Source organism: Embleya sp. NPDC001921, assembly GCF_053594475.1.
Genome location: NZ_JBSFEO010000015.1, coordinates 58,988 through 174,330 on the forward strand (window position 1 = coordinate 58,988; position 115,343 = coordinate 174,330).

Below are 115,343 nucleotides of genomic sequence, written 5' to 3' on the forward strand. Positions count from 1 at the left end.
CGATGTTGGACGTGTTCGGCGGCGGCGCGGACTGGAAGCCCTTGGGTTCGTCGGTGGGCGCACCGGCGGAGCCCTGCGGCGCGGGCAGCGCGCCGCCGTTGCTCGCCGGGCTCGGCGACGAGTTCGCGGCCGGCTTCTTGTCGTCGCCGTCGTCCTTGGACAGGAAGAAGAAGGCCCCGCCGCCGATCACGCCGAGCGCGAGCACCGCGGCCACCGGCATCAGCCACTTCCGCCGGCTCGGCGGCGCGGGCGGCTGACCGTACCCCTGGCCGTACTGCTGCTGCGGATACGGCTGACCGTACGGCTGTTGTGCGTAGCCGGGTTGCCCATACGGTTGGCCGCCGTAGGGCTGTTGACCGTTGTTCGGTTGGCCGTACGGCTGTTGCCCGTGGCCGTAGCCGGGCCCGTTCGGGGGCTGCGGGGGCGGGAAGGCACTCATGGTGCGGAGATTAGTTCATCGGGACGACGGGTCGGGGTCGGATCCCGAAGCGCGCCCGGTCGAGCCGGCCAGCCGGGCCCGGGCCTCCATCAACGCGAATCCCAACAGGTTCAGCCCGCGCCAGCGCTCGGGGTCGGCGGCCCGCTCGTCGTCGGCGGCCAGCCCGATGCCCCAGATCCGGTCCAGCGGACTGGCCTCCACCAGCACCCGCCGCCCGGTGCCGAGCAGGAACGCGCCCATCGCGGGATGCTGCCCGAACTTGGCCACGTTGCCCGCCACGATCAGCTCGAACCGCTCGTCCACCCAGCGCCGCTCGTCGAAGCCGCGCACCTGCCGACCGATCGTCTTGGCGGTCTTGGGGTGGCCCGCCGCCAGCACCCGCCGCTCCGCGTCCGCGTCGCCGAACATCCGCGCCTTGCCCGCCATCATCCAGTGTTCGGCGGTGCGATAACTCACCCCGTCCACCGTGAACGGGGACGGATACCACTGGCTCAGACAACCCGAGTCCACACCCTCGCGCGGCTCCCGATGACCCCAGAAGAAGACGTACTTCGGCCGAGGTTCGCGCCGCGCCCGCAGGACGAGGGACGCGACATCGCGAGGTTCGACGGCGAGCCGGCCACCGGACTCGTCACCGGGCTCGTCGGTCGCCGCGCGGGAATCCCCGGGATCCATGCTCATGGCGACGATCGTGTCAGCACCGACCGACACCCGGAAACAGCTTTTCCCGGTGGGGGACAATGGATCGGATCCATCCCCGCACCCTTTTTGGAGCACCGTCCATGGCACCCGCCGACGCACCCACCCCCGACGCGACCGGCAGCCCCTGGGCGCCGCTGCGCCTGGGCGCCGAGGGCGGCGCGCGGATCTGGCCGCCGGTCGTGCTGGCCCCGATGGCCGGCATCACCAACGCGCCGTTCCGCACGCTGTGCCAGGAACAGGCCGAGGCGGCGACCACCGCACGGCCCGCCGGGCTGTACGTCAGCGAGATGATCACCACCCGCGCGCTGGTCGAGCGGGACGCCAAGACGCTGCGCCTGATCCGCTTCGCCGAGACCGAGCGCCCGCGCAGCATCCAGCTCTACGGCGTCGACCCGCACATCGTCGGCCGCGCGGTGGCGATGATCGTGGACGAGGGCCTGGCCGACCACATCGACCTCAACTTCGGCTGCCCGGTGCCCAAGGTCACCCGCAAGGGCGGCGGCTCGGCGCTGCCCTACAAGCGCAACCTGCTGCGCGACATCCTGCGCTCGGCGGTCAAGAACGCGCGCGGCGTGCCGGTCACCATCAAGATGCGCAAGGGCATCGACGACGACCACCTGACCTACCTCGACGCGGGCCGGATCGCCGTGGACGAGGGCATCACCTGGGTCGCCCTGCACGGCCGCACCGCCGAGCAGCACTACGGCGGCACCGCCGACTGGTCCGCCATCGCCCGGCTGAAGGAGGTCGTCACCGACATCCCGGTGCTCGGCAACGGCGACATCTGGGACGCCGAGGACGCGTTGCGGATGATGCGGGAGACCGGCTGCGACGGTGTCGTGGTCGGCCGCGGCTGCCTGGGCCGCCCGTGGTTGTTCCGCGACCTGGTGTCCGCGTTCGAGGGCAGCGCCGAACGGGCCCGCCCGACCCTGGGCGAGGCCACCGCGATCATGCGCCGGCACGCGGTACTGCTCGCCGAGTGGATCGGTGACGAGACGCACGGCGTGACCGATCTGCGCAAGCACGTCGCGTGGTACATGAAGGGCTTCTCCGTCGGCGGCACCATCCGGCGCGGCCTGGCCACCGCGAGCAGCCTGGCCGAACTCGACGACTGGTTCGGGCGACTGGACCTGGACCAGCCCTGGCCGATCGGCGCGGACGGCCCGCGCGGCCGGACCGCCGGCGGCAAGCGGGTGATCCTGCCCGAGGGCTGGCTCGACGACCCCGAGTGCGCGCTGCCCCCGATCGACGCCGAGTTGGACCACTCCGGCGGTTGACCCCCGGCCGACCGCCGGCGGCCGGCATGCGGTCGCGGGCGGCGGCATGGGCGGGATCGGGCAATTGTGCAAGCTCCCCGATGGCACGCACAGTGACGTCGTAGAGTGAGTGGATGCCCAAGATTCGAGCGTCCTCCGTCGCCGAACACCGCGCGATGCAGCACGCCGCGCTGCTCGACGCCGCGCGGAGCCTGCTCGACGAGGGCGGTTTCGCCGCACTGACCTTCCCCGCGCTCGCCGAGCGCACCGGCCTGGCCCGCTCCTCGCTCTACGAGTACTTCGCCTCGCGCGCGGCCGTGGTCGAGGAGCTCTGCGCGGTGGACCTGCCCGCGTGGGTGGCCGAGGTCGAGGACGCGATGGGCGCGACCGAGGACCCGGCGCACAAGATCGCGGCCTACGTGGCCCGCCAGTTGGAACTGGTCGGTGATCGCCGTCATCGGGTGGTCGTCGCCATCTCCACCGGCGAGCTGGACGCGAACGCGCGCGAACGCATCCGGGCCGCCCACGGGCGGATCGTCGAACTGGTGGTGGACGCGCTCGCCGCGCTGGGCCACCGGGACCCGATGCTGGTCGCGACGCTGGTCCAGGGCATGGTCGACGCCGCGGTCCGCCGGATCGAATGCGGCGCCGACCCCGGCGCGGTCGAGGCGGCCACGCTCGCACTCGTACTCGGCGGCGTCGCCCGGGTCGCGGAACCCGATCGGGCGGAGCCCGAATAAGCGGAGCCCGCGTGGGGAGAGCCCGACCAGGCGGGACCCGGACCCGGACGGTTCGGATACAGCCGCACCCGCACCCGCCGCAGCAAGGTCAGCGGATCGCGGTACCCGGGCACCAGCAGTCCCCAGTGCAGACAGGGCTCGGCCAGATGGAACGGCCCCGGCGCGAGCACCCCCAGCGGTTCGCCCGCAACGACCGCCCGCCCGGCCGACACCGACGCGAGCACCGGCTCGTAGGTCGTGCGCACGTCCCCGTGCCGCACGCTGACCACCCCGCGCCCGGCCACCGACCCCGCGAACACCACCACCCCCGCGCCCGCCGCGAGCACCGGTTGTCCGACCCCTGCGGCGAGATCCACCCCACGATGCCCCGCCGACCACGCCGTCTCGGGCGCCTCGAACCCGCGCAGCACCGCGGGCCGGGGATCCAGCGGCCACACCCAGCGCCGAGCCGCCGGCGCGGGTCGCACCGTGCCGGTCGCGGCCGGCGGGCCGGCCGTGGACACCACGGCCGTGAGCAAGACGAGACACAGCACGATCGGCCCTCGGCCGGGTTTCGACGCGTTCATGCGGACCAGACTCGTCCGCGTCGAACCGCACCCCGACCGGCGCGACGCGCACTGTGGACAAACAGCGGCTCACTGCGTGTAGACAACTTTTTCTGTGCATAACCGGACGGTGGTCGTCGAAGACCGATACGGCTCGAAAAGATCGCATACAGGCTGACGAGGCATCGGAAAAGGGTGGCCGGAAGGCGAGTCGCTCGGCCGCGCGCGGTTCCCGTACACTTCCCGGAGCGGCCCGGCCTTCCGGGTCGACTTCGCGCGCCCACCTTCGAGCCGCCGACGTCCCGCATGGCGAGACGCCACCGAGCGGGACTCGATGGGGACACCTCTCGGTCCGGGAATCCGCAAGGACCTCGGCGTGGTGTCGCGGGCGTCAGGCGTGGCGGCGACCCGTCGCCACGGCACAACCGAGAGTCCCGGGCACGATCGCCGGGACGAGAGCCCAAGGAGCGTACGGCCATGGCCGTCGTCACGATGCGGGAGCTGCTGGAAAGCGGCGTCCACTTCGGTCACCAGACCCGCCGCTGGAACCCGAAGATGAAGCGCTTCATCTTCACGGAGCGCAACGGCATCTACATCATCGACCTGCTCCAGTCGCTGTCGTACATCGACCGCGCCTACGAGTTCGTCAAGGAGACCGTCGCCCACGGTGGCACGATCCTCTTCGTCGGCACCAAGAAGCAGGCGCAGGAAGCGATCGCCGAGCAGGCGACGCGCGTGGGCATGCCCTACGTCAACCAGCGCTGGCTCGGCGGCATGCTGACCAACTTCTCGACCGTCTACAAGCGCCTCCAGCGCCTGAAGGAGCTCGAGCAGCTCGACTTCGACGACGTGGCCGGCTCGGGCATGACGAAGAAGGAACTGCTCGTCCTCAAGCGCGAGAAGGACAAGCTGGCGAAGACCCTCGGCGGTATCCGCGACATGCAGCGCGTGCCCTCGGCCGTGTGGATCGTGGACACCAAGAAGGAGCACATCGGCGTCGGCGAGGCCCGGAAGCTGCACATCCCGGTCGTCGCGATCCTCGACACCAACTGTGACCCCGACGAGGTCGACTACAAGATCCCGGGCAACGACGACGCGATCCGTTCGGTCACGCTGCTCACCCGCGTGATCGCCGACGCCGTCGCCGACGGTCTCATGTCGCGTGCCGGTGGCGCCGCCGCCGACACCAAGGCCACCGCCGGCGAGCCCCTCGCCGACTGGGAGCGCGAGCTGCTCGAGGCCGGCAAGAAGGAAGAGGCCGCTCCGGCCGAAGCCGCCCCCGCCGCCGAGGAGATCGTCGAGTCCGGCTCGGTCACCGAGGCCGATGTCGAGGCCGAGGCCACCGAGACCACCGAGGCCGCTCCGGCCGCCGAGGCCGCCACCGAGGCGCCGGCCACCGAGGCCGACCCGCAGGTCTGACCCTGGAACGAGGGGTACGACGGCCCAGCCGGCGTACCCCTCGCCCTGTGCCGGGCCCCGATCACGGTGCGTGCGTACCTCGTACGTCCCCGTATGTGTCGGAATACCCGCACAGCCCCTTGACCTTCATCGGGTGGGGCGACAACCTCACCCGCAGTCGCTCGGCGCAACCGGGCCGCTGACCCGAGAGACGAGAGAATCAGGACATGGCGAACTTCTCCGCCGCGGACGTGAAGAAGCTCCGTGAGCTCACCGCCGCAGGCATGATGGACTGCAAGAAGGCCCTCGAAGAGGCCGAAGGTGACGTCGACAAGGCTGTCGAGATCCTTCGCGTCAAGGGCCAGAAGGGCGTCACCAAGCGCGAGGGCCGCTCGGCCTCCAACGGTGCCGTCGTCGCGCTGCTCGACGGCAACGCGTCCGGCGTGCTGGTCGAGCTCAAGTGCGAGACCGACTTCGTGGCCAAGAGCCCGAAGTTCATCGAGGCCGCCGAGGCGATCGCCGCGCACGTCGCCAAGAGCTCGCCCGCCGACATCGCCGCGCTGCTCGCGAGCGAGATCGAGGCCGGCAAGAGCGTCCAGCAGTACGTCGACGACGCCAACGTCACGCTCGGCGAGAAGATCGTGCTCGACCGCTTCGCGCAGTACGCCGACGGCTTCGTCGCGGCCTACCTGCACAAGACCAGCCCCGACCTGCCCGCGCAGATCGGCGTGCTGATCGAGCTGGACGGCGCCAACGCCGAGGTCGCCAAGGACGTCGCGCAGCACATCGCCGCGTTCTCGCCGACGGTGCTCAGCCGCGAGGACGTGCCGGCCGAGACGGTCGAGAACGAGCGCCGCGTGGCCGAGGCCACCGCGCGCGAGGAGGGCAAGCCCGAGGCCGCCCTCGCCAAGATCGTCGAGGGCCGGGTGACCGGCTTCTTCAAGGAGAACGTGCTGCTCGACCAGGCGTTCGCCAAGGACAGCAAGAAGTCCGTGGGCAAGGTCCTGGACGAGGCCGGCGTCAAGGTCAAGCGGTTCACCCGCTTCCGCGTCGGCGTCTGATCCGCCCCTCGCACCACCGCCCCGATTCGGGGCATGCAGTAGGCATGAACGCAAGTGGAAGCAGTATGGCGAGGAGGCCGCAAGGCGTGGAGGGAACCGTGCAGGAAACCGAAACGAAGGCGGCCTCCTCGTCGTCCACCGAGGGCGACGAGCCGAACCCCTACGCCCGCCGGGTGCTGCTCAAGCTCTCCGGCGAGGCGTTCGCGGGCGGCGGCGCCCTGGGCGTCGATCCCGACACCGTGCAGACCATCGCGCTCCAGATCGCCGACGTGGTCCGCCGGGGCACCGAGGTCGCCATCGTCATCGGCGGTGGCAACTTCTTCCGCGGCGCCGAATTGCAGATCCGCGGCATGGACCGCGCGCGCTCGGACTACATGGGCATGCTCGGCACCGTGATGAACTGCCTGGCGCTGCAGGACTTCCTGGAGAAGCAGGGCATCGACACCCGCGTGCAGACCGCCATCACGATGGGCCAGGTCGCCGAGCCGTACATCCCGCGCCGGGCGGTGCGACACCTGGAGAAGGGTCGCGTGGTCATCTTCGGTGCGGGTATGGGCATGCCCTACTTCTCCACCGACACCACGGCCGCCCAACGCGCGTTGGAGATCGACGCGGTGGCGCTGCTCATGGCCAAGGGTGTCGACGGCGTGTACGACTGCGACCCGAAGGCCAACCCGGACGCGGTCATGTTCGATCACCTGGACCACGCCGAGGTGCTCGCCCGCGGGCTCAAGGTCGCGGACGCCACCGCGATCAGCCTGTGCATGGACAACGAACTGCCGATCGTCGTCTTCAACCTGCTCGTCGAGGGCAACATCGCCCGCGCCGTGCGGGGTGAGAAGATCGGCACCCTGGTCAGCCGTACCGACGGCTGATCGACGGCGACAGGACCGGGACAGGAGCCGACATGATCGACGAGATTCTCCTCGAAGCCGAGGAAAAGATGGAGAAGGCCGTCGTGGTCGCCAAGGACGACTTCGCGGCGATCCGCACGGGCCGGGCCACCCCGGCGATGTTCAACAAGATCCTCGTGGACTACTACGGCTCGCCCACGCCGGTGAACCAGCTCGCGTCGTTCACCACGCCCGAGCCGCGCATGGTCATCGTGACCCCGTTCGACCGCGGTTCGACCAACGCGATCGTCAAGGCGATCCGGGACTCCGACCTCGGGGTCAACCCGACCGACGACGGCAAGCTCATCCGCGTCGTCTTCCCGCAGCTCACCGAGGAACGCCGCAAGGAGTTCATCAAGCTGGCGCGGAGCAAGGGCGAGGACGCGAAGATCTCGTTGCGGGCGATCCGCCGCAAGGCGAAGGAAACGCTCGACAAGCTGGTCAAGGACGGCGAGAGCGGCGAGGACGAGGTGCGTCGCGCCGAGAAGGAACTCGACGACACGACCCACAAGTACGTCGCGCAGATCGACGAGTTGCTCAAGCACAAGGAAGCCGAGCTGCTCGAAGTCTGATGAACGACTCGACCTGGGGCGGTACGCCGCCGGCCGATCCGCCCGCGGGAGCGCACCCCGATCTGCCGCCCGGCCACGACCCGTACGGGTCGTACGGCGCGTGGCCGGAGCAGGTCCCGGACGCCCCGACGGTTCAGGACGCGGCCCACTACGACGCGGCCCGGTCCGGCGGCTATGGGGATGGCGCCACTCGTGCGCAGCAGCACTTTCCCGCCGGCGTCGGGGTACAGACACAGGATGACCACACGCAGGTGCTGTCACCGATCGCGGGTCACGACCCGGGCGACGAACCGGAGCCGCGCTCGGGTTCCGCGTTTCGCGACGAGGGCGCCCGGACGGACGCGGCTGGGATCGAGCCCGGGCGTGAGGGGCTCTCGGTGACCGAGGAGCCACCCGCGAAACCCGTCGGCAAGGCCGGCCGGAACCTGCCGCAGGCGATCGGAGTCGGTGCCGGGCTGGGCGGGATCATCATCGCCTCGCTGCTCACCCTGCCGGTGCTGTTCGTCGGCGTCGTGCTGCTTGCCGTGCTGGTGGGACTGTGGGAGCTGGCGGGCGCGTTCGGTCGCGCCGAGGCGGTCGCCGACGCGTCCGGTCGGACCGCGCAGGGCGCCACCGTCGGGCGCGGCATCCGGATCCCGGTGGTACCGCTCGCGGTCGGCTCGGCGGCGATGCTCGTCGCCGGCTACGCGCGCGGTGCGGAAGGGCTCGCGATCGCCACCGCGCTGACCGCCGTCGCGGTGATGATCTGGCGGATGACCGAGGGGCCCGAGGACTTCCTCCGGGACATGACCGCCGGCGTGTTCACCGTCTTCTACCTGCCGTTCCTGGCCGGGTTCGCGGTCCTGATGCTCGCCGACGACGACGGCGCGCAGCGGGTGTTGACCTTCATCATCCTGGTCGTCTGCGCGGACACGGGTGCCTACGCGGCCGGGGTGACCTCCGGCGGCCCGCACAAGATGGCGCCCAGGATCAGTCCCGGCAAGAGCTGGGAAGGCTTCGCCGGCGGGGTGTTCCTGGCCGCCGTCGCGGGCGCGGTCTGCGTGACGACCATGCTCGACGGCGCGTGGTGGCAGGGCGCCGTGGTGGGCGTCGCCGCGGCCGCCGTGTCCGCGCTCGGGGACCTGGCCGAATCGATGATCAAGCGGGACCTGAAGGTCAAGGACATGGGCAGTGTGCTGCCCGGTCACGGTGGCGTGATGGACCGACTCGACTCGCTGCTCGCCGCGGCTCCCGTGGTGTGGCTGCTGCTCGCCGTATTCGTATGACCCGGACCTGATCCGGCAAGAAACCGGACAGGCCGCGTGTGCACGAGAGCGGGGCCGAACCGGCCCCGCCCGTACACCTGCGACACTGGACGAGCCATGCCCAAACCAGGAGAACTCACCTTCACCGCGCCGCCGCGTCGTTCGAAGCCGCCGCGCCACCTTGCCGACCTCACCCCCACCGAGCGCCGCGAGGCCGTCGCCGAGCTGGGGGAGAAGCCGTTTCGCGCGGCTCAACTGTCCAAGCACTACTTCGGTCACCTCTCAAACGACCCCGAGCAGTGGACCGACATGCCCGCGGCGTCGCGGGCCAAGCTCGCCGCGGCGTTGCTGCCCGAGCTGATGACCTCCGTGCGGGACATCTCGTGCGACGACGGGGCGACCCGCAAGTCGCTGTGGAAGCTCTTCGACGGCACGCTCGTCGAGGCCGTCCTGATGCGCTACCCCGACCGGGTCACCATGTGCGTGTCCTCGCAGGCGGGTTGCGGGATGAACTGCCCGTTCTGCGCCACCGGCCAGGCCGGTCTGACCCGCAACCTGTCCACCGGCGAGATCGTCGAGCAGGTGCTCGCCGGCGCGCGGGCGCTCGCCCGCGGCGAGGTGCCCGGCGGCCCGGGCCGGGTCAGCAACATCGTCTTCATGGGCATGGGCGAGCCGCTCGCCAACTACAAGGCCGTGGTCGGCGCGGTCCGCCGACTGACCGACCCGAGCCCCGACGGGCTGGGCGTCTCCGCCCGCTCGGTGACCATGTCGACGGTCGGCCTGGTCCCGGCGATGTACAAGCTCGCCGACGAGCGCGTCCCGGTGACCCTCGCGCTGTCCCTGCACGCGCCGGACGACGACCTGCGCAACACCCTCGTGCCGGTCAACACGCGCTGGGACGTGCGCGAGGTGCTGGACGCCGCGTGGCACTACGAGGGCGTCACCGGTCGACGGGTGTCCATCGAGTACGCGCTGATCAAGGACATCAACGACCACGGCTGGCGGGCCGACCTGCTCGGGCGCCGGCTCAAGAACCACAACGCGCACGTCAACCTGATCCCGCTCAACCCCACGCCGGGGTCGAAGTGGACCGCGTCGACGGCCGAACGCCAGGAGGAGTTCGTTCGCCTGCTGACCAAGCACGGCGTGCCGGTCACCGTCCGGGACACCCGCGGTCGCGACATCGACGGCGCGTGCGGTCAGCTCGCGGCCGCCGAGGTCTAGGCCCAAAGGCACGCCCCGTCCCGGGGGCGCGGGGGCGGCTTCGGTCGATATTCGGACATCCGGGGCAGGTCACGGGCGCGCGGCGCGGCGATATAGAACGGGTAACGAATCCTTATCGGATCCTTAGGCGCCCCAGGGCAGACTGATCCCAGTGCCAAGCCGTCGGATCCTTTGATCCCCCCGTTCGAATGATCCGACGGCGGCACGCCCAAGCCGCCGGTCGAAGGGACACGATCCGGCGCACGGCTCGGGGTCGCGTGGCCCCCGAGACGATAAGCACTTCGAGCCCGTCGCGGAAGGGGACGCCGCGCCGGGCTCGAAGTGTTTTCCCTTGTCCGGGGCGGTTTCCCGGTGATGCGGCCCGGGCCCGGATTCGGGCACTTCCCGAGTCCGCCTCAGGCCCGACGACTGGGCCGATCGCCCCGCACGATCACCACCGCCGCCGCGATCAGCGCGGTCGCCAGCAGGCCGACCGCCCACGCGGTGCCCAGTGTCGCGGCGCGCGTGGACACCGTCGGAAACGGGTTCGCGTCTCCCCGCGCGGGCCATGCGGTCAGCGCGCCGATCGCGACCGAGGTCAGTACACACACCAGCACCGGCACCGTGAGGGCGACCAGCGCCGCACGGCGATCGATCCGGGTGCCGGCGCCGATCGAACGCAGCGTGCGCGAGGTCTCCCGGCGCGCGGAGCCGTATTCCACGACCACGGTGAACAACATCGCGGCGGCGCACAGCGACACGGCCGCGACGGTCAGGAACAGCGGGGCGTCGGCCATCCGCACCGGGGTGTGGTCGCCCGCGAGTCGGCTGGTGGTGACCACCGCCAGGGCGATCGTGGTCAGCCCCAGGGGCAGTGCCAGGCCGCGCGCGCTCGCCTCGATCCGGCGGGCCGCGCACAACGTCCACACCCGCTTGGCCCGGGCGGCCCAGCCCGCTCCGAGCCAGGTGACCAGCCACGGCAGGGTGAGCGCCGCGCCCACCAGCACCGCGCCGTAGCCGAGCGCGGCGGCCTGCAGCGTGCCGTGCGCCAACCGCTCCGGCCGACCCGGGTCGGCGATCAGGTACTGCCCGAGCAGCCCGGCCAGCACCAGCAGCGGCCCGACGTAGGGCGGAACGAGCGGCAACGACCGGGTCGTGGGTCGGCGCGTCGCGAACACGGCGGCGAGACCCGCGATCGCGGGTACCGCGACGAGCAGCGTGGCCGAGGCCCTCCAGGGCACGGTGGCGCCGATCGCGAGCAGATGGCGGATCCCGGGCGGCGCCGAACCCAGCAACGAGCGCGACACCAGGTGCGCCTGCACACCGGCGATCGTGCCGGCCAGGGCGGTGGTGGCCGCTTCGGACGCGACCAGGCCCCGGCCGCGATCGGCCGGCATCCGCACCGGCAGCGCGCGGCCGGCCCGGTCGATCCGGTACAGGTCGGCCAGCCGGTTGGCGACCGCGGTCAGCACGGCCACCGCGGCCAGCACCGGCACCGCGGCGAGCACCGGACCGATCAGGGCCGGCCCGGGACGCCCGGCCGGTCGCGCCCACGCCAGCAGGCTCAACAGGACGGTGGTGGCCGTACCCGCCACCGCGGCGCCGGCCAGCACGCGTGCGGCGTCGACCCGGGACGCGTCGCGCAACGCCTCGCGCAGTGGGCTCGGGTCGGCCCCGGACATCGCTCTACCACCCGTCCGCGTGCGGGTCCGGGCGGCCTTCGCGCAGGGCCAGACAGTGGTCCGCGTGCGCCGAGACCCGGGGGTCGGCGGTGGCCAGCACCAGGGTGATCCCGTGCGAGCGCACGGCGGAGACCAGGATGCGCATCAGATGGTCGAGCTCGGCGCCGAGCAGGCCGTGCGCCGGCTCGTCGGCGAACACCACGGCCGGCCGGGTGACCAGCGCGCGGGCCACCGCCGCGCGGCGCGCCAGTGCGCCGCCCAGGCCGGCCGGCCGGGATTCGGCGTGCTCGGTCACGTCCAGCCGCTCCATCCAGTGCCGGGCGACGGCGAACGCCTCGGCCCGGCGGACCCGGTCCAGCAGCAGCGGCAGCGCGACGTTCTCCGCGACGGTCAGCTCCGGGAGCAGCCGGGTGCGCCCGTCCACCAGCCCGAAGTGCCGACGGCGCAGCGCCGTCCGGCCCTTCTCGTCGAGCACGTGCATCGGGCCGCTGTTGAACCAGACCTCGCCGGAATCGGGGGCGACCACGCCGGACAGGCAGGCGAGCAGTGCCGACTTGCCGGCGCCGGCGGGCCCGGTGATCGCGAACGTCTCGTCGGCGCGCACCGCCGCGGAGACGTCCCGCAACAGGGTGACCGGACCCTGGGTGAGGGTCAGTCCGCGACAGCGCAGCACGTCGTTGTCGGGTGGGGAGCTCGCGGTCTCGGGGACGACGCGCCGTTCATGCGGTCTCGCCGCGCGGGACGACAGGGACATGGCACACCTCCCGCAGAGAAACGTTCGTTGCCACCCGTCTCCTCCAACGAGTGTCGTGGCGCCGGGTTGCGGCAGGGGCGAGAAACCCCTCACTCGGGGATCCCTGCCGGCGGCGGGAGTTCGCGCGCACCATGATGAGGCGAACAGGTGTATCGAACGCGTTCCGAACGGGGTGCACATGAACCGCCGACTCGATCTTCCAGATCTGCTCAATGCCCGCGACGTCGGCGACCTACCGCTGATCGACGGGGGAGTCACTCGAACGGGCGTACTGATGCGGTGTGAGACCCCGGATCTGCTGACGCCCGAGGGAGTCGACCGGCTCATCCACACCTACGGCGTTCGGCACGTCCTGGACCTGCGTTCGGACGGCGAGGGACTGCCGCCGGCGCAGTGGCCGGGGGTGATCCGGCACCGGCTGCCGCTGCTGGGCCGCCGCTCGGCGCTGGCCGCGGACCGGGCCGCGGTCGGCGACGTCTCGGCCGGACAGACCCAGGGCCTGGGGCTGGACGACGACATCGACCTGGGGAACGTGGACGAGTACGGCGCGGGCCTGCTCTATATGCGGATGGCCGAGCGAGGCGGCGAGTCCTACGTGCGCTCGCTGGAGATCCTGGCCGGGGACGGCGGGGTGCCGGCGCTGGTGCACTGTACGGCGGGCAAGGACCGGACCGGGATCCTGGTCGCGCTGCTGCTGTCGGTCGCGGGGGTGGAGCGGGAGGCGATCATCGCCGACTACACCGAGACCGAGACGCACCTGGTGGAGATGTTCGAGCGAATCGACCGGCTGCCCCGGCAGCCCCGGATCGATCCGGCGCACCCGGTCGCGCCGGCGATGCGCGGCGCGGCCCGGGCGTCCATCGACACGTTCCTGCGGGTGCTCGCCGAGCGGCACGGTTCGGCGGCGGACTTCCTGCTCAAGGCGGGTGCGGCGGCGGAGCACCTGGAGGCCTGGCGCCGCGTCATCCGGGGGCGGTGACCCGGTCGATCCCCGCCCCCGGGCGACTCAGTGGCCCAGGAACCGGCCGAACGCGTGCGCGAGCCGGGACTCCTTCCCGGTGCGCCGCTCCTCGGCGTCCGCGCCGGCCATCACCCGCAGGCCGACGTTGGTGCCGATCCAGCGGAACGGTTCGGGCTCCCACTTGGGCGAGCGGTGGCGGACCCAGGGCAGTCGGGTCAGTTCGGTGTACTCGTCGCGGATCAGGTCGGCGAGGGTGCGGCCCGCGAGGTTCGCGGTGCCCACGCCGTCGCCGACGTAGCCGCCGGCCCAGGCGAGCCCGCGGGCGCGGTCCAGGCCGCAGCTCGCGTACCAGTCGCGGGCCACGCCGAGCGGTCCGCCCCACGAGTGGGTGATCCGCGCGTCGGCCGCCGCCGGGAAGAGCTCGGTGATCACCCGACGCAGTTCGGCGAAGACCTTGTCGTCGCGGTCGAACTCGGGCCGCACCCTGGAGCCGAAGTGGTAGGGGGCGCCGCGCCCGCCGAAGGCGAGCCGGTCGTCGGCGGTGCGCTGCCCGTAGATGATCAGGTGCCGCATGTCGCTGAAGCTCTCCCGGCGGGCCAGGCCCACCTCGGCCCAGAACGACTCGGGCAGCGGCTCGGTGGCGACCATCAGCGAGTACACGGGAGCCAGGTCGCGGTGGAAGCCGGCCAACTCGGGCGTGTAGCCCTCGGTGGCCCGGACCACGACGTCGGCGCGGACCCGGCCGTGCGGGGTGACCGCCGCGCCGTCCTCGATCGCGGTGACCGGGGTGTGCTCGTGGATGCTCACGCCCAGCCGGTCCACCGCGGCGGCCAGGCCGCGGGCCAGCTTGGCGGGGTGGATCACCGCGCAGTGCGGGGTGTAGGTGCCGCCGAGCACGTCGGTGGCGCCGACCATCGCGCGCGCCTGATCGGCGTCCAGCAGCCGGGCGTCGGTGTCGTCGAAGCCCCACGCGTGTTCGTCCGCGACCAGGTCGCGGGCCCGGGCCAGTTGCACCGGGGTGCGGGCCAGCACGACGGTGCCGCCCTTGGCGAAGTCGCAGTCGATGCCCTCCTCGGCGAGCACCCGGCCGACCTCGTCCACGGTCGCGTTCATCGCCCGCTGCTGGGCGATGGCCCGCTCGCGGGTGCTGCTCCGGGCCACCTTCGCGATCGACGCGGGGAACAGCGCCGAGCACCAGCCGCCGTTGCGGCCGGAGGCGCCGAAGCCGGCGATCTCCCGCTCCAGGACCACGACGCGCAGCGTCGGGTCGGCCTTGGCCAGGTAGTAGGCGGTCCACAGGCCGGTGTAGCCGGCGCCGACGATCGCCACGTCCACGTCCAGGTCGCCGGTGAGCGCGGGACGCGGGGTGATCTCCTCGTCGAGGGTGTCGAACCACAGCGACAGTTCGCGGTAGTCGGCGGTCATCGCTGCCACTTCCTCAGGTAGTCCGGCGCGGGCAGGTCGAAGCGCAGATCGGGGGCGGGCACCGGCTCGCCGAAGTGCTCGGCGATCGGCACCACGCCCGCCCAGATCGGGGCGTCCAGATCCTCGTCGTCGTCGTCCGGCGGCCCGGCCGAGATCTTCACCGAGGCCTCGTCCAGGGACAGCGCGAGCACCAGGGTCGCGGCCAACTCCTTGGCCCGGTGCGGGCGCAGTTCGTCGCGGCGTCCGGGCAGCAGCCGGTCGGTGAGCAGGTCCAGCGCGGCGGCCTTCTCGTCCTCGGGCAGCACGGCGCACGAGCCGAGCACCATCGCGCTGCGGTAGTGCATGGACGACTCGAACGCCGAGCGGGCCAGCACCAGTCCGTCGAGCAGGGTCACGGTCAGGCAGGTCGGGGCGCCCGCGGCCAGGCCGCGGAAGAGCCGGCTGCCGGTGGAGCCGTGGATCAGTACCCGCTCGCCGTCCCGGGCGTAGGCGACCGGGAGCACGAACGGCTGGCCGTCCTCGCCGGTGATCGCCAGGTGGCCGACCAGGCCGGCGTCGAGCACGGCGTGCAGCGCGGCCCGTTCCCGGACGGCGTGGTCGGGCAGTCGGCGTATGCGAGTGCGGGCGGTGGAGCCGAGGGTGGAGTCGGGAGTGGGGTGGCTCATCGGGCCTCTTCGGTGATCCGAGCGCGGCGCGGGTCGGGGCGCGGGCGGGTCGATGTCGTGGTTGTCGGTATTTCTCGGCTCTTCGGCGGATTTCATTCCGGATATGAGTCTGCCGCCGGCGCGCACTGGCGTGTGCGCGACGGCGGCAGACTCACTGAGGGTTCGTCGAATAGCCGGGGTCTACTGCTCGATCTACAGCTTGGTCCAGGCCTCGGTGAGCACTCCGCGCAGGATCTGCTCGATCTCGTCGAACACACCCTGGTCCGCGGTCAGCGGCGGGGAGAGCTGGATGACCGGGTCGCCGCGGTCGTCGGCGCGGCAGTACAGGCCGTTGTCGTAGAGCGCGGTGGACAGGAAGCCGCGGAGCAGGCGCTCGGCCTCGTCCTCGTTGAACGTCTCCTTGGTGGCCTTGTCCTTGACCATCTCGATGCCGTAGAAGTACCCGTTGCCGCGCACGTCGCCGACGATTGGCAGGTCCTGGAGCTTCTGCAGCGTGGCCAGGAACTTGGACTCGTTGTCCAGCACGTGCTGGTTCAGGCCCTCGCGCTCGAAGATGTCGAGGTTGGCCAGCGCCACGGCGGAGGACACCGGGTGCCCGCCGAACGTGTAGCCGTGCATGAAGACGTTGTCGCTGCCGTTGTAGAACGGCTCGGCGAGGCGGTCCGAGACGATCATCGCGCCGATCGGCGAGTAGCCCGAGGTCATGCCCTTGGCGCAGGTGATGATGTCGGGGATGTAGTCGAACTTGTCGCACGCGAACATCGTGCCGAGCCGGCCGAACGCGCAGATGACCTCGTCCGAGACGAGCAGCACGTCGTACTGGTCGCAGATCTCGCGCACGCGCTGGAAGTACCCGGGCGGCGGCGGGAAGCAGCCGCCGGCGTTCTGCACCGGCTCCAGGAAGACCGCGGCGACGGTGTCGGGGCCCTCGTTGAGGATCGCCACCTCGATCTGGTCGGCGGCCCAGCGGCCGAAGCCCTCGGGCGAGGAGTCGGCCAGGAACTCCGGCTTGCGGTACTGGTTGGTGTTCGGCACCCGGAAGGTGCTCGGCACCAGCGGCTCGTACGGCGCCTTGTAGTCCGGCAGACCGGTGATCGACAGCGCGCCCTGCGGGGTGCCGTGGTAGGCGATGGCCCGCGAGATGACCTTGTGCTTGGTCGGCTTGCCGGTCAGCTTGAAGTAGTGCTTCGCCAGCTTCCACGCGGACTCGACGGCCTCGCCGCCACCGGTGGTGAAGAAGACCTTGTTCAGGTCGCCCGGGGCGTGGTTCGCCAGGCGCTCGGCGAGTTCGATCGCCTTGGGGTGGGCGTAGCTCCACACCGGGAAGAAGGCGAGCTGCTCGGCCTGCTTGCGGGCCACCTCGGCCAGCTCGGTGCGGCCGTGACCGGCCTGTACGACGAACAGGCCGGCGAGGCCGTCGATGTACTTGCGCCCGTTGGTGTCCCAGATGTAGCTGCCTTCACCGCGCACGATGGTCGGCACGGGAGCGTTCTCGTACGACGACATGCGGGTGAAGTGCATCCACAGGTGGTCGTAGGCGCTCTTGGAGAGTGCCGCGTTGTCGTACTGCTGTGTCATCGAGTACCCCACTGGTAGGTCTGCTTCCGAAGCTTCAGGTAGACGAAGCTCTCGGTGCTCCGTACGCCCGGAATCGCTCGAATCCTCTTGTTGATGATGTCGAGCAGGTGGTCGTCGTTCTCGCATACGAGTTCCACGATGAGGTCGAACGAACCAGCCGTGATGACGACGTAGTCCACTTCTTTCATCGTGGCCAGTATGTCCGCTACGGGTTCGATGTCCCCTTCGACGCGAACCCCGACCATGGCCTGGCGATGGAAGCCGACGGTCAGCGGATCCGTCACCGCGACGATCTGCATCACGCCTTGGTCGAGCAGGCGCTGTACGCGTTGACGCACGGCGGCCTCCGAGAGACCGACCGCCTTGCCGATCGCGGCATACGAGCGGCGTCCGTCCTCCTGGAGCTGCTCGATGATCGCCTTCGACACGGCGTCGGCCGGAGCGTTCGGGTTTTTGTCTCGACCGGCCACGTAGTCACTCTGCCTCATCAGATGGGCCTTTCGCAAGGGAATCCGTTGACTTTGATCAACGAGACAACTGATTCAGTTGTTGGTGCGGGATGGGGATGCGGATACCGACAGCAATCCGGTTAGGCTGGGATCGCGGCCCAGGTCGGGATCGACCCCCTCGCCGTCCTGCCGGCGCCGCCCCGTTTTCGAAGGAGACTTGGGACATGAGCGACCTGCGTACTCTGCGCAACTACATCGACGGCACGTTCACCGACGCCGCGGACGGCGGCACGCTCGACATCGTCGACCCCGCCACGGGCGAGGTCTACGCGACGTCCCCGCTCTCCCGGGAGCGGGACGTGGACGCCGCGATGCGCGCGGCGGCCACGGCGTTCGAGACCTGGAGCGAGACCACGCCCGCCGAGCGGCAGCTCGCGCTGCTCAGGATCGCCGACGCGGTCGAGAAGCGCGCGGACGAGTTGATCGACGCCGAGTGTCGCAACACCGGCAAGCCCCGCGCGCTCACCGCGTCCGAGGAAATCCCGCCGATGGTGGACCAGATCCGCTTCTTCGCGGGCGCCGCGCGCATGCTCGAGGGCAAGTCGGCCGGCGAGTACATGGCAGGGCACACCTCCATGGTGCGGCGTGAGCCGGTCGGTGTCTGCGCCCAGGTGGCGCCGTGGAACTACCCGATGATGATGGCCGTGTGGAAGTTCGCGCCGGCCCTGGCCGCGGGCAACACCGTGGTGCTCAAGCCGTCCGACACCACGCCCGCCTCCACCGTGCTGCTCGCCGAGATCATCGGCGAGATCCTGCCCGCCGGCGTGTTCAACGTGATCTGCGGCGACCGCGATACCGGTCGGCTGATGGTCGAGCACAAGACCCCGGCGATGGCCTCGATCACCGGCTCGGTACGGGCCGGCATGGCGGTCGCCGAGAGCGCGTCCAAGGACCTCAAGCGGGTGCACCTCGAACTCGGCGGCAAGGCGCCCGTCGTGGTCTTCGAGGACGCCGACATCGCCGCCGCGGCCGAGGGCATCGCCGGCGCCGGCTTCTTCAACGCCGGCCAGGACTGCACCGCCGCGACCCGGGTGCTCGTGCACGCCTCGATCCGCGAGGAGTTCACCGCCGCGCTGGCCGCCGCCGCGAACGCCACCTCCACCGGTCCGCAGGACGACGCGGACTTCGGCCCGGTCAACAACGTCAACCAGCTCGGGCAGGTCAGCGGCTTCATCGAGCGCCTTCCCGGGCACGCGAAGGTCGAGGCCGGCGGGCACCGGGTCGGCGACAAGGGCTTCTTCTACGCCCCGACCGTGGTCTCCGGGCTGAAGCAGGACGACGAGATCATCCAGAACGAGGTGTTCGGCCCGGTCATCACGGTCCAGTCGTTCGAGGACGAGGCCGAGGCGCTGAGCAACGCCAACGGCGTGCAGTACGCGCTCGCGTCCTCGGTGTGGACCAAGGACCACAGCCGGGCGATGCGGATGGCCAAGCGGCTCGACTTCGGCTGCGTGTGGATCAACACGCACATCCCGCTGGTCGCCGAGATGCCGCACGGCGGCTTCAAGCACTCCGGCTACGGCAAGGACCTCTCCGGCTACGGCTTCGAGGACTACACCCGGGTCAAGCACGTGATGACCAACTACGACGCCTGATCCGACCCCGCCGCGCGAGCGGCACGGCGACATCCGACGCGCACCCTGTCAACTCCGCTCCGCGAGGGTTGACAGGGTGCGTGTTGCCGTCGGGGGCGGGTCACCGCCACGATGCGGTGGGCCATCTGTACGCACAGCGCGGTCCCCCGCCCACGGAGCAGGTCCCACCCCCGCATTCGCCAAGGAGTCGCCGATGACCCGCGCCCGCACTCGCGCCCAGTCCCCGCTGCGGATCGCCGGTCACCGGGTGGACCGGCGGATGTTCCTGCGCGGCGCCGGCGCGGCCGCGGCCGTCGGCACCCTGGCCGCGTGCGGCGTGCCGTCCGCGTACGTCCAGGAGAGCAAGCGCGCCGGCCGGGACCGGTCGGAGCAGGAGAAGGTGGTGCGCTTCTCCAACTGGGCCCTGTACATCGACATCGACGAGAACGACGAGCAGAGGCACCCCACGCTCGACGCCTTCACCGAGAAGACCGGGATCAAGGTCCGCTACTCGGAGGAGATCAACGACAACGACGAGTTCTTCGGCAAGATCCACCCGGCCATCCAGGCGGGCAAGGAGCCGGGGCGCGACGCGATCGTCATCTCGGACTGGATGTGCACCCGCTTCGTCCGGCTCGGCTGGGTGCAGAAGCTGAACAAGGCCAACCTGCCGCAGGTGGACGCCAACCTCGCCGAATCGCTGCGCAGCCCGGGCTACGACCCCAGGCGCGAGTACACCGTGCCGTGGCAGAGCGGGATGACCGGCATCGCGTACAACAAGAAGCTGGTGGACCGCGAGATTCGCTCGGTGAACGACCTGTGGCGGCCCGAACTCAAGGGCCGGGTCACCGTGTTCGCGGGCTTCATGGAGGCCGTCGCGCTGCTGATGCTGGGTGAGGGCGCGGACATCGAGACCTTCACCGACGCGGACGTGGACAAGGTGATGGAGCGGATGCAGAAGCTGGTGGACAAGGACCACATCCGCAGCTTCACCGGCAACGACTACACCTCGGGTCTGGCCAGCGGCGACATCCTGGCCTGCCAGGCGTACTCCGGCGACGTCGGCCAGCTCCAATTGGACAACCCCGACATCGAGTTCGTGGTGCCCGAGGAGGGCGCCGAGCTGTGGTCGGAGAACCTGATGGTGCCGAACAAGGCCGCGCACAAGACCAACGCCGAGAAGCTGATGGACTTCTACTACGACCCGGAGGTCGCCGCCGAGCTGGCGAACTACGTGGCGTACGTGTGTCCCGTGCCGGCCGCGCAGCAGGTGCTGGCCGAGTCCTCGGACCAGGAGATGCGCGAGTCGGCGAGCAACCCGCTGATCTTCCCGGACGCCGAGATGACCGCGAAGCTGCACGGCATGCGGGAGACCACCGAGGACGAGGAACGGCGCTGGGAGAAGGCGTGGGGGAACATCATCGGCCTGTGACCCGGCGGCGTGTGACCCGGCGGCGTGTGACCCGGCGGCCTGTGACCCGGCTGCCGGTGGGCCGCGGGGTCAGTGCTCGGCGAGGGCCGGGTCGGCGGCGACGGCGCCGCGCCAGGCGCGCATCCCGAGCAGCGGGAACACCAGCACGGAGATCATCCCGGCGCCGACCATCGCGGCGGCGGTGCCCGCGCCCAGTCGGCCCTCCTCCACGCCGATGCCGGTGATGACCACGATCAGCGGCAGGCCGGCCGAGGCGAACAGGGCCAGGCCCACGCGTACGGCCGCGGGTGAGCCGCGCTCCATGAGGTACGTCGGCACGCCGCGCACCACCAGCAACAGCGCCAGGAACATCGGCAGCATGGCGATCGTGGCGAGGTCCGCGAACAGCGCGCGGCCGTCGAAGCGCACGCCGCTGATCACGAAGAACACCGGGACGAACAGCCCGAAGCCGATCGCGTCCAGCTTGCCCGCGACCGTCTCGCGCGATGCCGCGGGAATGTCCGACAGCAGCAGCCGGATGACCAGACCGGCGGCGAACGCGCCGAGCAGGGCGTCCAGGCCGAGTTCGTCCGCGGCCCAGACCAGCAGCGCGAGCACGAGCACCGACAGCCGGATGGCGAGTTGGCCGCTGGAGTGCAGCGTCGCCCGGACCACCCGGTCCAGCGGGCCGGGCAGCGGACGGCGCGCGAACGCGAACGCGACCACGGTCAACGCCGCGAAGCACGACAGCGCGACCGCCGAGGCGCCCGCGTTGCGCCCGCTCAGGAGCAGCGAGACGGCCACGATCGGGCCGAACTCGCCCAGCGTGCCGATCGCCATCACCTGCGTGCCGAACCGGGTCGGCAGCGCGCCCGCGTCGCGCAGGATCGGCAGCAGCGTGCCCAGCGCGGTGGTGGTCAGCGCGAGTCCGACCACCAGGCGCGTGGTGGCCGAGCCCGACCGCACCAGCAACAGGCCGAGCAGCAGGCCGACCACCAGGGACAGTGCCCAGGCCCACGTGGCCCGCCGCAGCGGTCGGCCGCTGAGCCGGGCCGGATCGACCTCGAAGCCGGCCAGGAACATCAGGAACGCGAGCCCGAAGTCGGCCGTGAAGGCCAACACGGTCGTCTCGTGCACCCAGTCCAGCACCGACGGCCCCACCAGGACCCCGAACAGCAACTCCAGCACGACCGTGGGTACCGGGACCCGCCGGCGGAGCAGGTCCGCCGTCAGCGGCGCGACGAAGGCCAGGGCCAGAACGATCAGGAAGGACGCGCTGTCGGCGGACACCGGCGGAGCATAGTTCGCGTCCATGGATGATTCGGGCAGACGCGCCGGCCCCCGCCGACATCCCGTCGAGAGCCGCCCGGACGGACGCACTAGGGTCGATATCCATGACTAGCAGCTCCCCCGAGGCCGCCTCCGTGCCCGCCGTCGAACTGCCCGCCGACCCCAGCACCGACCCCGGTGCCGAGCCTGTGAGCTGGGATGTCGTGGTGATCGGAGCGGGTCCCGCCGGGGCGTCGGCGGCGCTGGCCGCGGCCCGCGCGGGCCGACGGACGCTGATCGTGGACCGGGCCGAACTGCCGCGCTACAAGACCTGCGGCGGCGGCATCATCGGCCCCTCGAAGAACTCCCTCCCGCCGGGGTTCGAGCCGCCGGTCGAGGACCTGGTGCACGAGGTCGAGTTCACCCTGCGCGGGCGCCGCCGGCGGGTGCGCTCGGCCCGGACCACGCTGATCGGCCTGGTCGACCGGGCCCGCTTCGACGAGGCGCTGACCCGGGCGGCGGTGGCCGAGGGCGCGGTCCTGCGCGAGGGCGTCGCGGTCTCCCGGATCGCCGAGCGGGACGGCCGGGTGACGCTGACCCTGGCCGGCGGCGAGGTGCTGCGGGCGCACGCGGTGGTCGGTGCGGACGGCAGCGCCGGGCGCAGCTCGGCCTACGTCGGGGTCACCTTCGAGCAGGTCGATCTGGGCCTGGAGGCGGAGATCCCGGTGCCGCCGGAGGTCGCCGCGCACTGGCGCGGCCGGATCCTGCTCGACTGGGGCCCGCTGCCGGGCTCGTACGGGTGGGTCTTCCCCAAGGGGGACACCTTGACCGTGGGCGTGATCTGCGCCCGGGGCGAGGGTGAGGCCACCCGCGCCTACCTGCGCGACTTCGTCGGCCGGCTCGGGTTGGCCGGGTTCCGGCCGGCCGTCGAGTCGGGCCACCTGACCCGGTGTCGCAAGGAGAGCGCGCCGCTTTCGCGCGGGCGGGTGCTGGTCGCCGGGGACGCCGCCGGGCTGCTGGAGCCGTGGACGCGCGAGGGCATCTCGTACGCGCTGCGCTCGGGCCGGCTGGCGGGGGAGCGGGCCGCGCTGATGGCCGCGGTGGCCGGCGACGCCGAGGTGGAGAAGATCGGTGCCGAGTACCACGCGGACATCGACGCCGTGCTGGGCCGCGAGATGCGTGCCGGGCGGCTCCTGCTCGGCGTGTTCGAGCGGCATCCCGGGATGTTGCACCACGCGGTGACCACGCTGCCGCAGGGCTGGCGGGTGTTCCGCAAGGTGGTGCAGGGGCGGGCCACGTTCGCCGATCTGCTGGAGCGGCCCGCCGCGCGACGGGTGCTGGCGCTGACCGGCCACTGACGTCGGGCGGCCCCGGCCCGTCGGGTACGGGGCCGGGGCCGCCCGGTTCGCCGCGCGCCCGCTCGGCCGGGTTCACGCTCGGCCGAGCGCACGGTCCGGGGCGGGCGCGCGCCGGAGGTGCTCGGGTGCGATCAGTCCCGGTCCGCCTCGTCCTCGCCCTCGGCGGAACGGACCCGGCGCAGGCGCGCGCCCTGGAACAGCGCGTTGCCCACCAGCATCAGGCCGAGCGCGCCGCCGGCCAGTGACACGGTGTCGTCGCCGGGACCGGTCTTGGGCAGGGTGCTCGGCGGCGGGGGCTGTTCGGTGCCGCCGGTGGTTCCACCCGTGCTCGCACCACCGGTGGTTCCGCCACCGGTGGTTCCGCCACCGGTGGTTCCGCCACCGGTCGTGCCGCCACCGGTCGTGCCGCCGCCCGTCGTACCGCCTCCGGTGCTTCCGCCTCCGGTACTCCCACCGCCCGTCGTGCCGCCTCCGGTGTTGCCGCCGGGGACGCTGGGGATGGCCGATTCGACGGTGTAGCCGATGAACGACGGGTCGTTGTTGTCGGCCCGGTCGACCAGGGTCAACGGTCCGGCCCGGCCCAGGACCACCGATGTGTCCGTGGCGCCCGCGGGGACCACCAGTACGCAGAACGTGGAGATGTCGGCCTCCGCGGCGAGCGGGAGGCGGACCTCCGCGCGCGCGGCGCGCGGCGACCGGGCCACGGCCGGCGGGTATTCCACCGACGCGGACCAGCGCCTGGTCTCGTGCGGCTGCATGGGTCCCAGCGCGCACTTGATCGAACTCACCCATTGCGGGCCCGGATCGCTCAGCGCGGGCGCGGGCGAACACCCGGCCACCGAGCGGATCTTCAACTGCCCCGTGCTGTACACGTACACGTCCCGGGCCGGTTGCGCCTTGTCGGTGTCGTTGCCGACGGTGAACCAGATCGTCGCCCGCCCGTTCGCGTCGAAGGTGATCTGTCGGGCGGTGTCGACTTTGAACGCCGCGGTGGGCGCCGTGGTCGGCGGCTTCGTGGTCGGTGGTGTCGTGGTGGGCGGTGTCGTGGTGGGCGGCTTCGTCGTGGGCGGCGTCGTGGTGGGTGGTGTCGTGGTGGGCGGCCGGCTGCTGCCCGGCGGCTTCGTCGTGGGCGGCCCGGTGGTCGGCCGGTGTGTGCTCGCCGGCGGTGTCGTGGCCGGGGGCTTCGTGCCGGTCGGCGGTTTGCTGGTGACCTCGCCGGTCGGGCTGTGGGTCCGGGTGTGTCCGGAGTCGGACTGCCGGACGGGAGCGTTCCCCTCGGTATCCGCGACGGCCAGGCCGGCGTTCAGAATCATTCCTATTCCGACCGGAACGGAAATTATCAAGGCCGCGCGCTTGACGTTTTCTGATCGAAGTTTTTTCGGAGTGAACATGCGGTATCCCCCTCCCGCTATGTGTGACGATTCGTTCTACCATGTCCGTCCTAAGCTTTCGCAGGGCCTTTCCGAGGTAATCCCACGAAAGCGGCAATGGTCTGATCTTGAGAAGCGGCGGGACCTGGGGGAAAGCCGATGCCGGGCGGGCCTGGAGACGGTTGGGCGGGCTTCGTGGTCGGAGCCCGGTACGAGCTGGTGAGCGTGCTCGGCAGCGGCGGCATGGGCACCGTGTGGCGGGCCCGGGACCGCCTGCTCGACCGGCCGGTGGCGGCGAAGGTGATCACCACCGGGTGGGGGCGCAGCGCGTCCCGGTCCTTTCGGGAACGCAGCCTGCGCGAGGCGCAGGCGACCGCGCGGATCAATCACCCCAACGTGGTGCGGGTCTACGACTACGTCGAGGACGACGACCGGTTGTGGATCGTGATGGAACTGCTCGACGCCCGCTCGCTGGACGCGATCCTGGAGGAGGACGGGCCGCTCACCCCGCACGCCGCCGCGGCGATGGCCGTGCAGATCGCCCGCGCGCTCGGCGTCGTGCACGCGCACGGCGTCATCCACCGCGACGTCAAGCCGGGCAACGTGCTCCTCGAGCGGGACGGCCACGCCGTGCTCACCGACTTCGGCATCGCCGCGCTGGAGGGGGTCAGCGGGCTGACCGGGACCGGCGCGATCCTGGGCTCGCCCGAGTTCATGGCGCCCGAGCGGATCGAGAGCGAACACCCCGGACCCGCGTCCGACCTGTGGTCGCTGGGCGTCACGCTGTGCGCGGCGGTCACCGGCGCGTCGCCGTTCCGGCGCTCCACGCCGGTGGCCACGATGCACGCGATCGTGATCGCCGAGCCCGAGGTGCCCGAGGAGATAGGTCCGCTGGGACCGCTCGTCCGCGACCTGTTCCGGCGCGACCCGGCCCAGCGCCCGGACTCGGCGGAGGTGGAGGCCAGGCTGAGCGCGCTGCTCGCCGCCGAGGGGCGCCGGCACGCGGGCGAGTCGACCCGGCCGATCCCGCCCACCGCACTCGGCCTGGCGCTCGATCGCGGGCCGCTGGATCGCGGACCGGTCGAGCGGGGTCCGATCGAGCGCGGGCCGGTCGAGTACGGCGCGACCGAGCGCGCCCCGGTCGAGGCGGACGACGACGCGACGCTGGTGCCGACCACGCATCCGCAAGCACCGCTGCGCGACCTGGTCCCGCCCGCCCGGATCGCCCCCGACGACGGCACCCCGCTCGACCCGTTCCCGCGCGTGCCCGCCGCGCCGCCGCCGGGGCAGCGGCCGAGCACGCCGCCCGGCGGAGCCCACTCGCCGACCTTCCCGCTGACCGGCCGCACCCGCCGACCACCCCGCTCGCGCCGCCGCTTCCTGGCCGTGCTGATGCCCGTCGTCACGCTCCTCGTGGCCGGTGCCATCGTCGCGGCGTTGCTGCTCGCCGACGGCGGTGGCGGGGCGGACAAGGGCGACACGGGCGGCAGCGCGGGCCCGTCGACCGCCTCCGGGACCAACGGTCGGCCCCCGACGAACCCGGTCGCGGGCCTGGCGCCGTACCCGGGCGCGCCTCCGGGAGCCGCGCCGATCCCGGTGCGCGAGGCGGACGAGAACACCTTCGCGTGGCAGGTCCCGCAGGGCTGGAACCGAAAGGAGCAGAACCAGAGCGTGATCTACTCCGACCCGGCCGGCGCGAGCGTGTTGACCGGGCGTACCGCGTTCCAACAGACCGCGGATTTGTTGGAGCAGTGGCGCGACGACGAACAGAACGCGCCCAAGGTTTTTCGCGACTATCGGAAAGTGGTCTTCGAGGAACGCGCCATTCACGGTGCCAAGGGCGTGGTCTGGGAATACACCTGGACCGAGTCCGGTATTTCCCGGCACGCGATGTTGGCCGCGGTGATCGTCAATGGCATCTACATCGAGGTCGACGTTTTCGGCACCGAGCAGTCGTGGACGCGCGACGCGGCACTGCACGCGCTCGCGGTGACCGACTTCACCCTCGCGGGTGCCCGCCCCGGAGCCTGAGCGCCGATCCCGACCGGCGCCGCGCTCACCGGCGCAGCGCCTCCAGGCCCAGCAGCGCCACGTGCAGCGACAGGCAGCTCTCCACCTGGTCCAGGTCGACGCCCAGGACCCGTTCGATCCGGTGCAGCCGCTCGTAGAAGGAGGGCCGGGACAGGTGCGCGGCGTCGGCCGCCGCGGACTTGTTCCGGCCGTGCTCCAGATAGACCTGGAGCATCGCGATCAACTGGGTGCCCTGCTGGGCGTCGTAGGCGAGCAGCGGTCCGAGTTCGCGCTCGACGTAGGTCTGCAACCGCGCGTCGTCGCGCAGCAGGTGCAGCAGTCCGCGCAGCCGTACGTCGGGCAGCCGGTAGAAGGCGGCCTTGCCGCCCTGGTGCAGTGCGGCGTCCGCGACCTGGGTGGCCTCCAGGAGCGAGCGTCGCGCGTCGCGCACCGCGCCCACCGAGGAGCCGACCGCGACCACGATGTCGTCCGCGAGGTCCGGGGCGAGCCGGCGGATCGCCGCGGAGAAGCCCTCCAGCGCGCCGTCCTCGGTGTCCTGCGACGCGAGCGCGACCAGCAGCCCGACGTTGTCGTCGTCCAGGCCGCCGACCAGCGCCGCCAGCCGGCGCTCGCGGACCGCCGCGGCGGCGATCTCGGTGAAGTCGCGCAGCCGGGCCTGCGATTCCAGCGCGGCCGGGGTCACACTGCGCCGCAGCCGCAGCACCACGCCGACCAGCCGCCGCCCCTCCAGCGGCACACCGAGCGCGCGGGCCCGCAGGGTCACCTCGGCCACCGTGTAGGAGTGGGTCAGGATGCCGGACAGCAGCGTGCGGTGGGTCTGTCGCTCCAGGCTCTCCCGGTCGCGCACCACCAGGCGGTTCAGCGCGAGGGTGGAGGCGGCCCGCTCCAGCAGCATGGTCTGCTGCGCGGGCGGCGGCGTGCCGTCGCCGACCAGCACCAGTCGGCCCCAGTCGTGGCCGCGCGCGCCGACCGTGGTCACCAGCCACCCGGTGCGTTCGTCGAAGGTGGTCCGGGTGGACATGCGCAGTTGCCGCGAGCGGTCCTCCCAGTTCTCCAGGAGGGTTTCGGCGACCACCCCGGGCGCGTCGTAGGCGAGCACCTGGTGGGCGAGGTTCTCCAGGATCACCGGGCGCCCGGCCATCCGGGACGCCTGCCGGACGATCTCGGCGGGTTCGGCGCCCTCGACGGCGAGCTCGTTGAACGCCTGGTGCACCGCCTCGGACGCCTGGAGCTCGGCGAGCTGGGCGTCGATGATCAGCCCGTGCACGGCCTCGGTGATGCCGATGAACCGGGTCTCGTTGCGCAGCGTGATCACCGGGAGGCCGACCTGCTCGGCCGCGGCGACCAGCGCGCGCGGCAACTGGTCGGTGTAGCGCCGGCCCAGCTCGACCACGAGACCGGCCGCGTCCACGTCGGCGAGATCGCGGATGTAGCGTTGCAGGCCCTCGCGCTCCTCGGGGAGCGCGATGCCGGTGGCCATCACCAGCTCGCCACCCTTGAGCAGCCGGGTCACATCCGGCAGTTCGCTGATGTGCACCCAGCGCACCGGCCGGGCCAGGCCGCGTTCACCCGCGACCACCTGCGGGCGGCCGCGCCGGACGATGTCGAGGGCCAGTACGTCGGCGACCGTGGGGAACATTCGAAAACCTCCGCGAGCTGACTTCGGCCCGACCGCGACGGCGGTTGGTTCCCGAGGGAAGCGGGAATCGGCGAGCAATCTGTAAACGGCTCGGCGGGCGACACTTCCATGGTGACAGGTCGTCGAGCGGTTCGACCGTCGGCCCCGTGGTCGATCGCGACGATTCACGACCTGTAAAGCCCACGTCTTCGTACCTGTCGATGTGCCTGTTGCGGCACCCCGTGTCGAAACGGCATCGTCCTACGCTGACGCGGCTCACGCGCACAACCGCCACCCGCGGCGCCCGTCGGCTCATCGAAAACCCCCTTGGAGGGCTCCCATGCCTGTGCAGGACTTCGGCAAAGGTCATCAGTACGTCGGGGGACAACTGCGGCAGGGCTCGTCCGGAGAGACCTTCGACGTCACGAACCCGGCGACCGGCGAGACGGTCGAGACCCTCACGCTGGCGGACCCCTCGGACGTGGACGCGGCGGTAGCCGCCGCCAAGGGCGCCTTCCCGCAGTGGTCGCGGGCCACCCCGGGCGAGCGGGCGACCGCGCTGAACCGGCTGTCGGTGCTGCTGGAGGAGCGTGCCGAGGACTTCGCCCGCGTCGAGAGCGCGCAGGCGGGCAAGCCGATCCGGCTCAGCACCGAGTTCGACGTGCCGGGCACGATCGACAACACCGCGTTCTTCGCGGGCGCGGCGCGCAACCTGGAGGGCAAGGCGGCCGGGGAGTACTCGGCCGGCTCCACGTCGATGGTGCGCCGCGAGGCGATCGGCGTGGTCGGCTCGATCGCGCCGTGGAACTACCCGCTCCAGATGGCCGCCTGGAAGATCCTCCCGGCGATCGCCGCGGGCAACACCATCGTGCTCAAGCCCGCCGAGATCACCCCGCTGACCTCGCTGATGTTCGCGCGGGCGTGTTCCGACGCGGGCATCCCCGACGGCGTGGTCAACGTGATCACCGGCAAGGGCCGCACCGTCGGCGAATACCTGATGGGCCACGCCGACGTGTCGATGATCTCCTTCACCGGCTCCACCGGCGTCGGCAAGCGGGTCGGCGAGGTCGCGCTGCAGACCGTCAAGCGGCTGCACCTGGAACTCGGCGGCAAGGCCCCGTTCGTGGTCTTCGACGACGCCGACCTCGACGCCGCGATCAACGGCGCGGTCGCCGCGTCGCTGATCAACTCCGGCCAGGACTGCACCGCCGCGACCCGCGCCTACGTGCAGCGCCCGCTCTACGACGCGTTCGTCGCGGGCGTCGCGGAGCTGTACGAGGGTGTGCGGCTCGGCGACACGATGGACCCCTCGACCGACCTCGGCCCGCTCGTCTCGCGCCGCCAGCAGGAGTCGGTGGCCGGCTTCGTCGAGCGCGCCCGCGGCTACGGCGCGACCATCGTGACCGGCGGCGAGATCCCCGGCGGCGAGCTGGCCAAGGGCGCCTTCTATCGTCCGACGCTGGTCACCGACGTGGCCCAGGACAGCGAGATCGTGCAGGACGAGATCTTCGGCCCGGTCCTGGTCGTGCTGCCGTTCGACAGCGACGAGGAGGGCATCCGACTCGCCAACGACACCCCGTACGGCCTCGCCGCCTCCGCGTGGACGCGGGACATCTTCCGCTCGCTGCGCGCGACCCGGGAGATCCAGGCCGGCTGCGTGTGGGTCAACGACCACATCCCGATCATCAGCGACATGCCGCACGGCGGCTACAAGGCGTCCGGCTTCGGCAAGGACATGTCGCAGTACTCCTTCGACGAGTACACCCAGGTCAAGCACGTCATGTACGACGGCACGGGGATCGCCCGCAAGGACTGGCACCGGACGATCTTCGGAGATCGTTGACCACCCCCATCGAGCGGGCGGTCGAGAGCGCGAGCCCTCGACCGCCCTTGCGGCCGGCGGACGGGCCCCGGCCCGCGATGCGGCGAGAGGAATCATGACTGAGCAGCAGCGGGCCGGCGACTCCGGCGACGTCTCCCTGGCGGGTCTGAGCAAGCACTACGGCGACTTCACGGCCGTCCGACCCATGGACCTGACGATCCCGGCGGGATCGTTCTTCGCCCTCCTCGGCGCCTCGGGTTGCGGCAAGACCACGACGCTGCGGATGATCGCCGGACTGGAGCAGCCCTCGACGGGCAGCGTCAGCATCGGCGACCGCGACGTCACGGCGCTGCCGCCGTACAAGCGCCCCGTCAACACGGTGTTCCAGAACTACGCGCTGTTTCCGCACCTGAACGTGGCCGACAACGTCGGCTTCGGTCTCAAGCGGCGCGGCATCAAGGACACCGCGGGCCCGGTCAAGGACATGCTCGACCTGGTCGAGCTCGGGCACCTGGCCAAGCGCAAGCCCACCCAGCTCTCCGGCGGTCAGCAGCAGCGGGTCGCGGTGGCCCGGGCGCTGATCAACACGCCGCAGGTGCTGCTCCTGGACGAGCCGCTGGGCGCGCTCGACCTCAAGCTGCGCCGGCAGATGCAGCTCGAACTCAAGCGCATCCAGACCGACGTGGGCATCACCTTCGTGCACGTGACGCACGACCAGGAAGAGGCCATGACGATGGCCGACACGATCGCCGTGATGAACGGCGGCCGAATAGAGCAACTCGGCTCGCCGGTCGAGCTGTACGAGGCGCCGCGCACCACCTTCGTGGCCAACTTCCTGGGCCAGTCCAACCTGATCGAGGCCAAGGTGACCGGGCGCGCCGACGGCGATCTGCTGCTGGACGCGCAGGGCAACCGGCTGGTGCTGCCGCAGGCCCGTTCGTCCGCCGACGGCGACCGGCTCGTGATGGGCATCCGTCCGGAGAAGATCACCATCACCTACGCGGCGGACGCCACCGTCGCGGACGGCCGCAACCGCCTCGACGGCGGCGTGATCGTGGACGCCGCGTTCATCGGCGTCTCCACGCAGTACGTCGTGCGCATGCCTTGGGGCCAGGAGTTCACCGTGTTCGAGCAGAACATGGAGCGCGACCCGCGCGTGGTGCCCGGGGCGACGGTGATCCTGCACTGGAACCCGGGGCACGGCTTCGGCCTGGAGTCGGGCGACCTGACTGCGGGCGTCGCCGAGGCGAGCGAGGACGCCGCGTGAGCGCGCTCGGCACCCTGGGCACGGGCACGACAGGGGGTGCGGAGACCCCCAAGGCGACAACGGAGCCGAGACGGCGCGGCAGATGGGTGCCGTACGCGCTGCTCGCGCCCGGTCTGCTGTGGCTGGTGGTGTTCTTCGCCGTTCCGATGGTGGTGCAGGGCTCGACCTCGCTGCAGACCGGCAACCTGAGCAAGGGCTACGACCTCACCTGGCACTGGGCCACCTACTGGGACGCGATCGAGCAGTACTACCCGCAGTTCCTGCGCTCGTTCGGGTACGCGGCCGCGGCGACCGTGATGTGCCTGGTGATCGGCTACCCGCTCGCCTACGCGATCGCGTTCAAGGCCGGCAGGTGGCGCGGCATGTGGCTGGTGCTGGTGATCGCGCCGTTCTTCACCAGCTTCCTGGTCCGCACGCTGGCCTGGAAGACGATCCTCGCGGACAACGGGATCGTCGTGGACGTGCTCAACAAGCTGCACTTCACCAACGTCACGGCGTTTCTCGGGCTCACCCAGGACGACCGGGTGTTGGCCACGCCGCTCGCGGTGATCTGCGGTCTGACCTACAACTTCCTGCCGTTCATGGTGCTGCCGCTGTACGCGTGCCTGGAGCGGATCGATCCGCGCCTGCACGAGGCCGCCGGCGACCTGTACGCGTCGCCGCGGACCACCTTCGTCAAGGTGACCTTCCCGCTGTCGCTGCCGGGCGTGGTCTCCGGCACGCTGCTCACCTTCATCCCGGCGTCCGGCGACTACGTCAACGCGCAGTGGCTCGGCTCGCCCGACACCGGCATGGCGGGCAACGTGATCCAGACCCAGTTCCTGCGGGTGCTGGACTACCCGACCGCGGCCGCCCTGTCGTTCATCCTGATGTTGTTGATCGTGCTCATGGTGACGGCGTACATCCGCAAGGCGGGGACGGAGGACCTGGTCTGATGGCCGTCGTCAACTGGTTGCGTCGCAACGTCATCGTGCTGTTCGGCCTGCTCGCGCTGGGCTACATGACGCTGCCCAACATCGTCGTGCTGATGTTCTCGTTCAACGACCCGAACGGGCGCTTCAACTACACCTGGAACGGCTTCACGCTCGACGCGTGGCAGGAGCCGTGCGGGGTCGCGGGCATCTGCGACTCGGTCGCGGTCAGCATGAAGATCGCGGTGTTGTCCACGATCGCGGCCACCGTGCTCGGCACCGCGATCGCGTTCGCGCTCGGCCGCTATCGGTTCCGCGCCCGCGGCGCGATCAACACGCTGCTGTTCCTGCCGATGTCGATGCCCGAGGTGGTGATGGGCGCCTCGCTCGGCACGCTGTTCCTGAACATGCGGATCAACACCGGCTTCGTCACCATCCTGATCGCGCACATCATGTTCTGCCTGAGCTTCGTGGTGGTCGCGGTCAAGGCCCGCGTGCTGGGCATGGACCCCAAGCTCGAAGAGGCCGCGCAGGACCTGTACGCGTCACCCACCCAGGTGTTCCTGCGGGTGACCCTGCCGCTCGCGGCGCCCGGCATCGGGGCGGGCGCGATGCTCGCCTTCGCGCTGAGCTTCGACGACTTCGTGATCACGAACTTCACCTCGGGCAACACGGTCACCTTCCCGATGTTCGTCTACGGCGCCGCCCAGCGCGGCACCCCGCCGCAGATCAACGTGATCGGCTCGGCGATGTTCGTGATCGCCGTGCTGATCGTGATGGTCGGCCAGATCCGCGCGTCGCGGCGGGCCAAACAGCGGGCGTAGTTCGTCCGTTGCATGATGATCAATCCCAGATCTGTAGCTATGCGGTGAAACCGCCGGGGTCCGACAAGGGGACTCCGGCGGGCCCCGCGAAAGTGGTGAAACCCCATGGGTCCCCGGAACACGTCGGATCCTGCCCCCTCGGTCGAGGCCGTCCGCTCGCTCGCGGACGCCGCGCCGACTCCCTTCTGGCTCGACCGCCCCGACCGCCCCGAGCCGCGCGCGGCCCTGGTCGGCGACCAGCACTGCGATCTCGTGGTCGTCGGTGGTGGCTATTCGGGCCTGTGGACCGCGCTGATCGCGAAGGAACGCAACCCCTCACGCGACGTGATGCTGGTCGAGGCACACGAAATCGGCTGGGCGGCCTCGGGCCGCAACGGCGGATTCTGCGCCGCGAGCCTGACCCACGGCTTCTACAACGGCCTGGACCGCTGGCCGAACGAACAGGCCCGGCTCGAGCGGCTGGGCGAGCACAACCTGGACGAGATCCAGGCGGCGGTCGAGCGCTACGGCATCGACTGCGCCTTCGAGCGCACCGGCGAGCTCAACGTCGCGACCCAGCCGCACCAGGTCGAGGAACTGCGCGAGGAGATCGAACTCGCGAAGCGGTACGGCACCGAGCTGGCCTTCCTGGACCGCGACCAGGTCCGGGCCGAGGTCGCCTCGCCGACCTACCTCGCGGGCGTGTGGGACAAGACCGGCTGCGCGATGGTGGACCCGGCCCGGTTGGCCTGGGGCCTCAAGGCCGCGTGCGAGTCGCTGGGCGTGCGCGTCCACGAGCGCACCAAGGTGACCGGACTGGCCGAGCACGGCTCCGGGATGGTGCTCGAGACCGCGTACGGCCGGATCTTCGCGGGCAACGTGGCGCTGGGCACCAACGTGTTCCCGTCGCTGGTCAAGCGGCTGCGGCCGTTCGTGGTCCCGGTCTACGACTACGCGATGATGACCGAGCCGCTCACCGAGGAGCAGCTCGCGGCGGTCGGCTGGCGCAACCGGCAGGGCATCGGCGACACGAACAACCAGTTCCACTACTACCGGCTCAGCGCGGACAACCGGATCCTGTGGGGCGGCTACGACGCCATCTACCACTACGGCTCCAAGCTGTCCTCGGACCTGGACCAGCGTCCGGAGACGTTCGCGAAGCTCGCCCAGCACTTCTTCGAGACGTTCCCGCAGCTCGAGGGCCTGCGCTTCACCCACACGTGGGGCGGCGCGATCGACACGTGCAGCCGCTTCTCGGCGTTCTTCGGCACCGCCTACAAGGGCAAGGTCGCGTACGCGCTGGGCTACACCGGCCTGGGCGTGGGCGCGACCCGCTTCGGCGCCGAGGTGATGCTGGATCGGCTCGACGGCCGCCCGACCGAGCGCACCGAACTCGAGATGGTCCGCACCAAGCCGCTCCCGTTCCCGCCGGAGCCGATCAAGTGGGCCGGCGTCTCGATGACCAAGTGGTCGATGGATCGCGCCGACAAGAACGGCGGCAAGCGCAACCTGTGGCTCAAGGCCCTCGACAAGGTGGGCATGGGCTTCGACAGTTAGAACCGCGCTGCGCGCGGGGCGGCGGTGCCGCCGGCGGCCTCCGGCCGCTCTCCTCGCGCGCTCGTCGATCACTTCACGCGATCAAGTCGTGGGCGCTGACGCGCCGTGGGGCAGCCGGGTGAGCATGCGCCTCACCCGGCTTCCGGCGCGTCGTTCCCGAGCCCCGGCGGAGGCCGCGGGGCCATGATCCGCCCGCCCCGCGTGGTGAATCCGCAGCCTCGTCCCGAAACGTGACGGGTGGGCGGGTGGGCACCCTCAAGGCCGACCAAGACGGTCTGTAAGCCGAACGCCCCAACCGCCGACACTGTGAACCTTGAGTCCACAACCCCCCGGCCAGCAGACTGGCAAACCGTACGGGGCTTGTGCGGCCCCTCGCCAGAACCGCATCCCCCGGAAGGTCGGACCGTGACGAACCACGTAACCCACTGGATTGCCAACGCGGAGTGGACCGGTACCTCCGAGCGTCGGGGCGACATCCACAACCCCGCCACCGGCAAGGTCACCGGCACGGTCGACTACGCCTCCGTGGCCGAGGTCGACGAGGCCGTCTCGGTCGCCGTCCGCGCCTTCGCCACGTGGAAGAACGCCTCGCTCGCGAAGCGCTCCTCGGTGCTCTTCAACTTCCGCGAGCTGCTCAACGCCAAGAAGGACGAGCTGGCCGCGATCATCGTGGCCGAGCACGGCAAGGTGCACTCGGACGCGCTCGGCGAGATCGCCCGCGGCCAGGAGGTCGTGGAACTCGCCTGCGGCATCCCGCACCTGCAGAAGGGCGGGCACTCCGAGCAGGCGTCGACCGGCATCGACGTCTACTCGATCCGCCAGCCGCTCGGTCCGGTCGCGATCATCTCGCCGTTCAACTTCCCGGCGATGGTTCCGATGTGGTTCTTCCCGATCGCGATCGCCACCGGCAACACGGTGATCCTCAAGCCGAGCGAGAAGGACCCGTCCACCGCGAACTTCCTCGCCGACCTGTGGAAGCAGGCCGGGCTGCCCGAGGGCGTGTTCAACGTCGTGCACGGTGACAAGGTCGCGGTCGACCGCATCCTGGAGCACCCGGACATCAAGTCCGTCTCGTTCGTCGGCTCGACCCCGATCGCCAAGTACGTGTACGAGAACGGCACCCGCTACGGCAAGCGGGTGCAGGCGCTCGGCGGCGCCAAGAACCACATGCTGGTGCTCCCGGACGCCGACCTGGACCTGGTCGCCGACGCCGCGGTCAACGCCGGTTTCGGTGCGGCCGGCGAGCGCTGCATGGCGATCTCCGCCCTGGTCGCGGTCGAGCCGATCGCCGACGAGCTGATCGCCCGGATCAAGGAGCGGATGACCAAGCTCCGGGTCGGCGCCGGCAACGACGCGCAGTCCGAGATGGGCCCGCTGGTCACCCGGCAGCACGCGGACAAGGTGCTGTCGTACGTTCAGGCCGGCGAGGACCAGGGCGCGACGCTGGTGGTGGACGGCCGCGAGCACCCGATCAACGGCGCCGACACCGCCGAGGGCTACTGGGTCGGCCCGACCCTGTTCGACAACGTCACGCCCGGGATGTCGATCTACACCGACGAGATCTTCGGCCCGGTGTTGTCGGTGGTCCGGGTCGAGTCCTACGACGAGGGCCTGGCGCTGATCAACGCCAACCCGTACGGCAACGGCACCGCGATCTTCACCAACGACGGTGGCGCGGCCCGCCGGTTCCAGAACGAGGTCGAGGTCGGCATGATCGGCATCAACGTGCCGATCCCGGTCCCGGTCGCCTACTACTCGTTCGGCGGCTGGAAGAACTCGCTGTTCGGCGACCTGCACGCGTACGGCGCCGACGGCGTGCAGTTCTTCACCCGCGGCAAGGTCGTTACCCAGCGCTGGCTCGACCCCAGCCACGGCGGCATCAACCTGGGCTTCCCGACCAACGACTGACATACCGCGCGCCGTACCCCGCACGCAGCCCGCCCGACCCCAATGACGTGGTCGGGCGGGCTTCGTCGTTCCCGCGCGCCGGGCCGGCTTGCCCATTTCTTCCGTACGCCTTCCCTGGCAGCATGCGTGACGGGTCGTCAGATGATCAATCGGCGGCCGCGACGAACGCGACAGGGGAACGGCGCATGCCCATCGACGACAGACCGGACGGCGACACGGCCATCCGATTGATCCAGATCTCCGACGTGCACTACCGAGACGCTCCGGGCACGCACGGGTTCGTCCGGCACGACCCGGACGCCGGACTGGCGGCGGCCCTCGCGCACGCCGCCGACGCGCTCTCCGCCGCCGATGTGCTGGTCGCGTCCGGCGACCTGGCGGACACCGGTGAACCGGGCGCCTACCGGAGGCTCGGGGACGTGCTGCAGGAGCTCCCGGTGCCGGTGTACTGCCTGCCGGGCAACCACGACAGCCACGACGCCTACACCGCGGGCCTGCCGCGTACCGGCGTGCACCTGGAACCCGCGGTGCGGATCGGCAAGTGGCTGCTGCTCATGGTGGACACCAACGCGCTCGGCCGCGAACACGTGGGCGACGGCGTGTACCGCGATCTCGACGACCGGATGACCCGGGCCGACGGGCCCGAGCTCAGCGCGCCCGAGGCGGCCCGGATCCGGGAGATCCTGGCCGGGTCCGACGCCGAACACGTCCTGCTGTTCGTGCACCAGCCGCCGCTCGCGGAGATCTCCCCGCACCTGGACCCCTCCGGCCGACTCGGTGCGCTGCTCGGCGACTTCGGGCACATCCGGGCCATCTCCGGCGGCCACCTGCACGGCAGCCTGGAGGGCGAGTTCGCCGGTGTCCCGGTGTTCGTGGCGCCCTCGACGACGTACAGCATCGACTACGCCGGCAAGCGCTTCGACGGCCCCGGCTACCGGACGTTCACGCTGCACCCCGACGGGCGGGTCGAGTCCCGGGCACACACCGTGCCCGGTCCGATCACGGACGCGATGCGGGCCAAGCCCGCACCGCGCTTCCTCACCGATCTCATGCTGGGAGTGGTGACCATCGAGGAGATGCGCGAGATGACCGACGAGGGGTTCCTGGAGCGGTTCGGCGAGCCGCGCCCGGTCCGCGGCGCCTGAGTCCGCCGCATTCCTTCGGCCGGGTCCCCGCGACCCGAGCCGAGGCAGTACGAGCCCGAGCCCGACCAGTACGAGGAGACACGTGACACAACATCAGGCGGACGCCGGACTCGCCCTCGAAGGGGTCCGCAACTTCCGCGACATCGGCGGACTGCCCACCGCCGACGGCCGGCGGGTGCGCGCCGGCCGCTACTTCCGCAGCGGCCACCTGGCCACGCCCACCGACGCGGACCGCGCGGTGATCGCGGAGCTGGGCATCCGGCTCGTGGTGGACCTGCGCAGCCCGGCCGACATCGAGCTGGACGGCGCCGACGTGCTGCCGGACGGCGCGCGATGGCTCAACCTGCCGATGTCCGACCCGGCCCGGCACTCGGACTTCTGGAGCGATCTGCGCAACGCCGACCTGAGCGTGCTGCGCGAGCGGCTCGGCAACGGGCGCGCGGAGAAGTCGATCGCGGCGGACTACCGCGACCAGGTGCTGAACCGGGTCGACAAGCACGCGCGGATGTTGCGCGCGATGATCGACGCCGACGGCCTGCCGGTGGTGGTGCACTGTTCGGCCGGCAAGGACCGGGCCGGCATAGCGGCGGCGCTGGTGCAGCGGATCGTCGGGGTCTCCGCCGACGACGCGGTGGCGAACTACCTGGTCAGCAACGACCCCGGAAACCGCTACGCGCCGAACAGCGACAAGCTCGCGATGCGGCCCGGCCTGCTCGAACTCTTCCAGCCGTTCCTGGAGGTACGCGAGGAGTACCTGCGCGGCGCGCTGGAGGTGATGGACACCCACTGGGGCGGCTTCGACGCCTACCTGGAGCGGGGCCTGGGTCTGGACGCGGACCGGCTGGACCGGCTGCGGTCGGCGCTGTTGGAGGACTGAGCCGGGCGGCGGACCGAAAGCGGTCCGGACGCGCCCGAGGGCGGTGCCCACAGGAGGAGGCACCGCCCTCGGGCGGGTACGGCGGTTGCCGCGGACCGGCTCAGGAATCGTCGGCCATCAGCTTGATGTTCCAGCGGGTCTCCTGGCGGGGGCGCAGGTAGAGCACCCAGTACAGCGCGGCCAGCACCAGCACCCCGCCGGTGATCAGCAGCGCACGGGTGGGCTGTTCGGTCAGCACGTAGATCATCGACGCGATCAGCAGCACCGGGATCGCGGGCCACAGCGGCATCCGCCAGGCCTGCGTGCCCTTGTGCGCGCCGCGACGCGCGACCAGTACGGCGAGCGCCACCACCAGGTAGAGCGCGGCGACCGCGACACCGGTGACCTCGCCGAGGATGTCCAGGTTCACGAAGCACAGGAGCGCGCCGGGCACGCCGACCACGAGCGTGGACACCCACGGCGAACCGAACCGGTTCACCTTGCCGAAGGCCCGGTTGATCGGCTCGGGCCAGGCCCGGTCGCGGGCCGAGGCGTAGACCACGCGCGAGTTCTGGATCACCATGACCACGCCCGCGTTGATGATCGCCAGCGCGATGCACAGGCCGATGAAGGTGGCCATGCCGTGGTTGGACCAGCCCTCGACCATGCCGAGGATGTCGCCGCCCGCCAGGGTCGCCTGGTCGGGCGCGCCCAGCGAGATCGCGATGGTCGGCACGATCAGGATCACGCCGCCCAGACCCAGGGTCCACAACACCGTGCGGGAGACCGTGCGGCGCGGGTTCTCCATCTCCTCGGCCAGGTAGACCGCGGTGGAGAAGCCCTGGAGGGCGAACAGCGCGCCGGCCATGCCCGCGATCAGCAGGCCCATCTTCAGCGGGTCCGTGGTGTTGTTCGCGGCGTCCACGACGACCTCGGGCTTGATCAGCGTCGAGGTGGACTGGTGCACGTTGGCGAAGCCGAGGAAGGCCACGATCGCCGCGGCGACCACTTCCAGGGCCAGGAACACGCCGGTCACCCACGCGTTGGCGCGCAGGTCGAGCAGACCCATGATGGTGGCCAGGATCATCACCGCGGCGCCGGCCCACATCGTGTCGATCGTCGCGATCGAGGTCAGATACTCGGCGGTGCCCAGCGCGATGATCGGCGGCACGATCATCACCACCACGGTGGCGATGACGAAGACCAGCCAGCCCATGAAGCGGCCCATCAGGGTGCCGACCATGGCGTACTCGCCGCCGGAGCTGGGGATCAGGGTGCCCAACTCGGAGTAGCAGAACGCGACGCCGATACACAGGACGGCGGCCACGACCAGGGCCAGCGCGGTGCCGGACCCCAGGTCCGCGAACATCCCCGGAACGATCACGAAGAGCGAGGACGCGGGGGTCAGACAGGAGAGGGTGAGCAGTGTGCCGCCGAGGACTCCGATGGAGCGCTTGAGCGGGGCGGGGGCACCGCCGACGTCGAGGGTGACTGGAGTCAGGGTCCCGGACGGCGGTGGGGTTGTTTCAACAGCCATGTGCGCTACCTCTGCGGGACAGCGGGGTGCGGATATCGCCTCCGGGACGGATGGTGAGCCGTTCGTACCTTCCGAACGGTGCGGCGTAATACAAACGCCCGTTTGATCACCCGTCAAGATCCCGTTAGCAACTGATTCCGTAGCCTGTACGCCCAGATTTCATCGAATAACGCTTCAAGCTGGCATCTGATGGTACGCAATCCGCAGATTACGCTGCGGGAAAAGTTTTCTCACCGTTCACCTGTCGAGATAGCCTCCGGCCATGGTCAACCGCGTACTCGCGCACACCGGCGCCCGGCACCCCGTGATCCAGGCGCCGATGGGTTGGATAGCGCGCTCCCCACTGGCCGCGGCGGTGTCCGCGGCGGGCGGGCTCGGGATGGTGGAGACCTCTTCCGGCGAGGTCGACGCGTGCCGCCGGGAGATCGACACGATGGTCGCCTCGGGGCTGCCGTTCGGGGTCAACCTGCCGCTGATGTTCCTGCGCGACGACCGGCTGGTGCGGCACGTGGCCGACGCGGGCGTGCGGTTCGTGACCACGTCGGCGGGCAACCCGGCGACCTTCGTGGACCTGCTGCGCGAGCACGGCCTGACCGTCTATCACGTGGTGCCCTCGATCCGGGCCGCGCGCAAGGCGGTCGACGCGGGCGTGGACGGGCTGGTGGTGGAGGGCGCCGAGGGTGGCGGCTTCAAGAACCCGGCCGAGGTGTCGCTGCTCGTGCTGCTCCAGGGCATCCGGGAGATCACCGACCTGCCGCTGGTGGCGGCCGGCGGCATCGTGGACGGGCGCGGCATGGCGGCGGCGTTCGCGCTGGGCGCCGAGGCGGTACAGATGGGCACCCGGTTCCTGGCGTCGGCCGAGAGTCCGGTGCACATCCACTACAAGCAGGCCGTGTTGGCCGCGGACGAGACCGGGACCGTGGTGGTCAACCGTTCGGGCAGCCCGACCATGCGGGTGCTGGGCACCGACTTCTCCCGCGCGCTCGCCGCCTCGGGCGGGCCGGCGCGCAGTTCGCTCGACGCGATCCAACGGTTGTACTTCGGCGGCGACATGGAGGCGTCGCTCGCCTCCGCGGGTCAGTCGGTCGGCCTGGTGCACGAGGTGGAGACGGTGGCCGCGATCATCGAGCGGACGATGGCGGGCTTCCACGAGGCGATGGCGACGGCGGCCCGGCGGGCGGCCGAGGTCTGAGCCCGGCGGCGTCGGCCACCCGGGCCGCCGCCCACAGCACGATCGCGCACAGCGCCCACGAGGCCAGCACGTCGGCGAGCCAGTGGTAGTCGCACCACAGCAGCGCGAACCCGATCGCGGCGCACAGGAGCACCGCGGCCCACTCCCGGTACCGGCCCGCCCGCGCCGAGCCGACACGCCCGAGCAGCAGCGCGGCGATCCCGAAGCAGACGGTCGAGGTCGCGGTATGGCCGGACGGGAAGAAACCCCACTCGTCGGCGGGCACGGGCGATTCGCCGGGCCCGGGCCGGCCGATCAGGTCCTTGCCGCCGATCACCGCGACCATCACCACGAGCACCGCGCCGGCCGCGATCGCGAGCGGGTACACGCCGCGCGCCCGCCAGGTCGCGAACAGCGCCGCGCAGGCGAGCACGATCCCGGCCGGCAGCGGTCCGCCGAGATCGGCGAGCAGGTGCATCGGGCGGTCCAGCCAGGCCGCGCCCCGCGCGCCCGCCAGTTCGCGCATCGCGTCGCGCACGGTGCGGTCCAGCGCGATCGAGGGTCCGCTTTCGGCCACCACCTGGACGGTGAGCACGACGAGCACGATGGCGGGAATCAGCGGCGCTACGAGGCCACGCGTGTACTGTGAGTGAACAGACCACCGCCCCGGAACGGGGGGCGTTGTCCCGGGGCGGCCGCCGGCTTGCTCAGGGCCGGCGTCGGTGGAAGGTCTGTGCATCTCACTCGAAGATACGCGGAGAACGGGTCGGCGGGTTCCCGGCGCGCGGCCTTCTCACAAAGCCTGCACACGTTCTCCACGGTCTGGAAGGCGAGACATACACGCTGTACGTTGGAGTATTGAAGGGTGTGAGCGGCGTCACAGCGCGTGTTGCGTGAGTCCGGCCGCCCCGGAGAGTCCAAGTACGCGGAGAACATCCGTAAGCAGGGCAAATCGACGGTGGCACGAGTGACGTGGCATTGACGCAATGTCGTCGATCGCCCCTCTGCTGTCAGCACGCAAAGGTAGGGTTGGCCAGGTGGTTGAAGAGTCCGATTACTCGACATACCGCGTGCCGTGCATCCCGGCCCCTGCGGGGAGCGGGCGCGTCCGCCGGGCCGAGGCCCCGGTGGTATCCAAGGGCGTCAAGGCGGGCGGTGCCGTGTTCGATTCCTCGGTGGAACCCCGACCGGGTCGGGGCGCGGGTGCGATGGGTGTGGTTCTGACCAGCGACCGCCAGCTTCGCGTCGTGCGCACGACGCGGCCGCGCGGCCTGCGACTCGAGGGCGAGATCGACCTCGCGAACGTGGACGTGGTGCGCCGCGTCCTGGCCGCCGCGGCCCGTGACGGCGGTGACGTCCGGGTGGACGTCAGCAAGCTCGCCTTCATCGACGTCGCGGGCCTGCGGGTGTTCGTCGACCAGGCCGGGGCGCTGTCCCGGCGCGGCGGCCACATGGTTCTGGTCGGCGCGAGCCGGCAGATGTTGCGCGTGCTCGCCCTGTGCGGGTGGGACACCGTCCCGGGCCTGAGCATGGTCGAGCGGATCGCCCCGGCGCCGCGCCGACCGCGGCTCTGATCGGCCCGCACTGCTTTCGAACGTCGATTTCCGGCCGAAGTGGCCGCGCTCGACCACGCACCGAACAACGCGCCCGGCAACACGCCGAGGCAGGCCCGGAAAACCGAACACCGAGGCAGGCGCCGAACGAGACGCCGAATGTCACGAACCCCCGTCCACCGGAACAATCCGGCGGGCGGGGGTTCGTGGTGTCGCGGGCGGTCAGACCGAGGCGGCGAACGCCTCCTCCAGCACGTCCAGGCCCTCGACGAGCAGGTGGTCGGGCATCACCAGCGGCGGCAGGAAGCGCAGCACGTTGCCGTAGGTGCCGGCGGTCAGCACCAGCAGGCCCTGCGCGTGGCACGCCTTGGCGACCGCGCCGGCCAGTTCGGCGTTCGGCTCCTTGGAGCCGGGCTCGACCAGTTCGATCGCGATCATCGCGCCGCGACCGCGGACCTCGCCGATCTCGGCGAACTTCTCGCTCATCGTGCCCAGGCGGCCGAGCATGATCTCGCCGATCCGGCGGGCCGCGCCGTTGAGGTCGAGCCCGCGCATCGTCTCGATCGCGCCGAGCGCCGCGGCGCAGGCGACCGGGTTGCCGCCATACGTGCCACCGAGACCACCCGCGTGGGCGGAATCCATGATCTCGGCGCGCCCGGTCACGGCGGCCAGCGGGAGGCCGCCGGCGATGCCCTTGGCGGTGGTGATCAGGTCCGGCACGATGCCCTCGTCGTCGCACGCGAACCACTGGCCGGTGCGACAGAAGCCGGTCTGGATCTCGTCCGCCACGAACACGATGCCGTTCGCCCTGCAGAACTCGACGATCCTGGGCAGGAAGCCCTTGGCCGGCTCGATGAAGCCGCCCTCGCCCAGGATGGGCTCGATCACCACGGCGGCGACGTTGTGCGCGCCGATCTGCTTGGTGATCGCGTCGATCGCCTGCGCGGCGGCCTCCTCGGCGCAGTTCTCCGCGCCGGTCAGCCAGCGGTAGGGGTAGGCGACCGGGACCCGGTAGACCTCGGGGGCGAACGGGCCGAACGACTCCTTGTACGGCATGTTCTTCGCGGTCAGCGCCATGGTCAGGTTGGTTCGACCGTGGTAGCCGTGGTCGAACACGACCACCGCGGGGCGCTTGGTGTGGGCGCGCGCGATCTTGACCGCGTTCTCCACCGCCTCGGCGCCCGAGTTGAACAACGCGGTGCGCTTGTCGTGGTCGCCCGGGGTCAGCTCGTTGAGCTGCTCGGCCACGGCGACGTACGACTCGTACGGGGTCACCATGAAGCACGTGTGGGTGAAGCGCTGGAGCTGCTCGGACGCGCGACGCACCACACCCTCGGCCGAGTTGCCGACGCTGGTGACCGCGATGCCGGAGCCGAAGTCGATCAGGGAGTTGCCGTCCACGTCGACGACCACGCCGCCGCCCGCCTGGGTCACGAAGACCGGCAGGGTGGTGCTGACGCCGCGCGCCACCGCCTGGTTGCGGCGCGTCATCAGCTCGGTCGACTTCGGGCCGGGGATGGCGGTGACGAGCCGGCGCTCCTGCGGGAGCGAGGGCCCGCCGGGCTGCGAAGCGCCCATGCTGGTCTCCTGTGGGTCGAGGCGGGGGGTCGCGGTGGCACCGCGGTCCTATCGGCAGGCTAGGCGCCAGGCCGCGTTCGCCGCATGCGCCGCATCGGTTAATCACCCGGTTGCTTGTGTCCGGGATGGACAAATGCCGATCGGGCAGAACAACTTCGGAACGCATCGCGGACTCGCGCCGGAATGATCATCACGACAGCGGGTGTGGCGCCTAGATTGAGTTCCGGTTCAGGACGTGGCTCCGGGAGGGCTGGACGTGGACGTGGAACGGCCGGATTCCCCGGCGTCGCCGGCTGCCGAGGCAAAGGCCTTCGAGGCCGCTGCCTTCGAGGTCGACCCGGCACGCCGGAGCACACCGCCGACCCGCCGTGCGCGGCCCGCCGGGGCGCGGGTGCCCGCGCCGGCGGCGGCGGATCGCGACGTGGATCCCGACGGCTTCGACCTGCGCGGGTGGTTGCGCGGTCCGCGCCACCGCGAGGCCCCGGGCGTGTACGGATACGGCCGGGACGAGCGGGAGATCAAGCTGCGGGCGGCCGAGCGCGAGGCGCGCACCCGACCGGAGGCGGCGCTGGTGCGGCGCGCGGTGTTGTGGCTGGTGATCGCGGTGCTCAGCCTGAACTGGGTGATCATGGCCTACGTGTGGCTGGTCCGGAAGATCATCCCCACCTTCCTGTGGCCGCTGCTGTTCAACAACCTGCTCTACGTCCTGGTCTTCGTGCTCTTCGGCTATCTGGGCCGCTGGCACGAGATCGCCTGGCCGTTCCTGCGCCCGTGGTGGCAGCGGCTGGACCGGCGCGCCGGGCTGAACGGACGCCCGCGCCCCGAACAGTGGCGCCGCGCCGCGTTGTTCCTGGTCCTGGGCTTCGTCGCGTGGATCGCGCTGATGCGGCCGTTCGTCGCGCTGTTGTTGCTGATCTTCCCGCGCGGACTGCTGCACGACGGGCAGTGGCTGGTGCGACTCCTCTACAACGGCGGCTTCCTGTACGCGGCGGCGGTGCTCGGGCGCTGGAGGGTGGTGGTCGGGCCGTACGCGCGCACGCCCGCCGCGCACGCCGCGCACCCGGACGAGGAAGCGCCGGTCGCCGACGCCGAGTTGTGGCCCGAGTTGCGCGACGCGGGACAGCACGAGGCGGCCGACGTGCTCGACCACGAGGTGGCGGCGGGCCGGCTTCGGGACGTGGACTACCTGCGCCTGCGCCGGGTGATCGGGGCGGGCGAGCTCGACCCCGAATACCTGGCGGACGTGGCCGACGAGATCCACGACCACGGCGCCGCGGCCTGTCGGCACGGCTCCGGGCAGCGCGACGTGCGACCCAGGCGGGCCGAACACGACCTGCTGGCCGGACAGGTACGGGTCGGCATGGGCACCGACCACACGCGGAACCCGGCGCTGTACCGGGACACCGCGTTCGCGCTGGACCTGGACGTGCTCGGCGCCTCGATGCTCGTGGTCGGCGCGGCCCGGGCCGGCGAGCCGGGCCGGCTGCTGGAGCCGGTCGTGGAGACGATGAGCCTGCGCGCGCTGACCGGTACCGCGTCGCTGGTGGTGATCGACGCCAAGGGCGACGAGTTCGAACGCCCCGGCGGCTACGACCGCGAGGTGATCGTCGGCGACCCGGACTCGCCCTCGGGCCTGGACCTGTACGGCGGCGCGGCCTCGCCCGAGGACGCCGCCGACCGGCTCGCCGCCGCCGCGCTGCCGCCGAACGCGGTCGGGCTCGGCGAGGGCGCGAGCAACGCGCTGCGCCAGGTGCTCGGCGCGTACGTGGCCGGGCACGGCCGCTATCCCGAGGTCGGCACGCTGCTCGACCTGCTGGACGGCGCGGAGGCCGCGCTCGCCGCGCTGGAGCGCGCGCTGCGGGCCGCGGACCGCTACGCCGAGCACGAACGGGCGCTGCGCGCGATGGCCCGCGGCGACGACGACGCGCGGATGCTGGTGCAGCGCCTGGCGGTGCTGGAACGGCCCGGTGTCGCCGAGCTGTTCCGGCCCGACCGGGAGCGGTTCGCGGCCGGCGACATCGACCGGCCGCTGCGGGTGCGGATCGCGCTGAACGAGGCCGCGCACCCCGAGGCGGCCCGGCTGATCGGCCGACTGGTGTTGTCCCAGTTCGTCCAGGCGATGGCCACGCCCCGGCGCGAGCGCGGGCCGCGCAAGGTGTTCGCGTGCCTGGTCGCCGACGACGCCGGTCGCCTGGTGGACGAGTACGCGGCGAAGGGCCTGCAATGGGCCCGCAACCGCCGGGCCGGCCTGGTCCTGTCGGTCCGCTCGCTCGACGACCTCGCGCCCGCGCTGCGGCACACCGTGTTCGCCGCGGCCGGCTGCAAGGCGGTGGTGCCCGGTGCGTCCCGCACCGACGCCGAACTGTTCGCCGAGCACTGGGGGATGACCAAGGAGCAGGAGAAGTCGATCACCATGGGCACGCCCGAGGGCGGCCTGGCCAAGCGGATCCGCTACTCGGTGCTGGGCACGCTGTTCGGCGAGAAGGCCAGCGGCCGGTCCGAGCGGGTGACCACCCGCACCGTCGAGCGCTACCGCTGGTCCCCGTCCGAGATCGCCGGCGATCTGCCCACACGACACGCGATCGTCAGCCTGACCACCCGAAAGGGCGAGCGAACCCCTCCCGTGCTGATCGATCTCGGCCGCTGAGTCACACTGGAGGCCTCTCCCACTCCAGTTTGGACAACGCCGACATGCCGCCCACCCTCGCGTCCCTGGTCCGCGCACCCGCCCTCGACCTGCGGGTACTCGCGGGCCGGGGCGGGCTCGAGCGCGAGGTGCGGTGGGTGCACACGAGCGAACTCGCCGATCCCACGCCCTATCTGGAGGGCGGCGAACTGCTGCTCACCACGGGGATGAAGCTCGGCCGCAGCAACGCCGAGCGCCGCGCCTACGTCGAGCGGCTCGCCGCCGCCGAGGTGGCCGGACTCGGCATCGGGGTGGGCCTGTCCCTGGACCGGGTGCCCGCGGTGATCGTCGAGGCCGCCGAGGCGCACGGCTTTCCGGTGTTCGAGGTGCCGCGCCCGACCCCGTTCATCGCGATCAGCAAGGTGGTCTCGTCGGCGCTGGCGGCCGAGCAGTACGAGACGGTCACCACCGGCTTCGCGGTCCAGCAGGAGCTGACCCGGGCGGCCGCCGGGCGCGAGGGCGCCGCGACGCTGATCCGCAGGCTCGCGGCCCGGCTGGACGGCTGGGCCGCGCTGTACGACGCGGACGGCACGCTGCGCCAGGTCGCGCCGACCGCGGCCCGCACGCGCACCGACGCGCTGCGCGCCGACATCGAGAAGCTGCGCGGGATGCCCGCGCCGTCCTCCGCGTCGTTGCCGGGGGTCGAGGGCGAGGAGCGGGTGGTGGTCCAGTCGCTGGGCGCCGAGCGGCGGATCAGCGGCTTCCTGGCGGTGGGCACCGCCCGCCCGCCGCGCACCGCCGACCGGCAGACCCTGGGCACCGCGGCCTCGCTGCTCACGCTTGCCCTGGAACAGTCCCGGGTCAGCGCCGACGCGGGCGCCCGGATGCGCACCGCGCTGCTGCGGATGTTGCTCACCGGAGAGCGGGCGACGCCGGCCGAGTTGGCCCACGACATCGCGGCCGACCTGCCGCCCGGGCCGTGGCGGGTCGTGGTGGCCACCGGACCCGAGCCGGTCGTGGCGGCTTTCGCCGAGCGCCTGTGCGCGCGGGCGGTCCGGGCCGGCACGCCCGCGCTCACCGGCGGCCTGGCCGGCGCGACCGTACTGGTGCTGCCGGAAGCGGTCGAGCCGGTCGAACCGGTCGACCTGCCGGGTCTGATCGCGGGCGTGTCCGGTCCGGTCGAGCCGGCCGCCGCCGCCGACGGCTACCGGCAGGCGCTCGGCGCGCACGCGGTGGGCCTGCGCTCGGAGCGGACGCTGACCGTGCACGGCCGGGACGCGGGCGGGCTGCTGCCGCTGCTGGACGGGGCCGCGGTGCACGCGTGGGCCGAACAACTGCTCGCGCCGCTGCGCGCGCACGACGTGGGCGGCCGAGGCGACCTGATCGGCTCGCTGCGCGCGTGGCTGGCCCGACACGGGCAGTGGGACGCGGCCGCCGGCGACCTGGGGGTGCACCGACACACGCTGCGCTATCGCATCCGCCGGGCCGAGGAGATCCTCGGCCGTACCCTGGACGATCCGGACACCCGCGCGGAGCTGTGGTTCGCGCTGCGTGATCCGAGCGAGGTCCGCGACGACAAGTCGTAGTGGCGACGGAGCGCAATTGGCCGGCATGGACAAATGCGCGGGCGGGCGATCGGCCTACCGTTGAGTCACCGGGATCATCGGCGCCCGTTGACGGAGAAGGAGCAGCAGTGACCACCACCCACGCGTTCTGGCTGGCGGGCCGACAGGCCGCCGGCGAGACGGCCTTCGACGTCACGAACTCGTACGACGGCCGGGTCGTCGGCCGGGTCTCCGAGCCCACCGACGCGCAGATCGAGGAGGCCGTCGCCGCCGCGCACGCGGTCGCGCACGAGTTCGCCGGGCTGCCCGCGTTCCGTCGGGCCGCGGCGCTGGACCACGTCGCCAAGCGGCTCGGTCAGCGCACCGAGGAGATCGCCCGGCTGATCACCGCCGAGAACGGCAAGCCGATCAAGTGGGCGCGCGGCGAGGTCGGCCGCGCGGTGTCGGTCTTCCGCTGGGCCGCCGAGGAGGCCCGCCGGTTCAACGGCGAGGGCATGCGGCTGGACACCGACGCGGGCGGCACCGGCCGCTACGCGCTGGTCCGCCGGATCCCCAAGGGCGTGGTGCTGGGCATCGCGCCGTTCAACTTCCCGCTGAACCTGGTCGCGCACAAGGTCGCCCCGGCGATCGCGGTGGGCGCGCCGATCATCCTCAAGCCCGCCCCGGCCACCCCGCTGTCCGCGCTGGTGCTCGGCGAGATCCTGGCCGAGACCGACCTGCCGGCGGGCGCCTGGAGCGTGCTGCCGGTGCCCAACGACCGGATGCCGGCGCTGGTCGCGGACGAGCGGCTGCCGGTCATCTCGTTCACCGGCTCGGGCCCGGTGGGCTGGAGCATCATGGACTCGGTGCCGCGCAAGCACGTCACCCTGGAGCTGGGCGGCAACGCCGCCGCCGTCGTGCTCGCCGACTGGTCCTCCGAGGCCGACCTGGAGTGGGCCGCGCAGCGGATCGCGACCTTCTCCAACTACCAGGGCGGCCAGTCCTGCATCTCGGTGCAGCGGGTGATCGCCGACGCGAGCGTCTACGACCGCCTGGTGGAGAAGATCGTGGCGAAGGTGGCCGCGCAGGTCACCGGCGACCCCGAGGACGACACGGTCGACGTCGGCCCGCTGGTCAGCGTCGCCGCCGCCGAGCGGGTCCAGGCGTGGGTGGACGAGGCGGTGCAGGCGGGCGCCAAGGTGCTCACCGGCGGTACCCGCGACGGTGCCTCCTACGCGCCGACGGTGCTCAGCGAGGTCCCGGCCGGCGTCACCATCGCCTGCGAGGAGGTCTTCGGCCCGGTGCTCACGCTCACCCGGGTGGACGGCACCGACGCCGCGTTCGCCGCGGTCAACGACTCCGAGTTCGGCCTCCAGGCGGGCGTGTTCACGCACGACATCCAGACCGCCTTCCGGGCCCAGCGCGAGCTGGAGGTGGGCGGCGTGATCATCGGCGACGCCCCGTCCTACCGCGCCGACCAGATGCCCTACGGCGGCGCCAAGAACTCCGGCGTCGGCCGCGAGGGCGTCACGTACGCGATGACCGACTTCACGTACGAGCGCGTCATGGTGCTCACGGGCCTGGACCTGTAGGCACCCCCGAACGAAGGGCCCGGCCGCCTGGGGTGGTGTCGCCGGGCCCTTTCGCATGTCCGCGGACGGCGGCGCATGTCCTCGGGCGGCGGCGCATGTCCGCGGACGACGGCGCGCCTGTCCGCAGGAAGCGGCGCGCACGTCCGCGGGCACGGCGCGCCCGCCCGTACGGAGCAAGGGCACGCCCGTCCGGCGCAAGGCCGCACACTCGCGGACCGCCTCCTCTGGACAAATGGGCGTCACGCGGCATTCAGTGGGTGTGCACGGGCAGGTAACACCGATCGGTAACAACGTCGGTCCGCTGCGAGTCCGCGAGGAGTCCGCCATGCCCCCTGTCAGCGAACGCGAAGCCCGCAAGGTCGCCGAGGAAGCGCGGCAGCAGGACTGGGACAAGCCCAGTTTCGCCAAGGAGCTGTTCCTCGGACGCTTTCGGCTCGACCTCGTCCACCCGCATCCGGAGGCCGACGCCGAGGAGATCCGTCGGGGGGAGGACTTCCTCGCGGTGCTCCGCGAGTTCCTGATCACCCGGGTTGACCCCACCGTGATCGAACGCGACGCGCGGATCCCGGACGAGGTGATCAAGGGCCTGGCCGAGATCGGCGCGCTGGGCATGAAGATCGACACCGAGTACGGCGGCCTGGGTCTGAGCCAGCTCTACTACAACAAGGCCCTGGTCCTGGTCGGCTCGGTCAACGCCGCGCTCGGCGCGCTGCTGTCCGCGCACCAGTCGATCGGTGTGCCGCAGCCGGTCAAGATGTTCGGAACCGACGAGCAGAAGCGCGAGTTCCTGCCGCGCTGTGTGCGCGAGGTCAGCGCGTTCCTGCTCACCGAACCCGACGTCGGCTCGGACCCGGCCCGGCTGGCCACCTCCGCGGTGCCCACCGAGGACGGCGAGGCGTACGTCCTGGACGGCGTGAAGTTGTGGACCACCAACGGCGTGGTGGCCGGGCTGCTCGTGGTGATGGCCCGGGTGCCCAAGGCCGAGGGCCGGCGCGGCGGGATCACCGCCTTCGTCGTGGACGCGGACAGCCCCGGCATCACCGTGGAGAACCGCAACGCCTTCATGGGCCTGCGCGGCATCGAGAACGGCGTCACCCGCTTCCACAACGTCCGGGTGCCCGCGGCGAACCGGGTCGGGGCCGAGGGCGCGGGCCTGAAGATCGCGCTGACCACGCTCAACACCGGCCGGCTCTCGCTGCCCGCGATGTGCGCCGGCGCGGCCAAGTGGTCGCTGAAGGTGGCCCGCGAGTGGGCGGGCGAGCGCGAGCAGTGGGGTCGGCCGATCGCCGGACACGAGGCGGTCGCGGGCAAGATCGCCTACATCGCGGCGAGCGCCTTCGCGCTGGAGGCGGTGCTGGAGCTGACCGCCCGGATGGCCGACGAGGACCGCCGCGACATCCGGATCGAGGCGGCGCTGGCGAAGTTGTACGCGTCCGAGGTGGGTTGGACGGTCAGCGACGAACTCGTGCAGATCAGGGGCGGTCGCGGCTACGAGACCGCCGCCTCGCTGCGGGCCCGGGGCGAACGCGGCGTACCCGCCGAGCAGATGTTGCGCGACATGCGGATCAACCGCATCTTCGAGGGCTCGACCGAGATCATGCACCTGCTGATCGCGCGCGAGGCGGTGGACGCCCACCTGGCGGTGGCCGGCGACATCATCGACCCCGACGCGGACCTGAAGGCCAAGGGCAAGGCCGCCGCCGACGCGGGCGTCTTCTACGCCAAGTGGCTGCCCAAACTGGTCACCGGCAAGGGGCAGGTGCCCACGTCCTACCGCGAGTTCGCACCGGTCGGCGCGCCGAGCCTGGCCGCGCACCTGCGCTTCGTCGAGCGCGCCTCGCGCCGGCTGGCCCGCTCCACCTTCTACGGAATGGCCCGCTGGCAGGGCGCGATGGAGCGCAAGCAGGGCTTCCTCGGCCGGATCGTCGACATCGGCGCCGAACTGTTCGCGATGAGCGCGGTGTGCGTGCGGGCCGACATGCTGCGCCGGCGCGATCTCGAGCAGGGCCGGGCCGCGTACGAACTCGCCGACCTGTTCTGCCGGCAGGCGCAGATCCGGGTGGACGAGCTGTTCGGCCGGTTGTGGACGAACACCGACGAATTGGACGTCACGGCGGTCGAGGGCGTGCTCGCGGGCCGGTACCTGTGGCTGGAGGAGGGCGTGCTCGACCCGTCCACCGAAGGCCCGTGGATCGCCGACGCGACACCCGGCCCGGCCAAAGTGGACAACGTGCACCGACCGGTCGACTGAGCCGCCCGCGGCCGGCGGGCACACCCCGCCGGCCGCGCCCGCCGCACGCGCGGTCCGGCGGCCACCGCCGACAATCCGTCGACCTGCGCTCGGCGCCGCGCCGGCGCGGGCCACAATGGTCGGATGGACTCCCTGGCCGATCCGTACGTGCCCTTCGCCGCCCGCGACCAGTCGACCACCCGGCGGGACATCGTCCTGCTCGGCTCCACCGGGTCGATCGGGACCCAGACCATCGACGTGGTGCGCGCCCACCCCGACCTGTTCCGGATCGTCGGCCTGTCCGCCGGCGGCGGCCGGGTCGAGGAGCTGGCGCGGCAGGCGCTCGAACTGGCGGTCGAGGTGGTCGCGGTGGCCAGGGCGTCCGCCGCCCAGGACCTGCAACTGGCCTTCTACGCCGAGGCCCAGCGGCGCGGCTACGCCAAGGGCGAGTACAAGCTGCCGCGCATCCTGGCCGGCCCCACCGCCGCCACCGAACTGGCCGCGCACCCGTGCGACGTCGTCCTCAACGGGATCACCGGCTCGATCGGCCTGGCCCCCACGCTCGCCGCGCTGACCGCCGGCCGCACCCTCGCGCTGGCCAACAAGGAGTCGCTGATCGTCGGCGGCCCGCTGGTCAAGGCGATCGCCGAGCCCGGCCAGATCGTCCCGGTCGACTCCGAGCACTCGGCGCTGATCCAGGCGCTGCGCGGCGGTCGGGCCGACCAGGTCAAGCGGCTCGTGGTGACCGCCAGCGGCGGCCCGTTCCGCGGTCGCGGTCGGGCCGACCTGGTCGACGTCACGCCCGAGGAGGCCGCCGCCCACCCCACCTGGGACATGGGCCCGGTGATCACGATCAACTCGGCGACCCTGGTCAACAAGGGCCTGGAGGTGATCGAGGCGCACCTGCTCTACGACATCCCGTTCGACCGGATCGACGTCGTCGTGCACCCGCAGTCGATCGTGCACTCGATGGTCGAGTTCGTGGACGGCTCGACCCTGGCCCAGGCGTCGCCGCCGGACATGCGGCTGCCGATCGCGCTCGGCCTGTCCTGGCCGGACCGGGTGCCGAACGTGGCGGCCGGCTGCGACTGGACCAAGGCGGCCACGTGGGAGTTCTTCCCGCTCGACCACGAGGCCTTCCCGGCGGTCGAGCTGGCGTGCGCCGCGGGGCGCGCCGGCGGCACCGCGCCGGCCGTGTTCAACGCGGCCAACGAGGAGTGCGTGGACGCGTTCATCGCGGGACGGCTGAGGTTCAACGGCATCACCGACACGGTCGCCCGGGTCGTGAGCGAGCATGATGTACGCGGGGACGGCAACCGGCTGACACTGGATGACGTCCTCGACGCGGAGGACTGGGCGCGCCGACGGGCACGCGAGATCATCGCCCACGGAGGAGAACCCCGTTGACCCTGTTCATGACGATCCTCGGCATCGTCGTCTTTGTCGTGGGCCTGCTGTTCTCCATCGCCTGGCACGAGGCGGGGCACCTGGTCACCGGCAAGATGTTCGGTGTACGGGTGCCGCAGTACATGGTCGGCTTCGGCAAGACGCTGTGGTCGAGGAAGATCGGTGAGACCGAGTACGGGCTCAAGGCGATCCCGGCGGGCGGCTACTGCCGGCTGATCGGCATGTTCCCGCCCGACGCGTCGGGCAAGGTGCAGGCCCGCAGCACCTCACCGTGGCGCAGCATGATCGAGGAGGCCCGCGAGGCGTCCTACGAGGAGGTCGGTCCCGGCGACGAGGACCGGATGTTCTACCAGCGCAAGCCGTGGCAGCGCACGATCATCATGCTGGCCGGGCCGTTCATGAACCTGATCCTGGCCATCGGGCTGCTCGCGGTGTACCTGATGGGCTTCGGGATCCCCGAGACCACCTCCACGGTGAGCACCGTCTCGGAGTGCGTGGTCAGCGCCGACGCGAAGACCGACAAGTGCCCCGAGAACGCCAAGGCGGCCCCCGGCAAGGCGGCCGGTCTGCTGCCGGGCGACCGCATCGTGTCGTTCAACGGTCAAAAGATCGGCGACTACGACAAGCTCCAGGGCCTGATCCGCAAGTCGTCCGGCGAGGTCACCCTCGTGGTCGACCGCAAGGGCGAACTCCTCACCCTCAAGCCGGTGCTCGAACAGAACAAGATGATCAAGCTCGACGGCGACGGACGCCCGGTGGCCGATCAGTACGTCACCACCGGCTTCCTGGGCATCAGTCCGGCGCGCGGGATCCAGCGCCAGAGCGCCGCCGAGTCCGTCGAGTACACGGGCGACCTGGTCAAGAACGCGTTCCACGGCCTGCTGCGCATCCCGCAGAAGGTGCCCGCGCTGTGGGGCGCGGCCTTCCAGGGCGACGAACGCGACCAGGACTCCCCGGTCGGCGTGGTCGGCGCGGCCCGGGTCGGCGGCGAGGTGGCCGCGCTCGACGTGCCCGCGTCCCAGCGGGTCGGCCTGATGATCTTCATCATCGCGGGCTTCAACGTGTCGCTGTTCCTGTTCAACATGCTGCCGCTGCTCCCGCTCGACGGCGGTCACGTGATCGGCGCGTGGTGGGAGTCGATCCGTCGCCGGATCGCGAGCCTGCGCAAGCGGCCGGACCCGGGCCCGTTCGACGTGGCCAAGCTGATGCCGGTCGCCTACGTCGTGGCCTCGATCTTCATCGCCTTCACGGTGCTGGTGTTGATCGCCGACCTGATCAACCCGGTGAAGGTGACCTAGCTCTCGGGAGAGCACCCGGCAAGACGCCCCGCCGGCCCCCCTTGTGTCGATCAGGCAACAGGTGGGTCGGCACAGGGGCACGGGCGCGTCCGCACCGGTGTGCGGTGGCGTAGCGTTGAGGTCGACCTACCGCGCCGACCCACGGGACTAAAGCGAAGATGACCGCGATCCAGCTCGGAATGCCGTCCGTACCTGCCCGGCCCCTCACGCCGCGCCGCAAGTCACGGCAGATCATGGTCGGCAACGTGGCCGTCGGCGGAGACGCCCCGGTGTCGGTGCAGTCCATGACCACCACCTTGACCTCCGACGTCAACGCCACGCTTCAGCAGATCGCCGAGCTCACCGCGTCCGGCTGCCAGATCGTCCGGGTCGCGGTGCCCTCGCAGGACGACGCCGACGCGCTGCCCGCGATCGCCCGCAAGTCGCAGATCCCGGTGATCGCGGACATCCACTTCCAGCCGAAGTACGTCTTCGCCGCGATCGACGCGGGCTGCGCCGCGGTACGGGTGAACCCCGGCAACATCAAGCAGTTCGACGACAAGATCGCCGAGATCGCCAAGGCCGCGTCCGCCGCCGGCACCCCGATCCGGATCGGCGTCAACGCCGGGTCGCTGGACAAGCGGCTGCTGGCCAAGCACGGCAAGGCCACCCCCGAGGCGCTGGTGGAGTCCGCGCTGTGGGAGTGCTCGCTGTTCGAGGAGCACGACTTCCGGGACATCAAGATCTCGGTCAAGCACAACGACCCGGTCGTGATGATCGAGGCCTACCGGCTGCTCGCCGAGCGCTGCGACTACCCGCTGCACCTGGGCGTCACCGAGGCCGGTCCCGCGTTCCAGGGCACGATCAAGTCCTCGGTCGCGTTCGGCGCGCTGCTCGCGCAGGGCATCGGCGACACCATCCGGGTCTCCCTCTCCGCCCCGCCGGTCGAGGAGATCAAGGTCGGCAACCAGATCCTGGAGTCGCTGGGCCTGCGGCAGCGCGGCCTGGAGATCGTCTCCTGCCCGTCCTGCGGCCGTGCCCAGGTCGACGTGTACAAGCTCGCCGAGCAGGTCACCGCGGGCCTGGACGGACTCAAGGTGCCGCTGCGGGTGGCCGTCATGGGCTGCGTCGTCAACGGGCCCGGCGAGGCCCGCGAGGCGGACCTGGGAGTGGCGTCCGGCAACGGCAAGGGTCAGATCTTCGTCAAGGGCGAGGTGATCAAGACCGTGCCCGAGTCGAAGATCGTCGAGACCCTGATCGAGGAGGCGCTCAAGCTCGCCGAGCAGATGCAGGCGGACGGCGTGATCAGCGGCGACCCGATCGTCGACATCGCCTGAGCCGGCCTCGCCCCGGGACGACGCGGCCCCGTCCCGAGCGGACCTCGATCCCGGCCCGACGGCGCCGGCGATGGCGGCTTCGGCCCGCCCGGCACAGCCCGCCGACCGCCGCCCGCCCGGATCAATCCACTCGCCCACCCGAGTGACATATCGTTGATGCGCCCCTACCTCCGGTAACCGACCCCGATCATCGAGATACATGATCGGGGCATCGCCCCCGGGGGAGGGGCGTCGCGCGTGGGACGCGTCATCGTGGCCGCACTGGCCGTCGCCGGCATGATCGTGGGCACCGCGGCGGGCCCTGGCAGTGGTCCCGACCCGGGCGGGCGACCACCGGCCCGGGTGTCGCCCGGCATCGCGTGGGGCGCGTGCCCGGCCGATGTCGCCGCACCCGGACTGCGCTGCGGGACGCTGGCCGTCCCGGTCGACCACGCGCGTGCCGACGGGCCCACCACCACCCTGGGCGTCTCGATGGCACGGGCCCTCGGCGGCAAGCCACGGCTCGGCACGATCGTGGTCAACCCCGGCGGCCCGGGCGGCGGCGGCATGTGGCTGGCCGACCTGGTGCGACACGCGCTGCCGGAACGGGTGCGGCAGAGCTACGACATCGTCGGCGTCGACCCGCGCGGCAACCACCACAGCGACCCCATCTCGTGCGTCGACGCGAGCTTCGATCGGGCGCCGAAGCCGGACCCGGTGCCCGTCACGGCGCGGGACGAAGAGCGCCTGGTCGAGCGGGCCCGCGACTACGCGCGAGGGTGCGCCGAGCGGGCCGGGCACCTGCTGCCGCACCTGGGCACGCTGGAGAACGCGCGCGACCTCGACCTGGTCCGCGCCGCACTGGGCGAACCCCGGATCTCCTTCATCGGCTGGTCGTACGGCACCTATCTCGGCGCGGTCTACGGGCACTCGTTCCCCGAGCGGGTCGACCGGATGATCCTGGACAGCGTCGTCGACCCGCGCCCGGACCAGGTCTGGTACGGCGCCAACCTGCGACAGGACGTCGCCTTCCAGGGCCGCTGGCGGGACTTCGTCGCCGCCGAGGGCGCCGACCTGGACGACGTGTTCGCCCGCGTGCTCGCCCGTGTCCGGGCCGAGCCCGCCGGCGGCACCGTCGGCCCCGCCGAACTGCGCGACATCGCCACCCGGATCCTGTACGGCTCGCGGACCTGGCCCGGGTTCGCCCGGGCGTTGCGCGCCCACGACGCGGGCGACCCGGCCCCGCTGGCCGCGCTGTACGCCCCGCCCACCGCGCAGGACGCCAACGGCACCGCGATCTACACCGCCGTCGAATGCCACGACGGCCCTTGGCCGCGCGACTGGTCGGTCTGGGACCGCGACGCCCGCGCCGTGGATCGGGTCGCGCCGCTGGTGACCTGGTCCAACACGTGGCTGAACGCGCCCTGCGCGTTCTGGCCGGTGCCCGCGCGCACGCCGCCGACGATCGACGGCCACGACCTGCCGCCGGTGCTGCTGATCCAGGGCACCCGGGATCCGGCCACCCCGCCCGCCGGGGCGGGCGCGCTGCACCACGTGCTGCCGTCCTCGCATCTGATCACCGTGCTCGGCGAGGGCGACCACGGGATCCTCGCGTTCCAGCCCAACGACTGTGTCCTGCGGGCCGCCGCGGCCTATCTGACCGACGGCACGCTCCCGGCGGGCCGCGACACCACCTGCGAGGAATCGTGACCCGCGCCGTCCGCGTCCTGCTGGCCGGCGCGCTGACCGCCGCCGTGCTGACCGCCGCCGCGCCCGCCACGGCACAGACCGAGCCGATCGTGTGGGGCGACTGCCCGCCGGGCACCGCGCCGGGGGAGCGCTGCGGCGGTATCGGCGTGCCGCTGGACCACGCCCGGCCGACCGGCCCGCGGATCCGGGTCGGCGTCTCCAAGGTCGCGGCGACCGGGACCGCGGCCGAGTACCAGGGCATCCTGATGGTCAACTTCGGCGGTCCGGGCGCCGCCGCCGTCGGCTCGATGGCGGCACTGGCCGGCGGCCTGCCCGAGCGGGTGCGCCGGGCCTACGACCTGATCGGCTTCGACCTGCGCGGGCGCGGCACGAGCACCCGGGTGATGTGCACCGACCCGGCGACGTTCGGCCGCGGGCCCAAGCCCGACCCGGCGATGCCGGGCAGCCGGGCGGCGCACCTGGCCGCCACCCGCGCGCTCGCCGACGGTTGCCGCGCGTTTGCCGCGGACCTGCTGCCGCACCTGACCACCCGGGACATCGCACGCGACCTCGACCTGGTCCGGGCCGCGTTCGGCGCGGAGCGGCTCTCGATCCTGGGCTATTCGTACGGCAGCTACCTGGGAGCGGTCTACGGCCAGCTCTTCCCGAACCGGGTGCACCGGATGCTCCTGGACAGCCTGGTCGACCCGACCCGGGTCTGGTACGAGACCGGTTTCCTCCAGGCCGCCGGATTCGACGCGCGCCGGCGCGAGTGGGCCGCGTGGACCGCCGAGCGGGCCGACCGCTTCCACCTGGGTTCGACCCCGCCGGCCGTACTGGCGACCTGGGACCGGCTGCGCACCGAACTCGCCGCGCACCCGGCGGGCGGCGTGTTCGGCGGCGTCGAACTCGACCAGTACACGCTCGGCAAGCTGTACACCGACCAAAACTGGGCGAGCATGTCCGGCGCGCTCGCGGACTACGCGTCGGGCGATCCGGCCGCGCTGATCGCCGGACGCAAGCCGGCGACCGAGGACGAGGTCAACTTCGAGTCGGTGTTCCAGACCGTGGCCTGCGCGGACGCGCCCTTCCCGGCCGACGAGGCGGTGCTCGATCGCGACATGGCCCTGCTCCGGGCCCGGCACGGCGCGCTGGGCGCGGCCATCGCGTCCCCCGGCGCGTGCCTGTACCTGCAGAGCAACACCGCGCCGCCGACCCGGATCGACGGTGCCGGGTTGCCCGGCGTACTGCTGATCCAGTCCGTCGGCGACCCGGCGACGCCCTACGACGGGGCCCTGCGCATGCACGCCGCGCTGCCCTCCTCGCGACTGCTGACCGTGCGCGACAACGGCAACCACGGGCACTACCTCGTCGACGGCGGATGCGTCGACGAACGGGGCACCGCCTATCTGGTGGACGGCACCCTGCCGGCCACCGACACCGAGTGCGCCGGCGCCGCGTCGAGCGAGCCCCGGCCGCGCCGATCGGCGGTCCCTCGGCTCCGCCGCTGACCCGCCCGCGGGGGGCCGCCGGCCCCGGTCGCGGATCCCGTCGCCTCCCGGGCGGCGCGCGCGGCCCGGACCTGCATAGGGTGGTGCCGCAAGACTGGCATTTCCCCAAGGTCCGCCCGATGGCATGGTGAGGCACGTGCTGAGCTCGGTTTCCACCAAAGTCCTGGACGGGACCGACCTGTCCGCCGTCCAGGCGCTGCTCGACCGTGACCCCGTCACGAACGTCTTCGTCGCGTCCCGGGTCCGCCTCGCGGGCGTCGATCCGTGGCGGCTGGGCGGCGAACTATGGGGGTACTACGAGAGCGGTCGGCTCACCTCGCTGTGCTACGCGGGCGCGAACCTGGTCCCGGTCGAGGCCGGCCCGGACGCCATACGCTCCTTCGCCGAGCGGGCCCGCCGCCAGGGCCGGCGCTGCTCGTCGATCGTCGGCCCGGCCCAGGCGGCGGCCGACCTGTGGCGGTTGCTCGAACCCGTGTGGGGCCCGGCCCGCGACGTCCGCCCGATCCAGCCGCTGATGGTCGCCGACCAACCCTCGCGCGAGGTCGCGGCGGATCCGCTGGTGCGCAGGGTGCGTCCGGACGAACTGGATCTGATGATGCCCGCGTGCGTGGCGATGTTCACCGAGGAGGTCGGCGTCTCGCCGCTGATCGGCGACGGCGGCACGCTGTACCGCGCGCGGGTGGCCGAACTGATCGCCGGTGGACGCGCGTTCGCCCGGATCGAGGAGGGCCGGGTGGTGTTCAAGGCGGAGATCGGCGCGGTCACCCGGCAGGCGTGCCAGATCCAGGGCGTGTGGGTGGCGCCGGAGCGGCGCGGCGAGGGCCTGTCCGAGATCGGCATGGCCGCGGTGCTGCGCCACGCGCTGAGCGAGGTCGCCCCGATCGCCAGCCTGTACGTGAACAGCTACAACGGCCCCGCACGCGCGGCCTACCGGCGGGTCGGCTTCGCCGAGACCGGCACCTTCATGAGCGTGCTGTTCTGATGGGGCCCGAGCGGATGTCGCCCGGGCCGACGCGGCGCTCCCCGATGGGACGCGCGGGTACGCGGCCCGAACCGGCGGTACGTGGGCGGCGGCGGGGCCCGGCCCCTGGGGAGTGCGTGTGCTGATGGAGTGGACGTGCCGGGTCGTCGATCTCGCCGAGTACGCGGACGAGGCGGTCGACGTCCAGGCCGGCGCGTTCGGTCTGGCCGACGACGAGATCGCGGTACGGCAGCGGATAATGCGCCGGCACGCGACCTTCGCCGGGGTGCGGTCCCTGGGCGCGTTCGACGCCGCGGGTCGGCTGGTCGGATTCGGCTACGGCTACCCCAACCTCACCGACCAGTGGTGGAGCCTGGTGATCGAGCCGCACCTGGCCCGGGCCGGACATCGGGCCTGGCTGGACGAGTCGTTCGTGGTCGGCGAACTGCACGTGTTGCCGCGCTGGCAGGGCCACGGCATCGGGCGCACCCTGATCTCCCTGCTGTGCCGGGGGCAGGACCGGTCGCACATCCTGCTGTCCGCGATCGACGAACAGACCCCGGCCCGCCGGTTGTACCGGGGCCTGGGGTTCCGGGACCTGGCCCGCCCGGTGTTGTTCCCGGGCAACGACCGCCCCTACACGGTGATGGGCGCGATCCTGCCGTTCACCTGACCGGCCCGATCGGCCCGACCCGGATCCGGGCGGGGCCTGGCGAGCACCGGATCAGGACAGCCACTCGGCGACGGAGAGCAGGTCCTCGCCCGCCGGATCGTCGACCGACACGCACCACAGACCCAGCGCCAACGCCTGTACCAGGGCCCACCCGCGCACCCGCTCGGCGTCCAGGTCCAACGCGTTCGCCAGCCAGGTCACCCGTCGCCGCACCAGCGCCTGCGGGCGCGACTCGGCGACCACCGTGGCCATCCGGTCCCGCACCAGCGGGCCCAGGTCGAAGGCGCGTTCGCCGAGCATCGGGCGCGGGTCGATCGCCAGCCACTTCGCCCGGGTACCCGCCAGCACGTTGCCGTGGTGGCAGTCGGTGTGCAGGACCACGACCTCGGGCTGCGAGTCGGCCAACTCGCGGCACAGCGCCACCGCCTCGTCCACCAGCGCCCGGGAGCACGGGCCGGCCAGGTCCGCGTACCGGCGAGGGATCGATTCGGCCCAGTGCCCGGCGCGATCCGCGACCGGCTCGATCGCGCAGTCCGCGGGCGGGGTCACCCACAACCTGCGGATCACCTCGGCCGCCTCCAGCATCGCCCGGTCCTCGGCCAGCGAGCGCAGCGACACATCCGGCTGGAGCCGCTCCAACAACAGCGCGCCGCGCTGCGGATCACCGTCCAACAGCCGGACCGCCCCGACGCCGTCCCACAACGCGAGCGCGGCCGCCTCGTGCGCGGTGTAGCGGTCGATCAGGCCGAGCTTGAGCGTGGCAGGCGTCCCGTCCGCGAGCCGGACCAGGAAGGTCAGGCTGAGCGCGCCGCCCGGGATGATCGGCCGCTCGACGGTCAGCCCCCAGCGCCGCGCGTACTCGGCGACCGCGTCCGGCAGCCCCGCGAGCCACGGCCGGGCGACCTCCTCGCCGCACCAGCGCAGCGCGGTCCGGGTCAATCGTTCCGGCACCTCGACCCGATCGCTCACGCGCGGCCCCCGGCCGTCGGCGCGCCGGGCTCGGCCGAGGCGGGCAACCCCGGGAAGGGCGTACTCGTGCCGCGCCAGCGCACCGCCCACACGGCGGTCTCGCGCAACCAGCCCGCCGCCTCGTTCCGCAGCGGGGCGCCCGCGAGGGCCACCAGCTCGCCCAACCGCACCGCGACCCCGTCCTCCAGGTGCACCGCGAGCCGAGTCGCGTCCGCGGGCGTGGCCACCGGGAACGGGATCGTGTACGCGGGCGCCGCGGCCGGCGCCGGCGCGCCCCGATCGGTGATCAGCCGGGCGATCGTGTCCCGGCGGGCCCGGTGCGTGTCCAACGCGGTGCGCGCCTGGGTGCGCGCGGCACCGGTCAGCCGCCCGCCGGCCACGCCGTAGCCGTAGACCGCCGCGTGCTCCGCCTGCAACGCCTCGCTCAGCGCCCGGACCTCGGGGTTGGCGGACCCGGACGGGGTCGGTCGCGGCGTGCTCACGATGCGCTCCGAAGCAGTTGGGCGTGACCCGCCAGGCACGCGGCGGTGGCGGCCAGTCGGCGGGCGAGTTCGGGGGAGACCGCGTCCAGTCCGGTCAGCCGCTCGTCGGACGCCTGCTGCGCCCGGTCGGCGACCGCGCTGCCCGCGGCGGCGGCGTCGACCGGCGCGGCGCCGGGAGGCGGCGCGGAATGCGACGCGCCCCCGGCGAACACGCGCAGGTGTTCGCGCAGTTCGAGCGACAGCGGCCGGATCCGCTCGGCCAGGGCGGCGTCTCGCGCGGCGACCGCGTCGTAGTGTGCGAGCAGCGCCCCGGTCGCCGCGTACGCCCGTTCGCGCGCCGCGTCGTCGATCCGGCGTCGACCCTGGTCCGCGCCCCCGCCGTTGTCGTCGCAACCGACGACGGCCGCGGCGATCGTCGCCGCGGCCACGGTGCCCAGGACGGCCCGTCGCGTCGGCCCCGCGTCGCGCATGCGTCCCGCTCCTGAACCTCGTCCGTGATGTGCGATGCCCGGTGTCCGTCGCCGGCCCCGGCCGTGTCGGACGCTACCGCATATGCGGGCGTGCGGACCTCGGCGGACATCCGGCGTACGCCGGGCGGACGTGCGCGAGATGGCCTCCGGACCGGATACTGTTGTCCTTCCCCGACCCGCCCCGGGCGGTCGACGCACCTGAGACAACAGCACACGCAGCCGAGGAGTCACCCGGATGAGCACCACCACGTTGGACCGGCTGCGGGAGATGCTGGAGCCGGTGGTATCGACGGTGGGCGTGGATCTGGAGGATCTCTCCCTCACCCCCGCCGGCAAGCGTCGGGTGCTGCGTGTGATGGTCGCCGCCGACGGCGGCGTCGACCTGGACAAGGTCGCCGAGGTCAGCCGGGCCGTCTCGGACGTGCTCGACCCGAGCGACGTGCTCGGCAGCCTGCCCTATCAACTGGAAGTCACCACCCCGGGCGTGGACCGCCCGCTGACGCTGGAGCGCCACTGGCGCCGCGCGGCGGATCGGCTGGTCCAGGTCCACCTGCACGACGGCGGCACCGTCACCGGCCGGATCGGCGCGAGCGACGCGGACGGCGTGCAGCTGGACGTCGAGGGCAAGCCGCGCCGGCTGACCTACGACGAGGTGGCCAAGGCGGTCGTGCAGGTCGAGTTCAACCGCAAGAGCGCGGACCCGGCGGCCGACGCCGAGGACGACGAGGACACCGGGGTCGAGGACGACATCGACCACGACAACGACACAGACAACGACGACACCATGGACGAGGAGGCGTAGGACGTGGACATCGACATGAGCGCCCTGCGCGGGCTTGAGCGCGAAAAAGAGATCAAGTTCGACCTCCTGGTCGAGGCCATCGAATCGGCCCTGTTGATCGCATACCACCGCACCGAGGGCAGCCTGCCCAAGGCGCGCGTGGAACTCGACCGTGCCACCGGGCACGTCACCGTGTGGGCGACCGAGACCGACGAGGCCGGACAGCGCGTTCGCGAGTTCGACGACACCCCGGACGACTTCGGCCGGATCGCGGCGACCACCGCCAAGCAGGTGATCCTGCAGCGGCTGCGCGACGCCGAGGAGGAGATCACGTTCGGCGAGTTCGCCGGCCGTGAGGGCGAGATCGTCGCCGGCGTGGTCCAGCAGGGCAAGGACAATCGCAACGTCCTGGTGGACCTGGGTCGCATCGAGGCGATCCTGCCGCCCCAGGAGCAGGTACCGGGCGAGCGGTACGCGCACGGCATGCGCCTGCGTTGCTATGTCGTACAGGTGCGGCGTGGGCCCAAGGGGCCGTCCATCACGCTCTCGCGCACCCACCCCAACCTGGTGCGGAAGCTGTTCGCGCTGGAGGTCCCGGAGATCGCCGACGGCAGCGTCGAGATCGCCGCGATCGCCCGCGAGGCCGGCCACCGCTCCAAGATCGCCGTCTACTCCACGCGCGCCGGGCTCAACCCCAAGGGCGCGTGCATCGGGCCGATGGGGGCACGCGTGCGTGCCGTCATGGCCGAGTTGAACGGCGAGAAGATCGACATCGTCGACTGGTCGGACGACCCCGCGCGGATGGTGGCCAACGCGCTGTCGCCGGCCCGGGTGAGCAAGGTCGAGGTCGTGGACCTCGCCGCGCGTTCCGCCCGGGTGACGGTGCCCGACTACCAGCTCTCGCTGGCGATCGGCAAGGAGGGGCAGAATGCCCGCCTTGCCGCGCGATTGACCGGATGGCGCATCGACATCCGGCCGGACACCGAGACCGGGGAATCGGACGACCGGGGACGGTCGACCGAACCAGGTCGCGGTGAGGAGCGGTAGACTTGAACATGTCTGGTCGCAGGCGTCCCCGAGCATGCCCTCGTACAACGTCGGAGAAGCAGGAAATCACTGCCTCTCCGTGCCGAACGTGCGTAGGTTGTCGGCAGCGTGCGGCCAAGGCCGACCTATTGCGGGTCGTGGCGGTGGAGGGCAGTTGTGTCCCCGACCCCCGCGGCCGAATGCTCGGACGGGGCGCGCATCTGCACCCCGATCCGGAGTGCCTGGCCCAGGCTGAGCGTCGAAAGGCGTTCGTTCGGGCTTTGCGCGTGCCGGGGCCGCTGGACTCGGCACCACTGCGTGCTTATTTGAGCGGTGATGGGTTGTCAGAGGTCGGTCGGACAGGTCCAGCGAAGCAGTACCTCGCGAGTCGGAAGTAGGTCGAGATTGCGATGAGCACTCGATGAGTACGCGATGAGTACAGACATGCGGTAGTGACGGTCCGGCGGACGACCAACCCCGGACCAGAAGGAGCGACGTGGCAAAGGTCCGGGTATACGAACTCGCCAAGGAGTTCGGAGTCGAGAGCAAGGTCGTCATGGCCAAGCTCCAAGAACTCGGTGAGTTCGTTCGTTCGGCGTCCTCGACGATCGAGGCGCCGGTTGTTCGCAAACTGACGGAAGCACTCAAGACGGAAGGCGGGCCCGCCCGCCGGCCCCAGCGTCCCGCGCCCTCGGGCGCGCCGCAGGGGGCCACCCCCAGTTCCCCGCAGGGCGCCTCGGCGCGTCCTGCCCCCGCTCCGGGCCCGCGCCCGGCGGGTGCGCCGACTCCGGGCCCGCGCCCGGCGCCGCGCCCGGCCCCCCAGGGCAGCACCGCTCCGCCCGTGGTGCCGGCCGCGCCGGCCGCGGAGGCGGCTCCGGCCGCCCCGCGTCAGGCGGAGCGTCCCGCGGCACAGTCGGGTCAGCGTCCGGCCGGTGCGCCGGCTCCGGGCCCGCGCCCGGCGGCGCGTCCCGCCGACCGCGGTCCGGCCGAGCGTGGTCAGGGCGACCGCGGCCAGGCCGAGCGCGGTCCGCGTTCGGACCGTCCCGCGGCGGCCTCCTCGGGTCCGGCGGGCAGCCGTCCGGGTCCGCGTCCGGCCGGTGGCGGTCAGGGCGGCCCCGGTGGCCGTCCCGAGCGCGGCGATCGTCCCGAGCGTGGCGAGCGTCCCTCCGGTCCGCGTACCGGTGGCGCTCCGTCCGCCGGTGGCGCGCGTCCGGGCGGTCCCGGTCAGGGAGGTGCCCCCCGTCCGGGTGGCATGCGTCCCGCCGGCCCGCGTCCGGGCAACAACCCCTTCACCTCGGGCAGCACCGGCATGCCGCGGCCGCAGGCCGCCGGCGGTGCCGGTCGACCCACTCCCGGTGGCATGCCGCCGCGTCCGCAGGGTCCTGCGGCCGGTGGCCCGCGTCCGGGTGGTTCGGGTGGCCCCGCGGGTCCCCGTCCCGGTGGTAGCGCAGGCCCCGGTGGCCCGCGTCCCAACCCGGGCATGATGCCCAACCGTCCGGCGCCCGCTCGTGGCCCCGGCGGTCCCGGTCGTCCCGGCGGTGCGCCCGGTCGTCCCGGTGGTCCCGGTGGTGGCGGCGGCGGTCGTCCGGCGGGTGCCGGCGGCGGTGGCGGTCGTCCCGGTGGCGGCGGTGGCGGCTTCGGCGGTCCCCGTCCCGGTGGTGGCGGCGGCGCTCCGGGTCGTCCCGGTGGCGGCGGCGGCTTCGCCGGTCGTCCCGGCGGCGGCGGTCGTGGTGGCCCCGGTGGTCGCGGCGGCACGCAGGGCGCGTTCGGTCGTCCCGGTGGGCGTCCGGGCCGCGCGCGCAAGTCGAAGCGTCAGCGTCGTCAAGAGTTCGACAACATGCAGGCTCCGTCCGCCGGTGGCGTGATGGCTCCTCGCGGCAACGGGCGTGTCGTCCGGCTGTCGCGCGGTGCCTCGCTCACCGACTTCGCGGAGAAGATCAACGCGAACCCCGCGGCTCTCGTCCAGATCATGTTCAACCTCGGCTCGCTGCTCACCTCGACCCAGTCGGTCAGTGACGCGGAGCTGCAGATCCTGGCCGGCGAGCTCGACTTCGTGATCCAGATCGTCTCCCCGGAGGAGGAGGACCGCGAGCTGCTCGAGTCCTTCGACCTCGAATGGGGCGAGGACGAGGGCGACGAGGACGACCTCGAGGCGCGTCCGCCGGTGGTCACCGTCATGGGTCACGTCGACCACGGCAAGACCCGCCTGCTCGACGCGATCCGCAAGACGAACGTGATCGCGGGCGAGGCCGGTGGCATCACCCAGCACATCGGTGCCTACCAGGTCGCGACCACGGTCAACGACATCGACCGCAAGATCACCCTGATCGACACCCCGGGTCACGAGGCGTTCACCGCCATGCGTGCCCGCGGCGCCAAGTCGACGGACATCGCGATCCTCGTGGTCGCGGCGGACGACGGCGTGAAGCCGCAGACGATCGAGGCGCTCAACCACGCGCAGGCGGCCGGCGTGCCGATCGTCGTGGCGGTCAACAAGATCGACAAGGAAGGCGCGGACCCGACCAAGGTCCGTGGCCAGCTCACCGAGTACGGGCTCGTGGCCGAGGAGTACGGCGGCGACACGATGTTCGTCGACATCTCGGCGAAGCAGGGCCTGGGCATCGACGAGCTGCTCGAAGCGGTCGTACTGACCGCGGACGCGGCTCTGGAGCTCACCGCCAACCCGCACCAGGAGGCCCAGGGCATCGCGATCGAGGGTCACCTCGACAAGGGCCGCGGCCCCGTCGCGACCGTCCTGGTCCAGCGCGGCACCCTGCGCATCGGCGACGCGATCGTGGTCGGCGAGGCCTACGGCCGAGTCCGCGCGATGATCGACGAGAACGGCAACAACCTCACCGAGGCCGCGCCGTCCCGTCCGGTCATGGTGCTGGGTCTGACCTCGGTGCCGGGTGCCGGTGACAACTTCCTCGTGGTCGAGGAGGAGCGCACCGCGCGCCAGATCGCCGAGAAGCGGGCGGCTCGGGAGCGCAACGCGCTGCTGGCCCGTCGTTCGAAGCGGATCTCGCTCGAGGACCTCGACCTGGCCCTCAAGGCCGGCGAGATGCAGCAGCTCAACCTCATCCTCAAGGGTGACGGCTCCGGTTCGGTGGAGGCGTTGGAGGACGCGCTGCTCAACCTGGAGGTCGGCGAAGAGGTCGAGCTGCGGATCATCGACCGGGGTGTTGGTGCGATCACCGAGTCCAACGTCAACCTGGCGATGGCCTCGGACGCGATCATCATCGGCTTCAACGTCCGGCCGGAGGGCCGGGCGCGGACGATGGCGGACCGCGAGGGCGTCGACATCCGCTTCTACTCGGTGATCTACCAGGCCATCGAGGAGATCGAAGCCGCGCTCAAGGGCATGCTCAAGCCCGAGTACGAAGAGGTGCAGCTCGGCACGGCGCAGATCCGCGCGGTGTTCCGCTCCTCCAAGCTCGGCAACATCGCGGGCTGCATGGTCACCGGCGGGACGATCAAGCGCAACACCAAGGCGCGGATCATCCGGCAGGGGTCGGTCGTCGCCGACAACCTCAACGTCGAGGGCCTGCGTCGCGAGAAGGACGATGTCACCGAGGTCCGCGAGGGCTTCGAGTGCGGTATCAACCTCGGTTCGTTCAACGACATCAAGGTCGAGGACATCATCGAGACGTTCGAGATGCGGGAGAAGCCGCGAGGCTGACCCGGTAGCTCGAACCGATCGAACCGCTGAACCGATACGACGGATCCGCCCGGTGCACACCGGGCGGATCCGGCGTCTCGCAATACCAGCAGAGCGAGCGTGACCAGTGGTGTCCGGGCCGCGACGTGCGAGCCCGGTTCTTTTCGTCGGCGGCCCCAGCGGCCCCGACCCGAGGCCTCCCGGGCCGGCCAGGCCCGTCGCCTATGTTTGTGGGAACCATCAGCCTCGATGTGCTGTTCGGCGATGTGCACTCGTTGAAGGAAAAACGATCTCTGATCCGCCCCATCCTGGCGGACCTTCAGCGCAAGAATGCCGTTGCCGCCGCCGAGGTGGAGCATCAGGATTTGCATCGGCGCAGCGTGATCGGCATCGCGGTGGTCTCCGCGAGCGTCGAACGATGTGCCGAGGTGTTGGACGGCTGTGAACGGCTGGTCGCCGGCCGGCCCGAGTTGGAGCTGCTCTCCGCACGCCGCAGGGTGTACGGGGACGACGACTGACGATCGTTCGACCCGGGTCGAACGGGCAGCGCACGAACACCGAAGAAGAACAAGCAACGAGAGCGGCCTTCGCGTCCGGTGACCCCGGGCGCGGGGGTTCCGCCGAAATGCCGAGCAATCGCAGGAGGATCAGTGGCCGACACCGCGCGGGCGCGCAAACTCGCGGACCGTATCCAGGTTGTGGTCGCGGAGACCTTGGAGCGCCGGATCAAGGACCCGCGCCTGGGGTTCGTGACGATCACCGCCGCACGAGTGACCGGTGACCTCCGTGAGGCGACCGTGTTCTACACGGTCTACGGCGACGAGACCGAGCGCGCGGCGACCGCCGCCGCGCTGGAGAGCGCCAAGGGCGTACTCCGCAGTGAGGTGGGCCGCCAGACCGGCGTGCGACACACGCCGTCGCTGACGTTCATCGCCGACGCGCTTCCGGACAACGCCAAACTCATCGACGATCTCCTCGCCCGGGCACAGCAGGCCGATGCGGCGGTACGCTCAACCGCCGCGGGCGCCGGCTATGCCGGTGACGCGGACCCCTATCGGACCCCGGCCGTGGACGACTCCGAGGACTCCGACGACGAGTCGGAGGCGGAGACCAAGGCGGATACACAGGAGGGCGACCGACCTTGACACCAGGCGTGGCGGCGGACCGGGAGCCCGGCCCGGCCGCGGGAGCGAAGCCGCGGACCGGCGAGTCGGGCGTGCGGACGGTGCCGCCGACCGCGCCGGGTGCGGCCGATTGGGACGAGGCGGTACGCCTGCTCCTGACGGCCGAGGACATCACGCTGCTGGCACACGTCAGCCCCGACGGCGACGCGCTGGGTTCGGCGCTCGCCGTCGGGCTGGCGCTGCGCGAGCTGGGCCGCACGGTCCGGGTCTCCTACGGCGACGACCCGCTCGTGGTGCCGTCCTCGCTGGAGTTCCTGCCCGGCCAGGACCTGCTCGTGGCGCACACCGAAGTGCCCGAGGAGCCCGAACTGGTCGCCGTCTTCGACGCGGCCGGCTCGGCTCGGCTGGGCCTGTTGGAGGCCAAGGCGAAGGCGGCCGGCACGCTGCTGGTGGTCGACCACCACGCGTCCAACACGTGCTTCGGGACGCATCACCTGATCGACGTCGAGGCGCCCGCGACCGCGGTGCTCGCCGACGAGCTGATCACCCGGCTCGGCGCGACGCTGACCGCCGACATCGCGACCGCGCTGTACACCGGGCTGGTCACCGACACCGGCTCGTTCAAGTACGTGGGGACCACGCCCGAGACGCACACCTTCGCGGCTCGGCTGATGGCCACCGGGATACGGCACGACCTGATCCAGCGGGCGATCTGGGACACCTGCCGATTCGGCTATCTCAAGGTGCTCGCCGCCGCCCTGGCGGGCGCCGAGTTGGACGCCGGCGCGGCGGGCGGCCTGGGGCTGGTGTCCACCGTGATCACCCGCGCCGAACGCGCCGCGCACGGGATCCGGCTGGACGAGATCGAGGGCGTGATCGACGTGGTCCGCAAGAGCGGCGAGGCCGAGGTCGCGCTGGTGCTCAAGGAGGACGACGACGGCGCGCTGCGCGCGTCCGCGCGGTCCAAGGGCGCGGTGGACCTCGGGCGCGTCTGTGGCGCCTTCGGCGGCGGCGGACACGCCTTCGCGGCCGGATTCACCGCCTATGACCCACCGGCCGAGGTGGTGGCCCGATTCCGGGACCTCCTCGCCGACGCACTACTGCCGGTCGCTCCGGCGCACGCAACCCCGGGAGACGACGCGTGAAGCGCCGCAACGCAGGACCCCCGCCGCCCGACGGTCTGGTGATCGTGGACAAGCCGGCCGGGCTCACCTCGCACGACGTGGTGGGCCGGCTGCGCCGGATCGCCGGCACCCGCCGGGTGGGCCACGCGGGCACGCTGGACCCGATGGCCACCGGCGTCCTGGTGATCGGCATCGAGAAGGCCACCCGCCTGCTGGGCCATCTCGCGCTCACCGAGAAGGAGTACGACGGGACGATCCGGCTCGGGCAGAGCACGGTCACCGACGACGCCGAGGGCGAGGTCACCGAGACCACCTCGGCCGCGCACGTTCAGGACGCCGCGATCGCGGCGGGTGTCGCCGAGTTGACCGGCCCGATCCTCCAGGTGCCCTCGAAGGTGTCGGCGATCAAGATCGACGGCAAGCGCTCCTACTCGCGCGTGCGTGACGGCGAGGAGTTCGAGCTGGCCGCCCGACCGGTCACCGTCTCCGCGTTCGAGGTGCTCGCCACCCGCCGTGAGGGCGACACGATCGACCTGGACGTGCGGGTGACCTGCTCGTCCGGCACCTACATCCGCGCGCTGGCCCGCGATCTGGGGGCCGGGCTCGGGGTGGGCGGGCACCTGACCGCGCTGCGGCGCACCCGGGTGGGTCCGTACGCGCTGGATCGGGCCCACACGCTCGAGGGGCTGGAGGAGTCCTTCGGCGTGCTGCCGATCGCCGAGGCCGCCGCGGCGGCGTTCCCGCGCCGCGAGGTCACCGAGGACCAGGCGCGCGCCGTATCGCACGGCGGCCGGTTGCCGGCCGACGAGAGCGAGGGGCCGGTCGGGGTGTTCGGGCCCGACGGGACGTTCCTGGCCCTGGTGGAGAACCGGCAGGGAGTGGCCCGGCCGCTCGCGGTGTTCGTGGGCTGAGCCGCGCCCCGGACCGGATCCGGGGTGATGGTCGCCACGGCGGGGGCGGGATCGTGCGACGGCCCCTGCATGGGAAGCTGGACCCGCGACACGTCACGAAGAACGAGGAGCGGTTACGGTGCAGCGTTGGCGGGGCTTGGCGGACGTCCCCAGCGATTGGGGACGCTCCGTCGTCACGATCGGGTCCTATGACGGTGTGCATCGCGGGCACCAACGGACGATCGGCCAGGCGGTCGCGATCGGTCGCGAGCGCGGGCTGCCGGTGGTCGTGGTGACGTTCGACCCGCACCCCAGCGAGGTGGTCCGGCCCGGCAGCCATCCGCCCCTGCTCACGCCGCACCACCGGCGCGCGCAGCTCATGGCGGACCTGGGAGTGGACGCGGTGCTGGTGGTGCCGTTCACGCTCGAACTGTCCCGGCAGAGCGCGGTCGACTTCGTCCGGCAGGTGCTGGTGGACACGCTGCGCGCGGCCGTGGTCGTCGAGGGGCGCAATTTCCGATTCGGCCACAAGGCGACGGGCAACGTCGCGCTCTTGGAGGAGTTGGGCGTGGCGAACGACTTCACCGTCGTCGAGCCGGAGCTGTTCGTCTCCGGCGACGTGACGTTCTCGTCCACCGTGGTCCGGGCCCGGGTCGCCGAGGGCGACGTGGCGGGCGCGGCCGAACTGCTCGGGCGTCCGCACCGGGTCGAGGGCGTGGTGGTGCGCGGCGATCAGCGCGGGCGCGAACTCGGTTACCCGACGGCCAACCTGGAGGTGCTCCCGTACACGGCGATCCCGGCCGACGGGGTGTACGCGGGCTGGCTGGTGATCGATGGCGAGCGGCTGCCGGCGGCGATCTCGATCGGCACCAATCCGACCTTCGACGGCACCGAGCGGCGGGTCGAGGCGTACGCGCTGGACCGGACCGACCTCGACCTGTACGGGACGCACGTCGCGGTGGACTTCCTGGAGTACCTGCGCGGTACCGAGCGCTTCGACTCGATCGACGACCTGCTGGAACACATGGCGCGTGATGTGAAGCGGGCACGTGAGCTGATCGACGCGGCGGACCTGGACCCGACGGGCTGAGCGCCCGCGCCGCTTCGCGACGGATGTGCCAAGGGCCGCCCCGGAATCTCCGGGGCGGCCCTTCGGCGTGTCAGCCTCCCTGGTGCGGCGGGGGCTGCTGCTGCCAGTCGCCGGGCGGGGGCTGCTGGTAGTACGGCTGCTGGGGTTGCTGCGGTTGTTGCGGGTTCTGTGGGTGCGGCTGCTGGTGCGGGTGTTGTTGCGGCGGTTGTGGCTGCTGGGGCTGCTGCTGTTGGTGCTGGGGATATTGCTGTTGCTGCGGGTACGGCTGTGCCTGTTGCGGTTGGCCGTAGTAGGGCTGCTGCTGTGCCGCCTGCTGCTGTGGTTGGCCGTACTGCGGCTGCCACTGGTGCTGTTGCTCGGACGGCTGGGTGCGGTGGAAGTCCTCGGCGACCAGGGCGGCCAGTTCGAAGTACGCCTCGCGGGTCTTGGGCCGCATCATGTCCAGGTCCAACTCCGCGCCCGCCGACAGGTGTTCGTCGAACGGGACGACCACGACCGCACGGCAGCGGGTCTCGAAGTGGGCCACGATGTCCTCGGTCTTGACCATCTTGCCGGTCTCGCGGACGCCGGAGATCACCGTGATGCTGTTCGCGACCAGATCCGCGTAGCCGTGCGCGACCAGCCAGTCGAGCGTGGTGCTCGCGCTGGTGGCGCCGTCCACGCTGGGCGTGCTGATCACGATCAACTGGTGGGCCAGGTCGAGCACACCGCGCATCGCGCTGTAGAGCAGGCCGGTGCCCGAGTCGGTCAGGATGATCGGGTACTGCTTGCCCAGCAGGTCGATCACCGAGCGGTAGTCCTCGTCGTTGAACGTTGTGGACACCGCCGGGTCGACGTCGTTGGCCAGGATCTCCAGGCCGCTGGAGGACTGCGAGGTGAACCGCCGGATGTCCATGTAACTGTGCACGTGGGCCATCGAGTTGACCAGGTCGCGGATGGTCGCGCCGGTCTCCCGGCGGACCCGGCGGCCGAGTGTGCCGGCATCCGGGTTGGCGTCGATCGCGATCACCCGGTCCTGCCGCTCGGTGGCCAGCGTCGCGCCGAGTGCGGTGGTGGTCGTGGTCTTGCCGACGCCGCCCTTGAGGCTGATCACCGCGATCCGGTAGCAGCCGAGGACGGGTGTGCGGATCCGGTCCAGGCGCTCGGCCCGGCGGGCGTCGGCGGACTTGCCGCCGATCCGGAAGCGCGGGGTCTGCCGACGCGGTTGCGGTTGCTTGCGCAGCAGCCGGTCGCTGGTCAGTTCGACGGCGGCGGTGTAGCCCAGGGGCGCGCCGCCGCCGGTCCGCGCGGGTGCGCCGCCGTCGGGCGACCAGGCCTGCGGCTGCCGGCTGCCCTGCGGCGGGGTGCCCGGGTGGTACGGCTGGGCCGGGTCGGGCGCCTGCGCGTACTGGTCGGGTGCCTGCGCGTACGGGCCGGGTGCCTGGGCGTACGGGTTGGGCGGCTCGGGTGCGCGGTCGGCCGGGGTGGGTTGTCCGGACGGCGGGCCCGGTTGGGCCTGCGGGGTCGGTTGTCCGGACGGTGGGCCCGGTTGGGCCTGCGGGCCGGGTGCGCCGTGTGGCGGAGTGCCCGGGTGGTGCGCCGACTGCGGGTCGGGGGCCTGTGGGCCGGGTGGTTGGCCGTACGGGTTGTGCTGCGGCACGGGGGCGCCCTGCGGCGGGGTGCCCTGGGCGTACGGCTGGTGGGCCTCGGGCTGCCCGTAGGGGGTGCCGCCCGGGCCGTACTGCTGCGGTTCCTGGCCCTGGGGGCCGGCGTGGCCGTACGGCGCCTGGCCCTGACCCTGGCCGGGAGCGCCCTGGGCGTACGGGTTGTGCGCCTGGTTCGGGTCGGGCTGGGGGTAGGCCTGCGGGGCGGGGGCGCCCTGGTACGGACCCGGAGCCTGGTTGTACGGGCCGGGAGCCTGGGCGTAGGGCGGTTGACCACCCTCCGGCTGCTCCGGCTCGTTGCCGCCGAACGCGCGCCGCATCCACGAGCGCTGCTGCTGCGGTGGCGCCATCGGCTCGCCGCCGGGCGGCGGCAGCGGTTGTCCGGTCGGCGGCGGGGCGGAGCCACCCCACGCCTCGCCGTTGCCCGGGGCCGTGCCGGACCAGGCCGGCGGCGGCATCGGCGAGCCGTGCGGCGGGCTGACCGCAGGCTGCGGGGCGCCGGGCGCAGGCGGCTGCTGCGCGGCGCCGGGGGGCGGGGCCTGCTGCTGGTAACCGGGGGGCGGAGCCATGTCGTCGGTGATCGGCGGCAGCAGCCGGGTCGCCGGGTCGGGCAGCGGGGCGCCCTGGGCCCGGCCCGGGTACTGCTGCTGCGGCGGGGGGCCGGGGTGGGTGGCACCCGGCTGCTGCGGCGGATACGGCGCGGGGGCGCCCTGCGGCGGTGCGGGCTGCTGTGCGTGGGGCGGGTATCCGTCGGCGGGCGGTGCCTGCCGGTCCGCCGGGGCCTGGGGTTGCCGCGGGTGGTCGCCGGCCTGTGGTTGCGATGCGTCGAGGGCCGCCGCGGCCGCCGCGACTGCCGCCGCTGCCGGTGTCGGGTGGGGCTGCGGCGCTTCGGTGGCTCGAACCTCGGGTTGGGGAGCAGGGGGAGCAGGAGGAGCCTGGGGGGCCGGGTGCGGCTCGGGCGTCGGCTGCGCGCCGACGGCGGCGGGTCGGTGCGGCTCGGCCGATTGGTGGTTGTCGTGCGTGGGCGGCTCGGGTGTGTGCCGTGGAGCGGGTCCGGCGGCGTCGGCGGGCTCCGTGCGCGGTGCCTCGGGGGCCGGCGCCGGCGCCGAGGGGCCGGAGACGGGGATGCCGCCGGCGGGCGTGGTGGGCACGTCGTGCGGATCGACCGGCGCCTCCGGGCGCGCGTGGTCGGTCCCGTCGGGCGCGTCGGGCGCGTCGGGCTCGACGGGTGCGTCGGGCGCGGCAGGTTGTGCGTCGAGGTTCGGGGCGGCGTCGCTCGGCGGGGCGGAAACCGGCTGCTCGGCGGGCGGGACATCGCTGGAGCGGGCGGCGGGCGGGGCCTGCTCGGCCTGCTCGGCGCGGTCCGGACCCCGGTGCTCCGACTGTGCGGCGGGCGCGCCGGGTTCGTCGGCGGCACCGGCCGCACCCGGCTCGGCGGTGGGCGGCTCGGGGGTCTCGAACGACGGTGGGGCGATCACGGTCGGCTCGCCGGGTGTGTAGGTCGGTGTGGGGGGTGCCGGTGCCTCGGTGGGTGGCTCGGGGGTCTCGAACGACGGTGGGGCGATCACGGTCGGCTCGCCCGGCGTGTGGGTCGGTGCCGGGTCGGTCGGCGCGTCGGCGGCGCCGTTCGGGTCGAGGAACGGTGGCATGACCATGGTGGGTTCGCCGGGAGTGTGGGTCGGCGCGGGGGGTGCCGGTGCGTCGGTGGGCGGCTCGGGGGTCTCGAACGACGGTGGGACGACCATCGTCGGCTCGCCGGGTGTGTGGGTCGGCGTGTCGGTGGGCCGATCGGGGGCCTCGGATGACGGTGGCATGACCATGGTCGGCTCGCCCGGTGTGTAGGTGGGTGCGGGGGGTGCCGGTGCGTCGGCGAGCGGCTCGGGGGCCTCGAAGGACGGTGGGACGACCATGGTGGGATCGCCCGGTGCGTAGGGGGGCGCCGGTGCCTCGGTGGACGGCTGCTCGGCCGAGGGGGTGCCGTAGGGGAGCGGCGCCGGGGGTCGGCCGGGGGCGCCCTGGCCGTACGGGGCCGGCGGTTCGGTCGGCGCGGGCGCGTTCGCGGGCGGTTCGGGCGTCGGGGCGCCGAAGCCGGGTGGGTCGCCCGCCGGGCGGGCCGGCGGCACCGAGGCCGAGGGCGCGCCGGCGGCGGATCCGTACGGCTCCGGGGTATCGCCGGTCGGCCCGTGCGCGCCGGCGCCGGTCCCGTACGGCAGCGGGGCGGGCGGTTCGGGCGTCCGCGCCGGCGGCACCAGGGTCGGATCCTGGCTGCCGTACCCAGGCGCCGCCGGCACCTGGTGACCCTGCGGGGGAGGCGCGGGCGCGCGGACCCCGGACGGCGGTGGCGCGGGCGCGCCGCCGTCCTGGTGCGTGTACCACGAGGGCATGGTGAAGTCGGGTCCCGACCACTCCTCTTCCTCGTCCGCCCCCGTCTCGATGTGTGCGCCGTCCTGCTCGCTGCTCACGGTGTGGTCCTTCCGATCGTCCGGAGGCGGCTCGGCTTCAGATCACACGCCGCCGCCGTCCGCCGTACCCCGACCCGGGTCGGGGTTCGCCCCCTGCACGAGCCTCACAGCGTAGTCAGGGGTGTCGGCGGTCGTCGCCGGTCCGTCCACCTGTTCGCTCAGAGCCGGTGTCGCGAGCGCTGTTCGTCAGTCCATCCGGCGTGGCGGTCCGAGCAGGCCGAGCTCGGCCGGAGTGGGCGTCAGCAAAACGTACTTACGCGACGTCCCGGCATTCCACAGGGTCAGTTCGTCGGCGAGCGTGGGCAGCACGGCCTCGTCCTCGTCGGGCAGGAACAACACCGAGGACGCCGCCCGCGCCTCGATCGGGGAGACCCGCTGGAGGGCGACCAGGTCCGAGCCCGCGCCGATTCGCCGCCGGGCCTGTGCCGGGTCCAGGAAGGGCAGCAGGGTGAGCGTGGTCTGCCACGCGACCGGCGCGAGCCGATCGCGCGGCGGTCGCGCGCCGCAGTCGCGGACGACCAGGACCGGGCTGCCCGCCGTGGGTCCCTGCGGGCCGAGCCGACCCACCTGATGTACCGTCACGCACGGCTGCGCGCCACCGGCGGCCCGGGCCATCGCGGACCACAACCGCGGTCGGCCGGACTCGATCGCGACCCGCGCGCCGATCGCCGCGGCCCGCAGCGCGATGATCTGCACCGCGTGGGCGCCGCCGACGAACGCGATGTGCAGCGCCTCGGGCCGGAACAGGCCCAGCACGGCCGGCTCGCGCTCGGCGTCGACTCCGATCACCACGCCGTCGTCGCCCACCGGCAGGGCGAGGGCGGGCAGTTGAGCGGTGGTCGGCAGGTGCCGCTCGTGCCTGGGGCCGACCAGCCGGGCCGGGCCCCCGCGCCGGGAGGGCCGGGACGCGGGGGTTCCTCCCGAGCCGGGCGCCGGGTCGGGCGCGGGCGTCGGGTTCGGATTCCGGTGGTCGCCGCGGGCGTTCGGGGCCTGGCGCCGGCCCCGGCCGGTATCGGCCGTGCTCACTGGTCGATCCTCCTTGTACCTACCGGAATGTGACGATTCGTCACGCCAGGCCGCCGAGTGGCAGAGTGGCCAGCAGGGCCGGTTGCTGCTCCCAGTCGAGCCGGGTCAGGCCGATCTCTTCGGCTCGGGCCCGGCGTTCCAACTGCTTCGTCGCATCCGCGAGTTCGCTGTCGGAGCGGGCGGTGATCCGGACGTGCGCGGTGAGCGCGGTGGTGCCGCCCACGCCGTGCGTCGCGGTCAACGCGAAGGTGGTGGCGATGGCCGGTGTCGCGGTCAGCGTGCCGATCGGGTCGGAGGTACGCCCCTGGGTCGGCTCCGGCCAGCGGTTCGCCCAATAGGTGGTGTGCCGGCGGTCGTCGCAGCGCCACGCCCGCCTGGACTCGACGGTCCGCCGCCCACCGCGCCCGTACCCGTACCGGCGGGTGGAAAGGTTCACGCCGCACGAGGTGGCGAGTGCCTGGATCAGCTCGGCCTCGTCGAGCGCGCGGGCCTCGAATCCGGCGCCGGTCAGGTTGCCGGCGAGCCGGTCGACCGCGCGCAGCAGCGCGCGCTGGGCCCCCTGCTCGCCGCCGCCGCGCGCGGCGACCGCGCTCGCGCACAGCTCGGGGTCGAAGCGCAACGCGATCCAGGTCAGCCGCAGCGCCGGTACGTCGTGCAGGCCCTGTTCGACGAGTTGGCGGTAGGACGTGGCGGCCAACGACTCCTCGGGCAGGTGGCCGGCGGGTGCCGGCCGGGTGTGCTGGACCACCTGTACCGAGGCCAACCTCACGTCGTCGACCTCCAGCGCGCTCACGATCACGGTCGGCGGCAGCGACCGTTGCCCGCGCGCGGGACGCAGCGGCTCGTCGCGCGAGGTGACCAGCAACACCGCGGTGAGGAAGGTGCCGTCGCCGATCACTCCGATCGAACGGCGCTCGCGGTCGTCGACCGAGCCGGTCACCAGGTGCGGCGCGCACTCCAGGACCGGGGCCGGCACCGCATCCGCGTCGTCCGCGACGGCCGGAAGCCGGCGCCGCCGGCCGAAGTCGAACACGATCGGCAGCCACTGCACGAGCCAGCGCCCGCGCAGCCGCACCAGGGCCGGCGCCACGAGCAGCACCGCCACCGCGCCGAGGCCGATCGACGCCGCCGGGTTCGCGGTCGCCGCGATCGCGAACAGCAAGGCCCCGAGCTGGATCAGCACGATCTGTTGCACCAGGACGCCGCCGACGCGACCGGCGCGCGGGTGCAGGCGAAGCGTCGCGCGCCGCGACGCCGGCGTCGTCCCGTCGGGTGTGGACGCGCGGGCCCGTGGATGCGTCCCTACCGGCGCGGGTGCGGCCACGTCAGCTCCCCCATGGTCACGATTTGTCGCCCTGCTGTCACAGTGAGTGCGGAACACCGTACGGTACGTGTCCACAGGTTTGCCCGCGACCTCGCGGTCGCGGGGGTGTGGAAGGTTCGGCCGGAGCGCACGTCGATCACGGGGAGAACGATGGCAACGCGCCGTGAGCAGCTCGAGGCGTACATCTTCGCGCGCCGCCGCGTGGTGGCCGCGTTCCTGCAACCGGCCCCGGGCGGAGGCACGGAGGAGAACGCGCCCAAGCCGACGCGGATGGTCGCGCCGAGCATCGTGGTCGCGATGCTGGTGCTGGTCGGGTTCGCGGTGGTCGGGTTGATCAAGCCCGGTACGCCGCCGGGTTGGAAGGACAGGGGCAGCCTGATCGTGGGGCGCGACTCGGCGAGTCGGTACGTCTTCCTGGACGGCAGGCTGCACCCGGTGCTCAACATCGCCTCGGGCCGACTGCTGTTGGACCCGGGCAGGTTCAAGGTCAACGTGGTTGCGGAGAAGCGGCTCGACAGTGTCGCTCACGGTGCGCCGCTGGGCATTCCGAACGCGCCGGACCGGCTGCCGACGGCCAAGGAGGTCGAGGCACGCAGACCTTGGACCGTGTGCGAGCGGCCGGCCCCGGGCAAGGACGGCAGGCCCGACCCGGCCGGCGAGCCGCAGCGCGGCGTGTTCATCGGCGCCGCCCCGGCGGAGGGGGCGCTGCGACCGGGTGAGGCGCTGTTCGTGCAGGACCGGAACCGGCACAAGTACCTCGTCCATCAGGGCAGGCGCTTCACGGTCGAGGCGCCGACCGTGATCGGCGCGCTGAACCTGGTCGGCACACCGGCGCAACCGGTCGGCGACGCGTGGCTGGCCACGCTGATCGAGGGCGGCACGATCGACCACCCGATGCCGGCCGACTACGGCGCGGCGACCCGACTGCCGTTGGCCCCGGAGTACAACCGGGTCGGCATCGTGCTGCGTGCGGAGGGCGCCGCCCGGCGACAGAACTACGTGGTCACCCACGAGGGTGTGATGCCGGTCGGCGAGTTGACCGCCGTACTGCTCACCACCAACCCGAGGGCGCGGGAGGCGTACGGGACCACCGCACCCACCGCCTTCCCGGTGAACCTCGGCACGCTCGGCGGCGCGGTGGTGCAGGACCGTACGTTCGGCGCCGAGAAGGGCTGGCCGGAGATTCCGCCGACGCCGATGAACCGGATCGCCCGCGACGACCTGGAACTGCCGCGCAACGTGGTGTGCAACACCTTCTCCGGCGAGTGGAACGGCGGCCGGCCGGTGACCGCGCAGTCCGCCGGGACCCGACCGCCGGAGCAACTCGTCGACGGCATGGGCGGCGTGTGGGTCAAACCCGGTGCGGGGGTGCTGTATCGGGAGGTGACCGGGACGCCCGACGACGGCGGTCCGACATATCTGGTGGCCGACTCCGGTCTGCGCTACGCCATTGCGGAGACGGCGCGGACCGGCGGCGCGCCGGCCGTGCCGGGGCAGGAGAGCGAGGCCAAGCTGCGCTTGGGTTACGGGGGTGTGGAGGCGCGGCCGTTGCCCAGGGCATGGTCCGAACTGGTTTCGCGTGGGCCGCGGTTGAGTACGGCGGACGCCAGGAGGCCGCAAGGTTCCTGAGGCTGGGGCCAAGGGTCGCAAAGGCGGCGGGCGGGTCGCGAGGGGTGATGGCTCGACCCGAAGGCAACACCGAATACCGGCATTTTGCACGAAGCCGGAGGTGTATCCACAGCGTTGGGTTTCGGTGACCGTGCGTAGGATTCGGCTTGGGTGGCGTCCTCGAATGCGGTTAGAGTTCCCACGACGTCGCAAACCGTGACGTTGGTGCGGGGGACCCGACCCGGGTGACACGACCTTGCCTCGCGCACGTCCGTCTCATGGGGGCTGGTGAAACATGGCAGGTGAAGCGTTCAGGATCACTCCGCAGATGTTGGCGGAGTTGTCGAAGAAGGTTCAGGGCGTGGCGACCGATCTCGAAGCGGCGATCCAGGAGATGAACCGCAAGGTCGACGCGATCGAGGGCCGGTGGCAGGGTGCCGCCAGGAACCGATTCGACCCGTTGCAGGAGCAGGCCGTGCAGAAGGCGCTCGGGGTCAAGCGCGCGCTCGACGCCATCTCCGGCGCGATGGGCCACAACGCCGATTCGTACGACCGGACCGAGACGACCGTGTCCGGCAACATCTCGAAGCTGATGTTCTGACCGAGTTCCCTCGTTCGGTCCATTCGCCGCCGGGCGCTCGGTCGCAGGCGGTCGTACCCGCTCTCGTACTGGGGAGAAAGCATGTCGCAGGTAGTTGTCACTTTCGCTGCGCTCGAACAGGCCGCAGCCGATATCCGCGCCCTCAACGCCCGCCTCGCCGACATGCAGTCGAGCCTGAAGCGGGACATCGCGCCGGTCACCGAGTCGTGGTCCGGTGACGCGCGCGAGGGTTACCTGGTCCAGCAGGCGAGCTGGGACCGGAACGCGCGGGGCCTGCAGGAGGCGCTCAACGGCATCGCCGACGGCCTGACGCGCGCGGCCGACGCGTACCGCCGAACCGAGGCCTCCAACGCCAGGATGTGGGGCTAGCACCGACAAGGCCCGATCGGCTCGCGATCGCGGGGCGGTGGGGTGGTGGGGTGGTGATCCGGAAGGCGAACGAACCGGTGCGAGCCGTGCGGCGACGGTGGGGGGCATTCCTTCTCGCGTCGGGTCTGTTGTTGCCGGTCGGGGCGGTCGGGGCGGTCGGGGCGGTCGGGGCGATGGGTTCGGGGTCGGCGGAGCGTGGGCGGGTGGATGTCGGGCGAGCGGGTACCGCCTTGCTCGCGGGCGGCGATTGTCGGTACCCGTCCAAGCCGATGTCCGGCAAACCGTGGTCCCTGCAGCGCGTGTTGCTCGACGAACTCTGGCGGAAGGCCACCGGCAAGGGCGTCACGGTCGCGGTGATCGACAGCGGGATCGACGACGACAACCCGCAGTTGCGCCCTGCGGTCGTGGCCGGTGGCAAGGACTTCTTCAACGACCGGGGCGACGGCACCGACGACGACAACGGCCACGGCACGATGGCCGCGGGCATCATCGCGGCCCGGCCCGGCGACAAGCTCACGCCCAGGGTGGACACGGGCTTCGTGGGGCTCGCGCCCGACGCGATGTTGTTGCCGATCCGGCAGAACGGCGGCGGCGACGCGACCAAGGGCAACGAGGACAGCCTGGCCGCCGCGATCGACCACGCGGTGGCCGCGGGCGCCTCGGTGATCAACATCTCGCAGGACACGGTCGGCGGCCGGGAGCCGGGCGCGAAGCTGCGGGACGCGGTCCGGCGCGCGCTCGCCGGGCAGGTGGTGGTGGTCGCCGCCGTCGGCAACTCCGGCGACAAGGACAACCTCGACTCGTGGCCCGCGAAGTACCCGGGAGTCCTGGGTGTCGGCGCATCGGACCGCGGCAACGAGCGCGCGCCGTTCTCGCAGAACAAGCCGTACGTGGGCGTGCTCGCACCCGGCGTGGACATCTGGTCGACGGTGCCCGGGGGCGGCCACTGCCGAGGCGACGGCACCTCGTTCGCGACCCCGTACGTGGCGGGTGTCGCGGCGCTGATCCGCTCGGCGCACCCGGACTACACCGCCGCCCGGATCGTCACGCTGATCGAACAGACCGCACAACGCGGCGCCGCGGGCCCGGTGGACGGCGTCGGCTGGGGCGTGGTCGACCCGCTGCGCGCGCTCGATTCCACGGTGGTCCCGGCGTCGAGCCCGGTCCCCGACCCCCGGGTCGACCGCGGTACCGAACTCGTCGACGTCGCCCCGCTCGCACACGGTCCCACCCGAGCCGACCGCGACCGCCGTCAGGCCTGCGTGCTCCTCTTCCCGGCCGTCGGCCTGACGATCGTCGTCGTCTGCGCGGCCACCGTCATCCGTGACGCCCGAGGCCGGCACACACGACGCCGGTCGTAGGGGTGGCGGGTCGGCGATGGCGGCCGACGTCGGCCCGTCACTCCGCGCACCCGGCGCGGCTGGGTCGGTCGTCGGCGAGCCAGGCCGTCTGGATCAGGGCCACGCCGCGTCGGCGGGAGATGAACTGCCCACGTCCCGGTGGTAGTCGGGCCGGCCTGACGTTGGCCATCAAGGCGCCCTCGTCGTGGTTGCCGGACAGGATCAGGCCGGAGGTGCCCAGGTCGAGGAGCTTTTGCAGGACCGGCTCGTACAGTGCGCGGCCCGCGCCGCCGGTGCTGCGGGCGATGATCAGGTGCAGGCCGACGTCGCGGGCCAGCGGCAGGAACTCGGCGATGGCGCCCACCGGGTTGCCACCGGAGGAGGCGACCAGGTCGTAGTCGTCGATCAGCAGGAACAACTCGGGGCCGCTCCACCAGCTCCGGTCGCGCAACTGCTCCTGGGTCACCTCCGGCCCGGGCAGCCGGCGATCGATGCCGCCGCGGATCTCGTTCATGAACGAGGTCAGCGCCGGCGCCGCCGCGGCGTACTCCAGCAGGTGCGACTGTGGGACCGCGTCCAAGAGCGTGCGCCGGTAGTCGGAGACGATGATCCGGGCCTCGGTCGGCGTGTACCGCTCGGAGATGCCGCGCGCGAGCAGTCGCAGGAAGTTGGTCTTGCCGGACTCGCTCTCGCCGAACAGCACGAAGTTCGTGTCGACGCCGAAGTCCAGGTAGACCGGGTCGAGCGTCTGCTCGTCCACGCCGATCGGGATCCCCCGACCGGGCACCCGCGCGGGCGTCGGCAACTGCTCGTAGGGCAGCAGCATCGGCAACACCCGCACCGGGGGAGCGGGCGGCCCCGCCCACGCGGCCTTGACCGCGCCGACCATCGCGGCCGTCCCCTCGCTCAGGTCCTCGGCCGTCGAGGACCCGTCGATCCGGGGCAGCGCGGCCAGGAAGTGCAGCTTGTCCGGGGACAGACCACGGCCGGGCGCGCCCGTGGGCACGTTCGCCGCGAGCCGGCGGTCGACCTCGGACTCCATCGTCTCGCCGAGCCGCAACTCCAGCCGGGTCTGGATCTGGTCCTTGAGCGCGGGCCGAATCTCCGGATGCCGCGACGCGGTGAGCACGACGTGCACGCCGTAGCCCAGGCCGCGCATGGCGATGTCGGTGATCTCGGCCTCCAGCGCGTCGAAGTCGTTCCTGAGGGTCGACCAGCCGTCCACGACCAAGAAGACGTCGCCCCACGCCTCGTCCGGCAGCGTTCCGGCGGCGCGGCGTCGGCGGAACGTGTCGATCGAGTCGATATCGGCGGCCCGGAACATCTCCTCGCGCCGGTTCAGGACGCCCTTGACCTCGCCGACGATCCGGCGCACCCGCTCGGCGTCGAGCCGGCCCGCGACCCCGCCCAGGTGCGGCAGATCGCTCAGCGCGACCATGCCACCACCGCCGAAGTCCAGGACGTAGAACTGGACTTCGACCGGGGTGTGGGTCAGCGCGAAGGCGGCGATCATGGTGCGCAGCAGGGTGCTCTTGCCGCTGCGCGGGCCACCGACGACCAGCGCGTGGCCGGCCGCGCCGGACAGGTCCGCGTACATCACGTCGCGGCGCTGCTCGAACGGCTTGTCCACCAGGCCCAGCGGCACCACGAGAGGGCCGCGCCGGTCGGGTGCGCACAGCCCGCGTTCCGACGTGGCACGCAACGGCGGCAACAGCCGGTCGACCGAGTTCGACTCGGCCAGTGGCGGCAGCCACACCCGGTGCGCGGGCGGACCCTGGTCGACCATCCGACGCACGATCACATCCAGCACGGTGTCCGCGGGCGCACTGTCGACGTCCGGCTGCGGCTCGGGCTCCGGGGGCAGGTCCCGGTGCCCATTCCACATGTTCGCGGCCGTCCACCGACTGCCGAACAGCACCGGCATCGGCACGCCCGACCGGTTGTGCCGGACCCGGCCGCAGGCCCGAGGGGCCCCGGACACGTACGCGGCCTTGAACTGCACCATCGACTCGGTGTCGAACTTGAGGTAGCCCGCGCCCGGCACGGACGGCAGGTGGTACGCGTCCGGCACGCCGATCGCCGCGCGCGATTCGGCGGCGGAGAAGGTGCGCAGGCCGATGCGGTAGGACAGATGGGTGTCCAGGCCGCGCAACCGGCCCTCCTCCAGGCGCTGCGACGCGAGCAGCAGATGCACGCCCAGCGAGCGGCCGATCCGGCCGATCCGCAGAAACATGTCGATGAAGTCCGGCTTCGCGGTCAGCAGTTCGCTGAACTCGTCGATGACGATCATCAACGAGGGCAGCGGCTCCAGGGCCGCACCGGCCACCCGGGCCCGTTCGTAGTCGTGCAGATTGGCGTGGTTGCCCGCCGAACGCAGCAACTCCTGCCGCCGGTTCAGCTCGCCCGTGATCGCGTCGTGCATGCGGTCGACCAGGGTCAGGTCGTCGGACAGGTTGGTGATCACCGCCGCGACGTGCGGCATGTCCGACATCCCGGAGAAGGTCGCGCCACCCTTGAAGTCGGCGAGGACGAAGTTGAGGATCTCCGAGCTGTGCGTGGTGGCCAGGCCCAGCACCAGGGTGCGCAGTAGCTCCGACTTGCCGGAACCGGTCGCGCCGACGCACAGGCCGTGCGGCCCCATGCCCCCCATCGCCGCTTCCTTGAGGTCCAGCATGACCGGCTCGCCGTTCCGCCCGACCCCGATCGGCACCCGCAGCCGGTCGTTCGGCGGCCTCGGCCGCCAGGTCCGCGCCACGTCCATCCGCGCGGCGTCGCCGATGCCCATCAGGTCGGTGAAGTCCAGGTCGGCCGGCAGCGGCTCGTCGTCGTCGGCCGACAGCCGCAGCGGCGCGAGCCTTCGGGCGAGCGCCTCCGCGTCCGCCGCCGACAGGAAGTCGGGCACCCCCACGTACGCGCCGGCCGCCGACTCCAGTGTCAGCCGGTCCTCCTCGGCGATGACCGCCAGTCCGCCGCGCGGTTCGGCCGGCGGACCGGGGGCCACCTCGACGATGGTCACGCCCTGGAGACCGTCCGCCCCCGCCAACACCGAGTCGGCGGGCACGCCGCCGCCGTCCAGGACCACCAGCAGGTGCGGCCGGTCCGGTACGGGCCGCGCGTCGGCCGCGAACCGCGGGCGCCCGGCCAGATCCTCGGCCAGCCACTCCTCGATCTCGCCGAGGTCGCCCGCGATCATCCGGACCGAGCCCGCGCCGTCGGTCAGCGACGGGTGCTGCGTGTGCGGCAGCCACTTCAGCCAGTCCCAGCGCGGCAGCGAGTTCGCGTCGGTCGCCACCACGACGCGCACGTCGTCCGGCGCGTGCAACACCGCGAGTTGGCCCAGCATCGCCCGGGTCAGCCCGTACACCCGCTCCGGGTCGCCGGAGACGGTCAGGTGCGGGAAGGAGCGCAGCGAGACCGCCATCGGCAGGTCGTCCAGCGTCGCCCGGGCGCGCAGGAAGCGGCCCAGGGCGTCCGCGCACAGCGGCTCCAACTCGGCCGGTGGCGCCGTGCTCGGCGCCACCAGCGGCGTGGCCAACCGCTGTCGGCCGATCCCGACCCGGACCTGACCGAAGTCCGCGTCACCGGCCCGCCGTTCCCAGATCCGCCGTTCGCCCGCGGCCACCGACCACAACTGCGCCGGGTCCGGGTGCGTCCACAACTGCGCGTCGCGCTGCCGGCGGGCCGTCCGGCGGACCTCCGTGCGCCGCTGCGCGAGGTACGCGAGGTAGTCGCGTCGGGCGTCGAGCATCCGCGCCCGGTCGCCGTCGCGCGACTTGAGGATGTTGGCGACCACCATGACCAGCGACGAGATCATCATCAGGCCGCCCATGACCATCATCGTCCTGGGCGCGCCCGGCATGAAGAAGAAGCCCGCGGACCCCAGCATGCCCATCATCGGGAGCACGCTCATGATCCAGTTCCGGTCGGTCGGGCGCTCCGGTTCGGGCGGTGCCTGGAGTCGGATCTCCTCCGCCGGCACGGGCAAGGGAAACACCCTGGGCGGGCGTCTGACGATGACCACGGTCACGGTGCGTCGGCCTCATCCCTCGCGAGGATTCCCGGACACGGATCGAGCCCGCCGGGGGACACCGAAAAGGAGCAGGTGGGGTGGGTCGCCCCACCCGTCGGAGCGTCGTCTCCGCCCACCCGGCGAGGCGGTCGAGCCGTTCGTGCGTGCGCCGCATCCTATCGGCAGCATCGACGCTCGGTGGCGAGTCGTAACGCGGCGTATATAGAGTGCCTCGTCATCCCGGACCGCGGGGCCGCGGGACACGGGCCGGCGCACGGGCGGCGACCGGCACGGGCGGCGACCGCAGGGGCAAGACCGGCACGGGCAGCGACAACCGGGGGCAGCGACAAGGAGGGGGTCCGCACAGGTGAACTCCACGACCACGACGGTCACCACCGGGTTCGCCCGGATCACCGTCATCACGCCGGATCGCCGCGTGGATCTCGCACTGCCGGAGGAGGTCCCGCTCGCCGACCTGTACCCGGAGATCCTCCGACTGTCCGGGCAGACCCAGCGCAACGGCGCGGTGACCGGCTTCCGGCTCACCCGGCTCGACGGCGCGCCCCTGGACAGCGCGCTCACCCTGGCCGGTCAGCACGTCCGCGACGGCGAACTGCTGCGCTTCACCGCGCTCGCGGACGTGCCCCCGCCGCCGGTTTACGACGACGTGGCCGACTGTGTCGCGACCTCCGTCGCCGGCGACCACCGGCTGTGGACGCCGGCGATGTTGCGGATCGCCGGCCTCGCCGGCGCGGCCGTCTTCTTCACCCTCGGCGCGATCGTGCTGTGGCGGATGGCCCCCCTGCCGCACGGCCTGCCCGCCGTCGTCGCCGGCTCGACGGCCCTGGTGCTGACCGTGGTCGCCGGGGTGCGGTCCCGGGTGTACGGGGACCACGTGGGCGGCGCGGTGCTGGGTCTGGGCGCGCTGCCGAACGCGTTCCTGGCCGGACTGGGCGCGATCGACCCGCCGGGACACGAGGGCCCGGGCCGGGTGCAGTTCCTGGCCGCCTGTGTCGCGGTCCTGCCGGTCGCCACCCTGATCGCCGCGCTGCTGCCCGAACGCGGCGCGGTGTACATCGCGGGGGCGGGCGCCGGCGCGCTCGGCACAGTGGCGACCTTCGGCCTGATCACCTTCGACAGCGGCCCGCGCGAGGCGGCCGCCGTCGCCGGCACCGTCGGCGTCGCGACGATCGCGTTCCTGCCCTCCTGGGCCGCGCGGCTCGCCCGCCTGCCGATCGGCTTCCTGCCCGCGGACGCGCCCGCCGCCCGCCGGAGCGACGTCCTCGACCACGCCGACGTCGCCGCCCGCGCCCGCGACGGCCACCGCACGCTCAGCGGCCTCACCGGCGCGTGCGCCGCCGCGATCGTCGCCTCCTGCGTCGTACTGGCCGACGCGGACACGGTGTGGACCCGGGTCCTGACCGCCGTCCTCGCCCTGATCACCCTGTGCCGAGCCCGCCTGTTCCGGCACACCACGCAGGTCACCGTGCTGTACACGGCCGGCCTGCTCGGCCTGGTCACGCTCTTCGTCGGCCTGACCCCGGACACCCGAGTCCTGGACGCGGAGCGCCAGGGCTGGATCTTCGCACTCGTGTGCGCGGTCGGCGCGCTGCTGGCGATCATCGCCGGCACCGTGCCCTCGCGCGGCCTGTCACCCTTGTGGGGACGGCTGCTGGACGTGCTCGAAGCCCTGCTGATGGTCTCCGTCGTCCCGCTGTGTCTGGCCGTTCTGGATCTGTACGACAAGCTGCGGAACATCACGGCGTGAAGTGCTCCTGCTAGGGTTGTCCATACCCCGGAGCCGCGTGCCCGGGATGCGCGCTGCCCACGGGCCGCGCGCCCGCACCATGTGAGCCCAGTTGCCTCCGTGAGTCAGACCGGAAGCGCTCACCACCTTGCAGAGGGAGAACACGTGTCGCTCGACACCGCAACGAAGAAGCAGATCATGGCCGACTACGCCACCAAGGAAGGCGACACCGGCTCCCCCGAGGTGCAGGTCGCGATCCTGAGCTACCGCATCAACGAGCTCACCGCCCACCTCAAGGAGCACAAGCACGACCACCACAGCCGCCGGGGCCTGCTGCTCCTGGTCGGCCAGCGTCGTCGCCTGCTCGGCTACCTGGCCAAGAAGGACATCGAGCGCTACCGCACGCTGACGGACCGCCTGAGCATCCGCCGCAGCGGCGTCGGCATCCGCTAGCAACGCACGACGGGGGAGCGGCTTTCGCAAGCCGCTCCTTCGCCGTATCCGGACCCGGCTTTTTGTAGGCTGTGTCCCGCACGCGCAACAAAGACGAATACGACAGAGAACTGGGAGCGCCGCGTCGCGACCAAGGCGCCGACCTACAGCGCCGGTCCTCGGTAGTGGCCCCCGGGTAACGCACCCGGGTGCTTCGATCGAAGACCGGCTCGGCCGGCCCTCAGGCGTCATGCGCCGCGGACCTCCCTCGAAACGAACGAGGAGGGCACCCGTGGAGGGTCCCGACATCAGCTTCGCCGAAGCCGTCATCGAAAACGGTACGTTCGGCAACCGCACCATCCGCTTCGAGACCGGCCGGCTCGCCCGGCAGGCGGCGGGTTCCGCCGTGGTCTACCTGGACGACGACACCATGGTGCTCTCGGCCACGACCGCCTCGAAGCGCCCGAAGGACCAGCTCGACTTCTTCCCCCTGACGGTGGACGTCGAGGAGCGCATGTACGCCGCGGGCAAGATCCCCGGCTCGTTCTTCCGTCGTGAGGGCCGCCCGTCCGAGGACGCCGTCCTCACCTGTCGCCTGATCGACCGTCCGCTGCGCCCGTCCTTCAAGAAGGGCCTGCGCAACGAGATCCAGATCGTCGAGACGATCATGGCGCTCAACCCGGACCACCTGTACGACGTCGTGGCGATCAACGCCGCCTCGATGTCCACCCAGCTCGCGGGTCTGCCCTTCTCCGGCCCGATCGGCGGCGTCCGGGTGGCGCTCATCGACGGCACCTGGGTCGGCTTCCCCACGCACACCGAGCTCGAGCGCGCCGTGTTCGACATGGTCGTCGCCGGCCGCGTGCTCGAGGACGGGGACGTGGCGATCATGATGGTCGAGGCCGAGGCCACGACCGGCACGATCGAGCTGGTCAAGGGCGGCGCGGACGCCCCGACCGAGGAGGTCGTGGCGGACGGCCTCGAGGCCGCCAAGAAGTTCATCAAGGCGCTGTGCGCCGCGCAGGTCCAGGTCGCCGAGAAGGCCGCCAAGGAGACCGGCGAGTTCCCGGTCTTCCTGGACTACCAGGACGACGTCTTCGAGGCGCTCGCCGCCGCGGTCACCGACGAGCTGTCGGCCGCGCTGACCATCGCCGGCAAGCAGGCGCGCGAGACCGAGCTCGACCGGGTCAAGGACCTCGCCGCCGAGAAGCTGCTCCCGGCGTTCGAGGGTCGCGAGAAGGAGATCGGCGGCGCCTTCCGCTCGCTCACCAAGAAGCTCGTGCGTCAGCGCGTGCTGCGCGACAAGGTGCGCATCGACGGTCGCGGTCTGACCGACATCCGCACCCTGTCGGCCGAGGTCGAGGTCATCCCGCGGGTGCACGGCTCGGCCCTGTTCGAGCGCGGCGAGACCCAGATCCTGGGCATCACCACGCTGAACATGCTGCGCATGGAGCAGATGCTCGACACGCTCTCGCCCGAGACGCGCAAGCGCTACATGCACAACTACAACTTCCCGCCGTACTCGGTCGGCGAGACCGGCCGGGTGGGCTCGCCCAAGCGCCGCGAGATCGGCCACGGCGCGCTCGCCGAGCGCGCCATTCTCCCGGTCCTGCCGGCCCGCGAGGACTTCCCGTACGCGATCCGTCAGGTGTCCGAGGCGCTCGGCTCCAACGGCTCCACCTCGATGGGCTCGGTCTGCGCGTCCACGATGTCGCTGCTCAACGCCGGTGTGCCGCTCCGGGCGCCGGTCGCGGGCATCGCGATGGGTCTGATCTCGGACGAGGTCGACGGCAAGACCGAGTACGTGTGCCTGACCGACATCCTCGGTGCCGAGGACGCGTACGGCGACATGGACTTCAAGGTCGCCGGCACCAAGGAGTTCGTCACCGCGCTCCAGCTCGACACCAAGCTCGACGGCATTCCGGCGTCGGTGCTCGCCGGTGCGCTCAAGCAGGCCAAGGACGCCCGCCTGCACATCCTCGACGTGATGATGGAAGCCATCGACACGCCGGACGAGATGTCGCAGTTCGCGCCGCGCATCATCACCGTCAAGATCCCGGTGGACAAGATCGGCGAGGTCATCGGCCCGAAGGGCAAGATGATCAACCAGATCCAGGACGACACCGGTGCCGAGATCACCATCGAGGACGATGGCACGATCTACATCGGTGCCTCGGACGGCACCTCGGCCGAGGCCGCGCGGGCGACGATCAACGCGATCGCCAACCCGACGATGCCCGAGGTCGGCGAGCGGTACCTGGGTACGGTTGTCAAGACCACCACGTTCGGCGCGTTCGTGTCGCTGATGCCCGGCAAGGACGGTCTGCTGCACATCTCGCAGCTCCGCAAGATCGCCGGCGGCAAGCGGGTCGAGAACGTCGACGACGTGATCAAGGTCGGCGACAAGGTGCAGGTCGAGATCGCCGAGATCGACCAGCGCGGCAAGCTGTCGCTCGTCCCGGTCATCGAGGGCGAAGACAACGCCGAGGCCTCCGAGGACGCTGCCGCCAAGTGACGTCCTCCTCGTCGAAGAACCAGGCCGCTGCGTCCGCGCAGCGGCCTGGTTCCACGAAGACCCTGCTGCGTGACGCGGACGGCACCGGTGCCGTCCGCCGCACGGTCCTGCCCGGCGGCCTTCGGGTGATCACCGAGAACATGCCGTCGGTACGCTCCGCGACGTTCGGCATCTGGGTCGGGGTCGGCTCGCGGGACGAGACCCCGGCCCTGGCCGGCACCTCGCACTACCTCGAGCACCTGCTGTTCAAGGGCACCGAGAAGCGCGACGCGCTGGAGATCTCGGCCGAGCTGGACGCGGTCGGTGGTGAGATGAACGCGTTCACCACCAAGGAGTACACGTGCTACTACGCACGCGTGCTCGACACCGACCTCCCGCTCGCGATCGACGTGATCTGCGACATGGTGACCGGCTCGCTGATCGACGCCGAGGACGTGGACGCCGAACGCGGCGTGATCCTCGAGGAGATCGCGATGAACGAGGACGAGCCCGGCGACCTCGTGCACGAGCTCTTCTACGACGCGATGCTCGGCGACGCCCCGCTCGGTCGTCCGGTGCTGGGCACGGTCGAGTCGATCAACGCGCTCACCCGAACCCAGATCAGCGGCTACTACAAGCGTCGCTACAAGGCGCCGAACATGGTGGTGACCGCGGCCGGCAACATCGACCACGCCAAGGTGGTCCGCCTGGTCAAGAAGGCGTTCGCGCACGTGCGCGTGGACGAGGCGGCGGTGCCCGCCGCGCCGCGCGTCGGTGGCCGCGGCGCGCGTTCGACCGGCAGCGTACGGCTGCTGAACCGGCCGACCGAGCAGGCCCATCTGGTGCTGGGCATGCCCGGGCTGGCCCGGGACGACGACCGGCGGTTCGCGCTCAGCGTGCTCAACACCGCGCTCGGCGGCGGGATGAGCTCGCGGCTGTTCCAGGAGATCCGGGAGAAGCGCGGGCTGGCCTACTCGGTCTACTCCTTCCACTCCGGCTACGCCGACCTGGGCGTGTTCGGCATCTACGCCGGCTGCCAGCCCAAGAAGGCCCGCCAGGTGATCGAGATCTGCCGGACCGAACTGGACCGGGTGGTCCGCGAGGGCCTGCCGCAGGACGAGATCGATCGGGCGATCGGGCAACTGCGCGGCTCGACCGTGCTGGGCCTGGAGGACACCGGCTCGCGGATGAGCCGGATCGGCAAGAGCGAACTCGTCTACGGCGAACACCTCTCCGTCGACGAGGTGCTCGCCCGGATCGCGGCGGTCACCGCCGCCGAGATCCACGACGTGGCGGGGCAACTGTTCGCCGCGCGGCCCACGCTGGCCGTGGTCGGACCGTTCGCCGACGACGCGGACTTCGTCGCCGCGTCGGCCTGATCGAAGTGCGATCGCGAGCGATCGAAGTCCGATCGAACGCCGATCGAACCCTGATCGATGCGAAATTCCGCTGACTGGAGAGTGCGCGACATCATGACTGCAATCCGGGTGGGTGTGATCGGTGCGGCCGGCCGCATGGGTTCCGAGGCGTGCCGGGCGATCGAGGCCGCGGCCGACCTCGAACTGGTGGCGCGTGTCGACGAGGGCGACGACCTCGCCGACCTCGCCGAGGCGGGCGCGCGGGTCGCGGTGGACTTCACCCACCCGGGTGTGGTCATGGGCAACCTCGAATACTGCGCGGGCGCCGGCATCCACGCCGTCGTGGGCACCAGCGGGTTCACCCCGGACCGGCTGGGGCAACTGCGCGAGTGGCTCGCGAAGAGCCCGGAGACCGGCATCCTGATCGCGCCCAACTTCGGCATCGGCGCGGTGTTGATGATGCAGTTCGCGGCCAAGGCGGCCCGGTTCTACGAGTCCGCCGAGATCGTCGAACTGCACCACCCGAACAAGCTGGACGCGCCCAGCGGCACCGCCCGCCGGACCGCCGAGCTGATCGCCGAGGCACGCGGGAAGGCGGGCCTCGGGCAGATGCCCGACGCGACGGTGGACGACCCGGACGGCGCGCGCGGCGGCAAGGTGGACGGCGTCCCGGTGCACGCGGTCCGGCTGCGCGGCCTGGTCGCGCACCAGGAGGTCCTGCTCGGCGACGAGGGCGAGATGCTGACCATCCGGCACGACTCGTTCCAGCGCACGTCCTTCATGCCGGGCGTGCTGCTCGGGGTGCGTCGCGTGGTCTCCGCGCCCGGCCTGACCGTGGGCCTGGAACACTTCCTCGACCTGGACTGACCATCGTGAAGCAACGTGTCACCGCGCTCGTGCTGATCGCGGTTCTGGTGTTCTACGTGTTCCTCGTCGGGAGCCGCGGCCTGATCGCGATTCGCGACGGGGAGCCGGTCACCATCGTGCTCGGCCTGGCGATCCTGCTCGTGCCGGTCGTCGGCGCCTGGTACATCTGGCGCGAGCTGCGCTTCGGCTTCGCGATGCAGCGGCTCGCCCGCGAACTCGAGGCCGAGGGCGCGCTGCCGCCGGACGAGCTGAGCCGCACTCCGGGCGGCCGGGTCGACCGGGACAGCGCGGACGAGGTGTTCGAGCGGCGCAAGGCCGAGGCCGAGGCCGCGCCCGAGGACTGGCGGGTCTGGTACCGGCTGGCCGTCGCGTACGGCGACGCGCGCGACAACGCGCGCGGGCGCCGGGCGATGCTCACCGCGATCCGACTGCACGCGGGCAAACCCCGCGTCGGCTCCGCCTGACCGACCCGACACCGCGCCCGGCCCGCGTCGGCTCGGCTAACCGGCCCGGGCCGGCCGGCCGGTCGGCGGCTCCAACGCGGCCAGCACCTGCGCCGACACCGGTGCGGCCAGGATGCCGACCACCGCGTCCACCAGGTCCGCCACGAAGGCCGCCGGCGGCAGCACGTCCTGCGCCTGCCCCTCGTGCACGCGCTGCTCGCGATCGGCCGTCGCGTGCACGGCCAGACTGCCGCCCAGCCGCAGCCGATTGCGCCGGACCGCGACCGGCAGGTGTCCCAGCGCGAGGTCGATCAGCCGCCCGAACTCCGGCGAACTGCCCTCCAGGCCCATCGCCGGCAGCGCGTACGTGGTCGCGCCCACGTGCTGGTGCACCCGGGCCAGGAAGCGCAGGTAGAAGCTGCCGCCGACATCGATCTGTTCGGCCAGCGGGCGCACCATCGCCTCGGCCAACGCCCTCGGTTCCCGGTCGAGCCCGGCCCGGACGAGTTCCCGGACCAGGTCCTCGCGGCGCGCGTTGACGGTGGTGAGCCGAAATCCGAAGATCGCCCGGATCAGCTCCTCCTTGTCGCCGAAGTGGTATTGCGCGGCGGAATTGTTGCGCTGACTCGCCGCGACACTGATCTGTCGCAGCGAGACCGCGTCGATTCCGTGCACGGCGAAGAGCCGCTCGGCGGTGAGCAGAAGGCGCTCGCGGGTCGGAGATCGGCTCACGGCGCCCACGTTAAGACGGCTGACTTACCTTGTTCAATGGCACATCGGTGTGGTGTTCGCCGTGCCGCTCGGCCGTTTCGCCCACCGATTCCCGATCACCGCGGATCGGTCACCGCCGTGTGCAATCGCACCTGTCGGATCACCGAACCGCCCGGCTCGTCCACCCACAGTTCGCGCGTCGCGCCGTCGGGCGCCCAACCGGTGCCGACCAGAAAGTCGTACAGCGGCTTGTCGCTCTCCAGAACCCAGGTCACCAACGTTTCCACGCCGTCCGTCGCCGCGTCCGCGACAACGGCCGTCAGCAGCCGGGACGCGTGGCCCTCGCGCTGCCGCGGCGGGTCGATCACCAGGATCGCCAACTCGCCCGCCCGCGCCGGGTCGAGATCCTCGTCCGAGCCGGGCACCAGGGCCGCGAAGCCGGCCACGGTCGAGCCCGCGCAGGCGACCAGCAGGTGGTGCCGGGGCGACGGTGGCGCGACCGCCGCGTCCTCCCACTCGGCGGCCAGCGCGTCGGGTGTCGCGGCCTCCAGCGCGGCCGCCGGCAACACACCGGTGTAGGCGTCGTGCCAGGCCCGGGCATGCGCGGCACCCAGCTCGGCACCGTCGCCGGCGTGGGCCGGGCGTACGTACGGATCGGTCATGTGGCGCCCCCATCGTCGAGTTCGGCCGATTCTCGCGCGCGCGGGCGGCCCGTGTCCGGCGCTCGCCGAACGCGCACACGCGTGGGCGACACGCGCCGAAGGCGCTGCCGCCCTCGTGCGCGGCGTGCGACGCTGTCCGCCAAGGACTGGTGGGCGCGGCAGCGAAGGATGGTCATGGGGGTCCGGATCCGACGAATCGCCCCGGCATGCGCGGTGGTCGCGCTGCTCGCGAGCGGCTGCATGGTGGGTCCGACGATCGACGACGAGAAGCCGAAAGCGGCCCCCGCGGGCGCCACCGGCAACCCGCCGGACCTGCCGGACAAGAACCCGACGGGCGGTTCGACGCCGGGCGCGCCGCCGCCCACCGGCGGTGCCGCCCCGCCGGCCCAGGTCCCGCAGAAGCAGGGCTCGCACACCTACTCGAACGGTCTGACGGTGGCCACGCTGCCGCTCGTGGTGACCCGCACCGCGAGCGTGCCGAACGAGAAGCGCGAGACGGTCGACGTCTCGGTCCCGATCCGCTACGCCAACCGGACCGGCTCGAACCTGCTCGCCGACCTGTTCGCGGTGACGCTGTACGCCGGGCCCGACGCGCTGCCGTGCGCGGCGGCGAAGGTCGGGCCGGCCCGCGGCGGTCCGGAGCAGGCGGCGCGCAACGCCGACACGGTGATCACCTACAACTTCGCGGTGCCCCGGGAGTACGTCGGCAAGCTGCTGATCCAGGTGCAGCCGTTCATGTCCCGCCTGGACAAGGTGTCCTTCGAGACCTCGGTGGGGTTGCCCGCGGGTGCTCCCACCAGGCCCGCGGAGGGTCCGTCGACGCAGCCGACCACCGTCGTGGTGCCCCGGTCCACGCCGACGGCCGGCGGCTCGGCCACGGCGTCCGGCGATGTCGGCGGGCGTGGTTAGGCTTGGGCGCCCACCCCAGCGGAATCAGATCGACGAGGAGCCACCCCGCGTGACCGAGACACCCCAGGAGAATCCGTCCGCCATCCGCTTTCGCAGCGACGTCACGGTCGAGCTGATCAAGCACAGCGCCGCCGACCAGGACGTGTTGTGGGCGGCTCGGGTCTCCACGGCGGGGGAGAAGTCCCTCGACGAGCTCGAAAAGGACGCCTCGCGGTCCAAGGGGCTGATCAACTTCCTGATGCGGGACAAGCACGGCAGTCCGTTCGAGCACAACTCGATGACGTTCTTCGTGAGCGCGCCGATCTTCGTCTTCCGCGAGTTCCACCGGCACCGCGTCGGCTGGTCGTACAACGAGGAAAGCGGCCGCTACCGCGAGCTGCAGCCGGTGTTCTACGTGCCCGCCGAGGACCGCAAGCTGGTCCAGCAGGGCAAGCCCGGCGCCTATGTCTTCGTGGACGGGACCCCCGAGCAGTACAAGACGGTGGACGACGCGACGCGCGAGTCCTACGAGGCCGCCTACGCGGGCTACCAGCGCATGCTGGAGGCGGGCGTCGCGCGCGAGGTGGCGCGCACCACGCTGCCGGTGGGCCTGTACTCGTCGATGTACGCGACCTGCAACGCGCGTTCGCTGATGCACTTCCTCGGGTTGCGCACCAAGCGCGAGGACGCGACCTTCCCCTCGTTCCCGCAGCGCGAGATCGAGATGGTGGCGGAGCGGATGGAGGCCGCGTGGGCCGAGCTGATGCCGCTGACCTACGCGGCGTTCAACACGAACGGCCGCGTCGCGCCGTAGGGTTGAGCCGTCCGAGTGGTCAAATCGGCACATAGGGTGACATCGGAAATTTTTCGCCCGAATCCCTAAGGTTTCGCCCGTAGTGGTCGATACTGAAAGAGATCAGGCGCTGCTCGAACCCCCGAGCGGGCAGCGCCTGGTCCTTGTTTTTGTCCGGGGCGCGTCCGGGCCGCCTCGGTGCGGCGCCGACGCCGGGACTGCTCCGCACGGGCCGTCGAAGTCTCATAGGGCGGGTGCTACCCGCAGGTCAGGTGTGCGCCCGGTACCGTTTGGGCCATGGCTCCGACGTCTACCCCCCAGACCCCCTTCGGCCGGGTCCTCACCGCGATGGTGACCCCCTTCACGGCCGACGGTGCGCTCGACCTTGCCGGCGCCCAGCGCCTGGCCTCCCACCTTGTCGACGCCGGCAACGACGGACTCGTCGTCAACGGCACCACCGGCGAGTCGCCCACGACGAGCGACGCGGAGAAAGAGCGACTGGTCCGGGCGGTCCTGGAGGCCGTGGGCGACCGCGCGTTCGTGATCGCCGGAGTCGGCACCAACGACACCCGGCACTCGGTCGAACTGGCCCGGCAGGCACAGGCCGCCGGCGCGCACGGTCTGCTCGTGGTCACGCCGTACTACAACAAGCCCCCGCAGGAGGGCCTGTACCGGCACTTCACCACCGTCGCCGACGCCGGCGACCTGCCGGTGATGCTGTACGACATCCCCGGCCGCAGCGCCGTGCCGATCGAGACCGAGACGCTGATCCGGCTCGCCGAGCACCCGCGGATCGTGGCGAACAAGGACGCCAAGGGCGACCTCGCGTCCGCGAGCCGGGTGCTGGCGAGCACCGACATGGTGTACTACAGCGGTGAGGACATGCTGAACCTGCCGCTCCTGTCCATCGGCGCGGTCGGTGTGGTGAGCGTGGTCGGGCATCTCGTCTCGGCGGAGCTCCGCGCGATGATCGACGCCTACGTCGGCGGCGACGTCGCCAAGGCGCGCGAGATCCACCAGCGTCTTCTTCCGGTGTACACCGGCATTTTTCGTACCCAGGGCGTGATCCTCACCAAGGCCGCTCTGGGATTGCAGGGCCTGCCCGCCGGGCCGCTGCGGCTGCCGCTGATCGAGGCCTCCAAGGCCCAGATCGCGCAGCTTAGGCAGGATCTCTCGGCGGGTGGGGTAGAGCTGTAAACAGGAATATCTGTAAGTAGTGCCCCGGGCGGGTACCACATCCGCCCGGGCCGAACACGAGCTTTTGCGCGTCCCCGTCCGGCCGTCCACGACGGCCGGGCGGCGGCACGTGGCGAGGAGAGAACTTGAGCCATCCCCATCCCGAATTCGGCCCGCCGCCGGTGCTGCCCAAGGGCGGCCTTCGGATCACCCCGCTGGGTGGTCTCGGCGAGATCGGCCGGAACATGACCGTCTTCGAGTTCGACGGCCGACTGCTGATCGTCGACTGCGGGGTGCTGTTCCCCGAGGAGGAGCAGCCCGGAGTCGACCTCATCCTGCCGGACTTCAGCTCGATCCGGGATCGTCTCGACGACATCGAGGCGATCATCCTGACGCACGGCCACGAGGACCACATCGGTGCGGTCCCGTACCTGCTGCGGGAGAAGGCCGACATCCCGCTGATCGGGTCGAAGCTGACCCTCGCGTTCATCGAGGCCAAGCTCACCGAGCACCGGATCCGGCCGTACACGCTCGAGGTCAAGGAAGGCGACATCGAGCGCCTGGGTCCGTTCGAGTGCGAGTTCATCTCGGTGAACCACTCGATCCCGGACGCGCTCGCGCTGGCCATCCGGACCGAGGCCGGCACCGTCGTGCACACCGGCGACTTCAAGATGGACCAGTTGCCGCTGGACAACCGGCTGACCGACCTGCCCGCGTTCGCGCGGCTGGGCACCGAGGGCATCGACCTGCTGCTCGTGGACTCCACGAACGCCGAGGTGCCCGGCTTCATCCCGGCCGAGCGGGACATCGCGAGCGTGCTCGACCGGGTCTTCGCGGACGCCGACCAGCGGATCATCGTGGCCAGCTTCGCCAGCCACGTGCACCGCATCCAGCAGGTGCTGGACACCGCCTACGCCTACGAGCGCAAGGTCGCCTTCGTCGGCCGCTCGATGGTGCGCAACATGAAGATCGCCGGGGACCTCGGCTATCTGAAGATTCCCGCCGGGCTGGTCGTGGACGTCAAGACGTTGGACGACCTGCCGCCGGACGAGGTCGTGCTCGTGTGCACCGGCTCGCAGGGCGAGCCGATGGCGGCGCTGTCGCGGATGGCCAACCGCTCGCACCAGCAGATCCGGATCGTCGAGGGCGACACCGTGGTGCTCGCGTCCTCGCTGATCCCGGGCAACGAGACCTCGGTCTACCGGGTGATCAACGGGCTGACCCGCTGGGGCGCCAAGGTCGTGCACAAGGGCAACGCCAAGGTGCACGTCTCCGGCCACGCCTCGGCCGGCGAGCTGCTGTACTTCTTCAACCTCACCCGGCCGCGCAACCTGATGCCGGTGCACGGCGAGTGGCGCCACCTGCGCGCCGCCGCCGACCTGGGCATCAAGACGGGCGTGCGCAAGGACCGGGTGGTACTGGCCGAGGACGGCCTCACCGTGGACCTGGTCAACGGTGTCGCCAAGATCACCGGCAAGGTGCAGGCCGGGTACGTCTACGTGGACGGTTTGTCCGTGGGCGACGTGACCGAGTCCTCGCTCAAGGATCGTCGGATCCTGGGCGAGGAGGGTTTCGTGTCCGTGTTCCTCGCCGTGGACTCCTCCTCCGGCAAGGTGGTCGGCGGACCGACGATCACCGCGCGTGGATCGGGCATCGACGACGCCCGCTTCGACGCGGTGATCCCGAAGATCGAGGAGATGTTGCAGAAGGCGGCCGCCGACGGTGTGGCGGAGCCGTATCAGCTCCAGCAGCAGGTGCGCCGGATCGTGGGCAAGTGGGTGTCCGACACCTACCGGCGCCGGCCGATGATCCTGCCGGTGGTCGTGGAGGTCTGAGACCTCGCCGACGGTTTGCGCGGGCCCGCTACGAATTCTTCGTAGCGGGCCCTTTGTTGCCGGTTGCCGGTGGCCGGTGGCCGGTGGCCGGTTGTCGGTGGCTGGTGGTGGGGCTTGTCGTGTGTGTGGGCGGCGGTTGGGGTGGTGGCTGTCGGTTCTCGGTTGTGGTCGGTGGCGGCGGCGGGTTCTCGACCGGTTGTGCGGGATGAGAGGACTCGGGGGTGGGCGCCGGGTGTCGATTTCGGTGGGGAGGGTGCCGGAACTGGGGCGGCAATACCGACATTCGGTCCGATTTTGCGGTGTGGAAGTCGGGTTTTCGTACCTCTCGGGGGTGCCGTTGCCGGCTCCTAACGTCGGTCGTGTTCGGAGGACACACGGTCCTTCGGGCGCTGGACAGGTCGACACGGGTCGACAGGATCGACAGTCGGGAGCAGAGATGAATGCGGTACAGCGGAACCGGCGCTGCGGCGGACCGCGACGGGGTGCGGAGCCGCCGACCCCGCAGAGCCCGCCGATTCCGGCGCCTCGGCCGCCCTCGGCCCGGCCCGGGCTGCGGCGTCGGGGGCGGGTCGCGGCGATCGCGCTGACCTCGTGCGCGGCGCTGGGTCTGGGCACGGGGATGACGGGCCCCGGGTCGCCGGCGGCGGCCGCCACGCGCTGCGATCACGTGGCCAAGGACAACCGGCCGGAGTTGCGTGAAGGGGATCGGGACGACGCGGTCGCCCAGGTGCAGTGCCTGGTCGACACGAGGTCCGGTGCCCCCGGGGACCTGCCGGTGAGCGGCGTGTTCGACGCGGCCACCGCGGACGGGGTCCGTTGGGTGCAGAAGTGCAGCGGCCTCGATCCGTCGGGGGTCACGGACGCGGCCACCTGGAAGGTGCTCTACCGCGCGAAGAAGGGCTGCGGCAAGGCGGCGGAACCGGCGATCGGCATCGGCTGAGCGGGCGGGTGAGGCCGGGAGGCGGGGCGAAGGGGCGTCGCGGGTCGGCCGGGGGCCGGACCGAGGGGGCGGTTCGGGCCACGCGCCGTGCACAGGCCGGGTGTGATGGTCACACTCATCCCGGGGGCTGTGGACGACGGGCGGCACGCGCGGAGGGGACGCGCGCACACTGACCCGCATGACGCCGACCGACCTTTCCGCCCTGTTGTCCCAACCCTTCACCCTCGCCGTCGCGGCCCGCCACGGGGTCGGCCGGTCGGTCGTCCGGCGCCTGGTGCGCGACGGCGACGTGCGTCGGGTCATACACGGGGTCTACGTCGGAGCGCACGTCGTGGACACGCCGGCGGTGCGAGCCCGGGCCGCGGTCATGGTTCTGCCCCGCGGGGCCGTGGTCTGTGGGCGCACCGCAGCGTGGTTGCACGGCGTGCGCGTTCCGGCGGATCCCCGGGACGAGGCTCGGCGCACGGCACCGATCGAGGTGGTCGTGCCGGTGGGGGCGGCTTTGCCCCGCCGGCACGGCTGCCGGGCCCGGGTCATGGCATTGGCGGCCGGGGAGGTGGTGTGGTCGGGCGGGATCCCGGTCACCTCGCCGACCCGGACGGCGGCGGACCTGGTCCGGGCCTCGGATCGGGACACCGGCGTGGTGGTGCTCGACGCCTTCCTGCGGGCCGGCCTGATCCCGGCCGGCGCGTTGGCCGGGCTGCTCGGGCGCTACGCCGGTCATCCGGGGCGCTGCCGGCTCGCCGAGGCGGTGCGGCTGGCCGACGGGCGCGGCGCGAACGAGGACGAGACCCGACTGCGGCTGGCGCTGCTGGGCGCTGGGCTGCCGCCGGTCGAGGTCGGGTGGGAGCTCCGCTCGGCGTTCGGCCGGATCATCGGCCGCTTCCCGCTGGCCTGGCCCGCGGCGCGGGTCGGGGTGGAGCTGACGGCGGATCGGCAGTGGGTGCGGGCACGGCACCGGAGCATCGCCGGACAGGGCTGGCTGGTGCTGGAGTGCCCGACGGCGCAGGTGCGCCGGGACCCGGCGGCCACGGTCGCCCGGATCGGGTCGGAGTTGCGGCTGCGCGCGCGTGGAAACGCCGGCGACATCGCCGCCTGAGCGCCGGCATGCTGCGGCGATGAACGTGAACGAGACGGCGTGGGTGCGCACCGATCGGCTGGACCTGATCCCGGTCGAGGTCGATCACGCCGAGGAGATGGCCGAAGTGCTCGGTGATCCGGCGCTGCACACCTTCATCGGCGGCGAACCGGAGGATCCGGCGGCGCTGCGGGCTCGATACGAGCGCTGGGCGAAGGGTTCGCCCGATCCCGAGGTGGTCTGGTTGAACCGCGTGATCCGGCTGCGCGCGGGGGAGTGCCTGGTGGGCACGGTCCAGGCCACGGTCGGTCCCGGTCCGGTCGCCGAGGCGGCCTGGGTCGTGGGCGGCGCGTGGCAGGGCCTGGGCATCGCCAAGGAGGCGGTGCTCGCATGGGTGGCCTGGTTGCGCGCGCACGGCGTCGAGGAGGTCCGCGCGCACATCCACCCGGCCAACCTCGCCTCGGCCGGCGTCGCGAGAGCCGCGGGCCTTCGTGTCACCGACACCTGGCAGGAGGGCGAACAACGCTGGTCGACGGGCCGCCTCGACCCGGACGCCGCCTGAGCCCGGCGCCGCCGGCGTACCCACCGGATCCGGTGGCCTCGGGCCTGTCCTCGATCTCCCGCCGAGCCCCACGACGCCCGGCGCCGCATCCGCCTGTCGGGCTCCTCGCCGCTCTCGCCGTCCCGAAGAGTCACCCGAACGCGACCACGACTCGGGCGTTTCTCCGGGACACCGACGCACGCCATCCGCCCCGCGGCCTCCTCGCCGCGCTCACGCCGCGGAGCCCGACGAGAAGGTGAAGACGGGCGCCAGGGCCGCCGGCTCCCGGCTTCCGGAGCGGCCGGCGGCCCTGGCGGCCGGGTTCGTCGGGGAGGGGCCGCTCTTCGCGGTCAGTCCTCGCCGGAGACCCGCAGGACCAGGATGGCCATGTCGTCCCGGGCCTGTTCCTCGGCGAACTGCTCGACCGCGCGGTGGATGCGGGTCGCGACCGCGCCCGCGGTCAGTCCGGTGCAGCCGCCGAGCACCTCGGCCAAGCCGTCGTCGCCGAGCATGCGGGTGCCCTCGCGGCGTTCGGTGACACCGTCGGTGACGCAGACCAGGACGTCGCCCGGGTCCAGGTCCACCGTCTCCAGGACCAGATCGACCTCGTCCAGCACACCCAGCAGGGGTTGTGGCGTGGCCACCGCGGTGACCGTGCCGTCGGGGCGCAGGCGCAACGGGAGCGGGTGTCCCGCGGAGACCAGGCTGAGCCGAATGCCGCCGCCCTCGCGGTGGGTGATGTGGCCGTGCAGCAGGGTCAGGAACCGGCTGCGCGGTCCCTCCTCCAGGATGGCGGTGTTCAGCCGCTGCAGGACGGCCGGTACCGACAGCCCCTCGCGGGTCAGCAGCCGCAGGGCCTGGCGGGCCAGCCCGGTGACCGCGGCCGCCTCGGGACCGGTGCCGCACACGTCGCCGATCGCGAAGCCCCATTTGTCGTCGCCGATGGTGAACAGGTCGTAGAAGTCGCCGCCGACCTCGTTGCCCTCGCCGGAGGCCTGGTAGACCACCTCGACGTCGACGCCCGGGACCTTGGGCAGCTCCGGCGGCAGCAGGCTGCGCTGGAGGGCCTGGCTGGTCGAGTTGCGCTCGGAGTACAGCCGGGCGTTGTCCATCGCCAGCGCGGCGCGCCGGGACAGGTCCTCGGCCAGCTCCAGGGTGTCCCGGCGGAAGCGGTCGCCGGCCAGGATGCCGAAGGTCAGCATGCCGATGCCCCGGCCGCGGGCGACCAGCGGCAGGGTGACCGCCTCGCCGGTGACCAGGTCGGCGTGCTCGCGGACGACCTCCGGGTCCAGGTGCCGCAGGCCCAGCCAGCGGCGCGCGCCCGGGGTGGGCTGGGCGCGGGGCGGCTCCGCCCGATCGAGCAGCGCGCGCAGGTCGTCGATCCGCATCTCGTCGGCGTGCCACACCACGCTCAGCACCGGCGCGTGCGACTCGCCGGTGTGGACCGCGCACCACGTGCCGAGCCGGGGCACCACGATCTGGGCGATCATCGCCAGCGTCATTTCCGGGTCCAGGGTGCCCGCGAGCAGGTCGGACGCCTCGGCGAGGAAGGACAGCGAGCCCCGGCGGACACGTTCGAGTTCGGACAGCCGGGCGCTCTCCACGGTCAGCGAGACCCGGTCGGCGGCGCGCTGGAGCCGGGCCGCGTCGTCGTTGTCGAAGCGCGCGGCGGATTCGGAGGCGACGCCGAGCGTGCCGGTCAGCCGGCCCTCGACCTTGAGCGGGACGGTCACCGCCGAGCGCATCCGGGTGTCCTGCAGGATCGGCACCGCGTCGGGCCCGGCCTCCAGGTCCTCGTGCACCGCGGGCATCCGGGCCGAGCCGTAGCGGCCCACCGAGGTCTCCACCGGCACCCGGGACAACCGGTGCGCGGCGCCGGCCAGGCCGGTGGTGGCGCGCACCTCCATCTCGCTCTCGTCGTCGGTGGCCAGCAGCACGAACGCGGCGTCCGCGTCGAGCAGGTCGCGGGCCCGTTCGACGGCGCGCTGCAGCAGGTCCTCCAGACCCAGCCGGCTGAGCCCGTCGATGCCGTCCCACTCGCTGTCCACCGGCACCGCACCGCCCGCCCGGCCGCGGGACCCGTCCCGGTGCTCCAGCACGGCCCGCGCCTGGGCGGGCACCAGCAGCGCGACCAGGGCCGGCTCGCCGCCCGCGTCGCGCAGGCGCACATGGGAGGCGAACACCCGGGAGGCGACCCCGTTCGCGGCGCGGATGTCGTAGCCGCCCTGCCAGCGGGACAGCTCCAGCATCTCGTCCAGGGTCAGCTCGGTACCGGGTGTCTGCGGCCACGCGACCAGGTCGTTCAGCGCCATGCCGATCGCCTCGTCGTCGGTGAGGCCGAACAGCTCGGACGCCTCGGAGCTCCAGTGCGTCACCTTGCGCGAGGCGTCCGCGTGCAGCACGGCCACGCCGACCGGCACCGTGGCGTCGGGCAGCGCGTTGACCGGCAGCAGCGGCCCCGCCGAGCTGGTCGCCGAGACCGGGTCGGGCAGTTCGAGCCGGAACCACACGCGCTTGACGTTCTTGGCGTACTCGACGCCCCACGCCGAGGCCAACGACGCGGACAGGAACAGGCCGCGCCCGCTCTCGTCGCCGTCGTCGAACCCGGTGGCGGGCTCGGGCAGCTCGCGGCTGGGGTAGTGGTCGGTGACCTCGATCTGTACGCCGCCGTCGTAGCGCACGCACGAGACCTCGGCCGAGGTACCCGCGTGCACGATCGCATTGGTGACCAACTCACTGGTCAGCAGTACGGCGTCGTCCACGACGTCGCCGGCGTCCCAGTCGCTGAGCGTCTTGCGGACGAACGAGCGCGCGGCCGCCACGGACCTGCCCTCGGGTGCGAAGGCAGCGCTCATCCGGGCAGTGATGAGCATGCTCGTTCCCTGATCCATACACTCCCGCATCTGCGACGAACGGCGGCTGCGGTGACGAATCCGGCTCCACAGTCCGGCAGATTCGCACCCTATCGGTTTCGGACGATCGGGCGGACCCCTTCCAAACAGTGACGGATCCGTCACGATTCCGACAGAAGTTCCGGCCGAGCGAGCCTTTCGAGCCCACACTTTCCGGATGACAAGCACCATCCTCCCGGACCGCCTCTGCTCTCAACCCTGTGAGTGAAAGACTGTCGATGGCAAGCGGCCGGGAGCACGAGCGGTCGCGGCGAATCGGTCCGGCGGAGGAAATGCGAGATGGCGAAGGCTTCCCCAGGGCAGGCACGGACGACGGCCGCCCGGAGCCGGCACGACGAGCAGGATCTGCGTCGTCTGCTGGCGGCGCTGACCGGCGTCCGCGACGGCAACTTCCGCAAGCGCCTGACGGTCTCCGGCGACGGGATCATGTCCGAGATCGCCGTCGTGTTCAACGACATGGTCGAGCGCAACCAGCACCTGTCCGGTGAGCTGGCCCGGGTCCGCCGGGTGGTCGGCCGTGAGGGCAAACTCACCGAGCGACTGGACCCCGGACCGGGCGAGGGCGCGTGGGCGACCAGCATCGACGCGGCGAACGCGCTCGTGGAGGACCTGGTCCGGCCGACGGTCGAGGTCGGCCGGGTGCTGGCCGCGGTCGCCGAGGGCGATCTGTCCCAGCGGATGGACCTGCGGATCGCCGAGCAGCCGCTGCGGGGCGAGTTCCTGCGGATGGGCCGTACCGCCAACGGTCTGGTGGACCAGCTCAGCGCGTTCGCCGACGAGGTCACCCGGGTGGCCCGCGAGGTGGGCACCGAGGGCAAGCTCGGCGGCCAGGCGCGGGTGCGCGGGGTGTCCGGGAGCTGGAAGGACCTCACCGACTCGGTCAACACGATGGCCAGCCGGTTGACCCTCCAGGTGCGCGACATCGCGCTGGTGACCACCGCGGTGGCCAAGGGCGACCTCTCCCGCACGGTCACCGTCGAGGTGGCCGGCGAGATGCTGGAGCTGAAGGAGACCGTCAACACGATGGTCGACCAGCTCTCCGGCTTCGCCCAGGAGGTGACCCGGGTGGCCCGCGAGGTGGGCACCGAGGGCCGCCTGGGCGGCCAGGCGCGGGTGGAGGGGGTCTCCGGGACCTGGAAGGACCTCACCGACTCGGTCAACATCATGGCCGGCAACCTCACCGCCCAGGTGCGCGACATCGCGCAGGTGACCAAGGCGGTCGCGTACGGCGACCTGTCGCAGACCATCACCGTGTCCGCGCGCGGCGAGATGGCCCAACTCGCCGAGACGATCAACGCGATGACCGGCACGCTGCGCACGTTCGCGTCCGAGGTGACCCGGGTCGCCCGCGAGGTCGGCTTCGAGGGGCGGCTGGGCGGCCAGGCCCAGGTACCCGGCGGCGCGGGCATCTGGAAGGACCTGACCGACTCGGTCAACACCGCCTTCTTCAACCTCACCGCGCAGGTCCGCGACATCGCCGGGGTGACCACGGCGGTCGCCCAGGGCGACCTGTCGCAGAAGATCACCGTGGACGTCTCCGGCGAGATGCTGGAGCTCAAGAACACCGTCAACACCATGGTCGGCCAGTTGTCCGCGTTCGCCTCGGAGGTGACCCGGGTCGCCCGCGAGGTGGGCAGCGAGGGCATCCTGGGCGGGCAGGCCCAGGTGTCCGGCGTGGCCGGCACGTGGAAGGACCTGACCGACTCGGTGAACGTGATGGCCGGCAACCTGACCGGCCAGGTCCGCAACATCGCCCAGGTCTCCACCGCGGTGGCCCGAGGCGACCTGTCGCAGAAGATCACGGTCGACGTCTCCGGCGAGATGCTGGAGCTCAAGAACACCGTCAACACGATGGTGGACCAACTCTCCGCGTTCGCCTCGGAGGTCACCCGCGTCGCCCGCGAGGTAGGCGGTGAGGGGCGTCTGGGCGGTCAGGCCCGGGTCGTCCCGGGCGTCGCCGGCGTCTGGCTCGACCTGACCGACTCGGTGAACTTCATGGCGGGCAACCTGACCGCCCAGGTCCGCAACATCGCCGAGGTGACCACGGCGGTCGCGCGCGGCGACCTGTCCAAGAAGATCGACGTCGACGCGCGCGGCGAGATCCTCGAGGTCAAGAACACCGTCAACACGATGGTCGACCAGTTGTCCGCGTTCGCCGACGAGGTGACCCGGGTGGCGCGCGAGGTGGGCACCGAGGGCCGTCTGGGCGGGCAGGCCCAGGTGCTCGGCGTGGCCGGCGTCTGGCGCGACCTCACCTACTCGGTGAACTCGATGGCCGGGAACCTCACCGAACAGGTGCGCAGTCTGGGCCAGGTCACCACGGCGGTGGCCCGGGGCGACCTGTCGCAGAAGATCACCGTGGACGCGCGCGGCGAGATCCTCGAACTCAAGAACACCGTGAACACCATGGTCGACCAGCTCTCCGGCTTCGCCGACGAGGTGACCAGGGTGGCCCGCGAGGTGGGCACGGAGGGCAGGCTCGGCGGCCAGGCCGACGTCAAGGGCGTCTCCGGCACCTGGAAGGACCTCACCGAGTCGGTCAACGTGATGGCCGGCAACCTGACCGGCCAGGTGCGCAGCATCGCCGACGTGACCACGGCGGTGGCCACCGGCGACCTGTCCAAGAAGATCACCGTGGACGCCCGGGGCGAGATCCTGGAGCTGAAGGAGACCGTCAACACGATGGTCGACCAGCTCTCCGCGTTCGCCGACGAGGTGACCCGGGTGGCCCGCGAGGTGGGCACCGAGGGCCGCCTGGGCGGGCAGGCGCGGGTGCGTGGGGTGTCCGGCATCTGGAAGGACCTGACCGACAACGTCAACGTCATGGCCAACAACCTGACGTCCCAGGTCCGCAACATCGCCCAGGTGGCCACCGCCGTCGCCGACGGCGACCTGTCGCAGAAGAGCACGGTCGAGGCCAAGGGCGAGATGGCGGGTCTCGCGGGCACCATCAACACGATGGTGGACACGCTGCGCGCGTTCGCCGACGAGGTCACCCGGGTCGCCCGCGAGGTGGGCACCGAGGGCATCCTGGGCGGCCAGGCGCACGTCCCCGGTGTCTCGGGCACCTGGAAGGACCTGACCGACAACGTCAACTCGATGGCGAACAACCTCACCGGCCAGGTCCGCAACATCGCCAAGGTGACCACCGCGATCGCGGGCGGCGACCTGTCGCAGAAGATCGACGTGGACGCGCGCGGCGAGATGCTCGAACTCAAGACCACCATCAACACGATGGTCGACCAGTTGTCGGCGTTCGCCGGCGAGGTCACCCGAGTGGCCCGCGAGGTGGGCACCGAGGGCATGCTCGGCGGCCAGGCCGAGGTCGAGGGCGTCTCCGGGACGTGGAAGCAACTCACGGAGAACGTCAACGAGTTGGCCGGCAATCTGACCCGCCAGGTGCGGGCCATCGCCGAGGTGGCCACCGCGGTGACCCGCGGCGACCTGTCCCTGCAGATCGCGGTGGACGCGTCCGGAGAGCTCGACGAGCTCAAGGACAACATCAACCAGATGATCTACAACCTGCGCGAGACCACCCGGGCCAACCGCGAACAGGACTGGCTCAAGACCAACCTGGCCCGGATCTCCGGTCTCATGCAGGGCCGCCGCGACCTGATGGCGGTCGCCGCGCTGATCATGAGCGAGCTCACCCCGGTCGTGGACGCCCAGCACGGCGCGTTCTTCCTGGCCGAGTTGACCCAGGAGGACGTGGTCGAGCTGCGGCTGATCGCCTCCTACGGCTACCAGGACGGCGGCGGGGTGCCCACCCGCTTCCGGCTCGGCCAGTCCCTGGTCGGCCAGGCCGCGCTGGAGAAGCGCTCGATCCTGATCCTGGACGCGCCTCCCGGCTACATCAAGATCGCCTCCGGCCTGGGCGAGGCCGCCCCGGCCAACGTGATCGTGCTGCCGGTGCTGTTCGAGGACCAACTGCTCGGCGTCCTCGAACTCGCCTCGTTCCGCCCGTTCACCAAGGTGCACCGCAACTTCCTGGAGCAGCTCAACGAGCAGATCGGCGTCACGGTCAACACGATCATGGCGAACTCGCGCACCGAGATGTTGCTGGCCGAATCGCAGCGGCTGACCGAGGAACTCCAGGAACGCTCCGAGGAGCTCCAGCGCCAGCAGGGCGAACTGCGGCACTCCAACGCCGAGTTGGAGGACAAGGCGGCGCTGCTCGCCCGGCAGAACCGGGACATCGAGATCAAGAACCGGGAGATCGAACAGGCCCGGCAGGCGCTGGAGGAGCGGGCCGAGCAACTCGCGCTGTCCTCCAAGTACAAGTCCGAGTTCCTCGCCAACATGTCGCACGAGCTGCGCACCCCGCTGAACAGCCTGCTGATCCTGGCCAAGCTGCTCGCGGACAACGTCGAGGGCAACCTGACCCGCAAGCAGGTCGAGTTCGCCGAGACCATCCACGGCGCCGGATCCGACCTGCTGCAACTGATCAACGACATCCTGGACCTGTCCAAGGTGCAGGCCGGGAAGATGGACGTGCGGCCGGCGCGGATCGCGCTGGCCCAGCTCATGGACTACGTCGAGGCGACCATCCGGCCGCTGACCTCGGAGAAGAACCTCGACTTCACGGTGCACGTCTCGCCCGCGGTGCCCGGGATCCTGTTCACCGACGAGCAGCGCCTGCAGCAGGTGCTGCGCAACCTGCTCTCGAACGCGGTCAAGTTCACCGACTCCGGTTCGGTGGAGGTGCTGATCACGCTCACGGACGACATCCCGCTGACCAACACCGAGTTGGACAACGCCGAACACGCGGTGGCGTTCTCGGTGGTCGACACCGGCATCGGCATCGCGGTGGACAAGCTCAAGGTGATCTTCGAGGCGTTCCAGCAGGCCGACGGCACCACCAGCCGCCGCTACGGCGGCACCGGCCTGGGCCTGTCGATCAGCCGGGAGATCGCGTGGCTGCTCGGCGGCGAGATCCACGCCGAGAGCATGCCGGGCCGAGGCAGCACGTTCACCCTCTACCTCCCGCTGGACAGCGTCCTGGTCCCGGGCGACGAGGTGGGCCACGACCGGCACACCGAGCTCGCCCCGACGCCGTACCGGCCGGCGCTGCCCGCCGCCGCGCCGTCCACCCCGCTGCTCAGCGACGCCCCCGACCTCCTCGCCGACGGCGAGGAGGTGGACGAGGACAAGGGCGACCCGGTCCCGCGCCGGGTGCTGGTGGTGGAGACCCCGCGCTCCGACGGGGCCCTGCTGGCCGGCGCGCTGGCCGCGATGAACGGGGCGATCGAGGTGACCGCGGCCGGCGACGAGGGGGAGGCGGTCCGGCTGCTCGCCGAGGCGCCGCCCGCGTGCCTGGTGGTGGACCTGCGGCTGGCCGACGAGGGGGCCTGGCAGGTGCTGGACGCGGTCGCCTCCCGGCCCGAGTTGCAGAACCTGCCGGTCGTGGTGCACGTCCCGCACCGGCCGACCCGCTCCGAGTCGGGGCGGCTGCGCGGCTATCGACGTCGGATCGTGCTGCTCCAGCGGGTCTCCACCCCGGACGGGCTGACCCGGGCGGTGACGGGCGCCACCGCCCCGGTCCGCCCCGACCACATGGTCCCGGCCAAGCCGGTGGTCGAGCCGTTCGAGGGCACCTTCGACGGCGAGCGGGTGCTGATCGTCGACGACGACGTGCGCAACGTGTTCGCGCTGACCAGCGTGCTGGAGCAGTACGGGCTGAGTGTGCTGTACGCGGAGAACGGCCGCGAGGGCATCGAGGTGCTCCAGGCGCACGACGACATCGCGATCGTGCTGATGGACGTGATGATGCCGGAGATGGACGGATACGCCACGACTTCGGCGATTCGCCGGATGCCGCAGTACGCCGGGCTGCCGATCATCGCGTTGACGGCGAAGGCGATGAAGGGGGATCAGGAGAAGAGCATCGACTCCGGGGCGTCCGACTACGTCGCCAAGCCGGTCGACACGCGGCACTTGTTGGGACTCATCCGGACTTGGCTCGACCACTAGTTCGCTTCCCGGGCGGCCGGCGCCCCATGATGGAACCCGAACGGACCGAGCGACGTTGAAGGGGCGGAGGGGTCGATGCGGTGTTGTCGCGACCGTGGGTCGAGGCGTGGTGACACCATGCGGTCGTCTGTGTCGGAATACCTGCCGAGCGGATCGCCTGACCACTACCATGACCGGGACGAGCACCACCCGGAACGTGTGCTCGACCGGTGTGGTGTGCGCCGGGACGGCCACGGCGAAGGTCGGGTCGAGCGAAACCGTGTCGATCGAGGCTGTGTCATTCAGGGCCGCGTAAACCGAAAAGATGCACAAGGACGAGTGGAGCCGACCGATACGCGGGGTCACCCACCGTGTCGGATCGAAGAGGGTGGGCCATGACGGAGAAGGCCAAGATCCTCCTGGTCGATGACCGTCAGGAGAATCTGCTCGCCCTGGAGGCGATCCTGTCCGCGCTGGACCAGACCCTGGTCCGGGCGCATTCGGGCGAGGAAGCCCTCAAGGCGCTGCTCACGGACGAGTTCGCGGTGATCCTGCTCGACGTCCAGATGCCCGGCATGGACGGTTTCGAGACCGCCGCGCACATCAAGCGCCGGGAGAAGACCCGGGACATCCCGATCATCTTCCTGACCGCGATCAATCACGGTCCGCACCACACCTTCCGCGGCTACGCGGCCGGTGCCGTCGACTACATCTCCAAGCCGTTCGACCCGTGGGTGCTGCGGGCCAAGGTCTCCGTGTTCGTGGACCTGTACAAGAAGAACTGCCAACTGCGCGAGCAGGCCGCGTTGCTGCGTGGGCGGCTCGAAGGAGTGGCCGGTGGCGACCGGGCCGGGGCGGACGTGATCGCGGAGTTGTCCGCGCGGCTGGCCTCGGTCGAGGAGCAGGCCGACGGCATGGCCAAGCAGGTCGAGTCGGCGGACGATCCGATCCTGGCCGCCTCGGCGAGTCAACTCCGCCGCCGGGTGGCCCGGATGCGCGCCGCGCTCGACGCCCTCGCCCCGGCCGCGGCCGGGCACGGCGGCCCGCCGCTGGTACCGGCACCGGACACCGGCGAGGCGGACGCCTGACCCGGTGACCCCGAGCCCCGACCGGACCCTGTGCGGCCCGGTCGGGGCTCGGGGCCGCTCGGGCCCGGAATCGGCGCGCGGATCCGACACGCGCGCCCTCCGGGCTGGGACGCATGAGGTGTGAAGGGTCCACCGGTAACCTCGGAACATGGCCACACGTGCGTCCGGCGGCGGAGCGCAACCGCGCACGGCCGCGAAGAAGAAGGCTGCCGCCAAGAAACCCGCTCCACCCCCTCCGCCTCCGCCGAAACTGCTCGGCGGGGTACCCGCGTTGCTCGGGAAGGGGCTCAAGCGGCTGTGGCTGGGCCTGGCCCACGCGTTCGGCTCGGCCGCGCGCGGAATCGGCTCCGGCGCGCGCGGGCTGGACCCGGCGCACCGCCGGGACGGCCTGGGACTGGCCCTGCTCGGCCTGGCCATAGTCATCGCGGCCGGCGCGTGGGGCACCATCGACGGCGCGGTCGGCGAGGCGGTCAACGCGGTCGTCGCGGGCCTGGTGGGCCGGCTCGACCTGCTGGTGCCGTTCCTGGTCGGCGCGCTGGGCGTGCGGGTGATGCGCCACCCCGACCAGAAGGACGCCACCGGCCGGATCATGATCGGCTGCACGGCGCTGGTGTGCAGCGTGCTCGGGCTGATCCACGTCGGCTGCGGGACCCCGCAACCCGGCGACGGCGCGGCCGCGATGCGCGACGCCGGCGGCCTGGTCGGTTGGGCCTTCGCGACCCCGCCCGTGCACCTGGTGACCCGTTGGGTCGCGGTGCCGCTCCTGGTGCTGCTGATCGTGTTCGGCCTGCTCGTGGTGACCGCCACGCCGATCAACGCGGTCCCCGAGCGGCTCGGGGTCTTCCTCGGCTTCATCGAGGGGCCCGAGCCCGCGCCGCTCGACGAGGACGAGCGCCCGAGCGGCTTCGCCGGCTTCGACGAGGACGACGCGCCACCCGCCGCCGCGCCGGTCCGCAAGACCCGACCGCGCCGCCGGCCGGGCGCCGCCCCCGGCCAGCCGGACGCGATCGACGTGGCCGCGGCCGCCGCCGCGGCGCTGGACGCGAACGACGCGGGCCTGGTCGTACCCCCCGCGCGCTCGCGCAAGGCCGCCGCCGCCCGGGTGGTCACCGACCTGCGGGCGCGCGGCGCCGACGCGCCGGCGCACACGCCCGCGCCGCCGCGCAGCGAGCAGTTGCGGCTGTCCGGCGATATCACGTACCACCTGCCCGGCCCGTCGCTGCTCGAGAAGGGCCCGCCGGCCAAGGCCCGCAGCAAGGCCAACGACGACGTGGTCGCCGCGTTGTCCAAGGTGTTCGAGCAGTTCAACGTGGACGCGCAGGTCACCGGCTTCTCCCGGGGCCCGACGGTGACCCGCTACGTGATCGAACTGGGCCCGGCGGTCAAGGTGGAGCGGATCACCGCGCTCGCCAAGAACATCGCGTACGCGGTGGCCAGCGCCGACGTGCGGATCATCAGCCCGATCCCGGGCAAGTCCGCGGTCGGCATCGAGATTCCCAACACCGACCGCGAGATGGTCAGCCTGGGCGACATCCTGGCCTCGGACACCGCGAGCGGCGACGCGCATCCGATGATCGCCGCGCTCGGCAAGGACGTCGAGGGCAACGACGTGGTGGCCAACCTGGCCAAGATGCCGCACCTGCTGGTCGCGGGCGCCACCGGCGCGGGCAAGTCGAGCTGCATCAACGGCCTGATCACCTCGATCATGATGCGTGCCACGCCGGAGGAGGTGCGGATGGTGCTGGTCGACCCCAAGCGGGTCGAACTGACCACCTACGAGGGCATCCCGCACCTGATCACGCCGATCATCACCAACCCGAAGAAGGCCGCCGAGGCGCTCCAGTGGGTCGTGCGCGAGATGGACATGCGCTACGACGACCTGGCCAACTTCGGCTTCCGGCATGTGGACGACTTCAACGTCGCGGTGCGCGCGGGCAAGCTCAAGATGCCGCCGGGCAGCGAGCGCGAGGCGCAGCCGTATCCGTACCTGCTGGTGATCGTGGACGAGTTGGCCGACCTGATGATGGTCGCCCCGCGCGACGTCGAGGACTCGATCGTGCGGATCACCCAGCTCGCCCGCGCGGCGGGCATCCACCTGGTACTGGCCACCCAGCGGCCCAGCGTCGACGTGGTGACCGGGCTGATCAAGGCCAACGTGCCGTCCCGACTCGCGTTCGCCACCTCCTCGCTGGCGGACAGCCGGGTGATCCTGGACCAGCCCGGCGCGGAGAAGCTGATCGG

87 protein-coding genes and 1 pseudogene (2 of these 88 running past the window's edge) are annotated in these 115,343 nt (G+C 71.9%); 63 read left to right on the top strand and 25 right to left on the bottom strand.

The annotated features are described in order from the left end of the window. Together ACWCPW_RS19210 and ACWCPW_RS19215 are read right to left on the bottom strand one after the other, a co-directional pair. A protein-coding gene (locus ACWCPW_RS19210) for a hypothetical protein (protein WP_449762765.1) crosses the window boundary here: on the bottom strand, positions 1–439 show its 5' end (the start). The gene continues 545 nt to the left of window position 1, outside the view; 439 of the gene's 984 nt are visible here — the first part of the coding sequence; its start codon is at positions 437–439; its stop codon lies off the left edge, out of view. A 15-nt stretch (positions 440–454) separates the two neighbouring features. Continuing rightward, complete coding sequence (locus ACWCPW_RS19215) at positions 455–1,120, bottom strand: NADAR family protein (RefSeq protein ID WP_449762766.1); 666 nt, start codon at positions 1,118–1,120, stop codon at positions 455–457. 101 nt (positions 1,121–1,221) lie between these two features. Between ACWCPW_RS19215 and dusB the strand changes: the two genes are divergently transcribed. Next, positions 1,222–2,418, top strand: a complete 1,197-nt coding sequence (gene dusB / locus ACWCPW_RS19220; RefSeq protein ID WP_449762767.1) for a tRNA dihydrouridine synthase DusB — start codon at positions 1,222–1,224, stop codon at positions 2,416–2,418. Between the two features lie 113 nt (positions 2,419–2,531). Beyond that, positions 2,532–3,137 (top strand): TetR/AcrR family transcriptional regulator, encoded by a 606-nt coding sequence (locus ACWCPW_RS19225; RefSeq protein WP_449762768.1) that lies wholly within the window; start codon positions 2,532–2,534, stop codon positions 3,135–3,137. Positions 3,138–3,265: 128 nt separating this feature from the next. Here the strand turns inward: ACWCPW_RS19225 and ACWCPW_RS19230 are convergent. Then, a pseudogene (locus tag ACWCPW_RS19230) lies at positions 3,266–3,703 on the bottom strand (peptidoglycan DD-metalloendopeptidase family protein); the annotation flags it as partial. Positions 3,704–4,159: 456 nt separating this feature from the next. Here ACWCPW_RS19230 and rpsB point away from each other — a divergent pair. From rpsB to rlmN, 6 genes are all read left to right on the top strand, one after another. Continuing rightward, entirely contained in the window at positions 4,160–5,101 is a 942-nt protein-coding gene (rpsB, locus tag ACWCPW_RS19235) for a 30S ribosomal protein S2 (RefSeq protein WP_449762769.1), read from the top strand. Between the two features lie 206 nt (positions 5,102–5,307). Next, positions 5,308–6,141 (top strand): translation elongation factor Ts, encoded by an 834-nt coding sequence (gene tsf, locus ACWCPW_RS19240; RefSeq protein ID WP_449762770.1) that lies wholly within the window; start codon positions 5,308–5,310, stop codon positions 6,139–6,141. 86 nt (positions 6,142–6,227) lie between these two features. Beyond that, positions 6,228–7,016: a UMP kinase gene (gene pyrH, locus ACWCPW_RS19245; protein ID WP_449762771.1), complete on the top strand. Its 789-nt coding sequence runs from the start codon at positions 6,228–6,230 to the stop codon at positions 7,014–7,016. A gap of 32 nt (positions 7,017–7,048) precedes the next feature. Continuing rightward, positions 7,049–7,606, top strand: coding sequence for a ribosome recycling factor (gene frr, locus ACWCPW_RS19250; RefSeq protein ID WP_406296071.1), 558 nt, complete (start codon positions 7,049–7,051; stop codon positions 7,604–7,606). Further along, positions 7,606–8,871 (top strand): phosphatidate cytidylyltransferase, encoded by a 1,266-nt coding sequence (locus ACWCPW_RS19255; RefSeq protein WP_449762772.1) that lies wholly within the window; start codon positions 7,606–7,608, stop codon positions 8,869–8,871. Before frr ends, ACWCPW_RS19255 begins: the two co-directional genes overlap by 1 nt. A 96-nt stretch (positions 8,872–8,967) precedes the next feature. Continuing rightward, positions 8,968–10,074, top strand: a complete 1,107-nt coding sequence (gene rlmN, locus ACWCPW_RS19260) for a 23S rRNA (adenine(2503)-C(2))-methyltransferase RlmN (RefSeq protein ID WP_449762773.1) — start codon at positions 8,968–8,970, stop codon at positions 10,072–10,074. Positions 10,075–10,469: 395 nt separating this feature from the next. On the opposite strand, the gene ACWCPW_RS19265 is transcribed toward rlmN, so the two are convergent. Continuing rightward, positions 10,470–11,735 (bottom strand): hypothetical protein, encoded by a 1,266-nt coding sequence (locus tag ACWCPW_RS19265; RefSeq protein WP_449762774.1) that lies wholly within the window; start codon positions 11,733–11,735, stop codon positions 10,470–10,472. 4 nt (positions 11,736–11,739) lie between these two features. Further along, complete coding sequence (locus ACWCPW_RS19270; RefSeq protein WP_449762775.1) at positions 11,740–12,489, bottom strand: ABC transporter ATP-binding protein; 750 nt, start codon at positions 12,487–12,489, stop codon at positions 11,740–11,742. A gap of 178 nt (positions 12,490–12,667) precedes the next feature. Here ACWCPW_RS19270 and ACWCPW_RS19275 point away from each other — a divergent pair, with 178 nt between their 5' ends. Beyond that, positions 12,668–13,468 carry a tyrosine-protein phosphatase gene (locus ACWCPW_RS19275; protein ID WP_449762776.1) on the top strand — a complete coding sequence of 267 codons (801 nt, stop codon included), beginning with the start codon at positions 12,668–12,670 and terminating at the stop codon, positions 13,466–13,468. 27 nt (positions 13,469–13,495) lie between these two features. Here the strand turns inward: ACWCPW_RS19275 and ACWCPW_RS19280 are convergent, their stop codons facing one another. The 4 genes from ACWCPW_RS19280 to ACWCPW_RS19295 all read right to left on the bottom strand — a co-directional run bounded on the left by ACWCPW_RS19280 (position 13,496) and on the right by ACWCPW_RS19295 (position 17,606). Then, positions 13,496–14,875, bottom strand: a complete 1,380-nt coding sequence (locus ACWCPW_RS19280; RefSeq protein ID WP_449762777.1) for an NAD(P)/FAD-dependent oxidoreductase — start codon at positions 14,873–14,875, stop codon at positions 13,496–13,498. Further along, positions 14,872–15,540, bottom strand: coding sequence for a pyridoxamine 5'-phosphate oxidase family protein (locus ACWCPW_RS19285; RefSeq protein WP_449762778.1), 669 nt, complete (start codon positions 15,538–15,540; stop codon positions 14,872–14,874). Before ACWCPW_RS19285 ends, ACWCPW_RS19280 begins: the two co-directional genes overlap by 4 nt. 192 nt (positions 15,541–15,732) lie before the next feature. Continuing rightward, the gene (locus tag ACWCPW_RS19290; RefSeq protein WP_449762779.1) at positions 15,733–17,118 is read right to left on the bottom strand and encodes an aspartate aminotransferase family protein; all 1,386 of its coding nucleotides are present in this window, start codon (positions 17,116–17,118) and stop codon (positions 15,733–15,735) included. Continuing rightward, the gene (locus ACWCPW_RS19295; RefSeq protein WP_449762780.1) at positions 17,115–17,606 is read right to left on the bottom strand and encodes an Lrp/AsnC family transcriptional regulator; all 492 of its coding nucleotides are present in this window, start codon (positions 17,604–17,606) and stop codon (positions 17,115–17,117) included. The genes ACWCPW_RS19290 and ACWCPW_RS19295 overlap by 4 nt, the downstream gene beginning before the upstream one ends. 185 nt (positions 17,607–17,791) lie before the next feature. On the opposite strand from ACWCPW_RS19295, the gene ACWCPW_RS19300 reads away from it, so the two are divergent. Together ACWCPW_RS19300 and ACWCPW_RS19305 are read left to right on the top strand one after the other, a co-directional pair. Beyond that, the gene (locus tag ACWCPW_RS19300) at positions 17,792–19,222 is read left to right on the top strand and encodes a gamma-aminobutyraldehyde dehydrogenase (protein WP_449762781.1); all 1,431 of its coding nucleotides are present in this window, start codon (positions 17,792–17,794) and stop codon (positions 19,220–19,222) included. A 193-nt stretch (positions 19,223–19,415) separates the two neighbouring features. Then, a complete protein-coding gene (locus tag ACWCPW_RS19305; protein WP_449762782.1) occupies positions 19,416–20,633 on the top strand; it encodes a polyamine ABC transporter substrate-binding protein in 1,218 nt (405 codons plus the stop codon). Positions 20,634–20,702: 69 nt separating this feature from the next. On the opposite strand, the gene ACWCPW_RS19310 is transcribed toward ACWCPW_RS19305, so the two are convergent. Next, a complete protein-coding gene (locus ACWCPW_RS19310; RefSeq protein ID WP_449762783.1) occupies positions 20,703–21,902 on the bottom strand; it encodes a cation:proton antiporter in 1,200 nt (399 codons plus the stop codon). 104 nt (positions 21,903–22,006) lie between these two features. On the opposite strand from ACWCPW_RS19310, the gene ACWCPW_RS19315 reads away from it, so the two are divergent. Further along, the gene (locus ACWCPW_RS19315) at positions 22,007–23,239 is read left to right on the top strand and encodes a geranylgeranyl reductase family protein (protein ID WP_449762784.1); all 1,233 of its coding nucleotides are present in this window, start codon (positions 22,007–22,009) and stop codon (positions 23,237–23,239) included. Between the two features lie 131 nt (positions 23,240–23,370). Here ACWCPW_RS19315 and ACWCPW_RS19320 read toward each other — a convergent pair whose 3' ends face one another. Continuing rightward, positions 23,371–24,552 (bottom strand): hypothetical protein, encoded by a 1,182-nt coding sequence (locus ACWCPW_RS19320; RefSeq protein ID WP_449762785.1) that lies wholly within the window; start codon positions 24,550–24,552, stop codon positions 23,371–23,373. A 216-nt stretch (positions 24,553–24,768) separates the two neighbouring features. On the opposite strand from ACWCPW_RS19320, the gene ACWCPW_RS19325 reads away from it, so the two are divergent. After that, positions 24,769–26,640, top strand: coding sequence for a protein kinase domain-containing protein (locus tag ACWCPW_RS19325; RefSeq protein WP_449762786.1), 1,872 nt, complete (start codon positions 24,769–24,771; stop codon positions 26,638–26,640). A gap of 25 nt (positions 26,641–26,665) precedes the next feature. On the opposite strand, the gene ACWCPW_RS19330 is transcribed toward ACWCPW_RS19325, so the two are convergent. Further along, positions 26,666–28,279: a PucR family transcriptional regulator gene (locus ACWCPW_RS19330; protein ID WP_449762787.1), complete on the bottom strand. Its 1,614-nt coding sequence runs from the start codon at positions 28,277–28,279 to the stop codon at positions 26,666–26,668. Between the two features lie 319 nt (positions 28,280–28,598). Between ACWCPW_RS19330 and ACWCPW_RS19335 the strand changes: the two genes are divergently transcribed. The 8 genes from ACWCPW_RS19335 to ACWCPW_RS19370 all read left to right on the top strand — a co-directional run bounded on the left by ACWCPW_RS19335 (position 28,599) and on the right by ACWCPW_RS19370 (position 38,548). Beyond that, on the top strand, positions 28,599–30,101 hold the full coding sequence (locus tag ACWCPW_RS19335; RefSeq protein WP_449762788.1) for a gamma-aminobutyraldehyde dehydrogenase: 1,503 nt from the start codon (positions 28,599–28,601) through the stop codon (positions 30,099–30,101). Between the two features lie 94 nt (positions 30,102–30,195). Then, the gene (locus ACWCPW_RS19340; RefSeq protein ID WP_449762789.1) at positions 30,196–31,347 is read left to right on the top strand and encodes an ABC transporter ATP-binding protein; all 1,152 of its coding nucleotides are present in this window, start codon (positions 30,196–30,198) and stop codon (positions 31,345–31,347) included. A gap of 14 nt (positions 31,348–31,361) precedes the next feature. Beyond that, entirely contained in the window at positions 31,362–32,282 is a 921-nt protein-coding gene (locus ACWCPW_RS19345; RefSeq protein WP_449762872.1) for an ABC transporter permease, read from the top strand. Then, positions 32,282–33,082 carry an ABC transporter permease gene (locus ACWCPW_RS19350; protein ID WP_449762790.1) on the top strand — a complete coding sequence of 267 codons (801 nt, stop codon included), beginning with the start codon at positions 32,282–32,284 and terminating at the stop codon, positions 33,080–33,082. The genes ACWCPW_RS19345 and ACWCPW_RS19350 overlap by 1 nt, the downstream gene beginning before the upstream one ends. Positions 33,083–33,187: 105 nt before the next feature. Beyond that, positions 33,188–34,618 carry an NAD(P)/FAD-dependent oxidoreductase gene (locus ACWCPW_RS19355; protein WP_449762791.1) on the top strand — a complete coding sequence of 477 codons (1,431 nt, stop codon included), beginning with the start codon at positions 33,188–33,190 and terminating at the stop codon, positions 34,616–34,618. Between the two features lie 405 nt (positions 34,619–35,023). Further along, the gene (locus ACWCPW_RS19360; RefSeq protein ID WP_449762792.1) at positions 35,024–36,526 is read left to right on the top strand and encodes a CoA-acylating methylmalonate-semialdehyde dehydrogenase; all 1,503 of its coding nucleotides are present in this window, start codon (positions 35,024–35,026) and stop codon (positions 36,524–36,526) included. Between the two features lie 185 nt (positions 36,527–36,711). Next, complete coding sequence (locus ACWCPW_RS19365; protein WP_449762793.1) at positions 36,712–37,671, top strand: metallophosphoesterase; 960 nt, start codon at positions 36,712–36,714, stop codon at positions 37,669–37,671. Positions 37,672–37,753: 82 nt separating this feature from the next. Continuing rightward, a complete protein-coding gene (locus ACWCPW_RS19370) occupies positions 37,754–38,548 on the top strand; it encodes a tyrosine-protein phosphatase (protein ID WP_449762794.1) in 795 nt (264 codons plus the stop codon). A 100-nt stretch (positions 38,549–38,648) separates the two neighbouring features. On the opposite strand, the gene ACWCPW_RS19375 is transcribed toward ACWCPW_RS19370, so the two are convergent. After that, the gene (locus ACWCPW_RS19375; RefSeq protein WP_449762795.1) at positions 38,649–40,064 is read right to left on the bottom strand and encodes an APC family permease; all 1,416 of its coding nucleotides are present in this window, start codon (positions 40,062–40,064) and stop codon (positions 38,649–38,651) included. A 262-nt stretch (positions 40,065–40,326) separates the two neighbouring features. Here ACWCPW_RS19375 and ACWCPW_RS19380 point away from each other — a divergent pair, with 262 nt between their 5' ends. Beyond that, positions 40,327–41,256 (top strand): NAD(P)H-dependent flavin oxidoreductase, encoded by a 930-nt coding sequence (locus ACWCPW_RS19380; protein ID WP_449762796.1) that lies wholly within the window; start codon positions 40,327–40,329, stop codon positions 41,254–41,256. On the opposite strand, the gene ACWCPW_RS19385 is transcribed toward ACWCPW_RS19380, so the two are convergent. Next, positions 41,186–41,830, bottom strand: a complete 645-nt coding sequence (locus tag ACWCPW_RS19385; protein ID WP_449762797.1) for a phosphatase PAP2 family protein — start codon at positions 41,828–41,830, stop codon at positions 41,186–41,188. The genes ACWCPW_RS19380 and ACWCPW_RS19385 overlap by 71 nt on opposite strands. Positions 41,831–42,482: 652 nt before the next feature. Here ACWCPW_RS19385 and ACWCPW_RS19390 point away from each other — a divergent pair. After that, positions 42,483–42,809 carry an anti-sigma factor antagonist gene (locus ACWCPW_RS19390; protein ID WP_406296026.1) on the top strand — a complete coding sequence of 109 codons (327 nt, stop codon included), beginning with the start codon at positions 42,483–42,485 and terminating at the stop codon, positions 42,807–42,809. A 201-nt stretch (positions 42,810–43,010) separates the two neighbouring features. Here the strand turns inward: ACWCPW_RS19390 and gabT are convergent, their stop codons facing one another. Next, entirely contained in the window at positions 43,011–44,366 is a 1,356-nt protein-coding gene (gene gabT / locus ACWCPW_RS19395; protein WP_449762798.1) for a 4-aminobutyrate--2-oxoglutarate transaminase, read from the bottom strand. Positions 44,367–44,601: 235 nt separating this feature from the next. On the opposite strand from gabT, the gene ACWCPW_RS19400 reads away from it, so the two are divergent. From ACWCPW_RS19400 to ACWCPW_RS19450, 11 genes are all read left to right on the top strand, one after another. Continuing rightward, entirely contained in the window at positions 44,602–47,013 is a 2,412-nt protein-coding gene (locus tag ACWCPW_RS19400; RefSeq protein WP_449762799.1) for an ATP-binding protein, read from the top strand. A 44-nt stretch (positions 47,014–47,057) separates the two neighbouring features. Continuing rightward, positions 47,058–48,578: a PucR family transcriptional regulator gene (locus ACWCPW_RS19405; RefSeq protein WP_449762800.1), complete on the top strand. Its 1,521-nt coding sequence runs from the start codon at positions 47,058–47,060 to the stop codon at positions 48,576–48,578. Positions 48,579–48,685: 107 nt separating this feature from the next. Next, the gene (locus ACWCPW_RS19410) at positions 48,686–50,128 is read left to right on the top strand and encodes an aldehyde dehydrogenase family protein (RefSeq protein ID WP_449762801.1); all 1,443 of its coding nucleotides are present in this window, start codon (positions 48,686–48,688) and stop codon (positions 50,126–50,128) included. Positions 50,129–50,453: 325 nt separating this feature from the next. Next, entirely contained in the window at positions 50,454–52,379 is a 1,926-nt protein-coding gene (locus ACWCPW_RS19415; protein WP_449762802.1) for an acyl-CoA dehydrogenase family protein, read from the top strand. A gap of 123 nt (positions 52,380–52,502) precedes the next feature. After that, positions 52,503–53,765, top strand: a complete 1,263-nt coding sequence (gene dxr / locus ACWCPW_RS19420; RefSeq protein ID WP_449762803.1) for a 1-deoxy-D-xylulose-5-phosphate reductoisomerase — start codon at positions 52,503–52,505, stop codon at positions 53,763–53,765. Further along, positions 53,762–55,063, top strand: coding sequence for a M50 family metallopeptidase (locus ACWCPW_RS19425; protein WP_449762804.1), 1,302 nt, complete (start codon positions 53,762–53,764; stop codon positions 55,061–55,063). Before dxr ends, ACWCPW_RS19425 begins: the two co-directional genes overlap by 4 nt. A 158-nt stretch (positions 55,064–55,221) precedes the next feature. Continuing rightward, positions 55,222–56,379, top strand: coding sequence for a flavodoxin-dependent (E)-4-hydroxy-3-methylbut-2-enyl-diphosphate synthase (gene ispG, locus ACWCPW_RS19430; protein ID WP_395862123.1), 1,158 nt, complete (start codon positions 55,222–55,224; stop codon positions 56,377–56,379). 237 nt (positions 56,380–56,616) lie between these two features. Beyond that, positions 56,617–58,068 (top strand): alpha/beta hydrolase, encoded by a 1,452-nt coding sequence (locus ACWCPW_RS19435; RefSeq protein WP_449762805.1) that lies wholly within the window; start codon positions 56,617–56,619, stop codon positions 58,066–58,068. Further along, positions 58,065–59,558, top strand: a complete 1,494-nt coding sequence (locus ACWCPW_RS19440) for an alpha/beta hydrolase (protein WP_449762806.1) — start codon at positions 58,065–58,067, stop codon at positions 59,556–59,558. Before ACWCPW_RS19435 ends, ACWCPW_RS19440 begins: the two co-directional genes overlap by 4 nt. A gap of 124 nt (positions 59,559–59,682) precedes the next feature. Continuing rightward, entirely contained in the window at positions 59,683–60,540 is an 858-nt protein-coding gene (locus ACWCPW_RS19445; protein WP_449762807.1) for a GNAT family N-acetyltransferase, read from the top strand. A 124-nt stretch (positions 60,541–60,664) separates the two neighbouring features. Further along, positions 60,665–61,192, top strand: a complete 528-nt coding sequence (locus tag ACWCPW_RS19450; protein WP_449762873.1) for a GNAT family N-acetyltransferase — start codon at positions 60,665–60,667, stop codon at positions 61,190–61,192. Positions 61,193–61,243: 51 nt separating this feature from the next. On the opposite strand, the gene ACWCPW_RS19455 is transcribed toward ACWCPW_RS19450, so the two are convergent. From ACWCPW_RS19455 to ACWCPW_RS19465, 3 genes are read right to left on the bottom strand one after another with little or no spacing between them, the layout of a single operon-like run. Further along, entirely contained in the window at positions 61,244–62,161 is a 918-nt protein-coding gene (locus tag ACWCPW_RS19455; RefSeq protein ID WP_449762808.1) for an aminoglycoside phosphotransferase family protein, read from the bottom strand. Then, a complete protein-coding gene (locus ACWCPW_RS19460) occupies positions 62,158–62,643 on the bottom strand; it encodes a ferritin-like domain-containing protein (protein WP_449762809.1) in 486 nt (161 codons plus the stop codon). Before ACWCPW_RS19460 ends, ACWCPW_RS19455 begins: the two co-directional genes overlap by 4 nt. After that, positions 62,640–63,113, bottom strand: a complete 474-nt coding sequence (locus ACWCPW_RS19465) for a hypothetical protein (protein WP_449762810.1) — start codon at positions 63,111–63,113, stop codon at positions 62,640–62,642. The genes ACWCPW_RS19460 and ACWCPW_RS19465 overlap by 4 nt, the downstream gene beginning before the upstream one ends. 235 nt (positions 63,114–63,348) lie before the next feature. On the opposite strand from ACWCPW_RS19465, the gene rimP reads away from it, so the two are divergent. From rimP to ACWCPW_RS19510, 9 genes are all read left to right on the top strand, one after another. Next, positions 63,349–63,915, top strand: a complete 567-nt coding sequence (gene rimP / locus ACWCPW_RS19470) for a ribosome maturation factor RimP (protein WP_449762811.1) — start codon at positions 63,349–63,351, stop codon at positions 63,913–63,915. Between the two features lie 3 nt (positions 63,916–63,918). After that, positions 63,919–64,941 (top strand): transcription termination factor NusA, encoded by a 1,023-nt coding sequence (gene nusA / locus ACWCPW_RS19475; RefSeq protein ID WP_395862140.1) that lies wholly within the window; start codon positions 63,919–63,921, stop codon positions 64,939–64,941. A gap of 8 nt (positions 64,942–64,949) precedes the next feature. Continuing rightward, on the top strand, positions 64,950–65,318 hold the full coding sequence (locus ACWCPW_RS19480; protein WP_449762874.1) for a YlxR family protein: 369 nt from the start codon (positions 64,950–64,952) through the stop codon (positions 65,316–65,318). A gap of 98 nt (positions 65,319–65,416) precedes the next feature. Then, a complete protein-coding gene (gene infB / locus ACWCPW_RS19485; protein WP_449762812.1) occupies positions 65,417–68,599 on the top strand; it encodes a translation initiation factor IF-2 in 3,183 nt (1,060 codons plus the stop codon). A gap of 203 nt (positions 68,600–68,802) precedes the next feature. Next, a complete protein-coding gene (locus tag ACWCPW_RS19490; protein ID WP_395862144.1) occupies positions 68,803–69,096 on the top strand; it encodes a DUF503 domain-containing protein in 294 nt (97 codons plus the stop codon). Between the two features lie 132 nt (positions 69,097–69,228). After that, a complete protein-coding gene (gene rbfA / locus ACWCPW_RS19495; RefSeq protein ID WP_391582779.1) occupies positions 69,229–69,723 on the top strand; it encodes a 30S ribosome-binding factor RbfA in 495 nt (164 codons plus the stop codon). Then, positions 69,720–70,847, top strand: a complete 1,128-nt coding sequence (locus ACWCPW_RS19500; protein WP_449762813.1) for a DHH family phosphoesterase — start codon at positions 69,720–69,722, stop codon at positions 70,845–70,847. The genes rbfA and ACWCPW_RS19500 overlap by 4 nt, the downstream gene beginning before the upstream one ends. Beyond that, a complete protein-coding gene (truB, locus tag ACWCPW_RS19505) occupies positions 70,844–71,737 on the top strand; it encodes a tRNA pseudouridine(55) synthase TruB (protein ID WP_449762814.1) in 894 nt (297 codons plus the stop codon). The genes ACWCPW_RS19500 and truB overlap by 4 nt, the downstream gene beginning before the upstream one ends. Before the next feature lie 118 nt (positions 71,738–71,855). After that, the gene (locus ACWCPW_RS19510; protein WP_449762815.1) at positions 71,856–72,806 is read left to right on the top strand and encodes a bifunctional riboflavin kinase/FAD synthetase; all 951 of its coding nucleotides are present in this window, start codon (positions 71,856–71,858) and stop codon (positions 72,804–72,806) included. Positions 72,807–72,876: 70 nt separating this feature from the next. Here the strand turns inward: ACWCPW_RS19510 and ACWCPW_RS19515 are convergent, their stop codons facing one another. From ACWCPW_RS19515 to eccE, 3 genes are all read right to left on the bottom strand, one after another. Further along, positions 72,877–76,911, bottom strand: coding sequence for a nucleotide-binding protein (locus ACWCPW_RS19515; protein ID WP_449762816.1), 4,035 nt, complete (start codon positions 76,909–76,911; stop codon positions 72,877–72,879). Positions 76,912–77,097: 186 nt separating this feature from the next. Beyond that, entirely contained in the window at positions 77,098–77,937 is an 840-nt protein-coding gene (locus ACWCPW_RS19520) for a hypothetical protein (protein WP_449762817.1), read from the bottom strand. A 40-nt stretch (positions 77,938–77,977) separates the two neighbouring features. Further along, positions 77,978–79,261, bottom strand: coding sequence for a type VII secretion protein EccE (eccE, locus tag ACWCPW_RS19525; protein ID WP_449762818.1), 1,284 nt, complete (start codon positions 79,259–79,261; stop codon positions 77,978–77,980). Between the two features lie 150 nt (positions 79,262–79,411). Here eccE and eccB point away from each other — a divergent pair, with 150 nt between their 5' ends. From eccB to mycP, 4 genes are all read left to right on the top strand, one after another. Next, positions 79,412–80,890: a type VII secretion protein EccB gene (eccB, locus tag ACWCPW_RS19530; protein ID WP_449762819.1), complete on the top strand. Its 1,479-nt coding sequence runs from the start codon at positions 79,412–79,414 to the stop codon at positions 80,888–80,890. Between the two features lie 274 nt (positions 80,891–81,164). Continuing rightward, the gene (locus tag ACWCPW_RS19535; protein WP_449762820.1) at positions 81,165–81,470 is read left to right on the top strand and encodes a WXG100 family type VII secretion target; all 306 of its coding nucleotides are present in this window, start codon (positions 81,165–81,167) and stop codon (positions 81,468–81,470) included. 81 nt (positions 81,471–81,551) lie between these two features. Then, positions 81,552–81,839, top strand: coding sequence for a WXG100 family type VII secretion target (locus ACWCPW_RS19540; RefSeq protein ID WP_449762821.1), 288 nt, complete (start codon positions 81,552–81,554; stop codon positions 81,837–81,839). A 269-nt stretch (positions 81,840–82,108) separates the two neighbouring features. Then, positions 82,109–83,200, top strand: coding sequence for a type VII secretion-associated serine protease mycosin (mycP, locus tag ACWCPW_RS19545; protein WP_449762822.1), 1,092 nt, complete (start codon positions 82,109–82,111; stop codon positions 83,198–83,200). Between the two features lie 37 nt (positions 83,201–83,237). Here mycP and eccCa read toward each other — a convergent pair whose 3' ends face one another. After that, positions 83,238–87,206, bottom strand: a complete 3,969-nt coding sequence (gene eccCa / locus ACWCPW_RS19550; RefSeq protein WP_449762823.1) for a type VII secretion protein EccCa — start codon at positions 87,204–87,206, stop codon at positions 83,238–83,240. Between the two features lie 349 nt (positions 87,207–87,555). Between eccCa and eccD the strand changes: the two genes are divergently transcribed. The 6 genes from eccD to ACWCPW_RS19580 all read left to right on the top strand — a co-directional run bounded on the left by eccD (position 87,556) and on the right by ACWCPW_RS19580 (position 94,550). Next, a complete protein-coding gene (gene eccD / locus ACWCPW_RS19555) occupies positions 87,556–88,956 on the top strand; it encodes a type VII secretion integral membrane protein EccD (protein ID WP_449762824.1) in 1,401 nt (466 codons plus the stop codon). 144 nt (positions 88,957–89,100) lie between these two features. After that, positions 89,101–89,388 carry a 30S ribosomal protein S15 gene (gene rpsO, locus ACWCPW_RS19560; RefSeq protein ID WP_020553079.1) on the top strand — a complete coding sequence of 96 codons (288 nt, stop codon included), beginning with the start codon at positions 89,101–89,103 and terminating at the stop codon, positions 89,386–89,388. Positions 89,389–89,659: 271 nt separating this feature from the next. Further along, positions 89,660–91,882 carry a polyribonucleotide nucleotidyltransferase gene (locus ACWCPW_RS19565; RefSeq protein ID WP_449762825.1) on the top strand — a complete coding sequence of 741 codons (2,223 nt, stop codon included), beginning with the start codon at positions 89,660–89,662 and terminating at the stop codon, positions 91,880–91,882. Next, complete coding sequence (locus tag ACWCPW_RS19570) at positions 91,879–93,240, top strand: M16 family metallopeptidase (protein WP_449762826.1); 1,362 nt, start codon at positions 91,879–91,881, stop codon at positions 93,238–93,240. The genes ACWCPW_RS19565 and ACWCPW_RS19570 overlap by 4 nt, the downstream gene beginning before the upstream one ends. A 93-nt stretch (positions 93,241–93,333) precedes the next feature. Continuing rightward, positions 93,334–94,086 carry a 4-hydroxy-tetrahydrodipicolinate reductase gene (gene dapB / locus ACWCPW_RS19575; RefSeq protein WP_449762827.1) on the top strand — a complete coding sequence of 251 codons (753 nt, stop codon included), beginning with the start codon at positions 93,334–93,336 and terminating at the stop codon, positions 94,084–94,086. 5 nt (positions 94,087–94,091) lie between these two features. After that, positions 94,092–94,550 (top strand): hypothetical protein, encoded by a 459-nt coding sequence (locus tag ACWCPW_RS19580; RefSeq protein WP_449762828.1) that lies wholly within the window; start codon positions 94,092–94,094, stop codon positions 94,548–94,550. Between the two features lie 36 nt (positions 94,551–94,586). Here the strand turns inward: ACWCPW_RS19580 and ACWCPW_RS19585 are convergent, their stop codons facing one another. Together ACWCPW_RS19585 and ACWCPW_RS19590 are read right to left on the bottom strand one after the other, a co-directional pair. Continuing rightward, complete coding sequence (locus ACWCPW_RS19585) at positions 94,587–95,261, bottom strand: TetR/AcrR family transcriptional regulator (RefSeq protein WP_449762829.1); 675 nt, start codon at positions 95,259–95,261, stop codon at positions 94,587–94,589. A 95-nt stretch (positions 95,262–95,356) separates the two neighbouring features. Then, the gene (locus ACWCPW_RS19590) at positions 95,357–95,902 is read right to left on the bottom strand and encodes an N-acetyltransferase family protein (protein WP_449762830.1); all 546 of its coding nucleotides are present in this window, start codon (positions 95,900–95,902) and stop codon (positions 95,357–95,359) included. 174 nt (positions 95,903–96,076) lie between these two features. On the opposite strand from ACWCPW_RS19590, the gene ACWCPW_RS19595 reads away from it, so the two are divergent. The 7 genes from ACWCPW_RS19595 (at position 96,077) to ACWCPW_RS19625 (ending at position 103,174) form a co-directional block, all read left to right on the top strand. Then, positions 96,077–96,811: a hypothetical protein gene (locus ACWCPW_RS19595; protein ID WP_449762831.1), complete on the top strand. Its 735-nt coding sequence runs from the start codon at positions 96,077–96,079 to the stop codon at positions 96,809–96,811. A 49-nt stretch (positions 96,812–96,860) separates the two neighbouring features. Then, a complete protein-coding gene (gene thyX / locus ACWCPW_RS19600; protein WP_449762832.1) occupies positions 96,861–97,604 on the top strand; it encodes an FAD-dependent thymidylate synthase in 744 nt (247 codons plus the stop codon). Between the two features lie 276 nt (positions 97,605–97,880). Next, positions 97,881–98,780: a 4-hydroxy-tetrahydrodipicolinate synthase gene (gene dapA, locus ACWCPW_RS19605; RefSeq protein WP_449762833.1), complete on the top strand. Its 900-nt coding sequence runs from the start codon at positions 97,881–97,883 to the stop codon at positions 98,778–98,780. Between the two features lie 125 nt (positions 98,781–98,905). Beyond that, positions 98,906–100,594 (top strand): ribonuclease J, encoded by a 1,689-nt coding sequence (locus tag ACWCPW_RS19610; RefSeq protein WP_395862186.1) that lies wholly within the window; start codon positions 98,906–98,908, stop codon positions 100,592–100,594. A gap of 436 nt (positions 100,595–101,030) precedes the next feature. After that, entirely contained in the window at positions 101,031–101,534 is a 504-nt protein-coding gene (locus tag ACWCPW_RS19615; RefSeq protein ID WP_449762834.1) for a peptidoglycan-binding domain-containing protein, read from the top strand. A 178-nt stretch (positions 101,535–101,712) separates the two neighbouring features. Then, the gene (locus ACWCPW_RS19620; RefSeq protein WP_449762835.1) at positions 101,713–102,633 is read left to right on the top strand and encodes a type IV toxin-antitoxin system AbiEi family antitoxin domain-containing protein; all 921 of its coding nucleotides are present in this window, start codon (positions 101,713–101,715) and stop codon (positions 102,631–102,633) included. A 19-nt stretch (positions 102,634–102,652) separates the two neighbouring features. Beyond that, positions 102,653–103,174, top strand: coding sequence for a GNAT family N-acetyltransferase (locus ACWCPW_RS19625; protein ID WP_449762836.1), 522 nt, complete (start codon positions 102,653–102,655; stop codon positions 103,172–103,174). 329 nt (positions 103,175–103,503) lie between these two features. Here the strand turns inward: ACWCPW_RS19625 and ACWCPW_RS19630 are convergent, their stop codons facing one another. Next, the gene (locus tag ACWCPW_RS19630) at positions 103,504–106,026 is read right to left on the bottom strand and encodes a SpoIIE family protein phosphatase (RefSeq protein WP_449762837.1); all 2,523 of its coding nucleotides are present in this window, start codon (positions 106,024–106,026) and stop codon (positions 103,504–103,506) included. A gap of 318 nt (positions 106,027–106,344) precedes the next feature. On the opposite strand from ACWCPW_RS19630, the gene ACWCPW_RS19635 reads away from it, so the two are divergent. From ACWCPW_RS19635 to ACWCPW_RS19645, 3 genes are all read left to right on the top strand, one after another. Continuing rightward, on the top strand, positions 106,345–112,035 hold the full coding sequence (locus tag ACWCPW_RS19635; RefSeq protein WP_449762838.1) for a HAMP domain-containing protein: 5,691 nt from the start codon (positions 106,345–106,347) through the stop codon (positions 112,033–112,035). Between the two features lie 374 nt (positions 112,036–112,409). Continuing rightward, positions 112,410–113,102 carry a response regulator gene (locus ACWCPW_RS19640; RefSeq protein ID WP_395862198.1) on the top strand — a complete coding sequence of 231 codons (693 nt, stop codon included), beginning with the start codon at positions 112,410–112,412 and terminating at the stop codon, positions 113,100–113,102. Between the two features lie 148 nt (positions 113,103–113,250). Then, a protein-coding gene (locus tag ACWCPW_RS19645; RefSeq protein ID WP_449762839.1) for a DNA translocase FtsK crosses the window boundary here: on the top strand, positions 113,251–115,343 show its 5' portion. 415 nt of this gene lie beyond the right edge of the window; only the first 2,093 of its 2,508 coding nucleotides appear in the window; the start codon lies at positions 113,251–113,253; the stop codon falls past the right edge of the window.

Coding starts and splice junctions, on each gene's coding strand:
- ACWCPW_RS19635 (WP_449762838.1), top strand. CDS start 106,345: ATGGCGAAGGCTTCCCCAGGGCAGGCACGGACGACGGCCGCCCGGAGC.
- ACWCPW_RS19450 (WP_449762873.1), top strand. CDS start 60,665: ATGGAGTGGACGTGCCGGGTCGTCGATCTCGCCGAGTACGCGGACGAG.
- tsf (WP_449762770.1), top strand. CDS start 5,308: ATGGCGAACTTCTCCGCCGCGGACGTGAAGAAGCTCCGTGAGCTCACC.
- ACWCPW_RS19340 (WP_449762789.1), top strand. CDS start 30,196: ATGACTGAGCAGCAGCGGGCCGGCGACTCCGGCGACGTCTCCCTGGCG.
- ACWCPW_RS19300 (WP_449762781.1), top strand. CDS start 17,792: ATGAGCGACCTGCGTACTCTGCGCAACTACATCGACGGCACGTTCACC.
- ACWCPW_RS19465 (WP_449762810.1), bottom strand. CDS start 63,113: ATGCGCGACGCGGGGCCGACGCGACGGGCCGTCCTGGGCACCGTGGCC.
- ACWCPW_RS19270 (WP_449762775.1), bottom strand. CDS start 12,489: ATGTCCCTGTCGTCCCGCGCGGCGAGACCGCATGAACGGCGCGTCGTC.
- ACWCPW_RS19640 (WP_395862198.1), top strand. CDS start 112,410: ATGACGGAGAAGGCCAAGATCCTCCTGGTCGATGACCGTCAGGAGAAT.
- eccB (WP_449762819.1), top strand. CDS start 79,412: ATGGCAACGCGCCGTGAGCAGCTCGAGGCGTACATCTTCGCGCGCCGC.
- ACWCPW_RS19630 (WP_449762837.1), bottom strand. CDS start 106,026: ATGCTCATCACTGCCCGGATGAGCGCTGCCTTCGCACCCGAGGGCAGG.
- ACWCPW_RS19595 (WP_449762831.1), top strand. CDS start 96,077: ATGGGGGTCCGGATCCGACGAATCGCCCCGGCATGCGCGGTGGTCGCG.
- ACWCPW_RS19335 (WP_449762788.1), top strand. CDS start 28,599: ATGCCTGTGCAGGACTTCGGCAAAGGTCATCAGTACGTCGGGGGACAA.
- ACWCPW_RS19280 (WP_449762777.1), bottom strand. CDS start 14,875: ATGACCGCCGACTACCGCGAACTGTCGCTGTGGTTCGACACCCTCGAC.
- ACWCPW_RS19480 (WP_449762874.1), top strand. CDS start 64,950: ATGTCTGGTCGCAGGCGTCCCCGAGCATGCCCTCGTACAACGTCGGAG.
- ACWCPW_RS19215 (WP_449762766.1), bottom strand. CDS start 1,120: ATGAGCATGGATCCCGGGGATTCCCGCGCGGCGACCGACGAGCCCGGT.
- dapA (WP_449762833.1), top strand. CDS start 97,881: ATGGCTCCGACGTCTACCCCCCAGACCCCCTTCGGCCGGGTCCTCACC.
- ACWCPW_RS19375 (WP_449762795.1), bottom strand. CDS start 40,064: ATGGCTGTTGAAACAACCCCACCGCCGTCCGGGACCCTGACTCCAGTC.
- dusB (WP_449762767.1), top strand. CDS start 1,222: ATGGCACCCGCCGACGCACCCACCCCCGACGCGACCGGCAGCCCCTGG.
- ACWCPW_RS19355 (WP_449762791.1), top strand. CDS start 33,188: ATGGGTCCCCGGAACACGTCGGATCCTGCCCCCTCGGTCGAGGCCGTC.
- ACWCPW_RS19305 (WP_449762782.1), top strand. CDS start 19,416: ATGACCCGCGCCCGCACTCGCGCCCAGTCCCCGCTGCGGATCGCCGGT.
- gabT (WP_449762798.1), bottom strand. CDS start 44,366: ATGGGCGCTTCGCAGCCCGGCGGGCCCTCGCTCCCGCAGGAGCGCCGG.
- ACWCPW_RS19615 (WP_449762834.1), top strand. CDS start 101,031: ATGAATGCGGTACAGCGGAACCGGCGCTGCGGCGGACCGCGACGGGGT.
- ACWCPW_RS19405 (WP_449762800.1), top strand. CDS start 47,058: ATGCCGCCCACCCTCGCGTCCCTGGTCCGCGCACCCGCCCTCGACCTG.
- ACWCPW_RS19265 (WP_449762774.1), bottom strand. CDS start 11,735: ATGTCCGGGGCCGACCCGAGCCCACTGCGCGAGGCGTTGCGCGACGCG.
- frr (WP_406296071.1), top strand. CDS start 7,049: ATGATCGACGAGATTCTCCTCGAAGCCGAGGAAAAGATGGAGAAGGCC.
- ACWCPW_RS19590 (WP_449762830.1), bottom strand. CDS start 95,902: ATGACCGATCCGTACGTACGCCCGGCCCACGCCGGCGACGGTGCCGAG.
- ACWCPW_RS19290 (WP_449762779.1), bottom strand. CDS start 17,118: ATGACACAGCAGTACGACAACGCGGCACTCTCCAAGAGCGCCTACGAC.
- ACWCPW_RS19365 (WP_449762793.1), top strand. CDS start 36,712: ATGCCCATCGACGACAGACCGGACGGCGACACGGCCATCCGATTGATC.
- dapB (WP_449762827.1), top strand. CDS start 93,334: ATGACTGCAATCCGGGTGGGTGTGATCGGTGCGGCCGGCCGCATGGGT.
- rlmN (WP_449762773.1), top strand. CDS start 8,968: ATGCCCAAACCAGGAGAACTCACCTTCACCGCGCCGCCGCGTCGTTCG.
- ispG (WP_395862123.1), top strand. CDS start 55,222: ATGACCGCGATCCAGCTCGGAATGCCGTCCGTACCTGCCCGGCCCCTC.
- rimP (WP_449762811.1), top strand. CDS start 63,349: ATGAGCACCACCACGTTGGACCGGCTGCGGGAGATGCTGGAGCCGGTG.
- ACWCPW_RS19540 (WP_449762821.1), top strand. CDS start 81,552: ATGTCGCAGGTAGTTGTCACTTTCGCTGCGCTCGAACAGGCCGCAGCC.
- ACWCPW_RS19325 (WP_449762786.1), top strand. CDS start 24,769: ATGCCGGGCGGGCCTGGAGACGGTTGGGCGGGCTTCGTGGTCGGAGCC.
- ACWCPW_RS19275 (WP_449762776.1), top strand. CDS start 12,668: ATGAACCGCCGACTCGATCTTCCAGATCTGCTCAATGCCCGCGACGTC.
- ACWCPW_RS19445 (WP_449762807.1), top strand. CDS start 59,683: ATGGTGAGGCACGTGCTGAGCTCGGTTTCCACCAAAGTCCTGGACGGG.
- ACWCPW_RS19225 (WP_449762768.1), top strand. CDS start 2,532: ATGCCCAAGATTCGAGCGTCCTCCGTCGCCGAACACCGCGCGATGCAG.
- ACWCPW_RS19415 (WP_449762802.1), top strand. CDS start 50,454: ATGCCCCCTGTCAGCGAACGCGAAGCCCGCAAGGTCGCCGAGGAAGCG.
- ACWCPW_RS19295 (WP_449762780.1), bottom strand. CDS start 17,606: ATGAGGCAGAGTGACTACGTGGCCGGTCGAGACAAAAACCCGAACGCT.
- ACWCPW_RS19320 (WP_449762785.1), bottom strand. CDS start 24,552: ATGATTCTGAACGCCGGCCTGGCCGTCGCGGATACCGAGGGGAACGCT.
- ACWCPW_RS19350 (WP_449762790.1), top strand. CDS start 32,282: ATGGCCGTCGTCAACTGGTTGCGTCGCAACGTCATCGTGCTGTTCGGC.
- ACWCPW_RS19620 (WP_449762835.1), top strand. CDS start 101,713: ATGACGCCGACCGACCTTTCCGCCCTGTTGTCCCAACCCTTCACCCTC.
- ACWCPW_RS19330 (WP_449762787.1), bottom strand. CDS start 28,279: ATGTTCCCCACGGTCGCCGACGTACTGGCCCTCGACATCGTCCGGCGC.
- ACWCPW_RS19535 (WP_449762820.1), top strand. CDS start 81,165: ATGGCAGGTGAAGCGTTCAGGATCACTCCGCAGATGTTGGCGGAGTTG.
- ACWCPW_RS19255 (WP_449762772.1), top strand. CDS start 7,606: ATGAACGACTCGACCTGGGGCGGTACGCCGCCGGCCGATCCGCCCGCG.
- mycP (WP_449762822.1), top strand. CDS start 82,109: ATGTCCGGCAAACCGTGGTCCCTGCAGCGCGTGTTGCTCGACGAACTC.
- ACWCPW_RS19625 (WP_449762836.1), top strand. CDS start 102,653: ATGAACGTGAACGAGACGGCGTGGGTGCGCACCGATCGGCTGGACCTG.
- ACWCPW_RS19315 (WP_449762784.1), top strand. CDS start 22,007: ATGACTAGCAGCTCCCCCGAGGCCGCCTCCGTGCCCGCCGTCGAACTG.
- ACWCPW_RS19490 (WP_395862144.1), top strand. CDS start 68,803: ATGTTTGTGGGAACCATCAGCCTCGATGTGCTGTTCGGCGATGTGCAC.
- rpsB (WP_449762769.1), top strand. CDS start 4,160: ATGGCCGTCGTCACGATGCGGGAGCTGCTGGAAAGCGGCGTCCACTTC.
- dxr (WP_449762803.1), top strand. CDS start 52,503: ATGGACTCCCTGGCCGATCCGTACGTGCCCTTCGCCGCCCGCGACCAG.
- ACWCPW_RS19285 (WP_449762778.1), bottom strand. CDS start 15,540: ATGAGCCACCCCACTCCCGACTCCACCCTCGGCTCCACCGCCCGCACT.
- ACWCPW_RS19380 (WP_449762796.1), top strand. CDS start 40,327: ATGGTCAACCGCGTACTCGCGCACACCGGCGCCCGGCACCCCGTGATC.